Source organism: Streptomyces sp. NPDC047130 (assembly GCF_040643475.1).
Classification (GTDB): domain Bacteria; phylum Actinomycetota; class Actinomycetes; order Streptomycetales; family Streptomycetaceae; genus Streptomyces.
In genome coordinates this window covers 1-99,881 of record NZ_JBEYUK010000024.1, presented here as the reverse complement: position 1 = coordinate 99,881, position 99,881 = coordinate 1, and the positions used below count along the sequence as shown (strand labels likewise).

Genomic DNA, 99,881 nt, shown 5'->3' with positions numbered 1-99,881 from the left:
CCCGCGCTCCGCGCGGGTGTTCCGCTCCCGCTCCGCGGGAGCGGAGGTGGGCCGCTGCGCGGCCCACCCAATCCCCCTGCTTCGCAGGGGGATTGACGCTCCGTCCGCTGCGCTCCCGGAGCTGCGGGACTGTGTCCCGCAGCCGGCCTTCCGCTGCGCTCCAGGCCGGCAAAGGCGGGTCCGCTGCGCTCCCCCGCCTCTGCGTGCCCTGCTGCCCGCCTTTAAGGCTGCACGAGTGCCCGCTGACGCGGACACAGTCAGCTGGAGAGAGGCCGGGGCGTTCATATTGCTCGGCGTCCAGGATCAGGGCTTCGATGCTGACGACAAGCCTTCCCAGGTTCTACGGTGCTTCCCCCTCAGCGTTGTCCGGTGGGGCTTCCCTCTCCTCTTACGAGTGCACAAGCTGGTCGTGGTCACTCGTATATGGCCTTCACGGTGACGCTGCTTCACCAGTGCTATCCACACCACGCCCCAGGAAGGCAGAGGACGGCGGGCAGGATCGCCACCTGGACGTGCATACCGGGGCGGGGCGCCCCGGTAGCCGGTTCAACGCCGTGCCCGCCGCCGCAACAGGCTTCGCGTACGTTGAGGAGCTTCTTGCGTTCCGTGTGCTTCATTTTGCAGTAGCGGATAGACTCTGGACTCGGGCAGCACCACTGGTATGGAGCTGATCGGGGCACGGTCAGCTCCAGCTGCAGGCCCGAGACTGCGACCCGGTGCCGGTTTCACCTCAGCCGCGCCCACAAAAACTACGTCCAGACCTCCCGTCCCCTACCCCAGCCGAAAACCCAGAAGACAACAGACGGACATGACGACCCCAAACCGAACCGATCAGCGCGAAGCGGCACAGCAAGAAGCCGTTGCCGCAGTGGTCCGTGCTCTACAACTACCTGCAAGATCGCTTACGCCTGAAAGAGGGCTCCGAACGCAGGTAATCATGGCAACCGGATCCGGGAAAACCCGCGTCGCCGCCCACAGCACGGAAAAACTCCACGCAGGCCGCGTACTGGTACTCGTCCCCTCACTCGACCTCCTCACCCAGACCGAAACCGCCTGGCGACAAGCCGGCCGCACCGGCCCGATGATCGGAATGTCCTCTCTGCGGGGCGAGGACGTTCACTTCCCGAGCACCACGGATGTGAAGGAGCTGGTCGACTGGGTACGGCCGTTCGACAAGGTCACCGTGTTCGCCACGTACGCCTCCCTCGGACTCGGCACGCTGGAGCGCGCGCACCGGGCCGGCCTACCCGGCTGGGACCTCATCGTCGTGGACGAGGCGCACCGGACGTCGGGCCGCATCGGGAAGCCGTGGGCGGTCGTCCACGACAACCAGCGGATCCCCGCGCTGCGCCGCCTCTACATGACCGCCACGCCGCGGCTGTGGCAGCTGGACGAGGACCAGGAGCAGCGGGGTGCGCCGGGTGAGCTGGTCGCGTCGATGGAGGACGATCCGGACGGGCCGTTCGGGGCGCGCTGCTTCACGCTGACGCTGTCCGAGGCGATCGACCGGGGGATCTGCGCGCCGTATCAGGTGGTGTGTGTGGACATCACCGACACGCAGCTCCAGGCGGCGCAGCTCCTGGGTGCCGAGGGGCGTTCGGACGAGGTCCGCGGGGCGCGGCTCGCCGCGTTGCAGACCGCTTTGCTCAAGGCGTCCTCGGAGGAAGGGTTCCGGCGCACGCTCGTCTTCCACCACGTGGTGAAGGAGGCCGAGGCGTTCGCGGCCGGTCTTCCGGAGGCTGCCGCCCGGCTGCACGCCGCCGAGCCCGGGCTGTATCCCAAGACGATCTGGGCCGACTGGCTGTGTGGTGATCACAAGCCGGGCCACCGGCGCCGTGTGCTGGGCGAGTTCGCGTCCGGACTCGCCGCGGACGGCACGGTCGTGGAGAAGGGCTTCCTCGGCTCGGTGAAAGTCCTCGGGGAAGGCGTCGACACCAAGAACTGCGACTCCGTGTTCTGGGCCGACGTCCGCGGCTCCATGCCCGACCTCGTCCAGGCCGTCGGCCGCGCGCTGCGCATGCAACCGGGTGAGGGCAAGGTCGCCTCCCTCGTCGTGCCCGTCCTGCTCGGGCCCGGCGAGACGGCGGACAACATGCTCACGTCCCGGGCCTACGGCGGACTGGCGAAGCTCCTGGAGGCGCTCAGGGCACACGACGCCAGGGTGGTGGAGCAACTCGCCGAACAGCAGGCCCAGAGCCGCGTCAGAGGCGTCCAGAGCCGCAGCGCAGACCAGGAGAACCACGGCGAGGGCAAAGGAAACGGGTCCGGGGGCCCGTCGGCACCCGCCCGGCAGCTGCTGAAGTTCTCCACGCCGCGCGACCCGGCGCAGCTGGCCGCGTTCATCACCCTGCGCGTCCTCAACCCCGAGCACAAGCACTGGCGGCGCGGCATCGAGGCCGCCGTCATCTACCACCGGCTCCACGGCGACCTGCGCGTGCCCTTCACCTACCGCGTGCCCGGCCGCGACGACCAGGCGGTGGAGGATGGCAGCGGGGGTGAGGGGTGGCCGGCCTCGCTCGCGAACTTCCCGCTGGGACAGTGGATCGCCGACGCCAGGCGGTTCCACGCCCGCGGTGACATGGACGCCGACCGTGTCACCCAGCTGGAGAAACTGGGCATGGTGTGGAGCCACTACGACGTCGCCTGGGAGGAAGGCCTCGCCGCCGCACGCGGATGGGCCAAGGAGAACGGGCACCTCCTCGCGCCGCTCGACGCCGTCTTCCAGGGCTACCGGGTGGGGATCTGGCTGAAAAACCAGCGGGCCGCCGCCCGCAAGGCACAGGAGGTCGACCAGCGGCGTGCCGAGGGCCTCCCGGTTCAGTCGTCGGCCGGGGCGCTGTCGGACGCGCGGCGCGAGCAGCTGGAGGACATCGACCCGTCATGGTGCCCTGCCTGGCCGGTGGAATGGCAGCGGCGCTTCCACCTCGTCCGCCAACACCTCGACGCCGGCCACCCACTGCCCACGACGCCCGGCGACGCCGTGCTCCAAGGCGAGGACCTCGGACGGTGGGTACGGGCGGTCCGGCTCGGCTGGGACAAACTCACCACCGTGCAGCAATGGCTGTGCGAACAGGTCCTCGGCATCGAACCCGCCCGCGACGACGAGAAACCGCCACCACGCCGAACACAGGCCGACAAATGGGCACTGAACTACAAGGCCGCCAAACAGTACTACGAACGCGAAGGACACCTCCGAGTACCCCGCAAACACATCGAGCGCCTTACCGTCCACGGCAGCAACGGCCAGGAGGAAAGGGAGCTCAAGCTCGGGGCGTGGGTCGGGAATCAGCGCTCCCGGGCGGCGACGCTGACACCGGAGCGGGTAGAACTGCTGTCCGCAATCGGCATGCGATGGACCTGATGGTGGGCGTCGCCGACACCACGGCCGCCGCGCTCAAGGCCGGCTATCTGCTCCGGCGACTCCGCCCATGGCAGCGGGCAGGCAACCGGACGTCCGACCAGGTCCGCTACACCAGAGGACAGGAACCGGGACCGGAACCGGAACCGGAACCGGAACCGGAACCGGAACCGGAACCGGGACCGGGCGTAAGGCCGTCGCCGTCCTGGACTGGATCAACCCCGTGCCGCACGCCAGCTGGCACATCCTGCGCTCCCCGGCCACCGAACCACGGGCGCCCATGCCCGCGCACGATCCGCACTGGGCCGCCAACCGCGTTCGAGGGCGGCGCGAGTAGACGCAAGGTCGCCAACTCCGCTACGGGCGATCGAGGCGCTGGCTACAGGTAGGAGGGCAAGGCCCGGGCCACGCGTCATGCCTTCGTCGTGCCTCGGGATCTTCCTCTCGGCCGGCTGCTGTCGGGTCCGGGCTTACCGCTCCAGAGGGTGAAGAAGCCGTGCCCGGCACGACGGGACGCAAGTACCCGAGGCCTGTCACTGTCCCGCCCGTCCCAGCCAACACACGCCGAAGCGCAGTACAGATGACCAGCCATCAGGCACGCGGGGGAACAACCCCCGCGCCGATCGCCGCTACGCTGAACACGCCACCCTGGGCCAGGGCCAAGACCCCACAGGGACGCTCTCAGGCAGAGAGCCACAGCAGGACCGCCGACCGCGCGGCGCGCAGCACCCCCACGCGGACGACACCGCAGCAGGTGTCCGCCAACCCTGATCTCTCTGCCCAGGAGGGCAATATCATGACCCGGGACAACGATCCCGCACGCACTGACCCCGTTCAGCCGTCTGCCCCGGCACACATTCCTCAGCAGTCGGCTCCCCGTACCGGTGCGGCGTGACCGAAGGCCCCCACCTTGTCCGACTCAGGACTCGACATGGCCCGCACGTTACCCGACCGATGCCCGTCGAAGCATCCTGCTTTCGCCGGCATCGGCCTGCGTCACCAACATCCTGTCCCGCAACGACTGGAGGTAGTGGTCCGGCTTTGAGCGATGGCGAGGCACTTTACCTGCTGTCTCGGTCGGTGTGTTGATGCCGTTGTGGTGCCGCCCGGCCGAGTCAGGTGGTCGCAGGGGTGGAGGGGAAACGGGCGGCCAGGGCGGTGGCGCCGCGGGCCAAGGGGGTGCACATGATCCCGGCGACGCTGGTGCTGCCTGCGATGTACGCGTCCAGGCGGCGCCAGGCCGGGGGCAGGCGGGTCAGGGCAGTGTGCACGAGGCCGGGATTGCGGGTGAAGAGGTGCATAAGGGTGCTGCTGGCGTGCATCTCGGGAGCGAGGACGTCGCTGATCTGCCGTCCGTAGGTGTCGGTGGCGGCGTCTGCTTCGGCCTCGTCGGCGGCGGAGACGATGCGTGCGCAGGCGCGGCCCGCGAGGTCGCCCGAGCGCAGGGCGTAGGAGATGCCTTCCCGGGACCAGTGGTCGAGGAGGGCCGCGGCGTCACCGGCGACCAGTACGCGTCCGCGGGACAACGGGGAGTCGGGGCGGCGGCAGCGGGTCAGGTGTCCGGTGTCGTTGAGGGGACGGACGCCGGCGAGCCCGTGGCGTGCGAGGAAAGAGTCCTTGTAGGCGCGTAGGGCGGCGGGGTTGCCGCGGGCGGCCACCACGCCGGCGGTGCAGACGTCGCCCTTGGGGAAGATCCAGCCGAAGGAGCCGGGCAGCGGTCCCCATTCCATCAGGAGGCGGCCTCGCCACAGGTCGGCCGTCCGCTGGTCCGCCGGCACCTCGGCCTCCAGTGCGAGGTCGACCTGTGCACACCGGACCCCGACATACCGTGCCACTCTGCTGGCGCTGCCGTCGGCGCCCACGACAGCCCGTGCGTGCAGCGTGTCTCCGCGGTTGGTCCTCACCGTGACGGTTGCGCCGTGCTGTTCCAGTCCGGTCAGGGCGGTGCTGTCCCGGACCTCCGAGCCGGCTCCAGCGGCGGCTTCGGTCAGTGCCGCGTCGAGTTCGCTGCGGTAGACCATGGCGATGGTCGGGGACGCGGAGGTCAGGGTGCGTTCCCTGCGGCCGTTGTGGGAGAAGGTGAACCGGCCGGCCGTGTCGTGCACCTGCAGGTTCAGGTCGGGGGGCAGGGCGGCGAGGGACGCGCCGATCAGGCCGCCGCCGCAGGTCTTGTAGCGGGGGATGGCGGCGCGTTCCAAGAGCAGTGTCCGGCAACCGTTCTCGGCGGCGACCCGGGCCGCGGTGGCGCCGGCCGGGCCGGCTCCGACGACGATCACGTCCCAGGTGCCCGTGGTGCGGGTGGGGGCGGAAGCGGGAGGAGGAGGCATGGAGCGGTCGCCTTCCGTGGTGCGGAACGGTGGATCGGACGGGGTCCGCCGTCGTGGACGGGTCTACGAGGTGTCGTTCTACGGCGTGACGGCTGCCTGCCCCCCGGTTCCTGCCCCGTCCGGTGACGGGCCGAGACCGAGGCGGGCCAGAAGATAGCGGGTCAGCGCGGATGCGGTCGGGTGCGTCCACATCACGGTGGTGGGGATGTCCAGACCGAGTTCGCGTTGCAGGCGGTTGCGCAGGACGATCGCCATCAGGGAATCCAGGCCGAGTGACACGAGGGATGTGTCGGCGTCGATCCGGTCGGTTCCCAGTCGTAGGACAGCGGCGAGGTGGTCGACGACCTTGGGCTGCAGGATGTCGTGACGTCGTTGCGCGCAGTCGGTCTCCCGCAGAGCCTCGATCAGGGCGCTGCGGGAATCGTCGGTGTCCACGCCGGCCGTCGAGGAGGCCAGTTCGGCAAAGAAGGCGGTGTGGGCGGTCTCGGGATACGACTCCAGCCACCGCGCCATGTCGAGGGGGGTGTAGGCGGTACGGTCGAGGTCGTGGGTGAGCAGGCGTTCCAGGGCGACGATGCCCTCCTCGGGCGTGATCATGGCGTAGCCGCGTTCGGCCATCCCGGCTCCGCGTCCGACTTCTGCCCAGGGCCCCCAGTTGACACTGGTGGCCGGCAGGCCTTGGGAGCGGCGCCAGGAGGTGAACTCGTCCAGCCAGGCGTTGGCCGCCGCGTAGGCGCCCTGTCCGGGGTTGCCGAGCAGGGATGCGGCGGAGGAGAAGGTGACCCACCAGTCCAGGGGGGTGCCCTCCAGTGCGTGGTGGAGCAGCCAGGCCCCGGTCGCCTTGGGGCGCCATGCCTTCTCCACCAGAGCGGGCGTGAGGTTGGCGAGGGTGGCGTCCTCCACGACGGCTGCGGCGTGGAGGACGCCACGCAGCGGATGCCCCGTGGCCAGGGCGGTGTGGACGAGGATGTCGGCGACACCCGGTTCGGCGAGGTCCGCGTTCACGACCTCGACCTGGGTGCCGAAGTCGGCCGTGATGTCGTCGAGGAGGTTCCGGATGGCAGGGTCGGGGGTGCTACGGGAGGTGAGCACAAGGGCGGCGGCGCCTCGTTCGGCCAGCCATCGGGCCACGAGGAGGCCGAGTCCGCCGAGCCCTCCGGTGATCAGGTAACTGGCGTCGCTTCGCACCACCGAGACGTCCTGCGGCCGTACGGGCAGGTGGTCGGCGCCGGTGGTGGGCCAGGTCAGGACGAGTTTGCCGGTGTGCCGGGCGGAGGCCATGGCATGGAACGCCGAGGGTGCCTCGGCAGCGGGGCGCGTGGTGACGGGCAATGGCGGCAGCGTGCCGTCCCCGAGCATGCGGGCCAGGTCGCGGTAGCCTTCGGCGATCAGTTGCGGATCCTGCCGCATCAGCATGAGCACGTCGACGCCGGCGAAGGTCACGTTGTTCCGGAAGGCCAGGAGCCCCAGGCGGGTGTTGGCGTAGATGTCCCGCTTGCCGAGTTCGATGAACCGGCCGCCGTGGGTGAGGAGTTCGAGTCCGGCGGATTGGGCGGGCCCGGTCAGCGAGTTGAGTACGACGTCGACGCCGTGGCCCCGGGTGAGCTCGCGGACCTGGTCGGCAAAGTCCAGGGTGCGCGAGTCCATGACGTGCTCGATGCCTAGGCCGCGCAGGAAGTCCCTTTTGGCCTCACTGCCCGCAGTGGCCCACACTTCGGCTCCGCAGGCCCGCGCGAGGTGCAGCGCGGCCAGGCCCGTGCCGCCGCTCGCCGAGTGAATGAGCACCTTCTCGCCCGGCCGGACCCGGGCGAGGTACCACAGGCAGTACCAGGCGGTCAGGTAGGCGCACGGCAGGGCGGCGGCGTCCTCGATGCCCGTCCCGTCGGGCACCGGCAGGACGCAGTCGGCGCGCACATGGGCGAAGGAGGCCATGAGGGCGGATTGGGTCTCGTCCACGAACATCGCGGCGACCCGGTCGCCCTTGCGCACGCCCCGGACGCCGGCGCCGACGGCGGTGACGACGCCGGCGCCGTCGAACGCACTGACGTCCGTCGGGTCTCCGTCGACGCCGAAGCGCTGATAGACGCCCATGGCCTGCAGCACGTTGATGAAGTTGACGCTGGTGGCGTCGATACGGACCTCGACCTCGCCGGGTTCCGGGCGCCGGCGAGGCTGGGCGGTGAACACGAAGGAGTCCAGGTCGCCGGGGCGTGCGAGCTGCAGGGCCACCCTGTCGCGCGCCCGGTCGACGGGGCGTCGCTGCTGGTCGCGCTCGTCGAGCGGGGTGTTGCGCAGCCGGGCCAGATGACGTCTTCCGTGCCGATGGGCGACTTCGTCCTGCTCGTCCGGGCAGGACAGCAGCTCCACCGCGACCTCGGCGGCCGATGTCCGTGGGTCGATGTCCAGAACGGCGGGGCGCAGTTCTGGGTGCTCGTAGCTCAGGACACGCACGAGTCCGCGCAGTCCGGCCTGTCCCAGGTCGGGCCTGTCCTCGGGGGTGACCTTCTGGGCGGTGGTGGTGACGGTCCACAGGCGGTGCGCTGCTCCGGTGTCCGCGGTGTTCGTCAGTGCGCGGGCGGCCTCGGTCAGGCGGGAGACCTGCCGCAGTGCCAGGCCGTCGGGGGTGGGGGAATCGATGCCGGGCTCGGGCAGGTACACGACTGCCTGGCGGACCGGCGCGCTCGTTCCGTGGGGCAGAGGCGCTGTGATGCCGTCCACGTCGGGTGTCAGGAGGTCTACCGTGGCTCCCCTCTGCTCCAGGGCACGGCCCAGCGCGGTCGCGAACGTCGTGCTCCCAGGTTCCGCCAGGAGGGTCCAGCCTCCGGTCGCGGCCTGGGGCGTTGGGTGCTCGCAGGGTTCCCAGACGGTGCGGAGCAGGCGGCGGTCAAAGCGTGCCTCGGCGCTCTCGGCGGGTACGGGATGAAACTCCACCCCGATGGCGTCGGCGGCCACGGTCCCGTCGTCGGACCACAGCCGGAAGTCCGCGGTGTAGCGGTCGTGGTCCGTCCCCGTCAGGGTGACCAGGCAGTAGCCGTGGAGCGGGACTTTGGTGTAAAGCCGTAGCGCCTTGATGTGCCGGGGCAGGATGCCTCCGGCGGGCACGGTGCCGGTGCGTAGGACGGCGCCTGCGACGGCCTGGAGGCAGCTGTCCAGGGCGATGGGATGGCTGTGGAGTGCCTGTGCGCCGGCCCGGCCTTCGTCCGGCACCCGGAGGCGGACCAGGAGGCGGGCTCCCGGCCGGTCCGCTGGAGCTTGGTCGGTGTGCAGGGATCGCAGGCCGCGGAAGGGCGTGTCGTGGTGCACGCCGCGTTCCTCCCGCATCTGCCGGTAGACGTCCGACGGATCCAGTGCTTGTGGGAACCGGTCCAGCAACTGCTGCGGGTCGCAGCCGCGCGGGGCGGTCTCCTGCGCCGGTATCAGTTGCAGCCGCGCCTGGGCGTGTCGGGTTGTGCTGCCTTCGGCGTCGGTGCTGACCACCCGCCAGCGGGCGGTGTCGGGGCCCGTCGTGTCGGCGGTGGCGGTGACCGCCACGCCGTCGGCGGCGGGCAGCAACAGCAGCCGTTCCAGTTCGACGCCGGTGAGGCGCAGGCGTCCGGGGCCGGCGCCGTACAGGTCGCCTGCGGCAGCGAGCGCCATCTCGCACAGGGCCGCGCCAGGCACCACGGCGACGTCGTCGACGCGGTGGGCGCCGAGCCAGGGCAGGGTGGTCGGGGTGAGGCGAGTCTGCCACAGGTGGCGGCCTACGCCGTCGGGGTCCACCGTGTGAGGGCCGGTGAGCGGATGTGCTGCGGGGGTGCCGGGGGCCGCTGCGGGGCGGCGGAGGGGTGAGGTGCCGACGACGTACCGCTTGCGTTCCCACGTCATCGGCGGCAGGTCGGCCAGGGCGCCCACGCTGTAGCGGGCGGCCCAGTCCAGGGGGTGCCCGGCGCAGTGCAGCGCCGCCACATGGGTGTGGAACGCCAGCTCGTCGTCGGTGTCGCGCAGCAGGGAGGGCACCACCGCGGTGGCGCCGGGCGCGTGTGCGGCGAGCGTCGCCTGCACCGGGTGGACCAGTGTGGGATGGGGGCCGATCTCGACGAACAGCCGGTGTCCGTCCTCAGCGGCGGCCCGCACCGCGTCCGCAAGGTGGACCACTCCGCGGAGGTTGTCCGACCAGTAGGCGGCGTCGAACGAGACTCGTTCACGTGGGTCCTCGGTGACCGTGCTGTAGAAGGTGGTCCTCGGCGTGCCGCCGGTGATCTCGGCCAGCGCGTCGGCCAGATCGGGCAGGACGGGGTCCATGTGGGCCGTGTGCGAGGCCACGTCGACCTCGATCAAGCGGATCCCCACGCCGTGTGCTTCCCACTCCGCGGCGAGGCGACGGACGCTGTCGGCGTCACCGCCGATCACGGTGTTCTCCGGCGCAGCGACGACCGCGACGGACACCGCGCACACCTCCTGCTCCGCGAGCAGCCTCTCGACCTCGGTCCGTCCGAGGGCCACCGACGCCATCAAGCCCCGTCCGGCGGTGCGCAGGATCAGTCGCGACCTGCGGCAGATGACCCGGACTGCGTCGCGGACCTCCAGCGCTCCCGCGGCCACCGCCGCGGCCACCTCTCCCATGGAGTAACCGATCACGGCGGCCGGTTTCACGCCGTGAGACCGCCACATCGCCGCCAGACCTAGCTGAACAGCGAAGATCACCGGCTGCACGCGGTCGAACCCGGTCACCACGTCGGGGCTGCGGAGGGTTTCCCGCAGCGAGAAGCCAGACTCCTCGGCGACCAGCGGCTCGAGTTCGTCGACCACCCGGGTGAACTCCGGGTCCCGGTCGAGCAGTCCACGGCACATTCCTGCCCACTGCGATCCGTGCCCGGAGAAGACCCACACCACCCCATGGGCGGTTTCCGACACCGCCCTGCCGGTGGCCACGCCCACGGCCGAGGGTGCACCGGAGGCCAGTTCCTTCAGCCGCGCCAGCAGTTCCGGCCGGCCGGAGGCAACGACGGCGGCCCGCTCCCGTGCGGGTGAGCGGCGGGTGGTCAAGGTGTGTGCCACATCGTTCAGTGGGATGTGTGCGCCTTCTCCGGCGGCATGGTGCTTCTCGAGGGGGCGACGCTCTCCGGAAGCACGGTGGCCTTCCGCCGCGCGGCCTTCTCAGGCAGCAGGGTCGCCTTCGGCGGCACGACGTTCTCCGGCGGGCTGGTGGCCTTCGACCACGCCACGTTCTCCGGTAGCACGATCACCTTCGTGCCAACGCGGGCTGGCAGCAGGGTGCTCCACAACGGCGGGACCTTCGCTGGCGGCAGCGTGGTCTTCGACGGCTCGACCTTCTCCGGCGGCACCGTGTCCTCCAGTGAAGCAACGGGCCCAGCACCCAGTGGACTCCTCACCCCCGCCGGCGGCGTGACGATGGGGCCCGGGCCACGACGATGCCTGCACCGACGCGGAGCGACCACGCAGGGCTCAGCCACCGCGCCGCAGCAGCTGCCCCCGCTCAGCCACGGGCGGGCGGTGCGGTCGCCTATCGCTGCGGTACCGCGGACGGCGGGGGTACGGCGGCCAGCCCGGTGTGGCCGGCCTACCCGGCGGCCGGGGCCCAGGCGGCCACTCCTCCCCCTCCTACCTCTGCATCGGTCGTCCTGCCCTCCCATTGGACCTCCTAACGCACGATGTACCGGTCACCGCTGGCCAACGCTGACAACGACCGCAACCACGGCCGCCAGCGCCGCAAGGTCGGTGAGCCCGGCCACCACAGGGTCGCTGAGCGCAGGGCGGCAGTACAGGCCAGCGACGGCGTGGGCGCCGACGAGCACGAGTAGCAGGATGACCAGCAAGGCGAGCGTGGACATAAGTCCCCCTCAGGATCAGGCACGCGGAGTCCGCGTGCGGCTTGGTCGGCGGAGAGTGCAGACTCTCCGGCCCTTACGTCTCGGACCGACGTCCCGGACAGGGCGGCATCAGGTTCGCTGTTGCAGGGGCTAGGCCTGCAACCCTCCTCTGACCTGCACATCTTCAGAGAATGTGAAACAGATCATCGTGCGGGTGGCGCGGGACGTCAGCAGCCGCCGAGGGGGTGCAGACCTCCCCGTCTCTCAGGGTGATTCGTGGGGGAAGATGAGCGCATGACCAGCCGTCCCCTGCTGAGCCAGCGTTAGGCCGCCGCCGCGTGCGGTGTCAGCCGGACCATGATCCGCCGCCGCCGGGAAGCCGGAGCGTTCCCCGACGCTGTCCACGACGACGCGCGGCTGGCTGGTCCCGATCGACAACCTGCTGGCGGCCGGGTTCAAGGTGAACGCCCCCGCCCGGCCCGACCCCTCGCCTGCGGCCCCGGCCGGGAAGGACGCCAGCCCCGACCGCGGTGAAGGCGAGGACCAGGCGGACGCTCTGCGCGCCGAGCTGGAGCGCCTGGAGCACAAGCACGCCCAGGCGCTCACCGCCGAACGGCACGCACGCGAGCTGGCGGCGGCTGAGGCGCAGCAGTTGCGAGCGCGGCTGACCGAGCGGGCCGCGCGCATCGATGATCTGCAGCAGGCGTTGCGGGCGCTGACGGCGCGGGAGGAGCGGATGGCGACCCCTCAGCCGTCCTCGGCCGACCGCGGCCACGGGTCGGCCGGCGCGCCCGGCGTCGCGCCGGGATGGGAACAGGCGGAGCCGGACCTCGCTGCGGGGACCGAGTCCGCCGGGGAGCGGCGCCGGTGATGGAATCGCCGCGGCTGACCGCGCGGCACGACGAGAGGGCGGCACCCTGAGTGGGTACCGGCCTCTCGTCGCCAGGCTGCGCGCCGGTCCATGCCCGGCGGGAAAGTACGTGATACTCACCGGCCACTCCGTCCGCCGCGGCCTGGCCACCACCGGCCGCAAGGTGGGCGGCACGATCTCTGCGCGGTCAGACCGCGGGAAGAACGGAGAGGGCCGCCTTACAGAGCAGGCGGCCCCCGTGCAGGAGAAGAAACAGGACCTCGATCTCGCGGCCCTTTGTTGGGCCTCAGCGAGATCCTCTAGCCCCGTCCGTTCCTCCGCCCTATGACAACTCCAGCAACGATTGCGGCCAAGGCGAGCAGCAACAGCACGACTCCTGCTGTGCCGTCGGGAAACCAGAGTGCGGCTAGGGTCACGTCGTATTCTCCTTCGCTCTGTCCATGGTCTCGGTTGCGGGGCAGCGGTCGGTTCAGTTCACGTAGGCGTCCTTTGCCTTATCGCCGACGTAGGATCCGGCCACGGCGCATCCTGCCGCGACGACGGCACCACCCACTCCTGCCGTCGCGGCACCGGCGACTCCCGCAGCGAACATGCAGCCGACCTCGGCTCCCAGGCCGGCGACCGTACCCACCAGGTCACCCTCCAGCGCCTGCTGGTCGCCGTTCCAGGCGTCGGTCCCCAGTTCCCAGAGGTCCTTGCCCAGGAGAATGGCGCTCACCGCATTGAGGCCCTCGGGGTCGATGCGGTTGACGGGGTCGCCTTCGGCGTAGAGGTAGGGGTTCTTCTCCTGCCCGGAGGGGTCGGGGCTGGTGAAGCGGCCGATGTTGGGGTCGTAGTAGCGGGCCTCGTAGTGGTAGAGGCCGGTGGGGTCCTGGTAGCCGCCGGCGAACCGGTAGGGCTGGGAGACCTGCTCGGTGGTGGCGGCCCGCGTGACGCCTCGGGGGCTGTAGCTGTACGAGTTGACCTTGGCGCCGGTGTCGTCCGTGAGCGCGACGACGGAGCCGATGGCGTCGGTGAGGTAGTAGTAGCTCTTGCCCCCGGTCGTCATGGAGTTGAGGGTGCCCCCGGGTTCCCGGTTGAAGCCCATGTCGACGCCGCCGGTGGTCTTCGCGGACAGGCCCAGGGGGCCGTTGTGGAAGAAGGTGTCGCCGAGGCGGATCCGCTCGCTCTGGTCGGTCGAGCCGTACTGGCCGGCGTAGGTGGTGCCGCCGGCGGTGAGCGAGGTGAGCTGGGAGTAGTCGGACCACTTCTCGGCGGTGCGGGTGCCCTCCGGGGTGGAGGCGCCGGCGGTCTCGTTGCCGAGCTTGTCGTAGGACCAGTTGGTGGTGTCGCCGTTCTTCGCGGTGATCTGCTGCGCGTCGTTGACCGTGTAGGTGGTGCCGCGGGGGCAGCCGGGGTCGACGCCCTGGGAGGTGAGGTTGCCGGCGAGGTCGTAGCAGTACTGCCAGGAGGAGTTGAGTGTGGTGCCCTTCTCCTCCTTGGCGTAGGAGAAGCGGCCGGCGCCGTCGTAGGTGTAGCTGGTCCTCATGCCGGTGACGGCGTTGGTGCTGGTGCGGATCTTGCTGCCGTCACCGCCCGCGTTGGCGCCGGAGTAGGCGTAGGAGTAGGCGAGGTCGACCAGCGTGCCCTTCGGCGAGGTCGCCTTGATGCGCTCCGGCCGCGAGGACTCGTCCAGCGTGACCTCCTGGACGGTGCCGCCGGGGTAGGTGGTCTTCTTGCGGACGTCGTTGTTGTCGTACTCGTACGTGGTGACGTTGCCTGCCGGCGTCTTCAGTTCGACGAGGTTGTTGACGGCGTCCCAGGTGTAGTCGGTGAGACCGGCGGGGTCCTCGTAGGTGTCGACGTTGCCGGCCGGCGTGTACGTGAGGATGGTCCGGGACCCGTCCTGCAGGGTGCGGATCGTCTCCCGGTTCAGCGGGTCGAAGTCGTAGCCGATCACACCGGCCCTGTCGGAGCGCTGCACGAGGTTGCCGTCGCCGTCGTAGTGGTAGGTGACGGTGAGGTAGTTGGAGGAGTCGACCTTGACCACGCGGTCGCGCTCGTCGTACTCGTACGTGACGGTCACCCCGCGCCCGTCGAGGGCGGTCCGGATCCGGCCGAGGTCGTCGTAGGTGTAGGTGGTGACGCCGAGGGGTGCGGGCGGGGTGACCTTGCGCAGGTTGCCTTTGGCGTCGTAGGTGAAGGCGGTGGACACCGACTTCGTGGAGCTCATTTTCGTGGTGGCCTTGCAGCGCTGGCCCTCGAAGCCGCCGCAGGTGGGAGTGGCCGGGTTGTAGTCGAAGGTCTGCGTGCCTCCGCCGGTTCCGGTCACGGCGACGGACTTGGTGTTGCCGGCGGTGTCGTAGCCGTACTGGGTCTTGTCGCCGTCCGGGGTGGTCAGTGTGCCGGGGAGATCGGCTCCCGAGATCGTCTGGTAGCCGGCGGCGGACGCCGTCGCTCCGGTGGGGAGCTCCGCGGAGGTGGGGTTGTTGCGGGGGTCCCAGCCGTACTTGGTGACGTTGCTGCCGACGCCCCCGGTGCCCATCGCGTCGGCGGCCTCGCTGACGTTGTTGTTGGCGTCGTACTTCTTGGAGCGTTCGTGGCCGAGGGCGTCGGTCACCTTGGTGACCCGGCCGTCTCCGTCGTGCTCGTAACGTGTGTCGTGGTTCTCGGGGTCGGTGACCGTCGTGGTGCCCGCGTCGGACGCCCATTCGCCCGAGTAGTCGTAGGTGTAGGTCGGCCCGGTGTGCCCGGAGGCGTCGAACTCGGTCGCCCGCAGCATGGAGGTGACGCGGTCTTGGTCGTCGTAGGTGAAGACCGTGACCCGGCCCTCCGGTGTGATGATCTTCGTGAGCCGGCGGGAGGAATCGTACCGGAACTCGGTCGTCTTGCCCTCGGTGTCCGCCGTCCGCGTCAGGTTGCCTTCGGCGTCCAGGTCGAACACGGCGGTGCGGCCGGTGTGGTCCTTGGCCTGCCACTGGTTCGGGTAGGTCTTGACCAGGTCGACCCACCGGCCCGAGCGGGTCTCCGTGACCTTGAAGCCCTTGTGTTCCTCACCCTCGTCGTGCTGATCGACGGTGATGGAGCCCTTGTTGCGGTCGGTGACCTTGGTCAGGGTGCCGTTCGCGTCGTAGGTGTCCTTCGACCCCGACTTGCGGTCGGTCAGCGTGTAGGTGCCGTCGCTGTTCTTTCTCAGGTCCTTGGAGTAGCCCTTCGGCGTGGTGAAGGTGCCGTCCGAGTTCTTGTTGAAATCGACGGTGGCGCCGGTGGCGTCGTAGAAGATCACCGAAGATGTGAACGACAGGTCGAGGTAGCGCTCGTACTCCTGCCACCACGGGTCGGAGACCTTGCCCCACGGGGCGTCGAAAGAGTTGTACGTGCGGGCCAGGCGCAGTTTCTGTCCGACGCCAGCGATCTCGAAGTCGGTCGCGGCGAGCATCAGGTTGCCGTTGGACAGGTTGATGCGCGCGACCAGCGAGTCGGTGATCCTGAAGTCGGAGATCTGGTGCCAGGGGATCGCGCCCTGCCCGTACGGCACGAATCTGAAAGGCGTGACGTCCGTGGAGGGGGCCTCTGCCCTCGAGCCGTCCGCCTTCTTTCCGGCGCGGGCCCGCTCCTTCTGCTCCGCCTCCCAGGCCGCCTCGTCCTTGGTGGGCTTCGCCCCGGCCTGCGATTCCACGGGCCTGTTGGAGCCGACCTTCACGGGCGGCATCTCCGGCCGGTCCGTCTTCTTCCCCCACACCGACTCCGCTGCCGCGCCGTTCGTAGGCGGGGCGGCGACGGCCGGCAGCCCCGCCACCCCCACCGTGAGCACCGTCAGCGCGGCGACGACACCATGTCTCATGTTCTTGCGGGCACGCCGAAACGGCGTGCCCGTGGCACGCGAATGCATGAACATCCCCCACACAGACTCCGGTCGGTCCCAGCGACCGCCGGACGCTCCAGAAGCTGTCACGAGTTCTGCACATGCCGCCGGTCCGTGCCCGCGAATTGATCGAACTCACGGGCGAATCCAAGACGCTGTGAAACTCCCGGGGAATCGGGGAAGAGAGTGATTTCAGCGAAGAAAGTACCGATATGCCCGTGAAAACGAGTAGTGCGGAAGTGACCGGATGTCGACGCCATGAGTCACGCAGCCATCACTCCTGACCGGCATGGCCATCACAGCGGCACTGCACCTGGTCTTGAGGGAATGCCCAGATGTCAAGGGACAGTAGAAGTTCCCCGTTCGCGGACAGTTGATCTCCCCACTGGTGGACGCTGAAAGTCCCCGGTGGACAGCTGATCTTGTCGCTTGTAGGTCAGTCGAGTGGGACGACGCCTCGTCCGGTGGTCGCCTCGGCGAGGCGGTGGCTGTCGCCCTGCGTGACGACGACGTGGGCGTGGTGCAGGAGCCGGTCGACGGTCGCGGTGGCGAGGGTCTTGGGCATGATCTCGTCGAATCCGGACGGGTGAAGGTTGCTGCTGACGGACAGACTCCGCCGTTCGTAGGCGGCATCGACCAGGCGGTAGAAGCCCTCGGCGGCGTCCGGCGAGACCGGGAGGAGCCCTATGTCGTCGACGATGATCAAGTCGGTTCGGGTGATCCGGGTGATCGCCTTCGAGACGGAGCCGTCGACGCGGTGACGGCGAAGCAGGGCCCCTAGGTCTTCGATGGTGAACCAGGCGACGGTCATTCCGGCGTCGACCGCCGACTGGCCGAGCGCCTCGCTGAAGTGCGACTTTCCTGTGCCGGAGGGTCCGACGACGCAGAGGTTCTCGCGCCGGCCGATCCATTCCAGAGTTCGCAAGGCGGACTGCGTGGGGACCGGGATCGAGGACGCTTCCTCGTTCCAGATGTGGAAGGTCTTGCCGGTCGGGAACGCCGCGCGGGTTCGACGAGTGCGGAGGTTGGCGGCGTCGCGGCCGGCGGCCTCCTCCGCGAGTAGGGCCCGGGCGATCTCGGCGGGATCCCACCGCTGGGCCTTCGCGGTCGGGATGATCTCGGCCATCGCCCGGCGGATGTCCAAACTGTAAGCCGTCGGGTGAGCGCGATGGCTTCGTCGAACACGGCGCCGGACGTCGCGACGACCGCGGAGGCGGGTGCTTGCATGCGCGGCCGCGTCGCGGCCGGTTGGGCAGGACTGTCGTTCATGGAGCAGGTGCTCTCTTTCTGATCGAGGCCGACGTGGCATGACCGTCGGCCGAGGTGATGAGTTGCTGTCACGGGGGTCAGATAGGTTGCCCGGATGACTGACACGGACCCGTTGGTGCCCGTTCTCGCCGGACTCGTCGTCGACGTTGTCTGGTTCCTCGACAGCTGCGAGGACGACGAGGTGGACCCCGACTCCGCGGTGAAGATGATGGAGAGTGTGAGTTGGGTGCTGACGCGGCTGCCGCAGGACCAGCGCGACCAGCTTCTGACCGTGCTCCATGGCCTGGCCGGGGCCGAGCAGGACCCGGGTCGGCGGGAGTTCCTGGAGGCTTTCCCCTTCGCCAGCGGCCTGGTCGAAGAGGAGCCCGAGGGCTCAGGCCGAGCCGAAGCCTGACCAGGCGGACGTGCCCGGCTGCAGGCTGTGGTTTTCGCTGCGGCGGACTGGCTCGACGTGATCGTGTTCGCCCTGGTGGCCGAGGATCGACAGCAGGTCGCTGTCGGCGAACCGTCCGACCGTCGCCGCCGTCCCGAGTGCGCGGTCTACTTCGGCAGTTCCGTGGAGCTTGGCGAGCGCGACAGCGTCGGCCATCTTCGCCCTGATCCGGCGGACACCGGTCGCCGCGGCCTCGACCAGCCAGGCCGCCGCCCCGGGGCCGATCGCCAAGAACTGGGCCTCGGCCGAGTTCGTCGGCTTCGGCGTGCGCTGGCCGCGCGGGGCGTCGGGGTAGTGCTCGTCCGCGATCCGCGGACTGCCCGGCGCCGAGCAATGGTGGCGGGCGACCTCGACCGCGCTGCTCGCGGCCATCGCGGTGACGATCAGCTCGTCGCCGTGGAAGCGGACCCAGACCCGATCATCGACGAGTTGGTGCGGGACCGAATAGCGGACCGACTCGACGGAGATCGTGGAGTCCTTGCCGACCCGGCGGGTCTCGCCGAACGCGGCGGTGAACGGCTGCTCGGGCACCGGGTGCAGCCGCAGCCGCTCCTCCGCCAGCAGCTCGGCCGGGATCCTGCGGGTCTCGCGATGGATCCGGCCGTTCACCTCGCTCGTGATGTCCTGGCACGCCTCCTGCAGCTCGGAGAAGTCACCGTAGTCGGGCCGGAGGTCGACCGCAGTGGAGACCAAGTCCCGCTTCGCGATCCGGACCGTCGCCTCGGTGCCGCCCTTTGAGGCCGGGACGGCGGGCATGCACGATCTGACGACCGTGCCGTAGTAGCGGGCGATCGGCACCAGCTCGGGGTTGCGGACCGCGATCCGGGCGACGTGCTCGACCGTGACAGTCTTCTCGTTGTCGGTGAGGCAATAGGTCGGGCCCCGCCCAGCGTCCGGAACGTCGTGTCCAGGTAGGCCGCCACCGTCGGCAGGGTCTTGTCCAACACCGGGATGATCACCCGGAACCTGGACCAGGCCAGCCACGCGCACCACAGGCTGGTGCGTCTGCCGTCGATCTGCGGGCCTTCTCCCCAGTCCCACTGCAGCCACACCGCCGGCTCGGTATCCAGGGCCGGAATACTCTGCGGTTCCCGGCCCGATAGGACTCCTTCGCCGCCGCGACGGCGCGGCGGGTGGTGCGATCAGTCCCGGTGGAGCCCATCGCGGCGATCTTCTTGTGAACAGCGTCGGCACCGACCCTGCCGCGGGACCGCTCGACCAACTCCTCAACCTTCGGCAGGAAGTCGTCGATCAGCTTCGACCGCACCGCCCGCTCGGTCGGGTCGACCCCTTGCCCGCGCAACTGCACATAGTGCCGCACGGTGTGATGGTCGCAGCCGGCCAGCTCGGCCGCCTTCCGGTAACTCCCGGTGAGGTCGTACGCCTCGCGAATCTCCATGATCCCCTCATCGCTCTTCACCCCGCCCACTGTGCGTGATGGGCTGGGTGGGTCCGCGGGGAGATCAACTGTCCGTCACTGGGGAGATTTCATGTCCACCAGCGGAGAGGTTAACTGACCGCCAGTGGGGAGTCTGCCGTGTCCGCTGACACTGACTCACACCAAAACCGCCTGGCAACAAGCCGGCCGCACCGGCCCGATGATCGGAATGTCCGAGGGACCTCATCGTCGTCCACGAGCCGTTCAACGCTGCACCGCCGTACGGAGCAGCGCCCCGGCGGCAGGGCAGCGCGGGCGAGCCGTCGGGCCGTCGTCAAATCCGGCTCAGCCGTTGCGCGATGGCCTCCAGCAGCTCATCCAATGCCGCCTCATGCGTCCGTCCACGAGGCCGGGCCAACGCTACACGGCTCGGCGAAAGGCCACGGACCGGACGGAACACTACGTCCGGGCGGGCATAGAAACGGGCTGCCGACACCGGGACCAAGGCCACGCAACCGTCCGCCACCGCTCCGAGCCGATCCTCGGGACAACTGGTAACGGCGCCTACCCAGATGGGGTCGCCGTCCCTCTCCTCCACCGCCAGCCAGTCGTCCCTCCAGACTCCCCTCCCAGCTCCGGAAGCAACGAACGGCTTCTCCCAGAGTTCCCGGAACTCCACCGTCTCGCTGTCCGCCAGCCGATGCCGAGCCGGTAACAGCACCCCACGCTCCTCAACGAACAACTCCCCCACCCACCACCCCTCCCGACCAGAAACGGCAAACGCACCACTGCCGCAACCACCCCACCTCCGACCAGGCCGGCACTCGAGTCCGACCAGTCGCACTGTCGCAGCCCCACCCACCACAGCGGCCATACTCGGCGGAACTCAGCAATGACTCCAGGGACGACACCCACCGCACCCGAGTCCAGAAAACCCAGGCCCAGCACCTGCCCCACCCGGCCGGTTACCTCGACCGCCTCATCCCAGCCCGTCGACGGGGTCCCCGCTCGGGTTGCGCACGTCTTTGCCGCCCCGAGCCTGAAGTGTTGTTCGTCAGGACTCGGCAGGCAGGAGCTGGACCAGGCCGACGCAGTTCTCCTCGCCCACCCAGGTCTGCGTGGCGCGGACCGTCCAGCGGCCGGCGGGCAGGGGGACCGACGCCCGGGCAGGCAGCCCGGGCGTCGGGATACTCGACGTTCAAGTCGGCACCCGCTTCGGCAGAGTCCATGAGCACCGCCAAACCGTCCGAGTCCCAGGTGCCGCACTCCTCCCACACCGTGGCCGGGTCCCCAAGGGCAGCATCCGCCGCAGCGCTCAGTCCGGCCTCGGTTTCGGCGGCGAGCCACCGCAGGAACGCGCGGTGCTGAGGCAAGTAGCAGCTGGCCGCCGGCTCGACTGACAGCACCAGCGCCTGCGCACCGTTCGTGTTGACGGGGATCACACCAGCAAGATCGTCCACAGCACAAGCCCGGTCGTAGTCGTCCGGGGCGGTGGCATCTCCCGCCATGAGACCACTCTCCGTACAGCCGCCCCAGGAGGCCACTGCGGAGACGGGGACAACGATCAGAGGACCACCCATCGACTCCACCCAGACAGGGGAGGCACTGGAGGCATCGTCTGCGGTGCCTGAGGAAATGATCATCCAGTCAGTGTGCCCTCGCCCGCTGACACCGTCACCACACGGCCTTCGGGGCCGTGGCCCCCGGACGAGTGCAGATGGTTCCCTCGGCGCGATGCGGAGTAAAGCGAAGCAGCGTGTTCTCGCTGGATACGGTCGTTGGCGGTGCGCAGCGCCGCAGCAAGGCGGTCGATGGCGTCTTGCGGCGAGGCCGCGCAGGCCGTTGTTCACCGCGGCAACAAGCTCCGGCCAGGACAGGCCGGGGCCCATCCAGTGTCCGTCGTCGCGCGCGAGCAACTCGGCACGGTGCCGGTCGGGGTGATGTATCAGGTAGTCGACCCCCGCCGGGGAAGCGACGCTGACGCAATGTCCGTCCGGCGGTCCGCTGCGGCTGGTGGATGGGGGCGGGTGGGTCACCGGTCGCCCGGCAGGATGCCGGGCGACCGGGGCGGGACGGGTCAGTGGCGGCTCTTGAGGCGTTCGACGGCGGCGACGCCTCCTGCGGCGAGGGCGATCTGGATGGCGAGTTCGATCCAGTCGATGCCACCGGTGTCGGCGACGCCCAGGCCGGCGGCGATGGCGGTGCCGATCAGGGCGGCGGCGATACCGACGGCGACGGTCCACAGGAAGCCGGTGTGCTGGCGGCCGGGCAGGGCCAGCCGGCCCAGCACGCCGATGATGGTGCCGATGACGATGGCGGTGATGATGCCGGAGATCTCCATACCGTCCCTCTTGTAGTGCTTCGCTGCGATGATGCCCGCCGGCCTCGTGCTCACGCACTGTGCACCTGGCCGGCGCGGTGTGTACGGCTAGAGATCGAATTCGTGGGGCGGTAGGTCGAGGGTGAAGCACGCCTCGCGGACTACGGCCTGTTCGGTCTTGTCGAAGTCGCCGTCCGCGCCGCCGATGACGATGCCGATCTGGATGACGGCGCGGGCCTCGGCGGGCTTCTTCCTGGCCTTGGCGATCTCTTGGAGGACGCTGACCTTGCCGAAGGCGAAGTCGGCCGTCAGCTTGGCCAGGTTGTCCTCGAAGCGCCGGCGCAGGTCGTCGGCATCGAAGTTCCGCAGCACCTCGTTGGTGGCGATCAGTTGTGCCACGCGCTGGCGCTCAGCCGGGTCGATGGTGCCGTCGGCGGCGGCCACGAGGGCGCACATGGCCATGGAGGCGTCGCGGAAGGCGCCGGATGTGAGGTCGTTCTTCTTCGCCATCAGCTGGGTCTGCATCGTTGATGCGGATTCCCGGATGCGGTCCCACAGGGCCACAGGAGCTCCTTCGTCGTGCTTGTGTCATGGGGTGGTGGGTCAGCCTTCGTCGCCGTCGTCATCGCCTTCGAAGAAGTCGCCGATCTCGTCGACGACTTCGGCGGCGACGAGACCACCGGCCACGCCCACGGCGAGTCCGGCAGCGCCGGCGGCGACGGCGGTGCCCATGCCGGGCCCGGATCGGTGACCGCCGTGGTGATGCTCGTGGTGACCAAGACCGTGACCGTGACCGTGGCCGTGGCCGTGGCCGTGGCCGTGGCCCGCGGCCACCTGGCGGATCCAGGCGTCGACGACGCCGGTCCAGTCGTGCTGGTCGGCGCTGTCGTGGCTGACGACGTGGCGGTTGACGACGTCGTGCCCGGCGGCGAAGAACCCGCCGGGCTTGTCGGCCTCCAGAACGACTTCCATGCCGCCGGGATTGGCCAGGAAGGTGACCTCCAGCTCCCGCATGGCGTGCGCGTACTGCGCGGCGGGAGTGAGTTCGATCTCCTGGTAGAAGGGCAGCTGCTGGCCGGTGCCGCTGATGTGCCCGTACTCCAGGTCGGCCGCCTTGAAGCCGAAGCCGAGTCGGCCGAGGGCTTCGAGGACCGCCTCCTGCACAGGAAGCGGGGCGACGGTGAGCGGGTCGAGGTCGCCCTTGTCCTTCGCGCCGGCCACCACCAGCTCCGTGCGCACCCCGAGCACGATGCCCAGGTCCTGCCCGTACAGCTCCGTGATCGGCGTCTCCCACGGCAGCGCCACCGTGAACGGCACACTGCGCTGCTCACCCGCCGCCAGGCGGAAGCCGCCGGCGACGGTGAACCGGCCGAAAGCCGCCACGCCCTCGGTCTCCGCGCCGTCGTGCTCGGCCTCCACCCGGGCCACCAGTTCCAGGGTGATCTGCTCGATGTCGAAGTCGGCGCTGCCGCCCTCGAGGCGCACTTGCCCCGTCAGGGGGCCGCCGGGCCGGACCGCGCCGGGGTCGAGAACCGTGTCCACGGTGGGGCCGCCCATGCCGAGCGCGCCGAGCAACTTCTTGAACACCATCGCGGCGTTCACTCCTTCGTGTACGAGGTCTGCGGGAACGCAGCGCCGCGGGGTTTCCCGCCGTGAGAGGCCCTGCGGCGCCGCGCGGCCGGAGGGGGGACTACTTCGCCGTGTCCAGTGCGGCCAGCGCCTGGGCCCAGCGGACGTACTTCAGCTCGGCGAGCTCGGCGACGGTGGTGATCCCGAAGGCATCCTTCAGCAGTTCGCCGTCGCGGTCGGAGACCCCCTTCAGCGCCGAGACGGGAGCGGCGAGGATCTCGGTCAGACCCTTCTCCGCCCACGCCTTGTCCAGCACCTTGTCCAGATCGATCGAAGCCACGTTGCCCTCCCAGGCCAATAGCGTGTGAAACCGGTGGAGACGCGGCCCTGGGGCCGCGCCGGCGCCGCCCGAAGGCGGCGGCGTCGACGTCGTGCCGGCGCAGGTGTGAGCGAGGGTGCCGACCTCTCACCACTCACCACCGTCCCCTCGCTGCAGGCACGCGTCTGCGGATGGCCGGGAAGAACCCCGCCACCCCTTCGCGTATTTCTACACGACTGTAGAAGTATAGGGCTGCGCCGACGTGCCGGGGACGTCTTCGGGATCCTGGCGGCGGCCCTGACCGCTGCTCACCGCCCCGCACCGCGCGGTGAGTCGGCGCCGCACCGAGTGCCCGGATGACTGACACGGGCCCGCTGGCGCCTGTTCTCGCCGGACTCGTCCACCGTGGAGTCGGGGTCGACCACGTCGTCCCCGCAGTCGTCGAGGAACCGGACGACTGGGATCACGTCGGGGGTCAGCCGGGGGCGAGGCGGCTGAGGTGTCCCCAGGAGCGGTAGAGCTCCTCTCGGGCCCGGTCCATCTCCAGGACGTGGTCGAAGGACTGGCCGCCGACGATCAGTCGGCGGGGCGGGTCCGGGAGCGCGGCCAGGCGCAGGATGACGGGGGCGGCGGTCTCCGGCTCCGGGCCCGCGGTGTCGCCCCACATCTCCTTCATCTCGGTGCGCAGGGCCTGGTACTGCGGCAGGGGTTCGGTGGCGGTGGTGCCGGTGGTGAACAGGCCGGTGTTGTAGCCGCCCATCTGTACGTTGGTGACCTTGACGCCGAAGCGCTCGACCTCCATGGCGAGGGCCTCGCCGACCGAGTCCAGCGCGGCCTTGCCCGCGCCGTAGAAGCCGACGGTCGCCATGCCGCCGCCGCTGCCCATCGAGGTGACCTGGAGGAGCCGTCCGCCGCCCTGGGCGCGCAGGTGGGGCAGGGTCGCCTGGGACACCCATACGGCGCCGAAGAAGTTGACGTCGAGGTGCGCGCGGATCTGTTCCTCCGTGGCCTCCTCCACCATGCCGTAGAGCATTCCGCCGGCGTTGTTGACGACGACGTCGAGCCTGCCGAACGCGGCGGCCGCCCGCTCGACGCCGTCGAACACGCACCGCCGGTCGGCGACGTCCATCGGGAGCGGGAGCAGCCGGTCGGGGTACTTCCGGGCGAGTTCCTCCAGGGGTTCGACGTTGCGGGCGGTGCCCACCACACGGTGGCCGGCCTCCAGGGCGGCCTCGGCGAAGGCCCTGCCCAGGCCTCGGGAGGCGCCGGTGATGAGCCAGACTTGCGGATCGGTCACGGGGTCCCACCTTCAGAGGAGGATCAAAAAGGAGACGAGTCGTCTCGTTTCGTTTGGGTGGGTTCAGAGTAGGGGGAGGTCGGGGGGTTCTGCAATACGGGCCGTCTCGTTTTGTTTTCGGGCTAGGCTGCACCCATGTCCATGGAGAAGGGGCCGGACCACTCCCGGCGCAAGGAACGGTCACGGCAGGCGATCCTCACGGCGACCCGTGAACTGATCGCGGAGGAGCCGTACGAGAAGGTCACGGTCGAGGCCATCGCCGCGCGTGCCGGCGTGGGCAAGCAGACGATCTACCGGCGGTGGCCCTCGAAGAGCGCGGTGGTGTTCGCCGCTCTGCTGGCCCTGAGCGAGAACGCCGACGGGCAGTCGGTCGCGCTGCCGGACACCGGTGACCTGGAGACGGATCTCAAGCACGTCCTGCGCGCCACCGCGCAGGAGTTCGCCGATCCGGCCTTCGACCGGCTCATCCGCGCGCTCAACACCGAGATCGCCAACGACGCGGCGCTAGCGGCCGAGTACCACGAGAAGCTGGCCCTGCCCCTGGACGAAGCCAAGAAGGCGCGCCTGCGCAGCGCCCAGGAGGCGGGCCAACTGGACGCCGACGCCGACCTGGACCTGGTCCTCGAAGTGCTCTACGCCCCCCTCTTCCAGCGGTGGCTGCACCGCAGCGCCCCCCTCACCGCCGCGTACGCGGACGCACTCGTCGAGGCGGCCCTCCGAGCGTTCGCCCCCGCGGCCGTGCACGGGGCTGGGGGCGTCAGGTGAGCAGGCGGCGGCGGTAGCCCTCGGCCACCGCGGAGGCTCGGTCACGGACGCCGAGTTTGTCGTAGATGTGCTGCAGGTGCGTCTTGATGCTCGCCTCGCCGATGAACAGGGCCGCGGCGGCCTCCCGGTTCGAGTTGCCGTTCGCGACCAGTTGCAGCACCTGTTTCTCCCGATCGGTCAGTGTGCCGGCCCCGGGCCTGCGGACCTGCCCCATGAGGTGCTGGGTCACCGACGGTGCGAGCACCGACTCCCCCCGCGCCGCTGCCCGGACGGCCCGCATCAGGTCGTCGGGCAGGGCGTCCTTCAGCAGGTAACCGATCGCACCGGCCTCGATGGCCGGCAGCACGTCGCTCTCGCTGTCGAAGGTGGTGAGGATCAGGACCCGCGCAGCCGGGACCCGTTCGCTCAGGGCCGCGGTCGCGGCTACGCCGTCCATCCGAGGCATCCGGAGGTCCATGAGCACGACGTCGGCTGCCAGCGTCTCCGCACGTTCGACGCCCTCGGCTCCGTCCCCGGCCTCACCGACCACGACGATGTCCTCGGCGTGCGCGAAGGTGTCGCGGAGACCGCCTCTCACGATCGGGTGGTCGTCGACGACGACCAGTCGAATCATCGGTCGGCCTTCCCCTTCTTCTCCGCGGTCCCCCCGAGGGCGATCGCCGGAACACGCGCGCTGACCGAAGTGCCTTCCCCCGGTGCGCTCTGCACCTCCACCTGGCCACCGACGCCTCTGATGCGCTGGCGCATGCTCGTCAGGCCGAAGCCGGTGCCGGCCCCTTCCGCGAAGCCGCGTCCGTCGTCGCGCACGTCCAAGAGCACCTCGCAGCCCGTGTACGACAGCGTGACACCGACGCGTGAGGCCTTCGCGTGCTTCGCCACGTTGGTCAGCGCCTCCTGCGCGACCCGGAAGAGCGACACCTCGATCACCGGGCTCAGCGGCTCCCGGCTGCCGGTGACCTCCACCTGGGCGCGGACGCCCTCGTCCTCGGACCACCGCTCGGTCAGCGTGCGCAGCGCGTCGGGGAGATGGGCCCGCCCGAGTTCCCGCGGGGCGAGCGCCTGCACGGACCGTCTGGCCTCGGTCAGACTGCTGCGGGCGAGCCGCAGTGCCCGCGTGACGTGCTCGTCGGTCTCGCCCCGCACGTGGGCGGAACGCTGCGCGGCCTGGAGTTGGGTGATGATGCCGGCGAGGCCCTGGGCGAGGGTGTCGTGGATTTCACCGGCCAGTCGTTGCCGCTCGTCCTGCGCCCCGGATTCACGGGCCTGCGCCACCAGTTGGGCGTGGAGTCCGGCGTTCTCGTGCAGTGCCGCCTCGAGTCGCTCGACGAGCGCCTCCCGCCTGCGTTCCTCCGGTTCGCTGCGTGCCGTGAGCAGGATGCCGACCCCGATCGCCGCGGTCTGCACGGCGACGATGAGGGTGAACTCGGCGAGCACGTCCGGTGTCGGGCGGGTCCACACGCTCATCGCCGAGCCGTTGAGGGCGACGGAGGTGGCCAGGACCGCGAGCACGCCGAGCGGCCACGGCCTGAGCAGGTAGGCGTGGAAGAAGCCCGCGACGGTGAAGACCAGGAAGATGTCGGAGTACGTCATGAGGGCGACGCACAGCGCCAGCAGCCCGACGAAGAAGACGCCCGCCGGAACCGGCCGGAGCGTCCTCCTCGTGAGGGGCAGGGTGTGGCCGAGCGACACCCACAGCACCGCGACGACGACCAGGCCGAGGACGGGTGCGGCCTCGGGCCAGAAGCGCGCGCCGGAGTGGGGCAGCACCCACGAGAAGTAGATCGCCGTCGAGACGGTCAGCAGCAGCCACGGCGTGGTCAACTGCAGAAGGTCCCAGACCCGGAGCTGTTCCTCCTTCCAGGCCAGGCGGGAGCGGTGCGCGGTCTCCGCCTCCTCGACGACGGCGGATCCACGTGTCCCAAGACTCGGGCGCTCACCGGCCCGGGCGTCCCGCGTCATCGGCATCTACTCCCAGCGGAAGAGCTTAGCGGCGATCGTGCCGGCGGTCACCGCGACCCCCGCCATGACGGCGATCTGCAGCCAGAAGGGCTGCGCACCGGCGGTGGCGGTGATCGCGCCCGCTTCGGGGGACCATGCCGCGGTGAGAGCCTGCAGCCCGGGAGGGACGAACTCGCCGACCTCGCGCAGCACGTCGGGCATGAGGACGCGCGGCAGGAAGGCTCCGCCGAAGAACATCAGCGCGACGAACAGGAAGGTTCCGATCTGGTTGGCGGCACTGCTCGTGCGGGCCACGGCCGCGGAGATCATGCCGAGCCCGAGCAGGGCCGCGTAGCCGGCGAGGAAGGCGACGACGAACCGCAGGGGCCGCTCGGGCGGGGCGATGTCCAGCACCACGCGGGCGAGGACGAGCATGAGCACCGCGGAGACGACCACGGAGGTGAACGCGACGATCATCTGCGCGAGGAGGACGCTCGCAGGGTGCGCGGGCGTCGTCGACAGCCTGCGCAGGATGCCGCGCTCACGACAGGTCGTGATCACCGCCGGGATGTGCTGCACCGCGATCATCACCATCCCGAACACCAGCGCCGTGGGCGCCCAGATGTCGATGTCCCGGAGACCGCCGTTGTCCGGCGACGGCTCCCTGAGCGCCGGGACGGAGCCGAGTCCGAGCAGGAGCCCCGTCGGGAACAGCACGCCGAGGACCACGGTGGTGGAGTCGCGCAGGAAGAGCCGCGTCTCGGCCTTGACCATGGGGAGGAGGGCACGCATCACTCGCCCCTCCGCCCGGTGGGTCCCTGGACCTCGGGGGCCTGTCCCGTGAGGGCCACGAACGCGTCGTCGAGGCTGCGCCGGTCGACGCGGAGGTCCTCCGCGACGACCCGCGCCCTGGCGAGAGCGGCTGCGACACTGCTCAGAAGCTGTCCCGTGCCGGTGACCAGCCAGCGGCCCTCGGTGACCTGGACGCCGGTCACGTCGGGGAGCCCGGTCAGGACGCTCTCGTCCAGCGGTCGGCTCACGCGGAACCGGACCTGCTGCAGCGCGCCGGAGCGGGCGATCAGTCCTGCGGGCGTGTCCACGGCGGCGAGCCGGCCCTTGTCGATGACGGCGATCCGGTCGCTGAGGCGCTCCGCCTCGTCCATGAAGTGCGTGACGAGGAGGATCGTGACGCCCGCGTCGCGGACCTGCTCGATGAGGCTCCAGGTGTCGCGGCGCGCCTGCGGGTCCAGGCCCGTGGTGAGCTCGTCCAGGATCGCGACTCTCGGATTGCCGACCAGGGCGAGCGCGATCGACAGCCGTTGTTTCTGCCCGCCCGAGAGGGACTTGTACCGGGTGCCGCTCTTCGCGGTGAGGCCGAGGCGCTCCATGAGCTCACGCCGGTCCGCGGGGTTCCGGTAGAAGGAGCCGTACAGCTCGAGGGCTTCGGCGACCTCGATGGCGTCGGGGAGGCTGCTCTCCTGCAGTTGCACGCCGAGTCGTTCACGCACCTCCGCCCGGTCCCTGACCGGGTCGAGTCCCAGCACGGAGACCGAGCCCGAGTCGGGGGTTCGCAGGCCGGCGACGGTCTCGACGGTGGTCGTCTTGCCGGCGCCGTTGGGCCCGATGATGCCGAAGATCTCGCCCTCCTCGACGCTGAAGGAGAGGTCGTCGACGGCCATGTGCCGCCCGTAGCGTTTGCGCAGGTTCCGTACTTCCAGTGCGGTCATGCTCCGCAGTCTGGGATGCCCGGCTGCCCACCACATCGACCGTGGCGTGCGGGCTCCGGTTGATGCGCGCATCCACCGTTCGGTTGATGTGCGGCGGGGCCGTGGCAGCCGGGTGCGACCACTCCGTGTACGTCCTCCCGGGTCAGGCGGCCACCGAGGCCGAGGAAAGGTGCCCGACGAGCCCGACGAGTACGCCTGCGGGTTCGACGCCCTCGCCGGGCCGTTGCGCACGACGGGTGAGCCGCATCGGGTCACCTGCGAGCTCGGTGGTGACGCACCGGCCGAGGGCGAGCTACGCCGTCTCGTCGCCGGCTGCGCCGAGGTCGCCGTGGTGCCGGCGTTCAGTTCAGGACCTTGTGCAGCGACTCCTCCCGCCACCGCCGGAGCAGTTCGTGGAAGGCGACGGCGCCGTGCGGGTAGGCGCCGGGGCCGTTCGGGCGTCCCACGCCCTCGCGGTTGTAGTACCCGGGCGTGCACTCCGCGTGGAACCACTCGTGGTCGGGCGCGCCCTCGGCCAGGGCCGCGACCCAGGCGTCCTCCGCCTCGCGGGTGGGCTCGATCAGCGCGCCCCGGCTCTCCGCCGCGGCGACGAGCGCGGCGGCGTGGACGGCGTGTTCGTCCAGTATGTGCGTGTAGTTGACGCTGTTGGCGCTCTGCATGCCGCCGAGCTGGATGAGGTTCGGGAAGCCGTTGGTGGTGAAGCCGTGCAGGGTGCGCGGCCCTTGCCGGGCCCAGGCGTGCAGCAGTTGGACGCCGCCGCGGCCGTGCACGGGGAGCCGGCCGGAGAGGATGCCGGAGACGCCGACGGAGAACCCGGTGGCGAAGATCAGGCAGTCGAGTTCGTACTCCGTGCCGCCGACCACGACCGCGTTCTCGGTCATCCGCTCGATGCCGTGGGTGTCGGCGGTGTCGACCAGGGTGACGTTGTCCCGGTTGAACGCCTCCAGGTACTGGTCGGAGAAGGTGGGGCGCTTGCAGGCGTACCGGTACCAGGGTTTGAGCTTCTCCGCCGTCTCCGGGTCGGTGACCACCCGCTCGACGCGGGCGCGCAGTTCGTTCATCTTGGCGGCGTCGGCGGTCTCGTAGGCCGCCTCGAAGGCGGTCCGGTCGCCCTGGCGGCGGAAGCTGGGCAGGAGTTTCTCCAGCAGCCCCGCGGAGGAGGTCCAGCGGTCGGCCACGAGGTCCTGCTCGGCCGCCTCGCCGGAGACGATCCGCAGGAAGTTGTCGCGGCGCTCGCGCGCCCAGCCGGGGCGGTCCGCGCCGACGTCCGCGGCGGTGGTGCGGCGGTTGGCGCGTACGTCGACGGTGGAGGGGGTGCGCTGGAAGACGTAGACGTGCCCGGCGTCCTCCGCCACCTTCGGCACGACCTGGATGCCGGTGGCGCCGGTGCCCACGATGCCGACCCGCTTGTCCGCAAGGCCGGTGAGCCCGCCGTCGGGGCTGCCGCCGGTGTAGCCGTAGTCCCAGCGCGAGGTGTGGAAGGTGTGGCCCCGGAAGGTCTCGATGCCGGGGATGCCGGGGAGTTTCAGCTCGGACAGGGTGCCGGTGGCCGTGATGACGTAGGTGGCGCGGAAGCGGTCGCCGCGGTCGGTGTCGACGATCCACGTCCGGTCGGAGTCGTCCCAGCTCAGGGAGGTCACCGAGGTGGAGAACAGGGCGTCGGCGTAGAGGTCGAACTGCTCCGCGATCCTCCGCGCGTGGAGGCGGATCTCCTCGCCGGGCGCGTACTTCCACTCCGGCACGTACCCGGTCTCCTCGAGCAGCGGCAGGTACACGTGCGACTCGATGTCGCAGTGGATGCCCGGGTACCGGTTCCAGTACCAGGTGCCGCCGAAGTCGCCGCCCTTCTCGACGATCCGCACGCGTCCGACGCCCTGCCCGCGCAGCCGGGCCCCGGCGAGGATGCCGCCGAAGCCGCCGCCGACGACCGCCACGTCCACCCGGTCCGCCAGTGGCTCGCGCTCGGCGGGCTCTCCCGCGTAGGGGTCGGCCGCGTAGTAGCCGAACTCGGCGTCGGCGCCGAGGTACTGGCGGGGGCCGTCGGGGCGGACACGCCGCTCGCGTTCGATCCGGTAGCGCTCCCTGAGTTCGGCGAGCGTCTCGGCGGACACCGCTCCGTCCTGGGCCATGTGGGGGGACCTCATTCCTTCGCTGTCACGGTCGTGAGGCCGCACCGTCCGTCAACCGGCTTACGGGTCACCGGACTTGAGCGGCCATGCACTACCGTAGCAACTACCGGACAGCACTGTCCGGTCAGTGTGTCCCCGCACACGCGTCCCCCACGGACGCATCCCCCACCGACAGGAAGAGGGACAGACATGCGACGACCCCCCGTCCGGCCGCTCGCCGGCCTCGCCGTGCTCGGCCTCCTGGCGCTCACCGGGTGCGGCACGCAGTCCTCCGGCGCGGCCACCGAGGACCGCGCTCCGGCCGCCGCCTCCGGGCCGGACCGGACGACGATCCGCGCCCAGCAGGTCATGCGGCTGACCCAGCCGCACGAGGAGACCGGCATGACCCTGTTGGAGGGCCCGGTCTTCGACGACGACGGCAGGCTGATCGTCGTCGACGTCACGGCGCCGCCCGGCGAGCCGAAGGTACTGCGGGTGGACCTGGGCCGGAAGACCTGGCGGCCGTTCCACACCGACGACCGGGGGGCCTACACCTCGGCCCAGTTCAGCCCGTACGACGGGCGGCTGTATCTGACCGACTTCTCCCACGGCGAGATCGTCAGCCTGGCCCCGGGCGGCGGCGACCGGCGGGTCTTCTTCTCCGGCGAGGTGGACGGGGCGCCGATGAACCCCGACGACCTCGCCTTCGACCGGCAGGGCAACCTGTACGTCAGCGACTCGCGGGGCCTGCCGGAGGGCGAGGCGAAGGGCCGCGTGGTGCGGATCGACCGGGAGGGCGGTGGTGCCACCGTCCTGGCGGACGGGCTGGCGGCCCCGAACGGGATCTCCTTCGACGCGGACCACCGTGGTCTGTGGTTCAGCGAACTGACGGAGAACCGGATCTCCTACCTGCTGCTGGACGCCGAGGGCGAGGTGGCGTCACGGCACACCGCCGTCCGGGTCGACGGCGGGCTCGCGCAGACCGACTCGATCGCCGTGGACGCGGCCGGCAACCTCTACCAGGGGCTGCACGGGCGGCCCGCGATGGCCGTCCACGACCGGTTCGGCGAGCGGCTCGCGACGGTGGAGGTGCCGGCCCGTGCCGCGGCGGGGCTGGAATCGGCGACCAACGTGGCCATCACCCCGGGCGGGACCGAGGCGTACATGACCGTCAGCGGGCCGTCCGGGGGGTACCTGTTCCGGTTCGAGGCGCTGGCGGAGGGGGTGCGGCAGTCGAACGGCGGCTGAGGTGGCGGCTCGCTTCTCAGGCCTCGGGGCCGGGGGTGTCGGCGTCGGCGGTGGCGTCGGCGTCGACGGTGGCGGTGGCGGTGGCGGTGGCGGTGGCGGTGGGGAAGGTGTCCCCGTCCGTCTCGAACGGCCGGACCGGTCCCACCTCGACGCCCAGCAGCCGCCAGGCGGCGAGCGCGCGGCGCTCGCGCTGCTCGCGGGTGGGGCCGGTCACGGCGCCGGAGACCATACCGACGGCGAGCATCAGGTCCTCGGTGTCCGCGGCGAGCCGGTGGCCGGCCGGCAGGTGTCCGCGCAGGGCACGCTCGACCCGCCGGGACAGTTCCCGGGCGTAGGCCGGCGTGCCGGCGTGACCGTCGACGTCGCCGCCGTGCAGGACCGCCAGGAAGGCGGTCGACCCGCTCTGGTGCCAGGTCAGGACGCCGAGGACCCCGGCCAGGTCCGCGCCGTCGGTCTCCGCCGCCCGCTCGATCTGCCGGACGTTCTCCTCCAGCACGGCGAGCGCCAGCGCGGCGCGGTCGGGGAAGTGCCGGTAGAGGACGCCCTGCCCGACCCCGGCCCGGCGTGCGATCGCGGAGAGCGGGGTGCACAGTCCGGACTCCGCGTAGATCTCCCGCGCGGCGGCGACGAGGGCGGCCCGGTTGCGGGCGGCTGCCCTGGGCCCGTCGTTAGCGGGCCGCCGCTCGGGGGGCGCAGGTCGCTTGGTCACGCCCGGAGGATATACGGGCCCGGTGTGTGCCGTTCCGGCCCGCCGTGCCGCGAGGTGACGGGGTGGGCCGTCACCTCGCGGGGCGGGGGCGTCATGCTCGCGGGGCGGGGTGTCAGTTCCACTTGTAGGCGTCGAAGTTGCGGCTGAACTCCCAGTTGTTGAAGCGGTCCCAGTTGATCGACCAGGTCATCAGGCCGCGCAGGGACGACCAGGTGCCGTGGGTCTGGTAGGAGCCGCAGTTCTGCTTCCGGGTGAGGCAGTCCAGGGCCTTGTTCACCTCGGCGGGGGTGGTGTGGCCGTTGCCCGCCTGGGTGGAGGCGGGGAGACCGATGGCCACCTGGTCGGGGCGGAGGCCGGGGAAGAAGCGCTCGGTGTTGCCGGCGACCGGGAAGCCGGTGAGCAGCATGTCGGTCATGGCGATGTGGAAGTCGGCGCTGCCCATCGAGTGGTACTGGTTGTCGAGGCCCATGATGGGGCCGGAGTTGTAGTCCTGGACGTGGAGCAGGGTGAGGTCGTCGCGCAGCGCGTGGATGACCGGCAGGTAGGCGCCGGCGCGCGGGTCCTGGCCGCCCCAGGGGCCGGAGCCGTAGTACTGGTAGCCGAGCTGGACGAAGAAGGTCTCCGGGGCCATCGTGAGGACGAACTTGTCGCCGTACTTGGCCTTGAGGGTCTTGACCGCCTGGATGAGGTTGACGACGACCGGGCTGGTGGGGTTGCGGAAGTCGGTGTCGCCGGTCTGGAGCGAGAGCGAGTGGCCTTCGAAGTCGATGTCGAGGCCGTCGAGCCCGTACTCGTCGATGATCTTCGAGACGGAGGAGACGAAGGTGTCGCGGGCGGCCGGGGTGGCGAGCTGGACCTGCCCGTTCTGGCCGCCGATGGAGATGAGGACCTTCTTGCCGGCGGCCTGCTTGGCCTTGATGGCGGCCTTGAACTCGGCGGGTGACTCGACGCCGGGGCACTCGGCGGCCGGGCAGAGGCTGAAGCGGATGTCGCCGGAGGTCACCGAGGTGGGCTCGCCGAAGGCGAGGTTGATGACGTCCCAGGAGTCGGGTACGTCGGCCATGCGGGTGTAGCCGGAGCCGTTGGCGAAGCTGGCGTGGAGGTAGCCGACGAGGGCGCGGGCGGGCAGTTCGCCGCCTCCCCCGCCGCCGCCTCCGGAGGCCGTGGTGACGGTGACGGCCGGGGACTTCGCGGACTCGCCGGCGCTGTTGGCCGCCGAGACCTGGAAGGAGTACGCGGTGCTCGGGCTGAGACCGGTGGCGGTGTACGAGGTGCCGGTCGCGGTGCCGAGGAGGCTTCCGCCCCGGTAGACCTTGTAGGAGGTGGCTCCCGCGACGGCGGGCCAGTTGAGCGGCACCGAGGTGGCGGTCGGGGTGCCGGCGGTGAGGCCCGTCGGGGCGGCGGGGATCTGGACCGGGTCGCCGCCGGGTCCGAGGAGGGAGAGGTCGTCGGCCTGGTAGGCGGGGGTGCCGTACCAGCCGTGGGTGTAGATCGTGACGGAGGTGGTGTTCGCGCCGGTGGTGAAGGTCTTGGTGAGCTTCTGCCAGTCGGGGGCGGACTGGGTCCAGGTGTAGCCGTCGGTGGTGCCGGCGCCGGTGACGCCGAGGTACACGTAGCTGCCGCGGACCCAGCCGCTCAGCGTGTAGCTCGCGTTCGGCTTCACGGTGACGGTCTGGGAGCACTTGGCGTTGTCGCTGCCGGCCGGTGTGGCCTGCAGCGCCTTGGTGCCGCTGCGCACGGGGGCGGTGACGGCGGCGGCGCTGCCCGCCGTGCAGTTCCAGCCGTCCAGGCCGGCCTCGAAGCCGCCGTTGCGGGCGAGTTCGGAGTCGGCGGCCTGGGCGGCCGGGGTGAGGGCGGCGAGCCCGCCGGCGGCGAGCGCGCCCACCAGCAGCAGGGTGAGGGGTCTGGTGCGGTCCACGACTGCCTCCGGGGGTGAGGGATCGGAGTGGAGCGCGCCACAGCATGGTCCAGACCAATCGAGTGGTCAAGACCTCTGGTCCTCCGTACGGGACTCGGTGTTCCCGGCCGTCAGGGTTCCGCCGAGCCCGACGGGCGTGCCGCGGGTGAGGATCTCGAGGGCGGGGTGGCCACCGGCGGGGAAGACACGGCCGGCGGGGGGAGTTGGCCCTGACGGCATGGTTTTCCGAGGGATTGGGGTGGGTCATGGCTGGAGTGTTCGTCATCGGGGCCGGACCGGGGATCGGACAGGCGGTGGCGCGGAGGTTCGCCGGGGAAGGGCTGCCGGTAGCTCTGGTCGCGCGGACCAGGCGGACGGCGACAGCCGGGGCGGATTCCGTCGGTGCGCTCGGCGTGCGGGCTCTGCCCCTCGTCGCCGATGCCGCCGACGAGGACGCCCTGCGAGCGGCCCTCGACACCGCCACGGCCGAACTGGGCGAGCCCGACGTCGTGGTCTACAACGCCGCCGTCATCCGGCCCGACACGGTGGGCGAGCTCCCGCCGCGCGACCACCTGGAGACCTACGCGGTCAACGTCCTCGGCGCCCTCACCGCCGCCGCGCACACCCTGCCCGCGATGGCCCGGCGCGGGCAGGGGACGTTCGTCGTCACCGGCGGGATGCCCGAGATGAAACCGCAGTACGTGAGTCTGTCGCTGGGCAAGGCCGGGGTGCGGGCGCTGGTCGAGCTGCTCGACGCCGAGTACGGGCCGTCCGGTGTGCACGTCGCCACGGTCACCGTCGCCGGGGCGGTCGCGCCCGGCACGGCGTTCGACCCCGACGACATCGCCGAGCACTACTGGCGTCTGCACACCCAGCCGCGCGGGCAGTGGGAGCGTGAAGTCCTCCACTGAGCGGCGCGGTCCGGGGCGGGATCGGCGGGGCTCGGGTCAGGCCAGGAGGAGGGGCATGTCCCAGGGGGTGGTGGTGCGGTGGTGGGCGTAGGCGTCGAGGGCCAGGGCGGTGCCGGTGGCACCTTCGAGGAAGGCGGGGACGTCGGTGCCCTGGGGGGCGGCTGTGAGGGGGGAACGGAAGCCGAAGCGGTGGGCGGGGTCGAAGTGGCCGAGAGTGCGGGCTGCCATGTCGTCGACGAGGTCGGTGAGGCGGGGGTCGCCGATGGGCTCGTTCAGGACGGCGAAGAGGTGCATCAGGCCGGCCCACCCGTGGCACACCGTCGGGTTGTCCACGCGCCAGGTGTCCGGGTCGGTGGTCAGGAACGGGAGCAGCGAGCGGTGGGCCAGGTCCAGCCACTCGGGCCGGTCGAGGGCGAGGCCGGCGAGCTGGACCGCGCGGGAGACGCCGGGGGCTCCGTAGCACCACGACGGGCGGCTGAGGGGCGGCCTGCCCGACGGTCCCGCCGCCCAGAGGTCGAGGGTGAGGTGGGTGGGCCAGAGCGGTCCGTCCCCGGAGTCGAACGCCCACTCCTCCAGGAGGGCGACCAGGCGCTCGACGGCCTCGCGCTGGCCGTCGACGGTCACGCCCTGCTGCCAGGCCAGGGAGAGCAGGGCGAGGGGGCCCGCCACGCCGTGCGACAGGCCGAGGTTCAGGTGCCCGTCCGGCATCTCGACCTCCTGCCCCAGCTTGGGCGCCGCCCAGGTCCACCAGCGGGGCACGCGATGCTCCCGGTGGGTGATGTCGCCGTGTGCCATGCGGGACAGGTAGGTGAGGACGAGCCGCAGTTCCGGCTCGCACTGCTCCCGGCGGGCCAGCAGGTAGCGGCCGATGCCGCTCATGCCGCGGACCACTTCGAACGCGCCGTTGGTGGGGAGGGGGGTGTCACGTACGTCGGGCAGCGAGTTGCGGACGAGGCGGCGCTGGTGGTCGTCGAGGCGGTCGAGGGCCGAGCGGTAGCCGCCGGTGGCGCGGTGGGCGAGCAGGACGGCGACGGCGACGGCGCCGGGCCCTGTGTAGATGCCCTGGGGCGGGTGGGCCGAGGCGGCGGTGGCCCGCATGGCGCGCAGGAGGTAGGCGTGTCCGCGGGCCAGGTCCTCGGGGCCGGGGGCGACGCGGCCGGTGAAGGCCAGGGACACTCCCGGATAGCCGCTGGCCAGGGCCAGGTCCTGCCAGAGGGGCTCGCGCAGGACGATGTGCCCGGCGTCGCCCGGGATGCGGGTGTCGGCGGGGACGGAGTCCGGGTCGGCGAGCCGGTCGAAGACCTGCGCGGCGACCTCCCGGGCGCGTTCGGCGTGGCGCGGGGTGGCCGGGGTCGGAACGGCGGGGGTCGGGGTGGCCGGGGCCGGGGTCGGGGCGGTCATGGGCTCGGTGTTGCTCATCGGGACTCCTCCTCGGCCGGGTCCTGGGCCGGGTCCTGCGCCTGGGCGTCGGCCTGGGCGTGGGCGAGACGGCCCTGGTGGGCGCGGGCCACGCCCCGCAGGACGGCGTAGCCGGTGTCCTCGCCGGCGCGGTCGATGCCGAGCAGGCGGTTGTGCTGCATGTGCAGCAGCGAGAGGACGGCTTCGGCGTGCTGCTCGCTGCCCGGTGCCCGGCCCCGGTCGGACAGCAGCAGCGCGCCGTAGGCCCGGGTCTCCGGCGTGGTGGTCCAGGCGGCGGTGAGGGCCTCGCCCAGTGCGGGCGCCGCGCTCCGGGCGGTGCGGCCGGGCACGATCAGGGCGGTGGCCCGTTCCTCGTACTTCCGGAAGGCGGCGTGGGCGGGCCCCTTGGGCAGGACCTCGCCGATCCAGGCCGTCCAGTCCCAGTCGCCCAGGGACTCCAGCAGCAGCGCGTGGTTGACGGCCGCCAGGACGGGGGCGGGCAGGGTCAGGGCGCCCCGCGTCCGCATCCGGAGCTGGGCCAGCGCGGACCGGCTGTCCAGGCAGAACATCCGCTCCGCGTGGGGGAGGGCGTCGGGTCCGCCGTAGCGGTCGGTCTCCGGGCGGTAGGTGTCGAGCACCATGCCGCGGATCAGTCCCGCCTCCTCCCAGGCGCGGCTCAGCTCGGCGAGCCGGGGCAGGACCAGGGCGCGCAGTTCCTCGGCGTCACCGTGCAGGCGGAGCCGGACGTGGGGTTCGGGGTCGCGGTAGCGGAGGAAGTGCCAGTGGCGCAGGTGGGTTCCCGTCTCGCGGACGAGGGCGGGGACGGCCGCCTGCAGCAGTTCGTCCTGGGTGTCCTCGTCCGCGGAGAACTTGGCGTAGAGCCAGTCCTCCCCCGGGAGGTGCCGGGCGCTGTGATCCGTGGGCCGCGGGGCGGGCGTGCGGGTGCCCGGCCGCGGGCGGCTCCCGTCCTCGTGCCGTTCCGCGGGGGCGGACCGGGTGAGGGGGACGACGACTTCGGCGCTGTGCCCGGCGGACCAGCCGAGGCGGCGTCCGCCGTCGGTGAGGTCCTCCAGGACGGCCAGGGAACCGCCGCCGCGGGCCTCCTGCCGGAACACCTCCCGGTGCCAGGGGTCGGTGAGGTCCACCCGGTACATGCGGTCCCACCTGGCGAGGTTCACCTCGTCGGGCACGCGGTAGCGTTCCCGCCATGCCGTGACGGCCTCGTCCCAGCCGGAGGGATGCTCCATCGCCTCCCGCAGGTGCCGGTCGGGTATCCAGCGGCGCGGGGAGAGCGTGACCCGTCCGTAGGTGACGCGGGGAAGGTAGGGCAGTCCCTCCAGCCCGCACCAGTTCCAGCCCCTCCAGGTCCGGGCCCTGCCGTGGGCGAGTTCCACCAGGAGCCGGGCGACCGGCGGGGCCTCCCGGTCCAGGGCCAGCATGTGCGGCACGACGGGCAGGACGTCACGTCCGTCGTCCGGCAGCACCAGCCGCAGCCCGAAGGGGCCCGGGGTGACGAGGAGGTCGCGCCAGTCCAGCGTGCCCGGCTCCGACCGGTCGGCGTACACGCCGACCGGGATCCGGTGCGGCAGCAGGCGCGGCACCTGGGCCATGTTGAGCCCGCGCACGGTGTGCGGCCGGTACACCACCTGGGCCGGTACCGTCCGTTCGTCGCCGAGGCCGGCGAGGAGCGACGTCAGTTCGCCCTCCATGCCGAGCAGTCCGGCGAAACGTCCGGCGGTCGCCCCGGCGGTCCAGGAGCCGAGGTACGGCGGGGACAGCAGCCGGAACTCTCCCCGGTCGACGGCCTGTTCGCTCTCGGCCAGCAGGTGGAAGCAGAGTTCCAGCGACCTCGGCGGGGGGTCGGGGGTCTCGCCCGTGCGGCCGGCGGTGGCCAGCAGGTCGATGACGCGCGGGTCGAGGCGCACCTCGTCCTCGCCGCTCGCCAGGGCCTCCTGCACCAGGTCGTAGGTGAGGGCGCGGCGTTCCTTGGGCAGCGGGTCGGCCTCCTGGCCCGGCGCGGGCCCGTCGCCGGTGTGCTCGGCGCTCCGGCCGTACCCGGGCGGGAGGCCGATGCCTCGGTGCGGGTCGACGAGGCGGCCCAGGGGGACGACGCCGGTGGTGCCGTACGCCTCCAGGAACCGGTTCCGGTACGTGCGCATGTGGGCGTGCGTCTGCCAGGTGCCGGAGATCTCCCACATGGCGGAGGCGTAGCGGGCGGCCTCGTCGGTGACCGCGCGCGGGAGGTGGACGTCGGCCCGCATGCGCAGGTCGACGTGGACGGGCGGCCTGGTGGCGGTGCCCCGGGGGTCGGTCAGCCGCATCAGGTCGCGCCAGGCCGCGTGTCCCTGTCCGGGGCTCGTCGCGGCGTAGGCGTCGAGCGCCGCGCGGATGTTCTCGAGTTCGGTCCGCGCCTCGGGTACCGGGGAGAGCGCGGAGGCCAGGCGGTCGTAGAGCGCCTCGTCGAGGTCCTGGGGGGTGATGGAGGTCAACAGGACGCGCGCGCGGACGAGTTGGGAGAGGACGGTGTCGACCTGCGCGGAGGTGAGGCGGGGGAAGCCGGTGCGGGCCTGCTCCAGGAGTTCGGCGTAGCGGACGGGGCGTTCGGTGCGGGCGCGCACCCAGGCGACCAGGGGTGTGGCGCGGACGGAGGTCTCCTTGCCCTTGCCGGTGACGACGAGCCGGTCGCCGCGCTCGCGGCAGAGGTCGTTGAGCACGACGTCGACTCCGTGCCGGATCTCGGGCCGTTCGAGCCAGGCGGTGACACGGTCGGTCAGCCAGGCGGCGTCGAGGCGCACCGTCCTGCTGCCGGGGCCCATGACGTTCACCTTGGTGGCGGCCGCGACGCGGGCGGGTGCGACGCCGGCGAAGAGTCCGAAGGGGGTCGGCCTGGTCCCGGCCCGCAGTGCGTAGCGGGAGAGGGCGAGTGCCGTGCGGCGCAGGCGTTTCGCGCCGAGGTCGGCGCCCGCGTCGAGCTTGTCGAGGGAGGCGGCGAGACTGCCGCTGGCCACGTTCAGCGCCTCGCGCAGGAGCGGGTCGGCGGCGGCCTCGCGAATCTGCTGGGCCGACGCGCCGAGGGGGCTGCGGTCGGCGCCGCCGCCCGGACCGGTGCGTGGCAGGGCTGTGACGCGTACGAACAGAGAGTCCTGGGCCGTGTAGTGGTCGTCCCGCACGTCTTGCGGCTCCCCCTTCGATCCGGGTTTCCTCACGCCGCGTGGGGCGGGGCGATCGCCCCGCCCCACGCGGTTGTCACCGAACGGTCACCAGCAGCAGAGCTGACAGGGCGATCCGTAGGTGCTCGGCGAGGTGGCGCCGCCCCGGGCGAACTCGGGGCCCTCGCTCGTGGTCTCGGAGATCTGGATGTCCAGATCCAGGTCGGTCAGCTCGGTGGTGTCTTCCAGCAGAAGGTTGGTGCTCATCAGACTCCTCCCGTCAGTGATGCGCCGGTGCCCGTCGGACACCGGCGAAACGTTGTGGCCCCTGTCGGAACCAGACGGGAGCATATGCAGGCGTGGAGTCGAACATCATCAGCGTGACGGCAAGTTGACTGAAAGGTATGTCCCCCGGACGCCCCCTGACAGGCGTTTCTGCGGTGCCGCTCGCCCAGTGATCAACGGGTCTCCGGGCTCGGTGGGGCGGCTCGGCGGCCGTCGGCGTCAGGGGCGCGATCCGGTCACGGGCGAAGCGCCGCGGTCGCGGGGGACGCGCCCGGACGGACCCGTTCCGGCTGTCCTGCCGCCGGAGACCGTGCCGGCGGTCCGGGGCCTGGCCCGGCCCCGCGGTGGTGGGTCGCCGGAACCATTGCCCGAGGCGGGGCGTTGGAAGGGTGTGCCTGCATGAGCGGGTGCACCCCTGACGAATACCGAGGTGACAGCGATGGCAGTGTGGGACCGGCTCAAGGACCAGGCCAAGGCTCTGCAGCAGGGTCAGGCGGGGCGTGGTCCGACCGGCGGACACGGAGGGCACGGCGGTGGGACGAGTTCCGGCGGGGGCGGCAAGGCGCAACTGATCGGTCTGTTCAAGACGCAGCTCGGTTCGCTGAAGACCGAGCTGAAGAGCGGCGCCTACCGGGACGCGAGCATGGCCGTGTGCGCCCTGGTCGCGGCGGCCGACGGGCATGTGGACCCGGCCGAGCGCCAGCAGGTCGAGTCGATGATCCTGAGCAACGACGTGCTGCAGAACTTCCCGCCGGAGCAGCTGCGCCAGCGCTTCGGCAAGCACGTGGACCAGTTGACGATGAACTTCCAGCACGGCAAGGCGGAGGCGCTGCAGGAGATCGCCAAGACCGCGAAGAAGCCCACGGAGGCCCGTGCGGTCATCCAGACCGGCATGGTCGTCGCCGGTGCGGACGGCCACTTCTCCCAGGCCGAGGCGCAGGTCCTGCGCGAGGCCTGCGCGGCGCTGGGGCTGTCCCCGGCCGAGTTCCAGCTCTGATCCCAGGGCGGCCTGCCGGCCGGGGCGCCGGACCCGGTGCCGGATCACCGAGGTGCGCCACCGGTCGCGCAGCTCGACGGGTGTGCCCCCGTCGGCCCCCGTCACCGGGGGAGGGCCTCCGCGAAGAGGCGGGTCAGGGCGGTCGGGGCGGTGATGGCGGTGCCGACGACCACGCTCGCCGCGCCGGCGGCCAGCGCCTCGGCGGCCTGGGCCGGGGTGGCGATGCGGCCCTCGGCCACCACCGGTACGTCGATCGCCGCGGCGAGGTCCGCGACGAGCGCGAGGTCGGGGGCCGTCTGCCGTGGGGAGCCCGGCGCGTAGCCGGACAGGGTCGTGGAGACGAGGTCGGCGCCCTGCGCGGCCGCGTCCCGTCCCTCCGCGAGGGTGGAGACGTCGGCCATGACCCGGGCTCCGGCCGCGTGCACCGCGGCGACGAGTTGGGCGAAGGTGCTGCCGTCGGGACGCGGCCGGGCGGTCGCGTCGGCCGCGACCACGGCTGCTCCCGCGTCCACGAGGGCGAGCGCGTGGCGCACGCTCGGCGTGATGTAGACGCCCGTGTCGCCGTCCTTCCACAGCCCGATCACCGGCAGGCCGACCGCCGCGGCCGTGGCGGCGACGACCTCGGGCTCGTTGACGCGCACGGCCGCCGCGCCGCCCGCCTCGGCCGCCATGGCCATCCGCACGAGGGTGCCGGTGTGACGCATCGGGTCGCCGGGCGGCGCCTGGCAGGACACGATCAGCCGTCCTGCCAGGGCGTCGAGCGGGTGCTGTTCCGGGTACGGGGGTGTCGGGGTCATCGGGGGGCTCCGGTGGTGTGGGGGTGGTGCAGTGGCAGGGTGCGGGTCAGCGCGGCGGCGCCCAGGACCGCGGCGTCGGCGCCGCCGCGCGGCGGCGTGGGGCGCAGCGCGCGGAGCGGGGCCATGAGTTCGGTGGCGAAGGCGTCGCGCAGGGCGTCCTGGTACAGGGCGCCGATGCTCGGCACGCCGCCGGCGACGACGACCCGGTGCGGGCCCAGTGCGTTGGCGAGACCGCCCAGGACACGGCCGGTCGCGCGGGCGCCGAGGGTGATGGCGGCGACGGCGTGCGGGTCGCCGAGGGCGGCTCGTGCCGCGACGGCCTGCAGGCGGTCGGCGGGTTCTCCGCCCAGCCGTGCGTAGTGGGCGGTGATGGCGGGCCCGGCGGCGATCGCTTCCAGGTGACCGGTGGCGCCGCAGGTGCACGGCAGCCCGTCCGCCTCGGGGCTGGGCAGGTGCCCGAGGTGGCCGGCGACTCCGCCGACGCCCCGCAGCATCCGTCCGCCGGCCGCGAAGGCGCCGCCCACCCCGGTGCCGACGGCCGCGTAGATCAGGGTGCCGTCCTCGCCCAGGTCGGCCAGTTCGGTGAGCGCCGCCGCCCGGACGTCGTTGTCGCAGGCCACCGGCAGACCGGTGCGGTCGGCCAGGCCCGCGGCGAGCGCGGTGCCGGCCCAGCCGCGAATCGTGTCGGTGGCGCTGGTGACCGTCCCGGTCACGGGATCGATCACCCCGGCGGCGGCGACGCCCACCGCGCCGGCATGCGGCGCCCGGACTGCGTGTGCCGCCTCGGCCAGGGCGTCCAGCACCGCCTGGGACCCGCCGGCCGCGGGAGTGGGCCGGGTGTGCCGGGCCAGTACGGCGCCGTCGGCGCCGACCAGGGCGGCGGCGATCTTCGTGCCGCCCAGGTCGAGGCCGATGACCGGCGCCCGGGTGTCGTGCCCGGTCATCGGGCCGGCAGGAGCGCGGCGTCGCGCAGGTGCCGTACGACGTGGGCGACGCAGACCTCGTCCAACTGGATCTGTGAGCCCGCGGTGGTGCCGTGCGTGAACACCCCGAGCAGCCGCAGCGCGTGCTTGAAGGCTCCGATGGCCGACGAGTTGCGGCCCATCTCGCTCTCGGGGCCCGCGTCCACCAGGCCGAACAGCTGGATCAGCCGCTCCTGCTCGTGGACCGCGCGGTCCAGGTCGCCGCGGCGCACGGCGTCGTAGAGGCGGACGTAGCCGGCCGGGTCCACGTTGCCCAGGCCGGGCACCACCCCGTCGGCGCCGGCCAGCAGCGCGGCGTCGACGGTCAGTTCGGATCCGGTGAGGATGCTGAAGGAGGGGGCGGGTCCGTCGGCCCGGCCGTCGCGTCCGCCGAGTGCGACGATCAGGCGGCGCAGTCCTCCCTCGTCGCCGCTGCTGTCCTTGAGACCGGCCAGGGTGCCGTCCTCGGCGAGCTCGCGCACCAGGGCGGTGGAGAGCTTGCTGTGCACGGAGACCGGCAGGTCGTAGGCGTAGAGCGGCAGTCCGGCCCGTTCACGGACGGTGCGGAAGTGGAGCGCGATCTCGCGGGGGTGGGTGCGGGCGTAGAAGGGTGCGGTCGTCACCAAGGCGTCGGCGCCCGCCTCGCGGGCTGCCTCGGCGTGGACCAGCACCCGGGGGGTGGTCATGTCGATGACGCCGGCGAGCACCGGGACCCGTCCCGCGGCGGCCTCGACGACGGTCCTCAGGGCCACCGCCCGCTGCCGGTCGGTGAGGAACGCGACCTCGCTGCTGGATCCCAGGGCGAAGAGCCCGTGCACGCCCCCCGCGACGAGGTGCTCGACGAGGCGCGCGAGCGACGCGGTGTCGACCTCGCCCGACCCGTCCAGGGGGGTGCAGACGGGCGGCACGACGCCGCGCAGTGGCTGGGACGTGGACATGCTGTCTCCTGGTGCTGTGCGGAGGGTGCTTCGTGAGGGCGTGTCGGCCGGCCGCCGCGGCGGGGAGCTCCCGGCGGCCGACCGGGCCTGCCTACGACGCGGTGACGGTGAGGGTCGCGTCGCCGTAGGAGTGCTGGGTGCCGCGCACCTGGTAGGCCGCGGTGACCGCCACGCCGCCGGCGGCGGTGCCCGCCGGGACGGTGACGGGGATCTTGACGTTGGCGCCCTGGCCCGGCCTCAGCGCGGGCATGGTGACGGAGGGGGCGCTCCAGCCCGGGGGCAGTTTGAGCGAGACCGTTCCGGCGGGGAGGTCGACGTCGTTCTGGCTGACGACGCGGACGGTGACCTCGGTGGTGCGGCCGGCGGGCAGGGCGGCGGGCGGCGTGACGGTGACCGGAGCGCAGACCCCGCCGAGCCATCGGAGGTCGAAGGAGGAGTAGGTGATGTGCTGGTGGTTGGCGCGCTCCCACAGCAGGCCGACCCGGGCGTTGCCCATGCCGTCGCCGAGCGGGGTGAGCGTCGAGTAGGCCGCGGAGCCGGCCTCGACCACCTTGCGCACCGGCCAGTTCTGCCCGTTGTCGCAGGACAGGCGGACGGTGAGGTTGCTGCGGCCGCTGGTGGTGGCCGTGTTGCTGAACAGCAGCCAGGAGGCCCTGGGGTGGGAGGGCGCCGCGTCCGGGGCGAACCGGACGACGGAGCCGTTGTTGGCGGGGTCGGGCAGTTCGGTGTCGCGTTGGAGGGGCGTGTAGGTGACGCCGCCGTCCGAGGAGTGGGCGACCGTGCGGTAGGGCGCGGAGCGGTTGTTGAGCATGACGCGCCCGTCGGACAGCTCGACCGTCTTGTTCTCGTCGCCGCCCGGGCCGACGGGGGTTCCCATTTTCCAGGTGGTGCCGTGGTCGTCGCTGTAGGCGCTGACCGCGTAGTTGGCGCCGTTGTGGCGGATGGCGTACTGCTGGATCAGCCGGCCCTTGTGGGGGCCCTGCCGCAGTTGGATGCCCTCGCCGGAGGCGGCGAACATGCCCGCCCAGGCCGGGTTCTTGATCTCGGCGGTGATCCGTTCGTGCTTCCAGGTCAGGCCGTCGTCGTCGGAGTAGCTGTAGTCGGCCTGCAGGACGTTCGGGTCGCTCTCGTCGTTGCCGGTCGCCGAGCCGAAGAAGCCCTGGTTCACGGAGGCGGCGTAGAAGACGAAGATCCGGCCCGTCACCCGGTCGACGAGGAGGCTCGGGTCGCCGTACCCCTTGGGCGCGGCGTCCTTGCGCACGACCTGCTGCGCCTGCCAGGTGACGCCGCCGTCGGTGCTGCGCCGCATGACCACGCCGAGGTTGCCGGGGAGGTCGCCGAGGGTGGGCCGGGCGTCGTAGGCGGCGATCAGGGTGCCCTTGGTGGTCCTGGTCAGGGCAGGGATGCGGTAGTAGGGGGAGCCGGTGCCCGCGGTGGCGATGTCCAGCGAGGTGAGGGTGCCGGCGGTGGCCGCGGCGGTGGTGACCTGCGCGGGGGCGCCGTGGGCGCCGGTGGTGACGCCCAGCAGGGTCAGACAGGCGGTGCCGACGACCAGGGAGACTCTTCGCTGCATGAACGTGCCTCTTTTCGGGAGTGCGGTCGGGCGGTCGGGACGTGCGCCGAGCGGTGGGTTCCGTGGGGGTCAGGACGCGGAGAACGCCTCCTCGACCCAGGCGAGCTGGGCGCGCCGGTGGTGGCCGCCGCCGCCCTCGTGGCCGTTGAACTCGTAGACCCTCAGGTCCTTCGGGCCGCCGTAGCGGTGGTAGGCCGCGAAGCAGGTGGAGGGCGGGCAGACGGCGTCCATCATGGCGATGGAGAAGAACGCGGGTGCGGTGGCGCGGGAGGCGAGCACCGCCGCGTCGACGTAGGACAGTGAGGCGAGGACGGTGCCGACGCGGTCGCGGTGCAGGCGCAGGTACTCCGCGATCTCGGTGTAGGGGGGCTCCCCGGCGATCAGGGCCCCGCGGCGGATGTCGCACAGGAAGGGGACGTCCGGCATGACGCCGGCCAGGCCGGGGACGAGCGCGGCGACCGCGAGCGAGATGCCGCCGCCCTGGCTGTGCCCGGTGACCACGATGCGGTCCGGGTCCACGGCCGGGTGCTCGCGGGCCGCCTCGACGAACCGCACGGCGTCCGTGAACAGCCGCCGGTAGTAGAGGTCGTGGGGATCCCCGACGCCGCGGGTGAGGAAGCCGGGGACCTCGCCGTTGAGGGTGGCCGTGTCGGGGGTGTCGCCCCCGGCCGTGGACCAGCCCTGGCCTCGGGTGTCCATGACGAGGTGCGCGTAGCCGGCGTTGGCCCACAGCACCTGCTCGTGCGCGAGGCCCCGTCCCCTGCCGTAGCCGAGGAACTCCACGACGCAGCCGAGCGGGCCGTCGGCGCCCGTGGGCAGGTGCAGCCATCCGCGGACGGTCTCGCCCGCGAAGCCGGGGACGGCGACGTCGAAGGTGGTGACCTGGACGAGGCCGGTGTCCACGGGTGTCCAGCGGGGGGTTCCGCCGGCCGCCCGGGCCTCCCGCAGGGTCAGGTCCCAGAACGCGTCGAGGTCGGCGGGTTCGTCGAGATCGGGCCGCAGCGCGAGGCACTCGGCGAGGGTGAGGTCCGTCAGTGGCATCAGGGGGCCGCCCCAGTCGGTGCAGTCGAGTACGCGAGAACAGACGTCTGATGTCTGCTGTCCGTGGACCCTAGAGTTCCGTGAGGCGGTCGTCAAGGGCGGGCCGTGAGGCGGTCGCTCAGGGCGGGCGCCGTGACCGTCGCGGGCGAGGGCCGACAGCGTCCTCGCCCGCGGTCGGCGACGGGGCCGGCCGTGTCCCGGGCCGGCCCCGTCGCCCGTGACGCCCGGTCAGCGGCGGGCGCGGGCCTCGGCGATGCGCTGCCGGACCGGTGCGTAGTGGTCGGTCAGCGCGGCCGCGAACCGCACCGGGTCCCGGTCCCGGACGGCATCCACGATGCGCTTATGGTGGGCGATGGTGGCCACTTCGTGCTCATGGGTGAAGACGTCCAGATGTGGCGCGACGATGACGTACACGTCCCAGAACGCCGTGGACAGCTGCCCGATGAGGTCGTTGCCGAGGGGGGCGAGGAGCAGTGTGTGGAAAGCCCGGTCGGCCACGACGAAGCCCTGGCCCGCCCCGGCTCCGGCTCGGCGCATCTCGTCGACGTGGCCTTCCAGCCGGTCGATCTGCTCGTCGCTGAGCGACTCCACCAGCCGCTCCGCCATGCCGCGTTCGAACAGCTCGCGGACCTCGACGAGATCGGACAGCACCTGGAAGTCGTCGTCGGGGCTGAGCAGACCGCGGAAGGTCAGGCTTTCGACCAGCGCCGAGAGGCTCAGCCTGCCCACGTACGTGCCATGGCCGTGGCGCACCTCGACGATGTCCAGCGCGGTCAGGATCCTGATGGCCTCCCGCACGCTGGACCGGCTGGCGCCCAGCGCCTCGCACAGGGCCGGCTCGGTCGGGAGCGGATCCCCGGGGCGCAGCTGGTTGCGCAGGATGTAGGCCTTGATGCCGTCCACGACTTCCTGTCGCAACGGCTGACGCGCCGGTCTCGGCTCCGGATCCACACGTCGGACAGCTCCTTGTCCCACCGCCACCTCTTGACCCCTCTCCACTGTCGGGCTACGTTCCCACGCTATCAAGCATCGGACATCAGACGTCTGATGCGTTGACCCGGGCGCCGTCCCGCATCCCCCGCCTTCTCCCTGTTCGCCCTCATGTCTCCCGCCTGGAGGAACCCTTGTCCCCGCGCAGCACCGCCGGCGTCGACCGCCGCGCCTTCCTCAGACTCACCGGCGCCATCGGCGCGGCGACCGCGATCACGGCGGGGCTGTCCGCCTGCGGGGGCCCGGGCAGCACCGCCGAGGGCTCCTCGGCCTCCGGCAAGGGGGCCGACACCCTGGAGGCGGGCCTGTCCTACCCGCTCTCCACCGGATTCGACCCGATGATCACCTCGGGCGCGACCCCGTACGCCGCGAACATGCACATCTTCGAGGGCCTGGTGGACCTCGACCCGGCCACGCTGGTGGCCCGGCCCGCGCTGGCCACCGCGATGCCCAAGAGGATCAACGCGACCACCTACCGCGCCACCCTGCGCGAGGGCGCGACCTTCCACGACGGCTCCCCCGTCACCGCCGAGGACGTGGTCTTCAGCTTCGAGCGGGTCCTGGACCCGAAGAACGCCTCGCTGATGGCCCAGTTCGTGCCGTTCATCGACCAGGTGGTGGCGGTCGACGCGTCCACGGTCGAGTTCAAGCTGAAGCACCCCTTCGCGCTGTTCCCCTCGCGCATATCCGTGGTCCGCATCGTCCCCGAGAAGATCGCCGGGGCCGACGCCAAGGCCTTCGACGCGCATCCGGTCGGTTCGGGTCCCTTCCGCTTCGTGTCGGCGGTCCGCGAGGACAAGATCGTCATGGAGGCGTACGACCGGTACAACGGCCCCCACCCCGCCAAGGTCAGGAAGATGACCTGGCACCTGATGTCGGACCCGTCCGCCCGGGTCAGCGCGCTCCGGTCGGGCCGGGTGCAGGCGATCGAGGACGTGCCCTACATCGACCTGAAGGGCTTCACCGGCGACGACGAGGTCGAGTCGGTCCAGTCCTTCGGGCTGCTCTTCCTGATGTTCAACTGCAAGGACGAGCGCTTCGCCGACAAGCGGGTGCGCCAGGCCCTGCACTACGCGCTGGACACCGAGAAGGTCATCTCCACCGCTCTGCTGGGCCACGCGGAGTCCGCGACCGGCTACGTGCCGGACACGCACCCGGACTACCACGAGGCGGCCACCGTCTACGGCCACGACGTGAAGAAGGCACGGCGGTTGCTGGACGAGGCGGGCGTGGCGAAGCTCTCCTTCACGCTGCTGGTCACGGACACCGGCTGGGTCAAGGACATCGCCCCCCTGATCAAGGAGAGCTGGGCCGCGGCCGGGATCGAGGTGAAGCTCGACATCGCCCAGTCCCCCGCCCAGTACTCCAAGGTCGACAAGGGCGACTTCGAGGTGCTGGCGGCGCCGGGCGACCCGTCCGTCTTCGGCAACGACGCCGACCTGCTGCTGCGCTGGTTTTACTACGGCTTCTGGCCGGAGAACCGTTACGGCTGGACCGGCTCGGACGCCTACAGGAAGGTCAGGTCGCTGCTCGACGAGGCCGCCCGGGAGGCCGACGAGGCCCGGCGCAGGGAGCTGTGGGGCGAGGTCACCGACCTGGTCGCCGAGGAGGCGGCCCTGTACCCGGTCCTGCACCGCAAGCTGCCGACCGCCTGGCGCAAGGGCGCCCTGACCGGCTTCCGGCCGCTGCCCACCACCGGTCTGTCCTTCGTCGACGTCGGTCGCGCCTGACCTCGTCCGCCCGGACGCCGGGCCGCCGTCCCCCGGACCGCGGCCCGGCCGTCGCCCCGATCTCTAGGAACCTCACGATGGTTGCTTTTCTCCGGCTCGCGCTGCGCCGCGTCGCGATGATGCCGGTGATGGTCCTCGGCATCGCCCTGCTGGTCTTCGTGGTCCTCCAGTTCTCGCCGGCCGACCCCGCGTACAACGCGCTCGGCGACTCCGCGAGCCCCGAGGCCCGTGCCGCGTTCGCCGCGGCGCACGGCCTCGACGACCCGCTGCCGGTGCGGTACTTCGCCTTCCTGGGCGATCTGGTGCGCGGGGACCTCGGTGTCACCGTGCCGCCCAGCCAGCCGGTCGCCGACCGGATCGCCACCGCGTTCCCGCTCACGCTGCAGCTGACACTGCTGGGTCTCGCGCTGGCCGTCGTGCTGGCCCTGGTCCTCGGCGTCGTCAGCGCCGTGTACCGGGACCGTTGGCCCGACCAGGTCTTCCGGGTGCTGTCGATGGTCGGCATCGCCCTGCCCTCGTTCTGGCTGGGTGTGCTGCTCATCCAGCAGTTCGCGCTGAACACGCCGGTCTTCCCGACCGGGGGCTACGTCAACCCGGCCGACTCCTTCGGCGGCTGGCTGCGGAGCATGACGCTGCCCGCCGTCGCGCTCGCCCTGCCGGTCGCCGCCTCGCTGGCCCGCCTGGTGCGCACCGCGATGGTCTCGGAACTCGACCGGGACTACGTGCGAACGGCCCGCGGCAGCGGGCTGCCGCCGTTCCTGATCATCCGGTCGGTGCTGCGCAACTCCCTGATCACGCCGTTGACGGTGCTCGGGGTCAAGGTCGGCTACATGCTCAGCGGCGCCGTGGTCATCGAAGCGATCTTCGACCTGCCCGGCATGGGCAAGCTGATCCTCGAGGGCGTCACCGGAGGCGACGTCGCACTCGTCCAGGGCACCGTGCTCACCATCGCGATCGCCTTCCTCGTGGTCAACGTCGTCGTCGACCTGCTCTACCTGCTCGTCAACCCGCGTATCAGGACGGTGTGATGTTCGCCCCCCGATCCCTCGCCGAACGGCTGTCACCCGGCACCCGCCTGCGCCGGCTGCCGGCGCCCTCTCGGATCGCCCTGGTGATCCTCGTCGTGGTCGCGCTGGGCGCGGTGTTCGCCCCCCTGCTCACGCAGGACCCGCTCGCCACCGGTGTCCCCGCGCAACCGCCGGGCGCCGACCACTGGTTCGGCACCGACCGGGCCGGCCGTGACGTCTTCGCCCGTGTGGTGCACGGCGCGCGCTACTCCCTGGTGATCGGCCTGGGCGCGACCCTGCTGGCCCTGGTGGTCGGCTCGTGCCTGGGCGCCCTGGCCGCCACCTCGCGCCGGTTCGCCGACGAGGCGGTGATGCGTTCGCTGGACGTCGTCATGTCGTTCCCGCCCATCGCGCTGGCCGCCGTCCTGGTCGCCGTGTTCGGGCCCAGTGTCCCGGTCATCATCTTCACCATCGCGTTCGTCTACTCGCCCTCACTGGCCCGCGTGGTGCGGGCGAACGTGCTGGAGCAGTACGGCGAGGACTACGTCGCCGCCGAGCAGGTGATCGGCGCCCGCCGCGGCCACATCGTGGCCCGGCACGTCGCCGTGAACTGCGCGGCGCCGGTGCTGGTGTTCGCGACCGTGATGGTCGCCGACTCGATCATCTTCGAGGCCAGCCTGTCGTTCATCGGCGCCGGCGTGCAGGATCCCGATCCGAGCTGGGGCAGCGTGCTGGCCTACGGCCGGCAGATCCTGCTGTCCGGCGGCTGGTGGGCCACCCTCTTCCCGGGTCTGTGCCTGCTGGTCACCGTGCTCGCCCTGAACGTCCTTTCCGAGGGCATGACCGACGCCGCCGCCTCCCCGGACAGGGCCCGCGCGGGCGGGACCGGTCCCGACAAGGAGGTCACCGCCGCGCCCGCCGCCGAGGGCGCCGAGGTCGGCGCGGCGCTCACCGAGCTCGCGGTCCGGCTGGAGGCCACCGAGCCGGCCGTCCCGCCGCTGCCCGACGACGCCCCCGAGCTCCTGGTCGTCCGCGACCTCTCGATCCGCTTCCCGGACCGCTACGGCGACACCCGGGTCGTCGACGGCATCTCCTTCTCCGTCCGCGAGGGCGAGACCCTCGGTCTGGTGGGCGAGTCCGGCTGCGGGAAGTCCGTCACCAGTCTGGCGATCATGGGCCTGCTGGCCCGCAACGCGGAGGCCGAGGGCGAGATCCTCTACCGGGGCCGGGACCTGCTGCGGCTGTCGGCCAAGGAGCGCCGCGCGCTGATGGGCCCTGAGATCGCCATGGTCTACCAGGACGCCATGTCCTCGCTCAACCCGTCGGTCCTGATCGGCACCCAGCTCAGGCGGCTCACCTCGCGGGGCGGCACCAGAACGCCCGCCGAGCTGCTGGAGCTGGTCGGCCTGTCCCCCGGGCGCACTCTGCGCAGCTACCCCCACGAGCTCTCCGGCGGCCAGCGCCAGCGCGTGCTCATCGCCATGGCCCTCTCCCGCAGCCCCCGGCTGCTCATCGCCGACGAGCCGACCACCGCGCTGGACGTGACCGTACAGGCGCAGGTCGTCGAGCTGTTGACCGAGCTGCGCGACGAGCTCGGTTTCGCGATGGTCCTGGTCTCGCACGACCTCGCCCTGGTCGGCGACCTGGCCCACCGGGTGGCGGTGATGTACGCGGGGCAGGTCGCCGAGGCCGGCGACACCCGCGCCCTGCTGACCGACCCCGCCCACCACTACAGCCGCGGCCTGCTCGGTTCCGTCGTCTCCCTGGAGGCCGGCACGGAGCGGCTGCACCAGATCCGGGGCGTCGTGCCCGCGCCCCGCGCGTTCGGCGACGGCTGCCGGTTCGCCTCCCGCTGCGCCGCGGCCACCGAGCTGTGCACGACCACCCCGCCGACCGTCGCCGACCGCGGCGACGCCGGGGACCACCGGTTCGCCTGCCACCACCCGGCGCCCGCGCGGCGACCCGCGAAGCCGCTGGAGAGCGCCCGATGACCGCCCCGGAGGACACCGCCATGGCCCCCCTCGTCCGTCTCGACCGCGTCCACGTCCGGCACAGGTCGCGCAGCGGCGGGCTCTTCCGCCGGGACGCCGTGCACGCCCTGACCGACGCCTCCCTGGAGGTGCGGCGCGGCGAAATCCTCGGCCTGGTCGGCGAGTCGGGCTGCGGCAAGTCCACGCTGGCCCGCGTGGTGACCGGCCTGCAGCGCCCGACCGAGGGCCAGGTGCACTTCCGCGGCGAGGACCTGTGGGGCATGAACGCCGCCGACCGCCGCGAGCGGTTCGGCCGGGCCGTCGGCGTCGTCTTCCAGGACCCGTCCACCGCGCTGAACCCGCGGTTGTCCGTCCGGCAGATCCTGCGCGACCCGCTCGACGTGCACCGCAGGGGCACCCGTGCCGAGCGGGAGAGCCGCGTCGAGGAACTCCTCGATCTGGTCGGCCTGCCCGGCCACACCCTCCAGGCATTGCCCGGCCAGCTCTCCGGCGGCCAGCGCCAGCGGGTGGCCATCGCCCGTGCCCTGGCCCTGGAGCCGGAGCTGATCGTCGCCGACGAGCCCACCAGCGCCCTGGACGTCTCGGTGCGCGCCCAGGTGCTCAATCTGCTGGTGGACCTGCGGGCCCGCCTGGGCCTCGGCATGGTGTTCATCTCGCACGACGTGCAGACCGTGCGGTACCTGGCGGACCGCATCGCGGTGCTGTACCTGGGGCGGGTCGTCGAGGAGGGCGGAGCCGCCGAGGTCACCGGCGCCCCGCGCCACCCGTACACCGAGGCCCTGCTGTCCGCCACGCCGAGCCTGCTGGAGCGCCCCGAGCGCATCGTGCTGCACGGCCCGGTGCCGTCGGCCACCAACCCGCCCTCCGGCTGCCCGTTCCGCACCCGCTGCTGGAAGGCGGACGACGCCTGCGCCACGGTCTTCCCGGCGGCCACGGAGGGGGAGGGCGGCCACCGCTGGCACTGCGTCCACCCCCAGCCGGGCACCGGCCCGGCCGGTCCGTCGGCGTCGCCCGCCGCCGCCCCGGCGGTCGTGAAGGGCTGACGTCGCCACACCGCACCGCCGTGCACCGGCCGGGCGCCCGGTTCCACGCGCCGCCCGGCCGGGCACCCGCCCCCGGCGGAGGCCGCCTTGTGCCGGAGCGACCGGACGGGGACCTCGGCGGCGGGACCGGTGAAGTGCTCCTGTGCTCTGTGCTCAAACAGGTGATACGGAGCGGAACGCGGGGCGGATCGGTCCCGTGGTCTCTTTTCACCTGATCGGGTCACGGACCAATCCGCCCGGCACGCGGAACCGGATTACCTCCGTGCGGGAAGAGGAGAAGGATCGGCGACGACGGCCCCGGTGGCCGCATCCGGCGCTGGGTGCGCTGAGCGGCGTGCTCGCCGGCTTCGCGTCGCTGGCAGTGGCGGAACTGGTCGCCGCAGTCGTGCGGCCCGAGTCCGGTCCGGTCGTCGCGGTGGGCGGGGCGTCCGTCGACGCGGCGCCCGCCCCGGTCAAGGAATGGGCGATCCGCCAGTTCGGCACCGACGACAAGCTGGTGCTGCTACTCGGCATCCTGGCCTCGCTGGCCGTGCTGGCACTGCTCCTGGGTGCGCTGGCCGTGCGGTTCCGGCAGGTCGGAACCGCCGGGGTCCTCCTCCTCGGAGCCGCGGGAGCCGCGACCGCCGTGAGCCGCCCCGACTCGGGGGGCCTCACCGACGCGCTCCCGTCCGTGGTGGGAGCCGCCGTCGGAGCGCTGCTCCTGCGCCTGCTGGTGGGCCGCCTGCCCCAGGTGGAGCGGTCGTCGGCGTCGGCATCCGGCTCCGCGACGGAGGAGACGGGAGGCCGTCCGCCCGCATCCGCGGGCCGGGACCGGCGGGGCTTCATGCTCACCGCCGCGTCAGCGGCAGCGGCCTCCGTCACGGTGGGCGCGGCCGGACGGTCGCTGAGCGCCTCGCGCGGTCAGGACGCCGTCGCCGACCGCCTCCGGACCGTGCTGCCCGCTCCCGGGTCACCGGCGCGGCCGGTCCCCAGGTCGGCCCGGCTGCGCGTCCCGGGGATCAGCCCCTTCGTCACCCCCACCGCGGATTTCTACCGGGTGGACACCGCCCTGGTGGTACCCGCGGTGGACGTGACCGCCTGGCGGCTGCGCGTCCACGGCACGGGCGTACGACGCCCCCGTACCTACTCCTTCGACGATCTGCTGCGCCGTGAGCTGATCGAACGGAACATCACCCTGGCCTGCGTCTCGAACGAGGTGGGCGGCCCGTACGTGGGGAACGCCCGCTGGACCGGCGTCCGGCTGGCCGACCTGCTCGCCGAGTGCGGGGTAGAGCCTCCGTCACGGGGCGGGCCGGCCGATCAGCTGGTGTCCAGGTCGGTGGACGGCATGACGATCGGAAGCCCGGTCGAGGACGTCATGGACGGCCGCGACGCCATGCTGGCGCTGGGGATGAACGGCGAGCCGCTGCCCTTCGAACACGGCTTCCCGGTCCGGATGGTCGTCCCGGGCCTGTACGGCTTCGTCTCGGCCTGCAAGTGGATCAGGGACATCGAGCTGACCACGTTCGATGCCTACGACCCGTACTGGGTCAGGCGCGGCTGGGCCCGCAGGGCCCCGGTCAAGACCGGTTCCCGGATCGACACCCCCAAGCCGTTCGCCCGCCTCCGGGCCGGCCCGGTGATGATCGCCGGGGTCGCCTGGGCCCAGCGGCGGGGCATCGGGAGAGTCGAGGTCCGCGTCGACGACGGTCCCTGGCGGGAAGCCGATCTGGCCTCCGAGGACACCCGCGACACCTGGCGCCAGTGGTCGCTGCCCTGGCGGGCCACCCCGGGCGGCCACACCCTCACCGTCCGCGCCACCGACCGCACCGGCGCGGTGCAGACCGGAAGACGCACCCGCACCGTCCCCGACGGCGCCGACGGATGGCACTCCGTCGTCGTGACCGTCGGCTGATCACCGCCACCGGGCCCCGTGCCCTCCCCCGACCACCTGACCGCAACGACCGGACGACGCGGCGTCACGCCGCACCTACCAAGAGGAGATCATGATGAACACCCGTTTCCGCCGCACCGCCGGGCTGGCCGCCGCGGCCCTCGCGCTCCCCCTGGCCCTGACCGCCTGCTCCGGCACCGGCGACGACGCGGGCACGTCCGACGCGTCGAGCACGGCGTCGGCTCCGGCATCCGGGAGCGGTGAGGACATGGGCAGCGGCGGGAAGGGCATGGCCCAGCCGTTCGGTCCGGCCTGTTCCTCCGTGCCCGAGGACGGCGCCGGCTCCTTCGACGGCATGGCCGAGGACCCGGTCGCCACCGCCGCCTCCAACAACCCGGCCCTGTCCACGCTGGTGTCCGCCGTGAAGAAGGCCGGACTGGTCGACACCCTGAACAACGCCGAGGGCATCACCGTGTTCGCGCCGACCGACGACGCCTTCGCGAAGATCCCGAAGGACACCCTGGACGCGGTTCTCGCCGACAAGGAGAAGCTGACGCAGATCCTCACCTACCACGTCGTCGGCCAGAAGCTCACCCCGGAGGCCCTGCGGAACGGCTCCTTCGACACGCTGGAGTCCTCGAAGGTCACGACCTCCGGGTCGGGCGAGTCCTACACGGTCGACGGCTCCGCCAAGGTCGTCTGCGGCAATGTCAGGACCGCCAACGCGAACGTCTACATCATCGACACCGTGCTGATGCCCAAGAGCTGAGGCCCGGGAGCTGAGGCCCGGGAGTCGACGCCGCCGCTCTCCGCCGGGCGGAGCCGACAGCCGTGTGGGGAGCGCCGCCCGTCGGGCGGGGCTCCCCACACGGTCCCTCACACCGGCAGATCGAGCACGGCGACCGGCGGTGAGGTCGGCTGCTCCGAACCACCGGCCGGCTCGACCGTGACACCGACCCCTGACGCGCCGCCGACCGCACCCTCCATGAGCACGGCCTGACTGTCACGGCCGGGCTCCATCAAGCCAGCCGAACGCATCCCGTCCCCCTCGGCGAACCACAGCTGGTAGACCTTGCCCGGCGGCGGGGCGGGCATCTCCGAGGCCACGAACACAGCCCGGTCCCGGCCGGCGGAGACCACGAGCGTGGCGGCGCCGCCCGCCACCTTCGCCGAGCGCGACCTGGCATCGGGAGCGGTCAGCACCCCGGCCAGGTCCTCGACGTACCGCTGCGCCTGGGCGGCCTCGTACCGAGCGTCCCGGGCACGCTCGTACTGCCACACCGCGGTCCCCGCGAACACGGCCGCCGCGGCCGCGGCGGCCAGCGCCCACCGGGCCGTACCCCGTACCCGCGGCCTGTCGCGGCGTGGCCGCTCCGGCCGCGCGGCACCGGGCGGCACCTGCCGCACGGTGCGGATGCGCCGCATGACCTGCTCCCGCATGGCCGGAGGCACGCGCACCGTGGTCGCCAGAGCCAGGCGCCCGGCGGTGGCCCGGAACTCGGCGACCTCCTGCCGGCAGGCGTCGCACTCGGCCAGGTGGCGCTCGAAGGCGGCACGTTCCTCGGTGTCCAGTGCGTGGACGGCGTAGGCACCGGTCAGCGCGTGCGGGTCGGTCGTCCTGGTCACGCGGTCACCCCCAGGCAGTCGCGGAGCCGGATGAGCCCGTCACGCAAACGGGTCTTCACCGTCCCCAGCGGCAGCGACAGTGCCGCGGCGACCTCTCGGTAGGTGAGGCCGCGGTAATAGGCGAGAGTGACCGACTGGCGTTGCAGCTCGGTCAGCGTCCGCAGGCAGCGCCGCACCTGCTCCCGCTCCAGCCGGGTCTCGACCTGTTCGGTCACCTCGTCGTGCATCGGCTGGTGTTCGAGCAGCGCGGCCCTGGTGTCGCGCGCCGCGGCAGCCTCCACGGAACGGACCCGGTCCACGGCCCGGCGGTGGGCGAGGGTGAGGATCCAGTTGACGGCCGTGCCGCGCTCGGACCGGTAGCGCGGGGCCGTGCGCCATACCTCCACCAGCACCTCCTGAGCCACCTCCTCCGACTGCGCCTGGTCACGCAGGACTGCCCGGACAACCCCGAGGACGGAGCCGGCCACGGCTTCGTAGACCGCGGCGAAGGCCTCCTGGTCCCCCAGCGCCACCGCGTGGAGCAGCTGTTGCAGATCGGGTCGGACAGCCGGATCGCCGCCGATGAATACCGGTTCCTTCACGATGTATCTCCCATGAGCACAGCAGGGCGGAACAGCCCCCTGTAATCCGGAGCCACGCTAGCCACGGATTGGTCGCCTGCGGGCCGCGGTCGCGGGACCACCGGCCGACGGGTGCGGTCCCGCGTGCGGGAGGGCGGGGCCGGTGCCACGATGGGGAGGTTCGTCGTTCCCCAGGGCAGGACACCGGGAAGCGGGTGCGTCGTATGGACAGGGCGGCACTGGTCGAGGCGGTCACGCGGCAGGCGGCGGAGGGCGGTGACCTGTCCGACGCTCAGGTCGGCCGGGTGATCGACGCGGTGTTCGGCACCGTCGAGGAGGCGGGCGCGATCGCCCGGGCCCTCCGGGAGGGGAAGACCGTCACCCTCGTCGGTTTCGGCAGCTTCCACCACGAGGACGGGGAGGCGGGCCTGCGCCCGGGCAAGGCCCTCAACGAGTACGTCAACGGCCAGGGCCGCTGAGCCGGCGACCGCCGATGGCCGCGCTCACGCTCCGTGTCACGGGCACCGCCTCCGCCGAGGAGGTGTGGCGGCGGTACGCCGCGCCCTCGCTCTGGCCGGCGTGGTCGCCGCAGATCCGCGCGGTGCGGGTGGCGGGTGACCGGATCGCCCCGGGTCTGCGGGGCGAGGTCGTGTCGTTCTTCGGCGTGACGGCCCGGTTCGTCGTGGAGCGCGTCGACGAGGCGCACCGGGAGTGGACCTGGCGGGTCCGGCTCGGGCCGGTACGGATGCGGCTGCGTCACGCGGTCCTCGCCCGGCCGGCCGGATCGGCGACCACGCTGCGGGTCGAGGGTCCGGCCCTCGCCGTCGCCGCGTACGCCGCTCCCGCCCGGTGGGCCCTGGGGCGCCTCGTGCGCGGGTGACGGCGGGGCGCACGGCCGCGGTGGGGCGGCACGTAGCCTTCTCCCATGCCAGCCCTCCGTCTGCACCGTGTCGCCGTGCTCGTGCTCGAGGGGGCGAAGCCGCTCGACGTCGGTATCCCCGCGCAGGTCTTCACGACCCGCGCGAGCATGCCGTACGAGGTGCGGGTGTGCGGTGCGACGCCCGGCCTGGTGACGGGTGGCGACGGCCTCTCGTACTCCGTCGCCCACGGTCTCGACACGCTCGCGTGGGCCGACATCGTCTTCGTGCCCGGCTACCGGCACCCGGACCGGGAGGACCCGCCGCGGGCCGTCGTCGACGCGCTGGTCGCCGCCCACGCGCGGGGCGCGCGGCTCGCCGCCATCTCCACCGGCGCCTTCGCCCTGGCCGCGACCGGCCTGCTCGACGGCCGGCGGGCCACGACGCACTGGCACTACAGCCGGGCGCTCCAGGCACGGCACCCGCTGGTCAAGGTGGACGAGAACGTGCTGTTCGTCGACGAGGGCAGCGTCCTCACCTCGGCCGGCGCCGCCTCCGGCATCGACCTGTGCCTGCACGTCCTGCGCGGCGACCTCGGGGTGGCGGCGTCGAACCACGCGGCCCGGCGCCTGGTCGCCGCCCCCTACCGCAGCGGCGGTCAGGGCCAGTACGTGCCGCGCAGCGTCCCGGAGCCGAAGGGGGAACGCTTCGGGTCCACCCGGGAGTGGGCGCTGCACCGGCTGGGCGAACCGCTCACCCTCGGCGTGCTGGCGCGGCAGGCCGGGGTCTCGCCGCGCACGTTCTCCCGGCGCTTCGTCGAGGAGACCGGTTACACGCCGATGCAGTGGGTGATGCGGGCCCGCATCGACCTGGCGCGCGAGCTGCTCGAACGGTCGCAGCTCGGTGTGGAGCAGATCGCCGCCGACGTGGGCCTGGGCACCGGGGCGAACCTGCGGACGCACTTCCAGCACATCCTGGGCACCACGCCCAGCGAGTACCGGCGCACCTTCACCAGGGGGGAGTAGCCGCCGCCCCGTAGCCCTGCGGCCCTGCCTCCTACGGCCGTGCCTCCTGCGGCCTTGCCTCCCGGCTCTGACTCCCTGCGGATCCGCTGTCCCGCGGCCCCGTGGCCAGCGAAGATGTGCTTGGCACGATCCTTTCGAACTGTGGCGATCTCGCCACTGTCGGCGGCGCGCGGCGCGGGCGAGGCTGGGTGGCGAAAGGAAGGGACATCACCATGACTCGCATCGCCATCAACGGTTTCGGCCGCATCGGACGCAACGTGCTGCGCGCGCTGCTCGAGCGCGACACCGCCCTCGAGATCGTCGCCGTGAACGACCTGACGGAGCCCGCCGCGCTCGCCCGGCTGCTCGCGTTCGACAGCACGTCCGGCCGACTGGGGCGTCCGGTGACCGTCGAGGGGGACGTCCTCGTCGTCGACGGCCGGCGGATCAAGGTGCTGGCCGAGCGTGAACCGGCGAACCTGCCGTGGGCCGAACTCGGTGTCGACATCGTCCTGGAGGCCACCGGCCGCTTCACCTCGGCCAAGGCCGCGGGCGCCCACCTCGACGCCGGTGCGCGGAAGGTGCTCGTCAGCGCGCCCGCCGACGGCGCGGACGTCACGCTGGCGTACGGGGTCAACACCGACGCGTACGACCCGGCGGTGCACACGATCGTCTCGAACGCCTCCTGCACCACCAACGCGCTCGCGCCGCTGGCCGCCGTCCTCGACGACCTGGCCGGCATCGAGCACGGGTTCATGACCACCGTGCACGCCTACACCCAGGAGCAGAACCTGCAGGACGGGCCGCACCGCGACCCCCGCAGGGCCCGCGCCGCCGGCGTGAACATCGTGCCGACCACGACCGGCGCGGCCAAGGCGATCGGCCTGGTGCTGCCGAACCTGGACGGCAGGCTGTCGGGCGACTCGATCCGGGTGCCGGTGCCGGTGGGCTCGATCGTCGAGCTCAACACGACCGTCGCGCGCGAGGTGTCCCGGGACGACGTGCTGGCGGCGTACCGCGCGGCGGCGGAAGGGCCCCTCGCCGGTGTCCTCGAGTACTCGGAGGACCCGCTGGTGTCCTCCGACATCACGGGCAACCCCGCCTCGTCGATCTTCGACTCGGCCCTCACCCGTGTCGACGGCCGCCACGTCAAGGTGGTGGCCTGGTACGACAACGAGTGGGGCTTCTCGAACCGTGTGATCGACACGCTCCAGCTGCTCGCGGCGGGCTGACGCGGAACGACACCGTCCCGCGCGGGCTCGCGCCCGCGCGGGACGGTGTCGTGCTCAGGCAGCCTGGAAGGAGCGCCGGGAGAAGCCGACGGAGTAACCGTCGAGCGTCGTCTGCACGGGCGCGGTGGGGTCGGTGGCCGCGCCGAGGGTGACGAACAGCGGCGTGAAGTGCTCCACGGTCGGGTGGGCGTAGGGCATGCCGGGCGCGGCGGTGCGGAAGCGGGCCAGCTCGGACACGTCGCCGCGGGCCAGCGCGTCGGCCGCCCAGGCGTCGAAGTCGGCCGACCAGCCGGGCACCTGGTTCTCCAGGAACATCTCCCGGGTCAGGAAGGGCAGCCCGTGGGTCATGTGCCCGGAGCCGACCACCAGTACCCCCTGCTCGCGCAGCGGCCGCAGCCGCCGGCCCAGGGCCAGCAGCGCGTCGGGGTCGTCGGTGGGCAGGCTGAGCTGCAGCACGGGGATGTCGGCGGCCGGGTACATGATCTTCAGCGGCACCCAGGAGCCGTGGTCCAGGCCGCGGCGGGCGTGCTGGTGCACCCGTGCGGTGTCCGGGAGCAGGCCCGTCACCTGGCGGGCCAGGCCGGACGCGTCGGGGGTGTCGTAGCGGAAGGTGTAGTACAGGGCGTCGAAACCGCCGAAGTCGTAGACCAGCTCGGCCGGCCGCGCGGCGCTCAGCGACAGCGGCGCGGACTCCCAGTGCGCGGAGACGACCAGGATCGCCTTCGGCCTGGGCAGGGCGCGGGCCCAGTCGTGCAGCGGGTTCAGCCACTCGGTCGCCTCGAACGGCATCGGCCCGCCGCCGTGGGAGAGGTAGAGGGTGGGCAGCGGCCCGTCCTCCGGCGTCCAGGGGCGGTGCGGGGCGTCGGCCTCGGCGGCCGCGGCACGGCGCAGGTGCGCGGCGAACGGGTGCGCGGCCGGTATCCGGGCGTCGGCGAGGGCGGTCGTGGTGGACGCTGGACTGGTCATGCGGACTCCTCGAGGGTGACGGCGGGCGAGGTGGGTGGCGGAAGCGGGAGACCGGCGGCGCGGACGGGGCGCCGGCGGGCCGGGGCCCCACGCGCCCGGCCCGCGGGGGGTGTCAGGCGTTCACGGGCCGGGCGGTGCGCCGGCGGCCGGCCAGCAGGTGGTCGACGCTGAAGCGTCCGGCGCCGACGGCGGCCAGCACCAGGGCGGCCGCGCCGAGGACGAGGACGAGCTCGTAGCCGCCCTGGTCGACGAAGAGGCCGGCGCCGGCGTGGACGAAGGCAAAGGCGCCGATCATGTTGACCACCAGCAGCAGTCCGACGACGGGGACGCCGAGGCCGAGGACGAGCGCCGCGCCGCCGGCGAACTCGACGACTGCGGCGAACCACGCGGCGGCCGTGGCGGCGGGCACGCCGGCCGACTCGAAGAAGGCGGCGGTGCCGTCGATGCCGTTGGTGAACAGCTTCTGCCAGCCGTGGGCGAGGAACACGAGGCCGACGGCGACGCGGCTCAGCAGGACGGCGAGGTCACGGGCGGGGGCGGGAAAGGTCACGGCGGATCCTGTCGGTGGGGGACAATGGTTGTTGCGACAACCTTCGACCATGAGAGCACAACTTGTTGCTACAACCATTCCGCGGGAGGATGTGACCGTGGACACACCTTGGCTCGACCGCCGGCAGCTGCGCGCATGGATCCGGCTGCGCGGCGTCCTGGAGCTGCTGCCGGGCGTCCTCGACGCGCAGCTGCGCCGGGACGCCGGCCTGACCGAGTTCGAGTACTACTCGATGGCGATGCTCTCCGAGGCGCCCGGCCGCACGCTGCGCATGACCGAGCTCGCCCGGCAGACCAACGCCACCCTGCCCCGGCTGTCCCACGTCGTCAGCCGCCTGGAGGCCCGCGGCCTGGTGGAGCGCTTCCCGTGCCCGGAGGACCGCCGGGCGACCAATGCCCGGCTCAGCGAGGCGGGGTGGGCAGCGGTGCGGGACGCCGCCCCCGGTCACGTGGCCACCGTCCGCGACCGTGTCATCGACGCGCTCACCGACGAGCAGGTCGACCAGCTCGCCGCCATCGGCGCCGCGCTGCTCGGGCGGCTGGACCCGACCGGGTCGATGGCCGCGACCTACACCCGCTACGACGAGCCGGAACCGGAAGCCGGTGAGCGGGCCGCCGACTGACAGGCGGAGCGAGGGCGGTCCGGTCCCGGCCGCACGGAGCACCGGCGGGGCGGGGCACCGGCGCGACGGGGCGGCCGGGCGCTCGGCGGTTACGGCCGGGCCGCGGCGGTGCCCGGGGTGGCCCGGGCGGCCCGCACGGACCGCGCGGACCGCGCGGACCGCGCGGACCGGGTGGTGAACCCGCGCTGCTGGGCCGTGGCCCGGACGAAGGAGGTGTGGGTGGGGCACGTCTCGATCACCGCGACCTCCGCGCCGGTGGTGTCGACGAGCGCCAGGCGCTCGGCGGCCGCGGGGACCTGGCCGTAGCGGTCACGCATCCCGCGCCCCACGCACACCTCGCACTCGGTGTAGGAGCCGGGCGCCAGGGGCGGCGCGGGGACCTCGACGGTGATCTCGCGGACGACCTCGACGACCTCGACGCGGGTCATCGCCGCACGCTGGGCGGCCTTGACCTCCGCGGGGTCCACCTGCGCCGGCGGCATCGTCCACCTCGCCTCGATGGCGGCGGCCCGGGAGGCGAGGTCCGCGAGCCGCTGCTCGGGCGGCAGCGCGAGACGCGCCTGGCGGGCCAGCTTCGCGGCACGGTTCCGTTCGTGCTCCGCGCGCCGCCGGGCCTTGAGCTCCGCCTGCTCCGCGGCGTCCTGCCGACGTCGCGCCTGGGCGTGCTGGACGTCGCCCGGCGTCGGTGTCCCTGCCATCCCGTCTCCTCACCAACCGGCCCGCCCGGGCCTGCTCGGCAGCAGGTTAGCGACGCCTCCCGCCGCTGCCGGGCCGTTCCACGGCGCGACCCCACGATCGGGTGTCGGGCGGCCGGAACTCGGGCGGCACGGCCGGGCGCCCGGTACCCACCGCCCGGGCTCACCGCCCGGGCTCACGGAGTCGTGGACCGAACAGAACTACGGGCGGTCGACGTGGCGTCACCGCGGCTCGGCGGCTACGGAGTCGGCCGCGCAGGCGTGAACGGTGAAGTGGGGCGCGCGACTGTCGTAGGGGGCGCCGGCGAGGTCGCCGAGGACGCGCACGTCGGTGAAGCCTGCGGCGCCGAGTTCGGCGGTCAGTTCGTCCGGGGTGAAGTGGCGGACCCAGTTGAGGAAGACGCGGTGCCGGTCGGCCTCGACGATCTCGTACTTGTCGAGGGAGACCCGTTCCCGTTCGTAGCGGTAGGTGTTGTGGAAGCCGAAGTAGGGCCGGTCGGACCAGAAGCCGTCCATGAGGGAGGGGGCGTAGGAGGCCTGCTCCGCCACGTCGGCGAAGGCCGCGGCGGAGTCGACGTCGAAGACGAAGGCGCCGCCGGGGGCGAGGTGCTCGTGGACGGTGCGGAGCAGCGCGGCCCGGCCGCCGGGCGCCAGGGCGCAGTAGTCGCGCATGATCATGATGATCAGGTCGTAGCGGATCGCCTCGCGGTAGGTGAGGTAGTCCTGGCGCAGGTGGCGGACGGGCAGGTTCTCGGCCGCGGCCAGTGCCCGGGCGTGGTCGAGCGACCGGGGCGAGAGGTCGAGTCCGGTGACCTCGGCGCCCGTGCGGGCGAGGCGGGTGGTGTACAGGCCGGGCCCGCAGCCGAAGTCGGCGACGCGGCGGCCCTCGCCGATGCCGAAGTGGTCGGTCATCCAGTCCACCGCCCTCTCCAGGTAGGCGGTCCGGTAGGAGGACAGGTCGACGTCCGGGTCGAGGTGGGCGGCGAGCATCTTCCGGGAGATGTGCGGGTCGGTCCAGAGCTCGGGGGTCGTGGTGGTGGCGTAGAGGGCGGGGCGGGCGTTGACGGCCGCGAGCTGTTCGAACACGGGGCTGCTTCCTTGCTGTGCTGTGTTGGTGCCGGAGGAGGACCGGGTGTCACCGGGTGTCGTGCGGGCAGGCGGCGGCCGGCGCTCACGGCCGACGTGGCGGAGGTCGGCCGGGGGGGGGCGGCTGTGGGCCGAACGGCGGGAAGGGGGAGGGCGCGCCTGCTGGTCACGGACATGCCGGTCGTGGGAAGGCCGGGGCACCCGCGGCCGTGGGTTCGGCGTGCGGGGTGCGGCGGGCTGCCGGGCATGGGGACTGCGGGTTCACAGGCGCATGGGGCCGATCCTACCTTCCGGCCGCCGTCGGTCCGGTGCCCGGCGGCGGCCGGAGCGGTCGGTGACGGGCTCCCCCGCGGGCGTGCCTCTCCGGGCGTCAGAGCGCCACGAGTTCCTCGGCGACGAACGCCTCGACGAGCTCCCGCGTACGCAGGTCGAAGGCCGTGTACCGCGCCTCCCGCTCCGCGCCCGTGACCGCGTCACCGACCAGCAGGTTGCCGTCGGCGTCGACCCTCTGGGGGCGTTCCTCCGCGTCGGTGAGCAGGCCGACGGTGGAGCGTGAGAAGCCGCAGTAGGAGGCGATGCCCTCGTTGAGGCCGGTCTCGAGGAAGGTCCGCATGCCCGCCGTGATCGGGTCGTCGGCAGTGGCGCCGGCCAGTCCGAGCCACAGGATGCGCTTGCCGGCGAGGCGGGGCTTGCTGCGGCCGTAGGCGAACCCGTAGTTCCAGACCCGGTCGATCCAGCCCTTGAGGAGGGCGGGCACGCTCTGCCAGTACACCGGGAAGACGGCGACGACGGCATCGGCGTCGAGGATGCGCCGCATGTGGGTGTGCGCCTCTTCCGAGTACGTCTTCTCGCGGTTGCCCCAGTCCGGCTGGTCCGCCACGGTCATCCGCGGGTCGAACCCCTCGGCGTGCAGGTCGAGCAGGTCGACGCGGTAGCCGGCGGTTTCCAGCTGGGCGGCGGCTCGGCGGGCCGTGTGCGCGGTGAGCGAGTCGGTGCGGTGGTGTGCGACGACGACGAGGGCTGTCCTCGCACGGCTGTCGTGCTGCGTCACGGTGTCTCCCCAGGGGTCTCGGGACGGGTCCCGGTCGGTTCGTTCGGGTACGGGTCCAGTTCAGCCGTGACGGCATGGATGATCCATGGGAGAACCGCTCCGAAACATTGGCGATCGTCTACCGTGCCGTGTATGGATCCGTTGAGTTCGCTGCTGAGCGGGATTCGGGCCGAGGGCTCGGTCGTGTGCCGCGTCGTGCTCGCGGTGCCCTGGGCCGTCCGTTTCGCCGACATCGCGCCGCTCACCATGATCAGCGTGCTGCGGGGCGGGGGCGTCCTGCTGCTGCCGGACGGGACGAAGCGAGCGATCGGCCCGGGGCACACCGCCCTGGTGCGCGGGCCAGGACCGTTCCATCTCGTGGACCACCCCGCCACGTTGGACGGCACGCACACGGCGTACGAGATCAGCTGCTGCACGGAGAACCCCGAGTGCGCCGCCGAGGAACTCGACGGCATCCGGTGGGGCGACGACGCGGAGGAGGCGACCGCGCTGATCGTGGGCGCCTACCGCGCCTCGGGCCACCGTCACGAGCGGCTGCTGCGTGCCCTGCCGCCCGTGGCGGTGGTCGAGGAGGACGCCGGGGTCTGTTCCTGGCTGGAGACGGCCGCCGCCGAGGCCGCCCGCCTCTCGGCCGGTTCGCAGGCGCTGATGGACCGGCTCCTCGACTGGGCCCTGGTCTGCACGTTGCGCTCCTGGTTCGACCGGGCGGGCGCCGACGCGCCCGGTTGGTACCGGGGTCTCGCCGACCCGGTCCTCGCGCCCGCGCTGCAGTCCTTCCACGACCGGCCCGCCGAGCCCTGGACGGTAGCCTCCCTGGCCGCTCGGGCCGGCGTCTCCCGGGCGCTGTTCGCCAAGCGCTTCACCCGGCTGATGGGCCGTCCGCCCCTCGCCTACGTCACCGAGTGCCGGATGGCCGAGGCCGAGGCGCTGTTGGTCGACACCGACCTCGGCATGGCGCAGATCGCCAGGTCCGTCGGCTACGCCGACGCCTTCGGCTTCAGTGCCGCCTTCAAACGCCACAACGGCCGAAGCCCCAGGGCCTATCGCGCCGCGGCGGCGGTGACGGCGTCCGGCTCCCTCGCGACGAGGTAGACGGGGCGCCGACGGCAAGGGCACCGGGGCCGGCCGAACGCGGAGGGCCCGCCCCTCCCTGCGGGGAGGGGCGGGCCCGGACGTGCGCTCCGCGGGTCAGTCGACGTAGGTGATCTCCGACGCGGAGTAGATGCAGTGGGTGCCGTCCGCGCCCGAGCCGATCTCGCTCGGCTCACCGCTCGTGGTGCCCCTGTACTTGGTGCAGATGTCCATGTCGCGATCGCCGTCCTCGTAGATCGTGACGTCCGAGATCCGCGCCGTGTCGCCGTAGTTGGTGTTGATGCCGACCAGGCTGGTGCCCGGGGCTGTCGCCCAGATGTTCTGCAGCTGGATGTGGCGGGCGTTCTGCGTGGAGCAGTTGCCGCAGGAGCGGACCAGCTTGCCGAAGTCGTCGACCTGGAAGTTCTTCACGACCAGGGTGCCGACGCCGTTGTGCTGGAACACCTTGTCCTCGGCCAGCCTCGCGCCACCGCCGTCGATGGTGCGGACCGTCGAGGAGGAGCCGCCGCGGAAGGTCGCGGCGTCCTCGCCGACGTCCTCCCACCAGACGTTCTTGATGGTGCACCTGCCGGCGCAGTGCACGCCGTCGGCGGCGGGGGCGCCGAGGATGACGTTCTGCAGGGTGGCGCCGTCCGCGAGCCTGATCATCGGGGGCTGGTCCTCGTCCTGGCCGCCGCTGCCCAGGTCGCCGCTGCCGTACAGGCGCTTCATGCCGCCGTCGTAGGTGCCCGTGACCTCGATGGTCGACGAGACCGCCTGGCTGCCGTTGGCGGTCGGCCAGGACGGCCGGCTGGTCGGCGGGTCGGTCGGCTGGGTGGGCGGGTCCGTCGGCTCGGTCGGCGGGTCCGTGGGGACGGTGCCCGACGCCGTGAAGGTCCAGCTCTTGCTGGTCACGGAGTCGCAGGAGTTCTGCTGCACCAGGGCGCCGGAGGCGGTCGAGCTGTCCTTGACGTTCAGGCACTTGCCGCCGTTGCTGTTGACGACCCGGTAGGTGTTGCCGCTGACCGAGGTCAGGTTCCACACCTGGGTGGCGCTGCCGGCGCAGTTCTGCTGCTCCACCGGCTTGCCCGCGCTGGTGGAGGCGTCCCGCACACCGGCGCACTTGGCGCTGTGCGCGGCGGTCAGGGTGTACCCGCTGCCCGCGGCGGTGAGCTTCCAGGTCTGGCTCGCGGCTCCGGTGCAGGCGCTCTGGGCGAGCTGTGTGCCCGCGGCGGTGCCGGCGCCCGGCACCGTCAGACACAGACCGCTCGCCGCGTTCTTGAGGGTGTACGAGCCCGCGGCGGGTGCGGCCGAGGCCGAGCCGGTCGCGAAGAGGGCCGTGAAGCCCGCGGCGAGGAGCGAACCCGCGGCGACGAAGACTGCGGCGGCTCGGCCGCCACGCCTTCTGACGTGCTGTTTCTCAGTGCGCACTGGCTATTCCTTTCACCGCCTGCGGCGTCCTCCGCAGGCACCTGTGGGGGTTGGTGCGGTGGTGAAGGCCGGTTCCCGACTCCGGAACAGGATTCAGCCCGGTGAACTACGTTCGTGTATGCGAACAGCCGTGACGGTAGGTCACCCGGATGGCGCGGTCAATAAGTTGAGCGGAAGGATCAGTCCCTCGTCGGTTGCACCAGGTTGTGTGACGGCTGTTGACAGGCGCGGGTGCCGCTGGGTTGATGAGGGAGGGCGATGGGAGCGCTCCCATCACCTTGGTGTACAGCCCCCTGGTGTACAGCCCCCTGGTGTACAGCCCCCTGGTGTACAGCCCGCCCCACCGACGTCGGAAGGGACGTTCCGTTGCGCCTCCCCCACGTGTTCCGCCGCAGACGAGGACTCGACGCCCGAGCGGGCGCCCGGCGCCGCTCGGGGCTGACGGCCCTGGCCGGAGTGGTCCTCGCCGGCGCCCTGCTGCCCCTGTCGGCCTCGTCCTCCGCCTCCGCCGCGCCCGCCTTCGCCTACGGCGAGGCGCTGCAGAAGTCGCTGCTGTTCTACGAGGCCCAGCAGTCCGGCCGCCTGCCGGACTTCAACCGCGTCGGCTGGCGCGGGGACTCGGGCCTGGACGACGGCAAGGACGCGGGTCTGGACCTCACCGGCGGCTGGTACGACGCCGGTGACCACGTCAAGTTCGGGCTGCCCATGGCGTACTCGGCGACGATGCTCGCCTGGGGCGGCATCGAGCAGAAGGCCGCCTACGCCTCCTCCGGCCAGCTCGAGCACCTGCGGAACAACCTGCGCTTCGTCAACGACTACTTCGTCAAGGCGCACCCCTCGCCGAACGTCCTCCACGGCCAGGTCGGCAACGGCGGGGACGACCACAAGTGGTGGGGGCCGGCCGAGGTCATGCCGATGGCCCGGCCCGCGTACAAGATCGACGCGTCCTGCCCCGGTTCCGACCTCGCGGGCGAGACCGCCGCCATGGCGGCGTCCTCCATGGTCTTCCGCGACTCCGACCCGGCGTACGCGGACAAGCTGCTCACCCACGCCGAGCAGCTCTACACCTTCGCCGACACCTACCGGGGCAGGTACAGCGACTGCATCACCGACGCGCAGGCGTACTACAAGTCCTGGAGCGGCTACCACGACGAGCTGGTCTGGGGCGCGGTCTGGCTCCACAAGGCGACCGGCGACGCCTCGTACCTGACCAAGGCCGAGACGTACTACGACAACCTCTCCACCGAGCCGCAGAGCTCCACCCGCTCCTACCGGTGGACGATCTCCTGGGACGACACGTCCTACGGCTCCTACGTGCTGCTGGCCAAGCTGACCGGCAAGCAGCGGTACGTCGACGACGCCAACCGCTGGCTGGACTGGTGGACGAGCGGGGTGAACGGCCAGAAGGTGCGGTACTCGCCCGGCGGGCAGGCCGTCCTCGACAGCTGGGGTTCCCTGCGGTACGCGGCCAACACCGCGTTCGTCGCCCTGTCCTACTCCGACTGGCTGACCGGCGACGCCGAGCGCAGGCAGCGCTACCACGACTTCGCCGTCCGGCAGATCAACTACGCGCTCGGCGACAACCCGCGCAGGTCGAGCTACGTCGTCGGCTTCGGGGCCAACCCGCCCACCAAGCCGCACCACCGCACCGCGCACGGCTCCTGGACCGACCAGATCACCAACCCGGCCGAGAGCCGGCACGTGCTGTACGGCGCGCTGGTCGGCGGTCCGAGCGCCCCGGACGACGCGTACACCGACGACCGGTCCAACTACACCAACAACGAGGTCGCCACCGACTACAACGCGGCCTTCACCGGTGCGCTGGCTCGCCTCTACGCGGAGTACGGCGGCGCGCCGCTCGCGAGTTTCCCGCCGGCGGAGAAGCCGGACGGGCCCGAGATGTCCGTGCAGGCCTCGGTGAACGCCACCGGCCCCACCTTCACCGAGATCAAGGCGTACCTGGTCAACAGGTCGGCCTGGCCCGCGCGGGCGCTGAACGACGCGTCGCTGCGGTACTACTTCACCCTGGAGGACGGCGTCACGCCCGGCCAGATCACCCTGACCACCAACTACAACCAGTGCGGCAGGGTCAGCGGGCCCACGCAGTTCAAGGACGACGTGTACTACGTGACCGTGGACTGCTCGGACACGGTGATCGCCCCGGCGGGCCAGTCGGCGTACCGCAAGGAGGTCCAGTTCCGGATCGCCTCCGCCGGCGCCTGGAACCCGGCGAACGACTGGTCGTACCAGGGCATCCCCACCGCCTCCGGCAGCACGCCCGTCGACGCGGCGAACATCGTGCTGATGGAGGGCGCGGCCAGGCAGTGGGGCGCGACCCCGGACGGGACGACGCCCACGCCCGGCCCGACGCCGACCCCCACGCCGACGCCCACGCCCACACCGACGCCCACGCCCACGCCGAGCGGTCCGTGCTCGGTGACGTACAAGGTCGGCAGCTCCTGGGGCAGCGGCTTCACCGCCGAGGTCGTGGTCAGGAACACCGGGACGGCGGCGATCACCGGCGGGTGGAAGCTGGGCTTCACCTTCCAGGGCGGTGAACGGATCACCAGCGCCTGGAACGCCACCGCCACCCAGTCCGGGGCCGACGTCACCGTGACCAACGCCGCGCACAACGGCGGCATCCCGGCGGGCGGCACCGCGTCGTTCGGCTTCCAGGGCACCGGGACGCCGGTGGGCGCGAGAACCTTCGCGCTCAACGGGCAGAGCTGCGGATAGGCCCCTCGGGCCGGCCGCCGGGCCCCGCCGACGAGGCGGGGCCCGGCGCCGGCGGCGTGTCGCCCGGCAGATGACGGCGGCGGAGGCGGGTGAAGGCGGTCGGGCCGGCGCGGTGCGGGAGGGCTTCCTTGATGCGCTGTGCGCAGGCGCGCGGGGTCGCCGTGCCGGTGTCGCACTCCAGGTCGTAGTCGCCGTGTGCGTGCACCAGGTCGTACTGGTGCGCGGCGAGGCCCGTGGGGCGGTCGCCGCGGGCCCGCTCGCGGCGGTTCAGTTCGTCCAACGGGCAGCGCACGCCGACGAACAGGACGTCCTCGGCCGGCAGAACGGCCAGGCAGTCGAGCAGTCGCCACGGCTCGCTCAGGACGTGATCGACCACGACGCCGTTGCCCACGCCGGCCATGGCCGCGATCGAGCGGTGGAAGCCCATCCTCGTCCGCCGCAGCGCGGCGTCCAGTTCCTCCGGTGCGAGCTCCCGCCTGCTGCGCATCGCGTTGAAGCCGTCGACGGCGAGGTGGAAGTAGACGCCGTCGTCGAGGATGTCCAGGAGCTCCCGGGCGATGCTCGACTTGCCCGAACTGGAGGTGCCGTAGAGGAAGATGATGCGTCCGGATGCCATGTCGGCATGGTCACACGGCGTTGCGTCGGCGATCCGCGTCGCCGGCCCAGGGGAGCCGGTGAGCTGTGCGCCTCGCTGACCGGCCCGCACAACCTGCTGTTCGCCGCCTGGCTGCGCTCGGTCGAGGATCTGCACGCGTTCGAGTCACGGCTGCTGGCGCCGTTCCCCGGGCTGACGGTCGTCGACCGCGCGGTGACGCTGTGGCCGGTCAAACCGGCGGGGCACCTGTTGGACCCGCAGGGCTTCCGCCTCGGCAGCGTGTCCCTCGGCCGCTGGGACGGCGCGGCGCCCCAGGCGGCCGGGGAGGGTCTGCTGAGTCGCCTGCGGAGCACAGCGGCGCGCGAGCGCGGCGGGCTCGGGGTCCCGGGCGGCGATCGCGCGTAGCTGCCCGCCGGGAGGGCGACAGGGTGACGCCCGAACGGCCCCTGCGGCTGGGCGGGAAGGGTGAAGCCGCATCCGACCGACCGCGTCACCGTGGTGGAAGCGGGCCCGGCCGAAGAGGCTGTCACCGGCAGGGAAGCCTGTCACACGCACAGGGACTCGGTGGGCGACGGGGGTGGGACGTGGGCATCGTCAAGGACCATCCCGAGCTGGCGCTCTTCCTCTGTCTCTCCGCCGGCTACCTGCTCGGAAAGCTGCGGGTGGGACCCATCACGCTGGGCGGGATCGCGGGCACCCTCATCGTCGCCCTGCTGGTGGGGGCGTGGACGAAGGTGACGGTCTCCGACGACGTCAAGACGGTGTTCTTCGCCCTCTTCATCTTCTCCCTCGGCTACATGGCCGGTCCCCAGTTCTTCGCCAACCTCAACCGCCGGGGACTGCGGTTCGGCGTGCTGTGCCTGATCGAGCTGGTGTGCGTCGTGTCGATCGCCTTCGGGCTGGCCAAGGCGTTCGACCTGGACGTGGGCACGGCCTCCGGCATCCTCGCCGGGGCCGCCACCGAGTCGGCGGTGGTCGGCACGGCCACGGAGGCCATCGGCAAGCTGCCGGGGCTGTCGGCCGACCAGATCGACCGTTACCAGGGCCACGTCGCGACGGCGTACACGGTCAGCTACCTGTTCGGGCTGATCACCATCGTGCTGTACAGCAGCCAGATCATGCCCCTCATGCTGCGCATCGATCTGCGTGACGCGTCCAGGCAGCTCTGGCGGTCGATGCAGGGCGGGAGGGCGGCGCTGCAGAGCGACGAGGTGGCCGGGCTGCCCGGCCTGGTCGGCCGTACCTTCCGGGTGACGTCGGGGGACGGCATGCGGGTGCGGGACGTGCAGGAGCTGGACGGTGGGCTGGTCACCGTGGAGGCGGTGCGGAGGGGTACCAGGACGCTTGCCGTGGAGCCGGGGCTCCGCCTGGCGCGGTCCGACCTGGTGCTCGTGGTCGGCCGCCGGGCCGCGGTGATCGACGTCGGCGGGCGCGTCGGTGAGGAGACGGCGGGCATCCCGGGGGTGGAGACGCCGCTCGCCACCCGGCAGGTCGCCGTCACGGAGAAGGCCACGGCGGGACTGACCATCGACGAGATGAGGGCGCGGCACCCCGAGTTCACCGCGGCCGGCGTGTACGTCACCGAGGTGGTCCGCAACGACCAGCACATGCCCGCCTCCGGTGAGACGGAGCTGGCGCGTGGTGACGTCCTCACCCTGGTGGGGGCGCGGGCCGGGCTCGACCGGCTGGTGCGGCGGATCGGCGCGGTGGTACGCAACGACGCGGCGGATTTCGTGTACATCGGTCTCGGCATCGTCGTCGGCTCGCTGCTCGGCCAGGTCGAGGTGCGCGCGGGCGACGTACCGCTGTCCCTGGGGACCGGCGGCGGATGCCTGATCTCGGGGCTGGTCTTCGGCTGGTTCCGTTCCCTGCGGCAGACCTTCGGGGCCTTTCCCGCGCAGGCGGCGTCGACACTCAAGGACATGGGCCTCGCCGTGTTCATCGCCTGCACGGGTCTGGTGTCCGGGCCGCACGCCTGGCCCCTGCTGAAGCAGTACGGCGTGCTGCTGCCGTTCGCGGGCATCGCCATGGTGCTGATTCCGGCAACGATCTCCCTGGTGGTCGGCCTGCGGCTGCTGAGGATCGAGAAACCGCTGCTGATCGGCGCCATCGCGGGTCAGCAGTGCTCGACCCCGGCCATCACCGCGGTCAGCCAGGTGGCCCAGTCGACGGTGCCCCTGCTCGGCTACACGATCACCTACACCCTCTCGAACTTCCTGCTGCCGCTGACGGGCCCGGTCCTCGTCGGTGTTCTCGGCGGCTGAACGCACCTGCTTTCCGTAAGGGAGTCCCGCATGTCCCCCACCAACTTCTCCCGCCAGGAGATCGAGGCCCTCGCCCGGCTCTCCCCGTTCGAACTCAAGGACACCTTCGTCCGGCTCGCCGAGGAGTACCAGCGGCACCGGCCGGGGCAGAAGGACAAGTCGGGTGCGCAGATGCTGAACGCCGGCCGGGGCAACCCCAACTGGGTGGCCACGGGGCCGCGCGAGGCGTTCTATGCGCTCGGTTACTTCGCCCTGGCGGAGTCCCGCCGGGTGTGGACGGCCGACGACCTCGGTGGCATGCCCGAGCGGCAGGGCGCGGGAGGCCGTTTCGACGCCTTCGTGCGGCAGCACCCGGAGCTGCCCGGCATCGACCTGCTGAACCGGGCGGTCGCCCACGCCCTGGACCGCTTCGGGTTCGACAAGGACGCCTTCGTGCACGAGCTGACGGACTCGGTCACGGGGGACAACTATCCGGTGCCCGGGCGGATCCTGCCGCACACCGAGCAGGTCGTCCGCGCCTACCTCGGCGAGGAGCTGCTGGGCGGGCGCCCGCACGACGGCGACGGCCTCGGCCTGTTCGCCACCGAGGGCGGGACGGCCGCCATGTGCTACATCTTCGACTCCCTGACGAAGAACGGGCTGCTCGCGCGGGGTGACCGGATCGCCCTGATGGTGCCCGTGTTCACGCCGTACATCGAGATCCCCGCGCTGGACACCTACGGTTTCGACGTCGTGCTGGTCGAGGCGAGCCGGATGGCCGAGGTCGGGGTACGGGAGTGGCGGTATCCGCCGGAGGAGGTCGCCAAGCTGGAGGACCCGAGCATCAAGCTGGTGTGTCTGGTCAATCCCTCCAACCCGCCCTCGCTCGCGCTCAGCGACCGTGTCTCCGAGCAGCTGCGCGACATCGTCGCGACGAGGAACCCGAACCTGATCGTGGTCACCGACGACGTGTACGGCACCTTCGTCGAGGGTTTCCGCTCCGTCGCGGCCGATCTGCCCCGCAACACGCTGCTGGTGTACTCGTACTCCAAACACTACGGAGCCACCGGGTGGCGGCTCGGGGTCATCGCGCTGCACGACGACAACGTCATCGACGAGATGATCGCGGCGCTCCCCGCATCCGAGAAGGTCCGGCTGGACGAGCGGTACGGCAGCCTGAGCCTGGAGCCGGGGAGCATGCGCTTCCTCGACCGGCTGGTCGCCGATTCCCGTCAGGTCGCCCTCAACCACACCGCCGGCCTGTCCCTGCCGCAGCAGGTGATGATGACGTTGTTCTCCCTCTTCGCCATGCTGGAGGAGGGCCAGGCCTACAAGCACAAGGTCCGCTCCATCGTGCGGCAACGGCTGGACCTGCTCCTCGAAGGCGCACGGATGAGGATCGGCGAGGACCGGAAGCGCGCCGGCTACTACGTCGAACTGGACCTGCTGGCCGAGGCGGAGCGCACCCACGGCCGGGAGTTCGCTGACTTCCTGCGGCAGCGGTACGAGCCCATCGACCCGCTCATCCGCCTCGCGGAACGGACCGGCGTCGTGCTGCTGAACGGCGGTGGTTTCGACGGTCCCGAATGGTCGGTGCGCGTCTCCCTCGCCAATCTGGACGATCTGGACTACCTGAAGATCGGTCACCACGTGCGGGAGATCTTCGACGCCTACGCGGCCGAGTGGCGTTCGTCGGCGGGGACGGAGTGAGGACGACGGTGCCCCGCTGCCGCCCCGGGTCGCCTCAGGTGGTGGTGGGCCAGGCGCGCAGCAGGGTGGCGATGTCGCGTGCCGTGCAGGCCGGGTCCAGGAGCAGGTCCTTCAGGGCGACGGCGTCCTCGCGGGTGGGTTTGACCGTGACGCCCGCGGCCTCGAGGTACATCACGCCGGTGGCCGCGGCGACGGCCAGGTTGGAGCGCTCCAGCCAGCGGCAGCGGCCCAGCGTGTGCACCAGGGCGGCGGCCTTGGCGTAGGGGCCGTCGTAGACGGGCTGCTCGAACACCTCGGCCTGGTGGCGGGCGACCGCCGAGACCGGGACGCCGTAGTCGTCGGGGGCGGGGTCGTCGGCGCCGGCGGCCTCGGCCACCTGCAGGATCCAGGGGACGTCGATGTGCAGGTGCATCAGGCGGCACGCGCTCCCCGGGGCGCCTGCGGCGGCCGGGTTTCCTCGGCCTCGTCGAAGACGTCCTGGTGGTCGGCGAGGAAGCGGGCGGCGGCGTCCACCGCGCGGGCGCGCAGTCCGCTGGTGTCGTCCTGCACCAGGCGGGCGAGGTAGTCGCCGACGCTCAGGCCGAGGTCGGCGGCGCGCCTCCTCGCGAGTTCCGCGACGTCCTCGTCCACGCGTGCACCGAGTTGTGTTTTCGCCATACCCGGCATGGTAACAGCCGTTACCACGGGGTGGGAGTGCCGTGCCGGGTCGGATCCGCGGCGGTCACGGCGCCGTCGTGGCGTCCGCCGTCGGGTGACGGCGGACGCCACGGGCTCACCCGGCGAGCGCGGGCACCGCGCCGGGGGTCACGCCGGGCACCGCGCCGGGCACCGCGCCGGGAATCGCGGCGGTCAGGTGCAGGGCCATGGCCTGCGGGTTCTCGAGGGGCGCCGCGTGCGCGCCCTCGATGGTCCGGACCGTGAACGTGCCGCTGGTCAGCGTGGCCCAGCCCGCCATGGTGCCGTCGGGCAGCACCGGGTCGGCCGTGGCCGAGACCGCGGTGACGGGGATGTCCAGCGGCCCCCGGCGGTCGGCGTCCAGCAGGAGCTGGTGCCGGTTCCACATCGCGGAGTCGTTCCGCAGGTTCTCCAGGTAGGCGGCGAAGACCTCGTCGCTGGCGAGGATCGCGTCGGGCAGCATGCCCCGGAACGCCTCGGTCAGGGTCTCGGGCGCCGCGGTGTCCCACAGCGTCGCCACTTCCTGGAACCGCCGGAGCGCCTCGGGCGCCTCGCCGAACGGCGGGAGCGCGCAGGCGACGACAAGGGACAGTTCCGGCCGCGTCAGCCTGCTGCCCAGCCGGTGGGCGACCTCCCACATGCCCGTCGCGCCCTGGCTGTGCCCGTACAGGACGGTCGGCACGTCGAGACGGTCGGACAGCTCCGCCACGACGCGGTCGACGAGGACGTCCACGTCGACCGGCGGGGCCTCCCCGCCGTGTCCCTCCCGCCCGGGAATCCGGACGCCGAGCAGTTCCACGTCCTCGGGCAGGTGCGGGGCGAGCGGAACGTGGGAGGTGGTCGTGCCGCCCATCCCCGCCATGCACACGATCCGCGCCCGGGGTCGCGGCACCGGCTTGAGGACACGCACCAACGGCTCGTGCGCCGCCTCGGTGCCGGGCCGGCGCCCGGTGAGCTCGCCGAGCAGGTGTTCCGCGACGGCCGCGCAGCTGCCGTTGCGGAACAGCACGTCCGTGCCGAGGGGCAGTCCGCTGCGCCTGGCGAGTCGGGCGCGCAGTCCGACCGCCGTCAGCGAATCCATGCCGAGCTGCTGGAGGGGCTGTTCGGCCGGTACCTCGGCCATGCCCAGGGCGGCGGCGGCCTCCTCACGGACCAGGTCGAGAAGCGTGCTCAGCCGCGCGTCCGGGGCCAGGCCCGCGAGCCGCTCGGCGAGCCCGCTCCCGGTCCGCCTGCCGGTCATCTCCGCCCGCGCCTGGGGGATGCCCAGCAGCAGCGGGCGCCGCCTGGCGACGCAGAACGTCGGGGTGAAACGGGACCAGTCGACGTCGGCGACCCCCAGCGCCACCCGGTCCGAGCCGAGCACCGCGTCCAGCGCGCTCAGGGCGCGGTCCGGGGGCATCAACCGCAGGCCCCGCAGCCTGAGCTGTTCCGCGGCCTCCTCGGTCACCATGCCGCCGCCGGCCCAGCCGCCCCAGTGCACCACGGTGGCCGTGCGGCCGCCGGCCACCCGGTGCCGGGCGAGGGCGTCCAGCGCGGCGTTGGCGGCCGCGTACACCGTTCCGGCGCCGGCGCCCCAGAGGCTCGCGCCGCTGCCGTAGAGCAGGAACGCGTCCAGCGGCCGGTCGCCGAGCAGTTCGTGCAGATGCCAGGCACCGGACACCTTCGCGGCGAGTTCCTCGGCCACGCGGGCGCCGTCGAGGTCGGCCAGCAGGGACATCCCCGGCGCGCCCGCCAGGTGTGCCACCGCCGTGAGCGGAGGGCCGTCCGCGTCGATCCGGGCGATCAGCCCGGCGACCTGTTCCTTGTCGCTCACGTCGCAGGCCACCGTGACGACCTGTGCCCCGGTCGCCTCGAGGTCCTTCCGGCTCCCGGCGGGGATCTCGCCGGAGCGGGAGGCGAGCACCACCCGGCGTGCCCCGCGCTCCGCCAGCCAGCCGGCGAGCCGTCGGCCGAGAACGCCCGTACCGCCGGTGATCAGGGCGGTACCGCTCGTCCGCCACGCCGGAGTCGGCGGCGGCGTCACGCGCCGCAGTCGCCGCACGTACCGGCCACCGGCACGGACCGCGGCCTGGTCCTCGTCGTCACCGGCGAGAACGGCACGCACCACCTGCTCGGCCCAGTCCGGGCAGAGCCGCCCGGGCAGATCGACGGTGCCGCCCCAGCCCTCGGGGCGTTCCAGTGCGGCGACCCGGCCCAGGCCGTGGAAGAGGGCCTGGGCGGGGCGCGTCACCGGATCGGTCGCGTCCACACCGACCGCGCCGCGGGTCACCAGCCATACGGGGGTCGCCGGGTGACGGATCCCCAGTTCCTGCAGGAGCGCCACGACGCGGAGGAAGCCCTCCCGGGCGTCGTCCTCCTCCCACGGCGTCAGGACGACCACGCCCGCCAACGCCTCGGGCAGCGCCGCCAGACCTGCCGGGTCCGTGCCCGCCGCGTGCGTCTCCGCTCCCGCCTCGCGCAGGGCCGTCTCCAGCTCGGTGAGCGGGGACGACCGGTCCCCCAGGACCGCCCAGGCCCCGCCCGCCCGTGCGGGGGCGGGCTCGCCGGGCTGCCAGAACTCCTCGTACAGCCAGTCGGCGATGCCCGCGGCGCCGTCACGGCCCGCCCGCCAACGCCGGAGCAGCGGCAGCACGTCCCTCACGCTGTCCCTGTCCCGCTCGGACGCGCCCAGCAGTTCGAGGAACGCCTCCAGGCCCTCCGCGCCCTCCGCGCCGACGGCACCGCCGGCCTCGACCGCCTCGACCGCGTCGACCGCGTCGACCGCGTCCCAGAACGGCTGGTCGGTCGCCGGGCGGCGCGTCGGTTCCCGCCAGAAGCGCTGCCGCTGGAAGGCGTATCCGGGCAGACCGACCGGACGTCCGCCGGGGACGGCCGCCGACCAGTCGACGTCGACGCCGTGCGCGTGCAGTTCGCCCAGTGTGCGCCGGAGGCGGTCCAGGCCGCCCTGTCCGCGCTCCATCGCCGCCAGGACGACCGCGTCCCGGTCCGCGCCGCCGTCGGCGAGCGGCATGGCCAGCACGGGGTGCGGGCTGATCTCGACGAACACCGTGTATCCGTCGGCGAGAAGTTCCCGCTGGGCGAGGTCGAGCCGCACGGGTTCGCGCAGGTTCCGGCACCAGTGGCCGGCGTCCAGTTCCTCACCCGCGGCCCGCCGCCCCAGCACCGTGGAGTACAGGGGGACGGCGGACGGGCGGGGGCCGAGCGGGGCGAGTTGCTCCCGGAGGCCGGGCAGCAACGGGTCCATGTGCGCGCTGTGGGACGCGCAGGCGGCGTTCAACGTGCCGCAGGGCACGTCCTGGTCGTCCCACGCGCAGAGCAGTTTCTCCACGATGTCCCGGTCTCCCGAGACGACCGTGGAGCGGGGGGTGTTCACCACGGCGACCGAGACGGCGTCGCCGTAGGGGGCCAGCGCGGCCTCGACCTCGGCGACCGGGAGTTCCACCGTCGCCATCTCACCGTCCGAGGTCAGCGCGGCGAGGGCGGTGCTGCGCGCGGCCACGATCCTGGCGCCCTCCTCCAGGGTGAGGGCGCCGGCGACCACGGCCGCGGCGATCTCGCCCTGGCTGTGTCCGACGACGGCCTGTGCCTCCAGACCGAGCTCCCGCACGGCGGCAGCGAGGCCCAGGTACATGGTGAAGAGCACCGGCTGGGCGACGTCCAGGCGGTCCCAGGCGATGCGGTCGTCGTCCTGGAGCAGGTCGCGGACCGACCAGCCGGTCCAGGGACGCAGCGCCTCGTCGCAGCGGTCGACGGTGTCGGCGAAGGCCGGGCTCTCGGCGAAGAGACTCCGGGCCATGCCGGGCCACTGCGATCCCTGGCCGGGGAAGACGAACACGACCTTCCCCGGCCGCGCGGTGGCGACGGTGACCGACGCGTGCGGCTCGTCGCGGGCGACGGCGGTCAGTCGCTCGACGACGGCGGGCAGGTCGGGTCCGGTCACCGACGCGCGTTCGGCGAAGTGCCGGCGGTGTCGGGTGGTGGTCCGGGCGAGGTCGGCGAGGTCGGTGTCGGGGTGCTCGGTGAGCCAGTCGGCCCACTGCCGGGCCTGGTCCCTCAACGCCTGCGGGGTGCGCCCGGAGACGACCACCGGCAACACGCCGGGCGCCGCGTCCGGTGCGGGGGCCGGCTGCGGGGGCTGTTCCAGGACCAGGTGGGCGTTGGTGCCGCCGATGCCGAACGACGACACCCCGGCCCGGCGGACACCCGTCCAGGCCCGGTTGTCGGCGCTGACCCGCAGGACCGCCGAGCCGTCCAGGCCCAGGTCGGGGTCGGGCGCCCGGAAGTTGACGGTCGGGACGAACTCGCCGTGGTAGACGCACAGCGCGGCCTTGACCAGCCCGGCCAGGCCCGCGGCCACGTCGACGTGGCCGATGTTCGACTTCACCGACCCGATCGCGCAGGGCTCGTCCCGGTCCGGGGTGAACACCTCGCGCAGCGCCTGGATCTCGATCTGGTCGCCCATGGCGGTGGCGGTGCCGTGCGCCTCGACGTAACCGATGTCGGCCGAGGAGAGCCCGGCGTCGGCGAGGGCGTCGGTGATGACGGTGGCCTGGCCGCTCACGCTGGGGGCGGTGAACCCGACCTTGTCCGAGCCGTCGTTGTTGACGGCGCTGCCCCGCACCACGGCGTAGATCCGGTCCCCGGCCTCCACCGCGTCCGACAGCCGCCGCATCACGACCGTCACCACGCCGTTGGCGATGACGGTGCCCTGGCGGTCGGCGTCGAAGGGCCTGCAGTGGCCGTCCGGCGAGGCCACGAACCCTTCCTGGTACTGGTAGCCCTGTTCCAGGGGGAAGGTGAAGGCGGAGGCGCCGACGAGGGCCACGTCGGACTCCCCGCGCAGCAGGCTCTGCCGCGCCAGGTGGGTGGCCACCAGTCCCGTGGAGCACGCCGTCTGCACGGTCAGGGCCGGCCCCCGCAGGTTGAGCATGTGGGCCAGGCGGGTGGCGAGGAAGTCGTTCTTGTTGCCGATCGCGGAACGGAACACCTCGGAGGCGTCCTCGGGGTCGCCCTGGTCGTAGCCGCCGAAGCCGACGCCGCCGAAGACTCCGATGCGGCCGGGATACCCGTCGGGCACGATGCCCGCGTTCTCCAGGCCCTGCCAGGCCGTCTCCAGGAAGAGCCGGTGCTGCGGGTCCATGTTCTCGGCGTCGGACGGAGAGCACCGGAAGAACTCGGCGTCGAAGAGGTCGGCGTCCTCCACGTAGCCCTTGGCCGGGACGAATCCGGGGGTCTCCAGCACGTTCCTGGGCACCCCGGCGTCCAGCAGCTCCTGGTCGGTGAAGCGGCGGATCGACTCCACACCGCCCCGCAGGTTGGCCCAGAACCGGTCCACGTCGTCGGCGCCGGGCAGGCGCAGGGCGACGCCCACGATGGCCACCGCGCCGTCGTCCCCGTCCCCGGCGCCGTCCGCGCGCCGCCGCGGCGCCGGCCCGGCCACCACGCTCGTGGCGTCACCGCGCAGGAATGCCGTGAGCTGCCGCACGGTGGGGTGGCGGAACAGCGCCGAGAGCGGGAACTCGCGGCCCAGGTCGGCGCAGATCAGCTCGTGGACGCGGAGCGCCGCCATGGACGTTCCGCCGAGTTCGAAGAAGCCCCGGTCGGGCTCCACCTCGACCGGTTCCAGTCCCAGGACCTGGGACCAGGCGGAGAGGACCGTCTCCCGCACCCGGTCGTCGCCCGCGGCGGGCTGCGCGGCGTCCGGCCGTGGGGGCTCCTGCCGGGGCGCGGGCAGTGCGGCGAGGGCGAGCCGGTCGATCTTGCGGTTCGGTGTCAGCGGCAGGCTCTCCTGCCGCACCCAGCGTGCGGGCAGCATGGGCGCCGGCAGCCGCGCCGCGGCGTGGGCGGCCAGGACCCGCTGGTCGGCGTCGCCGGAGTAGTAGACCCACAGGGCCGGCGAGCCGGCGTCCTGCCGTACCACCGCGGCGGCCTCGTGGACGCCGTCGCACCCGGCGACGACGGACTCGATCTCGCCGAGCTCGATGCGGTGTCCGGCCAGCTTCACCTGGTCGTCCACGCGTCCGCAGTACTCCAGTGAGCCGTCCTCGCGGTGGCGGACGACGTCCCCGGTGCGGTACATGCGTCCGGCGCCCGGACACGGGTCCGTCACGAACCGCTCGTCGGTGAGGGCGGCCCGGTTCAGGTAGCCCCGGGCGACACCGTGACCGCCGATCCACAGTTCACCCCGGCAGCCGCGCGGCACCGGCCGCCCGTGCCGGTCGAGTACGGCCAGCCGGGTGCCGGGCACGGGCGTGCCGAGCGAGACGGGTCCGGGCTCGACCGGCCAGGTCGTCGACCAGATCGTGGTCTCGGTGGGCCCGTACATGTTGAGCACGTCGCCGCCGCAGGTGCGCAGCAGCCGGCCGGCGAGGCCGCGGTCGAGGGCTTCGCCGCCGACGAGGAGCCGGCGCAGCCCGCCGAGCAGGGCGCGGCCGTCCGCGTCGGCCAGCAGCATCCTGGCCAGGGAGGGCGTGCACTGCAGGTGCGTCGGCCGGTGCTTCCGGTGTCCGGCCCAGCCGCCGGGTTCACCGCCGGCGACGATCACGCGGTAGCCCCTGGTCAGGGTCCACAGCAGTTCGAGGCCGGAGATGTCGAAGGACACGCTGGTCACGGCGAGCCAGGTGCCGTCGGCGCCGCCGCCGACGCGTTCGTCCATGGCCAGGCAGAACGCGGCGAACTGGGCGTGCTCGACGACGACGCCCTTGGGGGTCCCCGTGGAGCCCGAGGTGTAGAGGACGTAGGCGGGGTCGTTCGGTTCCGGCCGGGCGGGCGGAGCGCCGTCCGGTGCTCCGTCCCGTCCGGTCTCCGTGACGGCCTCGACAGGCAGTACCCGCAGGCCGTCGGGCAGGACCCCGGCGAGGGCGCCGCTCGAGATCACGACCTCGAGCCCGCTGTCGGACACCACATGGTCCAGGCGCGCCTTCGGGTACGCGGGGTCGAGCGGGACGTAGGCGGCCCCGGCCATCCAGGTGCCGAGCATCGCCACCGGCAGGTCGACCGTGCGGGGGAGGCAGAGACCGACCAGGTCGCCGCGGGTCACGCCCAGGCCGGCGAGCTGCCTTGCGACCGCGCGGGCCCTGGCGGACACCTCCTGGTAGGTGAGTGCGCGTCCGTCCGACTCCACGGCCACCGCGTCGGGCGTCCGTGCGGCCTGGTCCAGGATGCGCCGGCACGCGGTCTCCGCGGCCGGCCGGGCCGCGGTGTCGCCGCCGTGTTCGGCGAGCCACCGGTGTTCCGCGTCGCAGAGCAGTTCGGCCTCCCGGACGGGGCGGGAGGGGTCGGCGGTGAGCGACGCCAGCAGGGTCGCGAAGTTGGCGGCCATCCGGTGGGCCGCGTCCCGGTCCAGCACGTGGGGCTGGAACTCCAGCTCGCCGCGCAGGACGTCACCGTCGGCGGTCAGGGTGAGGCCCAGTTCGAACTTCGGCGCGCCCTGGACGTTGCCGGAGACGCTTCCCGTGGCGGGGAGCCGCCAGGCCGTCCCGCCCGTGCCGATGGCGGGGAGGGCCGTCCCGCCGTAGTTGAAGACCGCCCGGAACAGCGGGTTCTCCTCGCCGGTCCGGTCACCGCCGGCGATGCGCACGACCTCGGTCAGGGGAACGCTCTGGTGCTCGAAGGTTCCCCGTACCCGGGTGTGGGTGCGGGCGAGGACGTCCTCGAAGGTCACCGCCTCGGTCAGGTCGCAGCGCAGCGGCAGGGTGTTGGCCAGGAAGCCGAAGGTCTCGGCGACCTGCGGCAGTTCCCTCGCCGACCAGATGGTGCCGATGCTGAAGTCGTCCTGGCCGGTGTAGCGGGCGAGCAGGACCGCGAAGGCGCTGACGTACACGGTGTAGCCGGTGACGGAGGTGCGGGTGGCCAGCTCGTCCAGTGCGGCCCGCAGCTCCGCGGGCACGGTGAAGTGCACGGCGTCGCCCTGTTCGCCTTCGGCGGCGTCGCGGGAGGGGAGTTCCAGACGGGGGGAGCCGTCGAGTTCGGAGGCGAAGTACTCGAGCGAGCGCTCGAAGGCGCCCTGTTCGAGGGACTGCTTCTCCCATCGGGCGTAGTCACCGAGGTGGTACCGGACGTCCGGCAGCCGGGGGGTGTCCTGCTCGGCGAGGGTCCGGTACGTCCGGTGCAGCTCGTCGAGGAGCAGGGACAGCGACCAGCCGTCGGTGACGGCGTGGTGCAGGGTGAGGCACAGGGTCGACCCGCCGCCGGAGTCCACCAGCAGGCAGCGGAACAGGGTCTCGGCGTCCAGCGCGAACGGGGTCCGTTCCTCGGCGCGCAGCATCCGATCGAGCGCGTCGGCGTCGGCCGCCGTTTCGTGGCGGAGCGGGACGGTGAACTCCTGGTGCACCACCTGGACCAGTTCGCCGTCGCGGAGTTCGAGTCCGGTGCGCAGCGCCTCGTGGCGTTCCATCACCGCGCGCAGGGCCCGGCCGAACGTCTCCGGGCACAGCGGGCTGTCCGCCTCGAGGCGGAGCACGGCGTTGTACTGCGCGGAGTCCGGTCGCATCCGCTCCAGGAACCACAGCCGGCGCTGGCCCTCGGTCGCCGGGTGGACGTCGCGCCGCTCGGCGCGTTCCATGGGCAGCCCGGGGGACGGCAGTTCGGAGAAGGCCTCGGCCAGCAGGTGGTCCGCGACCGCCTGCGGCGTGGGGTGTTCGAAGGCGAGCGTGGACAGCAGGGGTGTGCCGGTCACCTCGCTGAGCCGGTTGCGCAGTTGCAGCGCCATCATCGAGTCCAGCCCGCGGTCCTGGAACCGCTCGTCCACGGGCATGGGTCCGGTGAGGCCGAGGACGCCGCGGACGACGTCCTGCACGGCCTCCAGCACGGCGTGGGCGCGGGCCGGCCCGGGCAGTGCCGCCAGCCGGGCCGCCAGGTTCTCCGGGGGCGCCGTCGGTTCCTGCGGGGTGCGGCGGGCTCCGCCGTCGATCCAGTAGCTCTGCCGCTGGAAGGCGTAGCCGGGCAGGTCGGCCAGGCGGCCGGGCCCGTCGGCGATCCGGGTCCAGTCCACCGGGTGGCCGTGGGCGTGCAGGTGCCCGAGGCCCCGCACGATCTCCTCGAGGCCGCCGTGGTCCCGGCGCAGGCTGGGCAGGACCACTCCCCCGCTGTCGGCGGTGAACGCGGTCAGCGGGATGGCCAGCATCGGGTGGGCGCTGATCTCGGTGAAGACGCCGTGGCCGTCGGCGCGCAGCGCGTCGAGTGCCAGGTCCATGCGCACCGGTTCCCGGAGGTTGCGGCACCAGTACCGGGCGTCCAGGGCCTCTCCGCCGATCGGCGCGCCGGTCACCGTGGAGTACATCGGGACCGTCGTCGGGCGGGGGCGCAGATCGCCGAGGGCCGCTTCGACCTCGGGCAGCATGGGGTCGACCAGGCCGCAGTGTCCGGCCCGGTCCGCCTTGATCCGGCGGGAGAAGACGTCACGGTCCGCCAGCCGGGCGAGGAGGTCGTCCACCGCGTCCGGTGCCCCGGCCACCACCACCGAGCCGGGGGTGTTCACCGCGGCCACCGACAGGGCTCCGTCGTACGCGGCGAGGAGTTCCTCCACCTCGGTCAGCGGCAGCCCCAGCAGGGCCATGCCGCCGGAGCCGCTCTCGATGCGGGAGAACGCCTGGCTGCGGACGGCGACGACCTTGGCGCCCTCCTCCAAGGTCAGCGCTCCGGCTACCACGGCGGCGGGCACCTCTCCCTGGCTGTGCCCGACGACGGCCTCCGGTTCCAGACCGACGGACCGCCACACCGCCGCCAGGCCGAGGGCGACCGTGAACAGCGCGGGCTGGGCGACCTCGACGTCGTCCAGGCTCAGTCCGTTCGCCCCGGGGTTCTCCAGCAGGTCGCGGACCGACCAGCCGGTCCAGGGGCGCAGTGCCCCGTCGCAGCGGTCGACGGTGTCGGCGAAGGCCTGGCTCTGGGCGAGCAGGCGCCGGGCCATGTCCGGCCACTGGGAACCGTGGCCGGCGAAGACGAACGCGACCCTGCCGCGGTGCCGGGCCACCCCGGTGCTCACCGCGTCGTCGGTGTGTCCGTCCCCGAGCGCGGTCAGTGCGCGCACCGCCTCGTCGAGGTCGTGGGCGAGGACGGCGGCCCGGTGCTCGAAGTGCCGGCGGTGTCGGGTGCTGGTCCGGGCGAGGTCGGCGAGGTCGGTGTCGGGGTGCTCGGTGAGCCAGTCGGCCCACTGCCGGGCCTGGTCCCTCAGCGCCTGCGGGGTCCGTCCGGAGACGACCACCAACGCCGCGTCCGGTGCGGGGGCCGGCTTCGGGGCCGGCCGCGGGGGCTGTTCCAGGACCAGGTGGGCGTTGGTGCCGCCGATGCCGAACGACGACACCCCGGCCCGGCGGACGCCCGTCCAGGCCCGGTTGTCGGCGCTGACCCGCAGGACCGCCGAGCCGTCCAGGCCCAGCTCGGGGTCGGGGCGCCGGAAGTTCACCGTGGGCACCAGCTCACCGTGGTAGACGCACAGCGCCGCCTTCACCAGGCCGGCCAGGCCCGCGGCCACGTCGACGTGGCCAATGTTCGACTTCACCGACCCGACCGCGCAGGGCTCCTCCCGGTCCGGGGTGAACACCTCCCGCAGCGCCTGGATCTCGATCAGGTCGCCCATGGCGGTGGCGGTGCCGTGCGCCTCGACGTAACCGATGTCGGCCGAGGAGAGCCCGGCGTCGGCGAGGGCGTCGCTGATCACCGTGGCCTGGCCGCTCACGCTGGGGGCGGTGAACCCGACCTTGTCCGAACCGTCGTTGTTGACGGCGCTGCCCCGCACCACGGCGTAGATCCGGTCCCCGGCCGCCACCGCGTCCGACAGCCGCCGCATCACCACCGCCACCACGCCGTTGCCGACGACGGTGCCCTGCCGGTCGGCGTCGAACGCGCGGCAGGAGCCGTCCGGGGAGAACACGAAGCCTTCCTGGTGGTAGTAGCCGTACTCCAGCGGATACGTCAGGGCGGAGGCGCCGACGAGGGCCACGTCGGTCTCCCCGCGCAGCAGGCTCTGCCGCGCCAGGTGCGCGAGCACCAGCCCCGTGGAGCACGCCGTCTGCACGGTCAGCGCGGGACCGCGCAGGTTCAGCTTGTGCGCCACCCTGGTGGACACGAAGTCGGACTTGTTGCCGAGGAGGTTGCGGTAGAACTCGTGGAGTTCGGTGATCTCGTCGCCGCGGACGCTTCCGGCGTTGTAGCCGCCGAATCCGGCGCCGGCGAAGACTCCGATGCGGCCGGGGTGGGTGTCGGGCACGATGCCCGCGTTCTCCAGGCCCTGCCAGGCCGTCTCCAGGAAGAGCCGGTGCTGCGGGTCCATGTTCTCCGCCTCGGACCGCGAGTAGCCGAAGAACTCGGCGTCGAAGAGGTCGGCGTCCCCCACGTAGCCCTTGGCCGGGACGAACCCGGGGGCGTCCAGCACGCTCCGGGGCACCCCGGCGTCCAGCAGTTCCTGGTCGGTGAAGCGGCGGATCGACTCCACACCGCCCCGCAGGTTCGCCCAGAACTCCCGCACGCTGCCGGCGCCCGGCAGGCGCAGGGCGACGCCGACGATCGCCACCGCGTTCTCGGCGGCGGCGGCGGCGTCGGCGGCGGCGGCGTCGGCGTCGGCGTCGGCGTCGGCGTCGGGGGCAGCGTGCGCATCAGCGTGCGTGTGCGTGTGCGCGTGCGGGTTCTCGTGCTCTTGCGCTCGCGCTCGCGCTTCCGCGCGCGGTCCGGCGGGCGCCGTCGCCGTGGTCGCCGACGGCATGACCTCGGCCTTCAGGAACGCGGTGAGCTGCCGCACGGTGGAGTGGCGGAACAGCACCGAGAGCGGGAACTCGATCTCCAGGTCGGCGCGGATCAGTTCGTGGACCCGTACCGCTGTCAGCGACGTGCCGCCCAGGTCGAAGAACCCGCTGTCCGGGTCCACCTCGGCCGGCTCCAGCTCCAGGACCTGGGACCAGGCCGTGACGACCGTCTCCCACACCCGGTCCGCGCCGGTGGCCGTCCGGGTGGGCTCCGGCCGCGGGGCGGGCGGTGCGGCCGGCTCCGGCGTCGCGTCGTCACCGTGCCGCCGGAACCGGCCCTCCTCCTCGGCGTGGCGCAGGGCCAGGCGGCTGACGGGCAGACCGCTGTCCTGGGCGAAGGAGTGCAGCAGCGTCTCGAGGTTGCCGACCATGCGGTGCGCGGACGCGCGGTCCAGCACGTGCGACAGGAACTCCAGTTCCCCGCGCAGCCCTTCACCGGCGGGCGCCAGGCTCATGGTCAGTTCGAACTTGGCGGTTCCGGCGACGTTGCCGGTGTGACTGCCGGGGAGGGGCTGCCAGGTGTCGTCGTCCGGCTCCGCGCCCAGGCCGTAGTTGAACACGGCCCGGAACAGCGGGTTCTCCTCGCCGTTGCGCTCGGCGTCGACGGCCTTGACCACTTCGGACAGCGGCACGTTCTGGTGTTCCATCACGCCGAGCACCCGGTTCTTCGTCGCCCGGAGCAGGTCGGGCACGGTCGGGTCGGCGGAGAGGTCGCAGCGCACCGGCAGGGTGTTGGCGAGGAAGCCGACGATCCCCGCCGCGCCGGGCAGTCCGCGCCCGGACCACACCGTGCCGATGCTGAAGTCCCGCTGGTCGCTGTACCGGGAGAGCAGCACCGCGAAGGCGCCGGCCAGCACCGTGTACAGCGTGACCCCCGCGTCGGCGGCCAGGGCCTCCAGTTCGCTCCGGAGGTCGCCGGGCAGGGTGAAGCCGATCTTGTCCGGGACGGAGTCGGGGTCGCCGGGCGGGAGTTCCAGGCGCGGCGCCCCGGTCAGTTCGTCGCGGAAGAAGTCCAGGCCCGTGCCGAAGGCTCCCTGTTCGAGGGAGTGCCGCTCCCAGGCGGCGTAGTCGCCGAGGTGGACGAGGGGCCCGCTCCCGCCGTCGGGCTCGAGGCCGGCGCGGAACCGCCCGTACGCGGCGAAGAGCTCGTTCAGCACCATGACCATCGACCAGGCGTCGATGACCGCGTGGTGCAGGGTGAGGCAGACCACCTGTTCGTCCGAGGCGGTGAGCACCAGGCAGCGGAACAGCACCGGGCCGGACAGGTCGAAGGTCGACTCGGCCTCGGTCTGGATCCGGTCGGCCAGGTCCTGGGGACCGGCCGCCTCCTCGAAGCGCAGCGGGGTGCCGTACTCGTCGTGCACCACCTGGACCAGCTCGCCGTCGCGGCTCTCCAGGCCGGTGCGCAGTGCCTCGTGCCGCCGCACCACGAACGCGACGGCGGAGGCGAACGCGGCGCGGTCCAGGGGTTCGGCGACGCGGACGGGCATCGTGACGTTGTAGTCGGCCGTGCCGGGACGCATCTGCTCCAGGAACCACAGCCGGCGCTGTCCCTCGGTCGCCGGGTGGACGTCGCGCCGCTCGACGCGTTCGACGCGTGCGCGGCCCGTGTCGTCGTCCGTGTCCTGGTGCGTCCCCCGCAGGCAGTCGTTGAGGTACTCGGCCAGGCGGGCGGGCGTCGGGTGGTCGAAGACGGCCGTCGCGGGCAGCGACAGTCCGGTCCCGGCGGAGAGCCTGCGGCGCAGTTCCACGGCCATCAGGGAGTCCAGTCCGAGGTCGGTGAACCGTGCCTCGGGGCTGATCGCGTCGGCGCCGCCCAGCGCCTCGGCCGCTTCGCGGCGCACGAGTTCGCGGAGTGCCTCGAGGCGTCGCGGTTCCGGCAGTGCGGACCAGCCGGTGCCGGCGGCCTCGGTCCGGGTGTCCGCCAGCCTCCGCGGGCGGGTCCTGCCGCGCAGCAGCGGCGATCGGGCGTCCTCGGCGCCGGACAGGTCGAGCCGCAGGGGGACGAGGTGGGCGCGTCGGCCGGTCAGCGCCGTGTCGAGGGCTCCCAGCGCCTGCGCGCCGGTCAGCGCGGCGACTCCCTGCCGGCGCATCCGCGCGAGTTCCGCCTGGCCGAGGTGCGCGGTCAGTCCGGTTCCGGCCTGCTCCCACAGTCCCCAGGACAGGCTCAGTCCGGGAAGTCCCTGCCGACGCCGTTCGAGCACGACCGCGTCCGCGTACGCGTTGGCCGCGCCGTAGACGCTCTGTCCGGCGCTGCCGAGGACACCGGCGGCGGAGGAGAACACCACGAACCAGGTCAGCGGCCGGTCCGCGGTCAGCTCGTGCAGCCAGCGGGCCGCGCGTGCCTTCGGCGCCCAGACCCGTTCCAGGCGTTCGGGGGTCTGGTCGGTGAGCAGCCCGTCGTCGAGCACGCCGGCGAGGTGCCACACGCCGTCGAGGTCGGGGAGGGACTCCAGGAGTCCGGCCACCTGGTCGCGGCTGGTGACGTCGCAGGCCACCACGCGCACGCTGTCGGCCCCGGCGGCGGTCAGCTCGGCGACCAGTGCGTCGGAACCGTCCGCCGCGTCGCCCCGGCGGGAGGCCAGCACCAGTCGGCGCACCCCCCAGGTCTTCACCAGGTGCCGGGCGACCTGCCGCCCGAGTTCCCCGGTGCCGCCGGTGATCAGCACGGTGCCCGGTGCGCGGGCCGCGTCGCCGCTGACGGCGGCGGGCGCCGTGTCGCGCGGGGAGAGGGGGACCAGCCGGGGGGTCCGCACCGTTCGGCCGCGGACGACCAGCTCCGGCTCGGAGAGGTGCAGCGCCGTCCGCACGGTGTCCGGGTCGGCGTCCTTGTCGATGTCCACCAGGCGCACCGGGTGTCCCTCGGCGCGCGCCGCGCGCAGCAGACCCCACAGGGGCGCCGCGGTCAGGTCGACGGACTCGTCCTCGTCGACGGCCACCGCCTGACGGGTCACCCAGACCAGTTCGGCGCCGGCCGCCCGCGGACCGGCCAGGAGGTCACGCGCCCGGACCAGGGCCTCGGCGGTGAACTCCTCGGCGGTGCCGAAGGGCTGGGTGGCGTCGACCACGGTCCGGGCGGGGGCCGGTCCGGTCCCCTCGGTGTCCCGTGTGGGCAGTCCGAGCACGGCCGCGAGGGGGCCGTCGGTGATCACGGTGACCGCCGGCTCGGCGGCGGGCGACGGGCACTCCTGGAACTCCAGCCGGTACAGGTGCCGTTGGGCGGCGGTCCGCAGGCTGTCCGCACCGGCCTCGCGGAGTCGGAGGCCCGCGGTGACGACCGGGTCCCCGTTCTCGTCCGTCACCCACAGCTCGGCCTGCTCGCGCGTGCCGTCGAGGCGCACCCGCACCCGCACGACCGAGGCCCCGGTGGCGTACAGCCGGGCGTCGTTCCACTCGAACGGCAGCAGGACGCGCTTCCCGCGGCGCGGAGCGGCGTCACGGGGCCGGGTGGTCGCGTCGTCGGCCTCCTCGGCGGTGAGGATGGTGTGGAGCGCGGCGTCGAGGAGGGCGGGGTGGATCGTGAACCCTTCGGGCCGCAGGCGCTCCGGAAGGCGGAGGACGGCGTAGAGCTCGTCGCCCTGACGCCACAGGTCGCTGAGGCCCTGGAACGCGGGGCCGTAGGTGAGTCCGCGCTCGCGGAAGCGCTCGTAGAACCCGTCCAGGGGCACGCGTTCCGCGGAGGCGACCACGGACGCCCAGTCGACGGACGCGGGGTCGTGGGCGGGGGTGCCGTGGGCGGGGGTGTCGTGGGCGAGTTGCGCGGTGGCGTGGACGGTCCAGGGCGTGTCGGGGTGGGTGTCCGGGTCCGGATGGCTGTACACGGTGGCCTGGCGGCGCCCGTGGGCGTCGGCGTCGGTGACGGCGACCTGGAGGCGCAGCGCGCCGTCGTCGGGCAGGACGAGGGGGGTGGTGAGGGTCAGGGTGTCGACCGTGCGGGCTCCGACGCGTTCGGCGGCGGTGAGGGCCAGGTCGAGGATTCCGGTGCCGGGCAGGAGCACGGTGTCGAACACCTTGTGGTCGCCCAGCCAGCTCTGTCCGGCGGCGGTGGCGTCGATCGTGCCGGTGAGGATCAGTCCGTCGCCGGAGGCCAGCGGCGTCGACCGGGTGAGCCACGGGTGGTCGTCCGCCCCGTCCACGCGTCGGCCCGGTGACAGCGCCGCGGTGGTGCCGGGGGCGGCGGGCCAGTGGCGGCGGCGGTCGAAGGCGTAGGTGGGCAGCCCGCTCACCACCGCTGCCCGGGGGACCAGCCGGTGCCACGGCCAGGCGTCCGCGTGGGCGAGTCCGGCGCGGACCCAGGAGGTGAGGAGGTCGGTGGTGTCGGCCCGGTCCCGGTGCGCGGTGGCGACGGCGGTCCCGCCGTGCTGACGGGTGACCTCGTCCAGGACCATGGCCATGACGGGGTGGGGGCTGATCTCGATCCAGGTGTGGTGGCCGTCGTCGGCCGCCGCCCGGCCGGCCTGGTCGAAGCGGACCGGTCGGCGCAGGTTGGCGCACCAGTAGTCGGCGTCCAGCTCGGTGCCGTGGATCAGGCGGCCGTGGACGGTGGAGTACATGGGGATCCGTCCGGCCGCCGGCCGCAGACCCTCCAGCTCCTCGGCCAGGGCGGGCAGCAACGGGTCCATCTGGGCGCTGTGCGAGGCGTAGTCCACCTGCACCCGCCGCGCGAACACGTCCTCGGCCCGCAGCTTGGCCACGAGCGCGTCCAGGGCTCGGCCGTCCCCGGAGACGACCGTGGAGGCGGGCGTGTTGACCGCGGCGATCGACAGGCCGGTACCCGCCAGGCGTTCGGCGACCCATGCGTGGCCGCGTTCGACGACGGCCATGCCACCGCCGCCGCGGCAGGTGGCCACGGCCCGGGACCGGGCGGCGACGATCTTCGCGCCCTGCTCGACGGTGAGGATGCCCGCCACCACGGCGGCGGCCACCTCGCCCTGCGAGTGCCCGATCACCGCCCTGGGGGTGACGCCCATGGACTCCCACCACGCGGCCAGACCGAGGCTCATCGCGAACAGCGCGGGCTGAACCTCCTCCACCCCGGACAGGGGACGCCGCCCGGTGAGCACCTCGGTGACGGACCGTCCGGTCCACGGCAGCAGAGCCGCGTCGCAGGCCGCCACGGTCTCGGCGAACACCGGCGAGTGCTCGCACAGCGCCCGTCCCATGCCCTCCCACTGCGAGCCCTGGCCGGGGAACACCCACACGCCGCCGGCGTCGGTGCCCTGGAGGGCCTCGGCGCCCAGTCCCTCCACGGGGGCGATCACGCCTGCCGTGTCGGTGCCCTCGGCGAGCGCCTCCAGCCGGCTGATGGCCTCGTCGCGGGAGGTGGCGAGGACCGCACCCCGGTGTCCGAACCAGCTCCGGTGCCACAGAGCGGTGGACGCCACCTGGCCCGGCGAGACCTCCGGGTGCTCGCGCCACCAGGCGGCCCAGCGGCGGGCCTGCTCCCGCACCACGTCCGCGTCCCGGCCGGACACCACCACCGGGAACACACCCTCCGTCACCGCCTCCGCGGTCACGGCCTCCTCGGCGGGGGGTTCCTCGATCACGAGGTGGGCGTTGGTGCCGGACAGGCCGAAGGAGGACACGCCCGCGCGCCGGGGCCGGGACTCGTCCCGCGGCCAGGCACGCGCCTCCCCCAGCAGTTCGAGGCCGCTGCCCTCCCACTCGATGTGCCCGCTGGGCCGCTCCGCGTACAAGCTCGGCGGCAACTCCCCGTGCTGCAACGCCAGCACCATCTTGATCACACCAGCCACACCCGCAGCAGCCTGCGCATGACCGATGTTCGACTTCGACGACCCCAACCACACCGGCCGTTCCACCGGCCGCCCCGGCCCGAACACCGCAGCCAGAGCCCCCGCCTCCACCGGATCACCCAACGGAGTCCCCGTGCCGTGCGCCTCGATCGCGTCCACGTCCGCCGGGGACAACCCCGCACGCGACAACGCCTCCTGGATCACCCGCTGCTGCGACGGCCCGTTCGGAGCCGTCAACCCCTGCGACCGCCCGTCCTGATTCACCGCCGAACCACGGATCACCGCCAGCACACGATCCCCGGCAGCCCGCGCCACCGACAACCGCTTCAACACCAGCACACCACAACCCTCGGACCAGCCCGCCCCGTCCGCGTCCGCCGAAAAACTCTTGCACCGCCCGTCCGCAGCCGTCCCCCGCAACCGGGAGAACTCCACGAACACCGACGGCGTCGACATCACCGTCACACCACCCGCCAACGCCACATCACACTCACGCTGCCGCAACGCCGACACCGCCAGATGCAACGCCACCAACGACGACGAACACGCCGTGTCCACCGTCACCGCAGGCCCCCGCAAACCCAACGCATACGAAACCCGACCCGACAGCACGCTTCCGGCGCTGCCCAGCGAGCCGTACGCGTCGAGCACGTTCAGGTCGTGTCCGTGCAGACGGCCGTAGTCCGATCCCATCGCGCCGAGGTACACGCCGGTGTCGCTGCCCTCGAGGGTCTCGGGGCGGAGTCCGGCGCGCTCGAGGGCCTCCCACGAGGCTTCCAGCACGAGCCGCTGCTGCGGGTCCATTCCCTGCGCCTCGCGCGGGGGGATCCCGAAGAAGGCGGCGTCGAACTCCTCGACGTCCCGCAGGAAACCGCCCTCACGGGCGTAGGTCTTGCCGGCGGCCTCCGGGTCCGGGTCGTACACGTCCCAGCCGTCCCACCGCGACGGGAAGCCCTCGACCGCGTCCCCGCCCGAGGACAACAGCTCCCAGAACTCCTCCGGCGTCTCCACCCCACCCGGCAGCCGGCACGCCATCGACACGATCGCGACGGGGTCGTCGTCCTCGTCCGCGGCCGGGACGACGGCCTCGGCGGGCAGGGCGGCCGGTGACAGGTCCATCCGCTCCAGGAGGTATTCCGCCATGGCGGCCGGGGTCGGGTGGTCGAACGCGAGCGTCGCGGGCAGGGACACCTCGGTGTCCTGCGAGATCCGGCGCCGCAGTTCCACGGCCATCAGCGAGTCGAGGCCGAGGTCCCTGAGCACCTGCTGGGGCGGCACCTCGCCCTCGTCCCGGAGGCCGAGCACGGTCGCCGCCGCGGAACGCACCAGCAGCGTCACGGACTCCCGCCGCCGGTCGGGGGAGAGCGCCGCGAGCCTGCCCCGCAGGCCCGACGGGGCCTCCCCCGCGTTCGCCCGCCGGAGGCGTGTCCTGACCAGGCCGCGCAGCAGCGCCGGCACCTCGTCCTGGTTGCGGTGCGACGAGGCCGTCCTGAGCCGTACGGGAACCAGATGGCCCAGCGACGGCGTGGTCGCCAGCGCCGCGTCGAGTGCCCGCAGCCCTTCGTCCACGGACAGCGGCTCGACGCCCAGGCGCCGGATCCGGTTCAGCTCTGCCTGGCCGAGGTGCGCGGTCAGCCCCGTGCCGCCCTGCTCCCACAGCCCCCAGGACAGACTCCTGGCGGGCAGGCCGGCGTGCCTCCGCCGTACGGCGAAGGCGTCGAGGAACGCGTTGCCCGCGGCGTAGGTGCTCTGGCCGGCGCTTCCGAGCACCCCGGCGAGCGAGGAGAACATGACGAACTCGGACAGCGGGTGGTCCCGGGTGAGTTCGTGCAGGTGCAGCACGGCGTCCAGCTTGGGGGCGAGGACGCGTTCGAGCCGTTCCGTGCTCTGGTCCGGCAGCAATCCGTCGTCGAGCACGCCGGCCAGGTGCCACACCGAGTCGAGATCGTCGAGGGAACCGATCAGACCGGCGAGGGCCTCCCGGTCGGCGACGTCGCAGGCCGCGATCCGTACGCTCTCGGCGCCGGCCGCCGTGAGTTCGGCGGCGATGGCGGCGGCTCCCGGTGCCCGGTCGCCCTGACGCGAGGTCAGCACGAGACGCCGGACGCCGCGGGTGCGCACCAGGTGCCGGGCGAGTTCCCTGCCCAGCTCACCGGTGCCTCCGGTGATCAGCGCCGTTCCCGGCGCCGTTCGGTCCGACGGCGGAGCGTCCGCGGTGGCGTCCTCCGGCTCCGGTGCGACCGCGACCAGCCGCGCGACGCGGATCTCCCCTCCGCGGACCGCGATCTCGGGTTCCTCGGTGACGGTCACCGCCCTGGCGAGCGCGGTGGCGTCCTCGGCTCCGGTCCCGACGTCGACCAGGCGCAGCGATCGTTGCGGGTACTCGGCGCGCGCGGCCCTGACCAGGCCCCACAGCGGGGCGTGCTGCAGGCCGTCGACGCCCTCCCCCGGTTCGACCGGAACGGCTTCCCGGGTCACCCAGACCAGTTCGGTGCCGTCGAGGCGGGGCTCGGCCAGCAGGTCCTGCAGCAGGCTCAGTCCGGTGGCGGTGGCCGTGCGCACGGCGTCCGCCAGGTCGCCCGGCCCCTGCGTGGTGCTGTCGACGACGAGGCGGGCCGGGGGCTCGTCACCGGCGTCGAGCCGGGCGCGCAGCGCGTCCAGGTCGGTGACGGCCCGTCCGCCGGTCACCCGCGCGAGGTCACCGGAGCCGGTGAGCACCCAGGTCGCGGCAGGCGCCTCGCGCGTGGTGCGGGGACGCCGGAAGTCGAGCCGGTAGAGGTGGCCGCCCGTGCGCGGCCGCAGTTGCCGCCCGGTCACCGGACGCAGGGCGAGCGCTTCGACGTGGGCCACCGGATCGCCGTGGGCGTCCGCCATCCAGAGCCGGACCCGGGACGACGCGGGGTCCCGCTCGATCCGGACGCGAAGTTCGGTCGCGCCGGTCGCGTACAGTTCCGCCCCCGTCCACTCGAAGGGGAGGGAGACGTCCGCGGTGTCGGCGTCCAGCGCGGAGACGGCGTGCAGTGCCGCGTCCAGCAGCGCCGGGTGGACCGCGAAGTCGCCTGCCGTCGCGGTCCCGGTCCCCGCCCCGGCCCCGGCCCCGGCCTCGGTCTCGGGCAGGCGGACCACGGCGTAGGCGGTGTCACCGCTGCGGGAGAGCTCCACCAGTCCCTGGAACGCGGGGCCGTAGTCGATGCCGCGTTCGCGCAGCCGCTCGTAGAAGCCGTCCAGGTCCACCGGGGTGGCGCCGGCCGGCCGGTTCCGGAGGTCCCGGAAGCCCTGGTCGTCGGGGTCGCCGGCGGTCCGGTGGGTGAGCCGGGCGGTGGCGTGGGTGGTCCAGGGCGCGTCGGGGTGGGTGTCGGGGTCGGGGTGGGTGTGGACGGTGACCTGGCGGGATCCGTCGGCGTCGGCGCCGGTGACGGCGACCTGGACGCGCAGCGCGCCGTCGTCGGGCAGGACGAGGGGGGTGGTGAGGGTCAGGGTGTCGACCGTGCGGGCTCCGACGCGTTCGGCGGCGGTGAGGACCAGGTCGAGGATCCCGGTGCCGGGCAGGAGCACGGTGTCGAACACCTTGTGGTCGCCCAGCCAGCTCTGTCCCGCGGCGGTGGCGTCGATCGTGCCGGTGAGGAGGAGTCCGTCGTCGTCGGCCAGGGGGGTGGAGAGCGCGAGCCAGGGGTGGTCGAGTCCGTCCGCGCCCCAGGCCGAGGGGTCGGCCTGGATGCCGGTGGGCGTGGCGAGCCAGTACCGCCGGCGGTCGAAGGCGTAGGTGGGGAGGGTGGTTTCGACGGGTGTCCGCGGCACCGCGCGTTCCCACGGCCACCCGGTCTCCCGGGCGAGTCCGGCGCGGACCCAGGAGGTGAGGAGGTCGGTGGTGTCGGCCCGGTCCCGGTGCGCGGTGGCGACGGCGGTCCCGCCGTGCTGACGGGTGACCTCGTCGAGCGCCATGGCCATGACGGGGTGGGGGCTGATCTCGATCCAGGTGTGGTGGCCGTCGTCGGCCGCCGCCCGGCCGGCCTGGTCGAAGCGGACCGGTCGGCGCAGGTTGGCGCACCAGTAGTCGGCGTCCAGCTCGGTGCCGTGGATCAGGCGGCCGTGGACGGTGGAGTACATCGGGATCCGTCCGGCCGCCGGCCGCAGACCCTCCAGCTCCTCGGCCAGGGCGGGCAGCAACGGGTCCATCTGGGCGCTGTGCGAGGCGTAGTCCACCTGCACCCGCCGCGCGAACACGTCCTCGGCCCGCAGGCGGGCGAGGAGGGTGTCGAGGGCGTCGCCGTCCCCGGAGATCACGGTCGAGTTCGGGGTGTTGACCGCGGCCACGGACAGTCCGGTGCCGGTGAGGCGTTCGGTGATCCAGTCCACGCCGCGTTCGACGACGGCCATGCCACCGCTGCCGCGGCAGGTGGCCACGGCCCGGGACCGGGCGGCGACGATCTTCGCGCCCTGCTCGACGGTGAGGATGCCCGCCACCACGGCGGCGGCCACCTCGCCCTGCGAGTGCCCGATCACCGCCCTGGGGGTGACGCCCATGGACTCCCACCACGCGGCCAGACCGAGACTCATCGCGAACAGCGCGGGCTGCACCTCCTCCACCCCGGACAGGGGACGCCGCCCGGTGAGCACCTCGGTGACGGACCGTCCGGTCCACGGCAGCAGAGCCGCGTCGCAGGCCGCCACCGCGTGGGCGAACGCGGGAGAGTGCTCGAGCAGGGCCCGGCCCATGCCCTCCCACTGCGATCCCTGGCCCGGGAAGACCCAGACGCCTCCGGGGCCGGCCGCCAGGAGGTCCTCCGCGGCCGGCGTCTCGACGGGAGCGACCACTCCCACGGCGTCGCCGCCTGCGGCGAGGGCCTCCAGGCGGTCGATGGCCTCGTCGCGGGTGGTGGCGAGGACGGCGCCGCGGGCGTCGAACCGGCTGCGGTGCCACAGCGCGGTGGAGGCGACCCGGTCCAGGGACACCTCCGGGTGCTCACGCCACCATGCGGCCCAGCGGCGGGCCTGCTCCCGCACCACGTCCGCGTCCCGGCCCGAGACCACCACCGGTAACACACCGCCGGCCTCGGGCCCGGGGACCGCCTCCTCGGGTTCCGGTGCGGTCTCCGTCCCCGTCGGCGGCTCTTCGAGGATCAGGTGGGCGTTGGTGCCGGACAGGCCGAAGGAGGACACGCCCGCGCGCCGGGGCCGGGACTCGTCCCGCGGCCAGGCACGCGCCTCCCCCAGCAGTTCAAGGCCGCTGCCCTCCCACTCGATGTGCCCGCTGGGCCGCTCCGCGTACAAGCTCGGCGGCAACTCCCCGTGCTGCAACGCCAGCACCATCTTGATCACACCAGCCACACCCGCAGCCGCCTGCGCATGACCGATGTTCGACTTCGACGACCCCAACCACACCGGCCGCCCGGCAGGCCGCCCCGGCCCGAACACCGCAGCCAGAGCCCCCGCCTCCACCGGATCACCCAACGGAGTCCCGGTCCCGTGCGCCTCGATCGCGTCCACGTCCGCCGGGGACAACCCCGCACGCGACAACGCCTCCTGGATCACCCGCTGCTGCGACGGCCCGTTCGGAGCCGTCAACCCCTGCGACCGCCCGTCCTGATTCACCGCCGAACCACGGATCACCGCCAGCACACGATCCCCGGCAGCCCGCGCCACCGACAACCGCTTCAGCACCAGCACACCACAACCCTCGGACCAGCCCGCCCCGTCCGCGTCCGCCGAGAAACTCTTGCACCGCCCGTCCGCAGCCGTCCCCCGCAACCGGGAGAACTCCACGAACACCGACGGCGTCGACATCACCGTCACACCACCCGCCAA

The 99,881-nt window shown here is 72.6% G+C and carries 62 protein-coding genes and 3 pseudogenes; 23 read left to right on the top strand and 42 right to left on the bottom strand.

Annotated elements, in window-relative coordinates; all coding sequences use genetic code 11:
• Nucleotides 1-808 precede the first annotated feature (808 nt).
• Nucleotides 809-3,361, top strand: a complete 2,553-nt coding sequence (locus ABZ836_RS24480) for a Helicase associated domain protein (RefSeq protein WP_361145426.1) — start codon at nt 809-811, stop codon at nt 3,359-3,361.
• A gap of 1,112 nt (nt 3,362-4,473) precedes the next feature.
• On the opposite strand, the gene ABZ836_RS24475 is transcribed toward ABZ836_RS24480, so the two are convergent.
• From ABZ836_RS24475 to ABZ836_RS24460, 4 genes are all read right to left on the bottom strand, one after another.
• Entirely contained in the window at nt 4,474-5,685 is a 1,212-nt protein-coding gene (locus ABZ836_RS24475; RefSeq protein ID WP_361145423.1) for a geranylgeranyl reductase family protein, read from the bottom strand.
• 78 nt (nt 5,686-5,763) lie between these two features.
• Nucleotides 5,764-10,722 carry an SDR family NAD(P)-dependent oxidoreductase gene (locus ABZ836_RS24470; protein WP_361145420.1) on the bottom strand — a complete coding sequence of 1,653 codons (4,959 nt, stop codon included), beginning with the start codon at nt 10,720-10,722 and terminating at the stop codon, nt 5,764-5,766.
• A 5-nt stretch (nt 10,723-10,727) separates the two neighbouring features.
• Entirely contained in the window at nt 10,728-11,009 is a 282-nt protein-coding gene (locus tag ABZ836_RS24465) for a hypothetical protein (protein WP_356133544.1), read from the bottom strand.
• Nucleotides 11,010-11,345: 336 nt separating this feature from the next.
• Nucleotides 11,346-11,516 (bottom strand): hypothetical protein, encoded by a 171-nt coding sequence (locus tag ABZ836_RS24460; RefSeq protein WP_356133542.1) that lies wholly within the window; start codon nt 11,514-11,516, stop codon nt 11,346-11,348.
• A gap of 439 nt (nt 11,517-11,955) precedes the next feature.
• Between ABZ836_RS24460 and ABZ836_RS24455 the strand changes: the two genes are divergently transcribed.
• Nucleotides 11,956-12,366: a hypothetical protein gene (locus ABZ836_RS24455; protein ID WP_356133540.1), complete on the top strand. Its 411-nt coding sequence runs from the start codon at nt 11,956-11,958 to the stop codon at nt 12,364-12,366.
• 469 nt (nt 12,367-12,835) lie between these two features.
• Here the strand turns inward: ABZ836_RS24455 and ABZ836_RS24450 are convergent, their stop codons facing one another.
• Together ABZ836_RS24450 and istB are read right to left on the bottom strand one after the other, a co-directional pair.
• On the bottom strand, nt 12,836-16,189 hold the full coding sequence (locus ABZ836_RS24450) for an RHS repeat-associated core domain-containing protein (RefSeq protein ID WP_361145415.1): 3,354 nt from the start codon (nt 16,187-16,189) through the stop codon (nt 12,836-12,838).
• 457 nt (nt 16,190-16,646) lie between these two features.
• Nucleotides 16,647-17,437: pseudogene (gene istB / locus ABZ836_RS24445) on the bottom strand (IS21-like element helper ATPase IstB).
• Between the two features lie 136 nt (nt 17,438-17,573).
• Here istB and ABZ836_RS24440 point away from each other — a divergent pair.
• Nucleotides 17,574-17,873, top strand: coding sequence for a hypothetical protein (locus tag ABZ836_RS24440; RefSeq protein ID WP_356133538.1), 300 nt, complete (start codon nt 17,574-17,576; stop codon nt 17,871-17,873).
• On the opposite strand, the pseudogene istA reads toward ABZ836_RS24440, so the two are convergent.
• From istA to ABZ836_RS24400, 8 genes and pseudogenes are all read right to left on the bottom strand, one after another.
• Nucleotides 17,853-19,332, bottom strand: a pseudogene (istA, locus tag ABZ836_RS24435) (IS21 family transposase). The gene ABZ836_RS24440 and the pseudogene istA sit on opposite strands and share 21 nt — an antisense overlap.
• 292 nt (nt 19,333-19,624) lie before the next feature.
• Nucleotides 19,625-20,164: a LysR family transcriptional regulator substrate-binding protein gene (locus ABZ836_RS24430; RefSeq protein WP_361145412.1), complete on the bottom strand. Its 540-nt coding sequence runs from the start codon at nt 20,162-20,164 to the stop codon at nt 19,625-19,627.
• 91 nt (nt 20,165-20,255) lie between these two features.
• On the bottom strand, nt 20,256-20,870 hold the full coding sequence (locus ABZ836_RS24425) for an Imm21 family immunity protein (RefSeq protein ID WP_356133563.1): 615 nt from the start codon (nt 20,868-20,870) through the stop codon (nt 20,256-20,258).
• A 497-nt stretch (nt 20,871-21,367) separates the two neighbouring features.
• Complete coding sequence (locus ABZ836_RS24420) at nt 21,368-21,631, bottom strand: GlsB/YeaQ/YmgE family stress response membrane protein (RefSeq protein WP_361145429.1); 264 nt, start codon at nt 21,629-21,631, stop codon at nt 21,368-21,370.
• An 87-nt stretch (nt 21,632-21,718) separates the two neighbouring features.
• Complete coding sequence (locus ABZ836_RS24415) at nt 21,719-22,174, bottom strand: TerB family tellurite resistance protein (protein ID WP_361145409.1); 456 nt, start codon at nt 22,172-22,174, stop codon at nt 21,719-21,721.
• Nucleotides 22,175-22,213: 39 nt separating this feature from the next.
• Nucleotides 22,214-23,200, bottom strand: a complete 987-nt coding sequence (locus tag ABZ836_RS24410; RefSeq protein WP_361145406.1) for a sporulation protein — start codon at nt 23,198-23,200, stop codon at nt 22,214-22,216.
• Between the two features lie 100 nt (nt 23,201-23,300).
• Complete coding sequence (locus ABZ836_RS24405) at nt 23,301-23,519, bottom strand: hypothetical protein (protein WP_361145403.1); 219 nt, start codon at nt 23,517-23,519, stop codon at nt 23,301-23,303.
• Nucleotides 23,520-23,973: 454 nt separating this feature from the next.
• Nucleotides 23,974-24,795, bottom strand: coding sequence for an SDR family NAD(P)-dependent oxidoreductase (locus ABZ836_RS24400; protein ID WP_361145400.1), 822 nt, complete (start codon nt 24,793-24,795; stop codon nt 23,974-23,976).
• 135 nt (nt 24,796-24,930) lie between these two features.
• Between ABZ836_RS24400 and ABZ836_RS24395 the strand changes: the two genes are divergently transcribed.
• Nucleotides 24,931-25,560: a TetR/AcrR family transcriptional regulator gene (locus ABZ836_RS24395; RefSeq protein WP_356133526.1), complete on the top strand. Its 630-nt coding sequence runs from the start codon at nt 24,931-24,933 to the stop codon at nt 25,558-25,560.
• Here the strand turns inward: ABZ836_RS24395 and ABZ836_RS24390 are convergent.
• The 5 genes from ABZ836_RS24390 to ABZ836_RS24370 form a co-directional block, all read right to left on the bottom strand.
• Entirely contained in the window at nt 25,553-26,173 is a 621-nt protein-coding gene (locus ABZ836_RS24390) for a response regulator transcription factor (protein ID WP_361145397.1), read from the bottom strand. The two genes, ABZ836_RS24395 and ABZ836_RS24390, sit on opposite strands and share 8 nt — an antisense overlap.
• Nucleotides 26,170-27,519 (bottom strand): sensor histidine kinase, encoded by a 1,350-nt coding sequence (locus ABZ836_RS24385; RefSeq protein ID WP_361145394.1) that lies wholly within the window; start codon nt 27,517-27,519, stop codon nt 26,170-26,172. The genes ABZ836_RS24390 and ABZ836_RS24385 overlap by 4 nt, the downstream gene beginning before the upstream one ends.
• A gap of 6 nt (nt 27,520-27,525) precedes the next feature.
• A complete protein-coding gene (locus tag ABZ836_RS24380; protein ID WP_356133520.1) occupies nt 27,526-28,290 on the bottom strand; it encodes an ABC transporter permease in 765 nt (254 codons plus the stop codon).
• On the bottom strand, nt 28,290-29,225 hold the full coding sequence (locus ABZ836_RS24375) for an ABC transporter ATP-binding protein (protein WP_356133518.1): 936 nt from the start codon (nt 29,223-29,225) through the stop codon (nt 28,290-28,292). The genes ABZ836_RS24380 and ABZ836_RS24375 overlap by 1 nt, the downstream gene beginning before the upstream one ends.
• A 341-nt stretch (nt 29,226-29,566) precedes the next feature.
• A complete protein-coding gene (locus ABZ836_RS24370; RefSeq protein ID WP_361145390.1) occupies nt 29,567-31,354 on the bottom strand; it encodes an NAD(P)/FAD-dependent oxidoreductase in 1,788 nt (595 codons plus the stop codon).
• Nucleotides 31,355-31,543: 189 nt separating this feature from the next.
• Here ABZ836_RS24370 and ABZ836_RS24365 point away from each other — a divergent pair, with 189 nt between their 5' ends.
• Nucleotides 31,544-32,581 carry an SMP-30/gluconolactonase/LRE family protein gene (locus tag ABZ836_RS24365; RefSeq protein WP_356133514.1) on the top strand — a complete coding sequence of 346 codons (1,038 nt, stop codon included), beginning with the start codon at nt 31,544-31,546 and terminating at the stop codon, nt 32,579-32,581.
• A gap of 124 nt (nt 32,582-32,705) precedes the next feature.
• On the opposite strand, the pseudogene ABZ836_RS24360 reads toward ABZ836_RS24365, so the two are convergent.
• Nucleotides 32,706-33,290: pseudogene (locus ABZ836_RS24360) on the bottom strand (helix-turn-helix domain-containing protein); the annotation flags it as partial.
• A 112-nt stretch (nt 33,291-33,402) separates the two neighbouring features.
• Nucleotides 33,403-35,208 carry a glycoside hydrolase family 18 protein gene (locus tag ABZ836_RS24355; RefSeq protein ID WP_361145387.1) on the bottom strand — a complete coding sequence of 602 codons (1,806 nt, stop codon included), beginning with the start codon at nt 35,206-35,208 and terminating at the stop codon, nt 33,403-33,405.
• Between the two features lie 245 nt (nt 35,209-35,453).
• Between ABZ836_RS24355 and ABZ836_RS24350 the strand changes: the two genes are divergently transcribed.
• Nucleotides 35,454-36,098: an SDR family NAD(P)-dependent oxidoreductase gene (locus tag ABZ836_RS24350; RefSeq protein WP_356133507.1), complete on the top strand. Its 645-nt coding sequence runs from the start codon at nt 35,454-35,456 to the stop codon at nt 36,096-36,098.
• A 36-nt stretch (nt 36,099-36,134) separates the two neighbouring features.
• On the opposite strand, the gene ABZ836_RS24345 is transcribed toward ABZ836_RS24350, so the two are convergent.
• The 3 genes from ABZ836_RS24345 to ABZ836_RS24335 form a co-directional block, all read right to left on the bottom strand.
• Nucleotides 36,135-37,517, bottom strand: coding sequence for a lanthionine synthetase C family protein (locus tag ABZ836_RS24345; protein ID WP_356133505.1), 1,383 nt, complete (start codon nt 37,515-37,517; stop codon nt 36,135-36,137).
• Nucleotides 37,514-40,666, bottom strand: a complete 3,153-nt coding sequence (locus tag ABZ836_RS24340; RefSeq protein WP_361145383.1) for a lantibiotic dehydratase — start codon at nt 40,664-40,666, stop codon at nt 37,514-37,516. The genes ABZ836_RS24345 and ABZ836_RS24340 overlap by 4 nt, the downstream gene beginning before the upstream one ends.
• Before the next feature lie 87 nt (nt 40,667-40,753).
• Nucleotides 40,754-40,912, bottom strand: a complete 159-nt coding sequence (locus ABZ836_RS24335; RefSeq protein ID WP_356133501.1) for a class II lantibiotic LanA — start codon at nt 40,910-40,912, stop codon at nt 40,754-40,756.
• A 457-nt stretch (nt 40,913-41,369) separates the two neighbouring features.
• On the opposite strand from ABZ836_RS24335, the gene ABZ836_RS24330 reads away from it, so the two are divergent.
• On the top strand, nt 41,370-41,927 hold the full coding sequence (locus ABZ836_RS24330) for a TerB family tellurite resistance protein (RefSeq protein ID WP_361145380.1): 558 nt from the start codon (nt 41,370-41,372) through the stop codon (nt 41,925-41,927).
• Between the two features lie 101 nt (nt 41,928-42,028).
• On the opposite strand, the gene ABZ836_RS24325 is transcribed toward ABZ836_RS24330, so the two are convergent.
• The 6 genes from ABZ836_RS24325 to ABZ836_RS24300 form a co-directional block, all read right to left on the bottom strand.
• On the bottom strand, nt 42,029-42,724 hold the full coding sequence (locus ABZ836_RS24325; RefSeq protein WP_356133497.1) for a putative N-acetylmannosamine-6-phosphate 2-epimerase: 696 nt from the start codon (nt 42,722-42,724) through the stop codon (nt 42,029-42,031).
• Nucleotides 42,721-43,668 carry an ROK family protein gene (locus ABZ836_RS24320; RefSeq protein ID WP_361145377.1) on the bottom strand — a complete coding sequence of 316 codons (948 nt, stop codon included), beginning with the start codon at nt 43,666-43,668 and terminating at the stop codon, nt 42,721-42,723. Before ABZ836_RS24320 ends, ABZ836_RS24325 begins: the two co-directional genes overlap by 4 nt.
• A complete protein-coding gene (locus tag ABZ836_RS24315) occupies nt 43,665-44,624 on the bottom strand; it encodes a dihydrodipicolinate synthase family protein (protein ID WP_361145374.1) in 960 nt (319 codons plus the stop codon). Before ABZ836_RS24315 ends, ABZ836_RS24320 begins: the two co-directional genes overlap by 4 nt.
• 91 nt (nt 44,625-44,715) lie before the next feature.
• A complete protein-coding gene (locus tag ABZ836_RS24310; RefSeq protein ID WP_361145371.1) occupies nt 44,716-46,197 on the bottom strand; it encodes an exo-alpha-sialidase in 1,482 nt (493 codons plus the stop codon).
• A gap of 69 nt (nt 46,198-46,266) precedes the next feature.
• On the bottom strand, nt 46,267-47,238 hold the full coding sequence (locus ABZ836_RS24305) for an alpha/beta fold hydrolase (protein ID WP_356133489.1): 972 nt from the start codon (nt 47,236-47,238) through the stop codon (nt 46,267-46,269).
• A 228-nt stretch (nt 47,239-47,466) separates the two neighbouring features.
• A complete protein-coding gene (locus ABZ836_RS24300; RefSeq protein WP_361145368.1) occupies nt 47,467-48,189 on the bottom strand; it encodes a FadR/GntR family transcriptional regulator in 723 nt (240 codons plus the stop codon).
• 173 nt (nt 48,190-48,362) lie between these two features.
• Here ABZ836_RS24300 and ABZ836_RS24295 point away from each other — a divergent pair, with 173 nt between their 5' ends.
• From ABZ836_RS24295 to ABZ836_RS24270, 6 genes are all read left to right on the top strand, one after another.
• Nucleotides 48,363-49,958, top strand: a complete 1,596-nt coding sequence (locus tag ABZ836_RS24295) for an ABC transporter substrate-binding protein (RefSeq protein WP_356133485.1) — start codon at nt 48,363-48,365, stop codon at nt 49,956-49,958.
• Nucleotides 49,959-50,035: 77 nt separating this feature from the next.
• Nucleotides 50,036-50,986 (top strand): ABC transporter permease, encoded by a 951-nt coding sequence (locus ABZ836_RS24290; protein WP_356133484.1) that lies wholly within the window; start codon nt 50,036-50,038, stop codon nt 50,984-50,986.
• The gene (locus ABZ836_RS24285) at nt 50,986-52,956 is read left to right on the top strand and encodes a dipeptide/oligopeptide/nickel ABC transporter permease/ATP-binding protein (protein ID WP_361145364.1); all 1,971 of its coding nucleotides are present in this window, start codon (nt 50,986-50,988) and stop codon (nt 52,954-52,956) included. The genes ABZ836_RS24290 and ABZ836_RS24285 overlap by 1 nt, the downstream gene beginning before the upstream one ends.
• Nucleotides 52,953-53,999: an ABC transporter ATP-binding protein gene (locus tag ABZ836_RS24280; RefSeq protein WP_356133480.1), complete on the top strand. Its 1,047-nt coding sequence runs from the start codon at nt 52,953-52,955 to the stop codon at nt 53,997-53,999. Before ABZ836_RS24285 ends, ABZ836_RS24280 begins: the two co-directional genes overlap by 4 nt.
• 262 nt (nt 54,000-54,261) lie before the next feature.
• The gene (locus ABZ836_RS24275; RefSeq protein ID WP_361145361.1) at nt 54,262-55,893 is read left to right on the top strand and encodes a molybdopterin-dependent oxidoreductase; all 1,632 of its coding nucleotides are present in this window, start codon (nt 54,262-54,264) and stop codon (nt 55,891-55,893) included.
• Nucleotides 55,894-55,987: 94 nt separating this feature from the next.
• Nucleotides 55,988-56,641 (top strand): fasciclin domain-containing protein, encoded by a 654-nt coding sequence (locus tag ABZ836_RS24270; protein WP_356133560.1) that lies wholly within the window; start codon nt 55,988-55,990, stop codon nt 56,639-56,641.
• A gap of 107 nt (nt 56,642-56,748) precedes the next feature.
• On the opposite strand, the gene ABZ836_RS24265 is transcribed toward ABZ836_RS24270, so the two are convergent.
• Together ABZ836_RS24265 and sigK are read right to left on the bottom strand one after the other, a co-directional pair.
• The gene (locus ABZ836_RS24265) at nt 56,749-57,498 is read right to left on the bottom strand and encodes an anti-sigma factor (protein ID WP_356133476.1); all 750 of its coding nucleotides are present in this window, start codon (nt 57,496-57,498) and stop codon (nt 56,749-56,751) included.
• Complete coding sequence (gene sigK / locus ABZ836_RS24260; RefSeq protein ID WP_356133474.1) at nt 57,495-58,079, bottom strand: ECF RNA polymerase sigma factor SigK; 585 nt, start codon at nt 58,077-58,079, stop codon at nt 57,495-57,497. The genes ABZ836_RS24265 and sigK overlap by 4 nt, the downstream gene beginning before the upstream one ends.
• A gap of 203 nt (nt 58,080-58,282) precedes the next feature.
• On the opposite strand from sigK, the gene ABZ836_RS24255 reads away from it, so the two are divergent.
• The 4 genes from ABZ836_RS24255 (at nt 58,283) to gap (ending at nt 61,151) form a co-directional block, all read left to right on the top strand.
• Nucleotides 58,283-58,537 carry an HU family DNA-binding protein gene (locus ABZ836_RS24255; RefSeq protein WP_356133472.1) on the top strand — a complete coding sequence of 85 codons (255 nt, stop codon included), beginning with the start codon at nt 58,283-58,285 and terminating at the stop codon, nt 58,535-58,537.
• A 14-nt stretch (nt 58,538-58,551) separates the two neighbouring features.
• Entirely contained in the window at nt 58,552-58,938 is a 387-nt protein-coding gene (locus tag ABZ836_RS24250) for an SRPBCC family protein (protein ID WP_356133470.1), read from the top strand.
• Nucleotides 58,939-58,983: 45 nt separating this feature from the next.
• Nucleotides 58,984-59,940, top strand: a complete 957-nt coding sequence (locus tag ABZ836_RS24245; RefSeq protein ID WP_356133468.1) for a helix-turn-helix domain-containing protein — start codon at nt 58,984-58,986, stop codon at nt 59,938-59,940.
• 212 nt (nt 59,941-60,152) lie between these two features.
• Entirely contained in the window at nt 60,153-61,151 is a 999-nt protein-coding gene (gap, locus tag ABZ836_RS24240) for a type I glyceraldehyde-3-phosphate dehydrogenase (RefSeq protein ID WP_356133467.1), read from the top strand.
• A gap of 54 nt (nt 61,152-61,205) precedes the next feature.
• On the opposite strand, the gene ABZ836_RS24235 is transcribed toward gap, so the two are convergent.
• Complete coding sequence (locus ABZ836_RS24235; protein ID WP_356133466.1) at nt 61,206-62,117, bottom strand: class III extradiol ring-cleavage dioxygenase; 912 nt, start codon at nt 62,115-62,117, stop codon at nt 61,206-61,208.
• 112 nt (nt 62,118-62,229) lie between these two features.
• Nucleotides 62,230-62,667 carry a DoxX family protein gene (locus ABZ836_RS24230; RefSeq protein ID WP_356133465.1) on the bottom strand — a complete coding sequence of 146 codons (438 nt, stop codon included), beginning with the start codon at nt 62,665-62,667 and terminating at the stop codon, nt 62,230-62,232.
• A 97-nt stretch (nt 62,668-62,764) separates the two neighbouring features.
• Here ABZ836_RS24230 and ABZ836_RS24225 point away from each other — a divergent pair, with 97 nt between their 5' ends.
• Nucleotides 62,765-63,289: a MarR family transcriptional regulator gene (locus ABZ836_RS24225; RefSeq protein ID WP_356133463.1), complete on the top strand. Its 525-nt coding sequence runs from the start codon at nt 62,765-62,767 to the stop codon at nt 63,287-63,289.
• An 89-nt stretch (nt 63,290-63,378) separates the two neighbouring features.
• Here the strand turns inward: ABZ836_RS24225 and ABZ836_RS24220 are convergent, their stop codons facing one another.
• The 3 genes from ABZ836_RS24220 to ABZ836_RS24210 all read right to left on the bottom strand — a co-directional run bounded on the left by ABZ836_RS24220 (nt 63,379) and on the right by ABZ836_RS24210 (nt 66,121).
• Nucleotides 63,379-63,987: a hypothetical protein gene (locus ABZ836_RS24220; RefSeq protein WP_361145353.1), complete on the bottom strand. Its 609-nt coding sequence runs from the start codon at nt 63,985-63,987 to the stop codon at nt 63,379-63,381.
• 219 nt (nt 63,988-64,206) lie between these two features.
• Nucleotides 64,207-65,070, bottom strand: a complete 864-nt coding sequence (locus ABZ836_RS24215) for a class I SAM-dependent methyltransferase (protein WP_361145350.1) — start codon at nt 65,068-65,070, stop codon at nt 64,207-64,209.
• Nucleotides 65,071-65,440: 370 nt separating this feature from the next.
• Nucleotides 65,441-66,121, bottom strand: a complete 681-nt coding sequence (locus tag ABZ836_RS24210; RefSeq protein WP_361145348.1) for an NAD(P)H oxidoreductase — start codon at nt 66,119-66,121, stop codon at nt 65,441-65,443.
• A gap of 123 nt (nt 66,122-66,244) precedes the next feature.
• Here ABZ836_RS24210 and ABZ836_RS24205 point away from each other — a divergent pair, with 123 nt between their 5' ends.
• Complete coding sequence (locus ABZ836_RS24205) at nt 66,245-67,213, top strand: AraC family transcriptional regulator (RefSeq protein WP_361145346.1); 969 nt, start codon at nt 66,245-66,247, stop codon at nt 67,211-67,213.
• 96 nt (nt 67,214-67,309) lie between these two features.
• On the opposite strand, the gene ABZ836_RS24200 is transcribed toward ABZ836_RS24205, so the two are convergent.
• On the bottom strand, nt 67,310-68,623 hold the full coding sequence (locus ABZ836_RS24200) for a pectate lyase (protein ID WP_356133457.1): 1,314 nt from the start codon (nt 68,621-68,623) through the stop codon (nt 67,310-67,312).
• 366 nt (nt 68,624-68,989) lie between these two features.
• Here ABZ836_RS24200 and ABZ836_RS24195 point away from each other — a divergent pair, with 366 nt between their 5' ends.
• Nucleotides 68,990-71,359: a glycoside hydrolase family 9 protein gene (locus ABZ836_RS24195; protein WP_361145344.1), complete on the top strand. Its 2,370-nt coding sequence runs from the start codon at nt 68,990-68,992 to the stop codon at nt 71,357-71,359.
• Here the strand turns inward: ABZ836_RS24195 and ABZ836_RS24190 are convergent.
• On the bottom strand, nt 71,337-71,975 hold the full coding sequence (locus ABZ836_RS24190; protein WP_361145342.1) for an AAA family ATPase: 639 nt from the start codon (nt 71,973-71,975) through the stop codon (nt 71,337-71,339). The genes ABZ836_RS24195 and ABZ836_RS24190 overlap by 23 nt on opposite strands.
• Nucleotides 71,976-71,981: 6 nt before the next feature.
• Between ABZ836_RS24190 and ABZ836_RS24185 the strand changes: the two genes are divergently transcribed.
• From ABZ836_RS24185 to ABZ836_RS24175, 3 genes are all read left to right on the top strand, one after another.
• Nucleotides 71,982-72,359 (top strand): hypothetical protein, encoded by a 378-nt coding sequence (locus ABZ836_RS24185; RefSeq protein WP_361145340.1) that lies wholly within the window; start codon nt 71,982-71,984, stop codon nt 72,357-72,359.
• Nucleotides 72,360-72,538: 179 nt separating this feature from the next.
• Entirely contained in the window at nt 72,539-74,218 is a 1,680-nt protein-coding gene (aspT, locus tag ABZ836_RS24180; protein WP_356133449.1) for an aspartate-alanine antiporter, read from the top strand.
• 30 nt (nt 74,219-74,248) lie between these two features.
• Nucleotides 74,249-75,907 (top strand): bifunctional aspartate transaminase/aspartate 4-decarboxylase, encoded by a 1,659-nt coding sequence (locus ABZ836_RS24175; RefSeq protein ID WP_356133447.1) that lies wholly within the window; start codon nt 74,249-74,251, stop codon nt 75,905-75,907.
• 34 nt (nt 75,908-75,941) lie between these two features.
• Here the strand turns inward: ABZ836_RS24175 and ABZ836_RS24170 are convergent, their stop codons facing one another.
• The 3 genes from ABZ836_RS24170 to ABZ836_RS24160 form a co-directional block, all read right to left on the bottom strand.
• Nucleotides 75,942-76,319: a fic family toxin-antitoxin system, toxin component gene (locus ABZ836_RS24170; RefSeq protein ID WP_361145336.1), complete on the bottom strand. Its 378-nt coding sequence runs from the start codon at nt 76,317-76,319 to the stop codon at nt 75,942-75,944.
• Nucleotides 76,319-76,564: a hypothetical protein gene (locus tag ABZ836_RS24165; protein WP_361145334.1), complete on the bottom strand. Its 246-nt coding sequence runs from the start codon at nt 76,562-76,564 to the stop codon at nt 76,319-76,321. Before ABZ836_RS24165 ends, ABZ836_RS24170 begins: the two co-directional genes overlap by 1 nt.
• Nucleotides 76,565-76,679: 115 nt before the next feature.
• Nucleotides 76,680-99,869, bottom strand: coding sequence for an amino acid adenylation domain-containing protein (locus ABZ836_RS24160; protein ID WP_361145331.1), 23,190 nt, complete (start codon nt 99,867-99,869; stop codon nt 76,680-76,682).
• Between the last annotated feature and the right edge of the window lie 12 nt (nt 99,870-99,881).

Bases quoted from the DNA above. Each gene is read 5' to 3' on its own strand.
- ABZ836_RS24480 (WP_361145426.1), top strand. From the start codon at position 809: ATGACGACCCCAAACCGAACCGATCAGCGCGAAGCGGCACAGCAAGAA.
- ABZ836_RS24475 (WP_361145423.1), bottom strand. From the start codon at position 5,685: ATGCCTCCTCCTCCCGCTTCCGCCCCCACCCGCACCACGGGCACCTGG.
- ABZ836_RS24460 (WP_356133542.1), bottom strand. From the start codon at position 11,516: ATGTCCACGCTCGCCTTGCTGGTCATCCTGCTACTCGTGCTCGTCGGC.
- ABZ836_RS24450 (WP_361145415.1), bottom strand. From the start codon at position 16,189: ATGAGACATGGTGTCGTCGCCGCGCTGACGGTGCTCACGGTGGGGGTG.
- ABZ836_RS24440 (WP_356133538.1), top strand. From the start codon at position 17,574: ATGACTGACACGGACCCGTTGGTGCCCGTTCTCGCCGGACTCGTCGTC.
- ABZ836_RS24430 (WP_361145412.1), bottom strand. From the start codon at position 20,164: ATGGCCGCTGTGGTGGGTGGGGCTGCGACAGTGCGACTGGTCGGACTC.
- ABZ836_RS24425 (WP_356133563.1), bottom strand. From the start codon at position 20,870: ATGGGTGGTCCTCTGATCGTTGTCCCCGTCTCCGCAGTGGCCTCCTGG.
- ABZ836_RS24420 (WP_361145429.1), bottom strand. From the start codon at position 21,631: ATGGAGATCTCCGGCATCATCACCGCCATCGTCATCGGCACCATCATC.
- ABZ836_RS24410 (WP_361145406.1), bottom strand. From the start codon at position 23,200: ATGGTGTTCAAGAAGTTGCTCGGCGCGCTCGGCATGGGCGGCCCCACC.
- ABZ836_RS24395 (WP_356133526.1), top strand. From the start codon at position 24,931: ATGTCCATGGAGAAGGGGCCGGACCACTCCCGGCGCAAGGAACGGTCA.
- ABZ836_RS24390 (WP_361145397.1), bottom strand. From the start codon at position 26,173: ATGATTCGACTGGTCGTCGTCGACGACCACCCGATCGTGAGAGGCGGT.
- ABZ836_RS24385 (WP_361145394.1), bottom strand. From the start codon at position 27,519: ATGACGCGGGACGCCCGGGCCGGTGAGCGCCCGAGTCTTGGGACACGT.
- ABZ836_RS24380 (WP_356133520.1), bottom strand. From the start codon at position 28,290: ATGCGTGCCCTCCTCCCCATGGTCAAGGCCGAGACGCGGCTCTTCCTG.
- ABZ836_RS24375 (WP_356133518.1), bottom strand. From the start codon at position 29,225: ATGACCGCACTGGAAGTACGGAACCTGCGCAAACGCTACGGGCGGCAC.
- ABZ836_RS24370 (WP_361145390.1), bottom strand. From the start codon at position 31,354: ATGGCCCAGGACGGAGCGGTGTCCGCCGAGACGCTCGCCGAACTCAGG.
- ABZ836_RS24365 (WP_356133514.1), top strand. From the start codon at position 31,544: ATGCGACGACCCCCCGTCCGGCCGCTCGCCGGCCTCGCCGTGCTCGGC.
- ABZ836_RS24350 (WP_356133507.1), top strand. From the start codon at position 35,454: ATGGCTGGAGTGTTCGTCATCGGGGCCGGACCGGGGATCGGACAGGCG.
- ABZ836_RS24345 (WP_356133505.1), bottom strand. From the start codon at position 37,517: ATGAGCAACACCGAGCCCATGACCGCCCCGACCCCGGCCCCGGCCACC.
- ABZ836_RS24335 (WP_356133501.1), bottom strand. From the start codon at position 40,912: ATGAGCACCAACCTTCTGCTGGAAGACACCACCGAGCTGACCGACCTG.
- ABZ836_RS24330 (WP_361145380.1), top strand. From the start codon at position 41,370: ATGGCAGTGTGGGACCGGCTCAAGGACCAGGCCAAGGCTCTGCAGCAG.
- ABZ836_RS24325 (WP_356133497.1), bottom strand. From the start codon at position 42,724: ATGACCCCGACACCCCCGTACCCGGAACAGCACCCGCTCGACGCCCTG.
- ABZ836_RS24320 (WP_361145377.1), bottom strand. From the start codon at position 43,668: ATGACCGGGCACGACACCCGGGCGCCGGTCATCGGCCTCGACCTGGGC.
- ABZ836_RS24315 (WP_361145374.1), bottom strand. From the start codon at position 44,624: ATGTCCACGTCCCAGCCACTGCGCGGCGTCGTGCCGCCCGTCTGCACC.
- ABZ836_RS24310 (WP_361145371.1), bottom strand. From the start codon at position 46,197: ATGCAGCGAAGAGTCTCCCTGGTCGTCGGCACCGCCTGTCTGACCCTG.
- ABZ836_RS24305 (WP_356133489.1), bottom strand. From the start codon at position 47,238: ATGCCACTGACGGACCTCACCCTCGCCGAGTGCCTCGCGCTGCGGCCC.
- ABZ836_RS24290 (WP_356133484.1), top strand. From the start codon at position 50,036: ATGGTTGCTTTTCTCCGGCTCGCGCTGCGCCGCGTCGCGATGATGCCG.
- ABZ836_RS24285 (WP_361145364.1), top strand. From the start codon at position 50,986: ATGTTCGCCCCCCGATCCCTCGCCGAACGGCTGTCACCCGGCACCCGC.
- ABZ836_RS24280 (WP_356133480.1), top strand. From the start codon at position 52,953: ATGACCGCCCCGGAGGACACCGCCATGGCCCCCCTCGTCCGTCTCGAC.
- ABZ836_RS24270 (WP_356133560.1), top strand. From the start codon at position 55,988: ATGAACACCCGTTTCCGCCGCACCGCCGGGCTGGCCGCCGCGGCCCTC.
- ABZ836_RS24255 (WP_356133472.1), top strand. From the start codon at position 58,283: ATGGACAGGGCGGCACTGGTCGAGGCGGTCACGCGGCAGGCGGCGGAG.
- ABZ836_RS24250 (WP_356133470.1), top strand. From the start codon at position 58,552: ATGGCCGCGCTCACGCTCCGTGTCACGGGCACCGCCTCCGCCGAGGAG.
- ABZ836_RS24245 (WP_356133468.1), top strand. From the start codon at position 58,984: ATGCCAGCCCTCCGTCTGCACCGTGTCGCCGTGCTCGTGCTCGAGGGG.
- gap (WP_356133467.1), top strand. From the start codon at position 60,153: ATGACTCGCATCGCCATCAACGGTTTCGGCCGCATCGGACGCAACGTG.
- ABZ836_RS24235 (WP_356133466.1), bottom strand. From the start codon at position 62,117: ATGACCAGTCCAGCGTCCACCACGACCGCCCTCGCCGACGCCCGGATA.
- ABZ836_RS24220 (WP_361145353.1), bottom strand. From the start codon at position 63,987: ATGGCAGGGACACCGACGCCGGGCGACGTCCAGCACGCCCAGGCGCGA.
- ABZ836_RS24190 (WP_361145342.1), bottom strand. From the start codon at position 71,975: ATGGCATCCGGACGCATCATCTTCCTCTACGGCACCTCCAGTTCGGGC.
- ABZ836_RS24185 (WP_361145340.1), top strand. From the start codon at position 71,982: ATGGTCACACGGCGTTGCGTCGGCGATCCGCGTCGCCGGCCCAGGGGA.
- ABZ836_RS24175 (WP_356133447.1), top strand. From the start codon at position 74,249: ATGTCCCCCACCAACTTCTCCCGCCAGGAGATCGAGGCCCTCGCCCGG.
- ABZ836_RS24170 (WP_361145336.1), bottom strand. From the start codon at position 76,319: ATGCACCTGCACATCGACGTCCCCTGGATCCTGCAGGTGGCCGAGGCC.
- ABZ836_RS24165 (WP_361145334.1), bottom strand. From the start codon at position 76,564: ATGGCGAAAACACAACTCGGTGCACGCGTGGACGAGGACGTCGCGGAA.